We start from the raw sequence: 110,348 nt of genomic DNA, 5'->3' as shown, positions 1-110,348 counted from the left end.
CCACCCAGGCGGCGATCGCGTGCACATGCGCGGCGAAGGTCCAGTCCCACGGCATCCGCGGGACGGCGCTGCTGTCGCCGGCGTGCTTGCCGGAACCGGTCACGCCGGTGCCGAGCACCAGGAGCAGCACCGACACGCCGACGATGGCCCAGGACAGCTTGCGGACCGGCCCGGGGGCGCGCGGCCGCGGCGGGGCGTCGCCCTCGCGGGTGCGCTGCCAGGTGATCACGGCCACGGTGAGCAGCAGGTTCGCGGCCAGGAAGTGGCCGGCCACCGTCCACGGGTTGAGTTCCAGCCGGACGGTGATGCCGCCGAGGACGGCGTTGAGCACCACGACCCAGAACTGGAGCCAGCCGAGGCGGGTCAGGCCGCGCCGCCACGGCTTCGTCGACCGGGCGGCGATGATCGTCCAGCCGACCGCCGCCGACAGCACGTACGTCAGCATCCGGTTGCCGAACTCGATCGCGCCGTGGATGCCCTGCTCGGGCGTGGCGAAGAGGCTGTCGTCCGTGCACTTCGGCCACGTGTCGCAGCCGAGACCGGAACCGGTCAGCCGGACCGTGCCGCCCGTGACGATGATGACGACGCTCATCACGACGACGGAGAGCGCGGCGCGCCGGAGCGTCCGGGGGGACGGGGTCCAGCGCCGGGCGATGGAGGCGAGGGGGTTCTGCACGGGCCCTATCGTAGGGCGGGGCTTGTGCACGCTTTCACGAGGGGGTCGTTACGGGCGAAGTCACCCCGGAACGTCACCTTGTCGCTACTCCCAGCGGAAGAACTTCGCCGCCGCCCCGAGGCCCAGGACGGCCCAGGCCGCGAGGATCCCCGCCGCGCCCCACGGCATCGCGGCACCGCCCTGGAGGACGTCGCGCAGCCCGTCGGAGAGCGCCGAGATCGGCAGCAGCTCCAGGACGGCGCGGGCGGCGGCCGGGAACTTCTCCAGCGGCACGATCACGCCGCCGCCGACCAGCAGGAGCAGGAACACCAGGTTCGCCGCGGCCAGGGTGGCCTCCGCCCGAAGCGTTCCGGCCATCAGCAGCCCGAGGCCGGAGAACGCCGCGGTGCCGAGGACGAGCAGCAGCGCCACGGCTGCCGGGCTGCCCTGCGGCGACCAGCCGAGCGCCAGGGCGATCGCCGTGAGCAGGGCGATCTGCAGCAGCTCCGTGACCAGGACCGAGAGCGTCTTGGCGGTCATCAGCGCCCAGCGGGGCAGCGGCGAGGCCGCGAGCCGCTTGAGGACGCCGTAGCGGCGCTCGAAGCCGGTCGCGATGGCCTGGCCGGTGAAGGCGGTGGACATCACGGCCAGGGCGAGCACGCCGGGCGCCAGGAAGTCCACGGCCTCGCCCGCTCCGCCCGTTGCCGAAACGGGCACAGTGACGATGTCGACGGTGGAGAAGATCACGAGCAGGAGGGAGGGGATGATCACCGTGAGGAGCAGCTGCTCGCCGTTGCGGAGCAGCATCTTCGTCTCGAACGCGGCCTGCGCGGCGATCATGCGCCCGACGGGCGCGGCCCCGGGCTTCGGCGCGTAGGTACCGGCGCCCGCGGTCGTGCTGGCGCTCATCCGCGCAGCTCCCTTCCGGTGACTTCCAGGAAGACGTCTTCGAGGGTGTGGCGTTCGACGGCGATGCCGTCCGGCATCACGCCGTGCTGGGCGCACCAGGTGGTGACGGTGGCCAGCAGCTGGGGGTCGACGGTGCCGGTGATCCGGTACGAGCCGGGCACCGGCTCGGCGGCCTGGGCGCCGTCGGGGAGGGCCTTGAGCAGGGAGCCGAGGTCGAGGCCGGGGCGGCCGGTGAAGCGCAGGGAGTTCTCCGCGCCGCCGCGGCACAGCTCCTCGGGGCTGCCCTGGACGGCGACCCGGCCGGCGTCGATGATCGCGACGTCGTCGGCCAGCTCCTCGGCCTCGTCCATGAAGTGGGTGGTGAGCACGACGGTCACCCCGTCGGCGCGCAGCTCCCGGACCAGGTCCCAGGTGGCGCGGCGGGCCTGCGGGTCGAGGCCGGCGGTGGGCTCGTCCAGGAAGACCAGCTCCGGGCGGCCGACCGCGGCCATCGCCAGGGCCAGCCGCTGCTGCTGGCCGCCGGAGAGCCGGCGGTACGTCGTCCGGCCGCAGGAGCCGAGCCCGAGCCGCTCGATCAGCGCGTCCACGTCGAGCGGATGGGCGTGCAGCCGCGCGGTGTGGCGCAGCATCTCCTCGGCGCGGGCGCCGGAGTACACGCCGCCGGACTGGAGCATCACGCCGATCCGGGGCCTCAGGGCCTCGCCCTGGGCGACCGGGTCGAGGCCGAGGACGCGGACGGTGCCCGCGTCGGGCCTGCGGTAGCCCTCGCAGGTCTCGATCGTGGTGGTCTTGCCGGCGCCGTTCGGGCCGAGGACGGCGGTGACGGTGCCGGCCCGGACGTCGAGGTCGAGGCCGTCGACTGCGGTCTTCGTCCCGTACCGCTTCACCAGGCCCCGGACCTGCACGACGGACTCGTTCTTCATGCCCGGAAGTCTAGAGAGCCGCCGGCCGCGCCCGGCCCCCGGGGAGAACTCCGCTACCAACGGGACGGGAATGACCGGAAGTTGCTGTTGAATTCCTTCACATGCACCTGCCAATTCCTTCACGATCGAACGACGGTGCGCACCGATCCGCGCACCCACCGTGAAGGGAGAGTCCGTGGCGCCACGCCGCAGAGCACTGTCCGGACCGATACGCACCCGATCGCTCGCCGCCCTGACCGCCGCCCTCGTCGCCCTGCCCCTCGCGATGGGCGCCACGCCCGCGCAGGCCCAGGACCCCGAGGCCCGGCAGCCCTCCGCCTACCGGCAGAAGACCGAGGCCGCCCTCCAGGGCGCGCTCACCGGGGGCGAGGAGACGACCTTCTGGGTCACCCTCGCCGAGGAGGCCGACACCGCCGCCGCCCGCCGGGCCGCCGGCAAGGCCGCCAAGGCCCGCGCGCTGCGCGCCGCCAAGACGGCCCACGCCGAGAAGAGCCAGGCCGGCCTGCGGGCCCTGATCAAGAAGGCCGGCGGTTCGTACGAGTCCTTCTGGATCGCCAACACCCTCAAGGTCACCGGCGACGAGACGCTCGCCCGGAAGCTCGCCGCCCGCCCCGAGGTCGCCGCCCTGGAGACCGACGACCCGGTGCGGCTGCCCGACCCGCTGCCCGGCGAGGCGGAGCCGCGCACCGACGCGGTCGAGTGGAACGTCGAGCGGATCGGGGCCCCGCGGGTCTGGTCCGAGCTGGGCGTGCGCGGCGAGGGGATCACCGTCGCGAACATCGACTCCGGCGTCCAGTACGACCACCCGGCCGTGAAGGCCGCCTACCGGGGCCTGAAGGCCGACGGCACGTACGACCACACGTACAACTGGTTCGACCCGGCGAAGGTCTGCGCCGGCGCCGCGCCCTGCGACAACAACGGCCACGGCACGCACACCATGGGCACCATGGTCGGCGACGACGGCGCGGGCAACCGGATCGGCGTCGCGCCCGGCGCCCGCTGGATCGCCGCCAAGGGCTGCGAGACCAGCTCCTGCTCCCGCGACTCCCTGCTGCGCTCCGGCCAGTGGATCGTCGCCCCCACCGACGCGAGCGGCCAGAACCCGCGCCCCGACCTCGCCCCGGACGTGGTGAACAACTCCTGGGGCAGCGGCGTCCTGGACACCTGGTACAAGACCACCGTCCAGGCCTGGCGGGACGCCGGCATCTTCCCGGCCTTCTCGAACGGCAACAGCGGCCCCGGCTGCGCCACCGCCGGCTCCCCGGGCGCGTACGTGAACAGCTACGCCACCGGCGCCTTCGACATCAACAACGCCATCGCCTCCTTCTCCTCGCGCGGAGCGGGCGAGGCCGGCGGGATCAAGCCGAACCTGGCCGCGCCCGGCGTCAACGTCCGCGCGTCCTGGAACAACGGCGGCTACAACGCCATCTCCGGCACCTCCATGGCCTCCCCGCACACCGCCGCCACGGTCGCCCTGATGTGGTCCGCCTCGCCCGCGATCCGCGGCGACGTGACGGAGACCGAGAAGCTCCTCGACTCCACCGCCACCGACGTGGACGCCACCGCCTGCGGCGGCACCCCGGCCGACAACAACGTCTTCGGCGAGGGCCGCCTCGACGCGTACGCGGCCGTCACCGCCGCCCCGCGCGGCCCCCTCGGCGCCGTCAGCGGCAAGGTCACCGCCGCCGGCGCCCCGCTCGCCGAGGCCCTGCTGCGCTTCGACGGCCCGATGAAGGCCACGGTCACCAGCGGCACGGACGGCGGATACGCCCTTCCCCGGCTGATGGTGGGGGAGTACGCCGTCGAGGTCACCAAATTCGGCCACCTCCCCGCCACCGGCACCGTGACCGTCACCGAGAACGGCTCCGCCGTGAAGGACTTCGCCCTCGACGAGGCGCCCTCCGCCGACGTCACCGGCGTGGTCACCGGGGCCGCCGGCCCCGAGGGCGGCGCGGTGCTCACCGCCCAGGGCACGCCCGTGACCGGCAAGGCCGACGCGGACGGCCGCTACACGCTGAGGCTGCCCCACGGCACGTACCAGCTCAACGTCGTCCCGGCGCACCGCTGCGCCTCCGCGACCACCGTCCAGGTCGAGGTCGCCGGGGCCACCACCCGGAACGTGACGCTCCCGGCCCGCACCGACGCCTTCGGCACCGCCTGCTCGGTCTCCACGTCGGCGGAGTTCCCGTCCGGCACGACCAAGCTGGCGTACGCGAGCACCACCTTCGGCACGGCCACGTTCGCGCTGCCGTTCCCCGTGCCGTTCTACGGCAAGACCTACCGGCAGGCGACCGCCTCCGTGGACGGCGTGCTGTCCTTCGGGGCGTCCTCGACGTCGAGCTCCAACACCACCCTGCCGACCGCCTCGGCCCCGAACGGCGCGCTCTACCCGTTCTGGGACAACCTGACGGTCGACGCCGAGGCGGGCGTGTACTGGGGGACCACCGGGACCTTCCCGCACCGGAAGCTCGTCGTCGAATGGCGCAACGCGCTCGTCGCGGGTTCGGCCACCGGTGAGCGGATCTCCTTCGCCGCCGTGCTGAGCGAGGACGGCTCCGCGTCCCTGCACTACAAGGACGTCTCCGGCGCCGGCCTGGAGAACGGCTCCTCCGCGACGATCGGCGCGGAGAGCCACACCGGCACGGACGCGCTGCTCTACTCGTTCAACGAGGGCACGCTCCGCGACGGCACGACGATCTCTCTGCGGCAGACCCTCACCGCCGTCGTCACCGGCAAGGTGACCGACGGCAACGACGGCCTGCCGGTGGCGGGGGCGAGCGTCACCGCCAGCAGCGGCGGCCTCGGCCCGTCCGAGCTCACCGACGCGAACGGCGTGTACCTGCTCCAGATGCCGGCCGAGTGGCGCGACTACGACATCCACGCGAGCGCCCCGTACTACTGGACCGACGAGACCGTCGTCACGGCCCAGAACGGCAAGGTGTACGTCTTCGACGCCGAGCTGGCCACCGGCCGGGTCACCGCCGACGCCGGGTCCCTCACCGTGATCGCCCCGCCGGGCGCCACCCGGACCCGGACGCTGAACCTGACCAACACGGGCAGCCTCGGCACCGACTACACCGTGGCGGAGAAGGACGGCAAGGGCTGGATCACGGCCTCCCCGGCCTCCGGCTCCCTGGAGGGCGCCGGCATGGAGCCGTACGACCGGGCCAAGGCGACGCTCACCTTCGACACCACGGGCGTGCCCGGCGGCACCGTGCTCACGGGCACCCTGCAGGTGAAGTCCCGCAGCGGCCGCGCACCCGTGATCGACATCCCGGTGAAGCTGGTCGTCCCGGCGTACCGGACCGCGATCGACGCGGGGGCCGGCACGGAGTCCGTGGACGCGCTGGGCGACGCCTGGGGTCCCGACCGCAGGCACGCGGCGGGCTCGTACGGCTGGCTCGGCACGACCACCGCGCCGTCCACGACCCGGGAGATCACCGGCACCGCCGACCCGACGCTGTACCGCACGGCCCGCCAGGGCATGTACGAGTACCGCTTCGACGGCCTGCCGGCCGGCACCTACCAGGTGGAGCTGGGCTTCGCCGAGCTCGCCGCCAAGAGCCCCACGGACCGGGTCTTCGACGTGATGGCCGAGGGGACGCAGGTCGTGCCCAATCTGGACCTCGCCCTGGAGGCGGGGGTCCGGGCGGCGCACGACCGGACCTTCACCGTGCGGGTCACGGACGGGCAGCTCAATCTCCGCTTCGTGGCGAACAGCGGGAAGCCGCTGGTGAACGCGATCCGGGTCACCGAGCGGCCCGATCTGACCGGCTGACGCCCTGCTCACGACGCCTGCGGCCGCACCTTCCGGGTGCGGCCGCGGGCCGTTCCGGAGATCGTTTTCGCAGGTCAGGTAAGCCTTACCTGAGTGATGCACGGCACCGTGCGCCCCCCGGGGCGCGGCTTGTCACTGTCCGAAGAATTACGCAACAATGGCGTTGTGAAAAACGTCGGCGAGGCTCCGGAGGAACTCGCGACCGGTGAACGATCGACACGCAACCGGGTCGCGCGGTCCATCCTTGACCACGGCCCCTCCACCGTCGCCGACCTCGCGGAGCGGCTCGGCCTCACCCAGGCCGCCGTCCGCCGCCATCTGGACTCCCTCGTCGCCGACAACGTGGTCGAGGCGCGAGAGAAGCGCGTGTACGGCACGCGCACCCGCGGACGTCCCGCCAAGGTCTTCGCACTGACCGACTGCGGCCGGGACGCCTTCGACCAGTCCTACGACACGCTGGCCGTCGAGGCCCTGCGCTGGATCGAGCGGAACGCCGGCGGGGAGGCCGCCGTCGCGGCCTTCGCCCGGGACCGGATCGAGGCCCAGGCCGAGGCGTACCGGCAGGCCGTCGAGGCCGCGGACCCCGCGGAGCGCACCGAGGCTCTGGCCAAGGCGCTCACCGCGGACGGGTACGCTGCCACTGCGCGGCAGGCGCCCGTCGGTGAGCAGCTCTGCCAGCACCACTGCCCGGTCGCCCACGTCGCCGAGCAGTACCCGCAGCTGTGCGAGGCGGAGACCGAGATCTTCTCCCGCCTCCTGGGAACACATGTCCAGCGTCTGGCCACCATCGCGCATGGTGACGGCGTCTGCACCACGTTCATCCCGCACGGCGCCCCACAGACCACCTCTTCAACAGCATCCGCAAGCACGGCCGGGAGGAACCCCGCATGACCACCGAGATCAGCCACCCCGAGCTCGAGGGCCTGGGTCGGTACGAGTACGGCTGGGCCGACTCGGACGCGGCCGGTGCCGCCGCTCAGCGAGGTCTCTCCGAGGACGTCGTCCGCGACATCTCCGCGAAGAAGAACGAGCCCGAGTGGATGCTGAAGCTCCGCCTCAAGGGCCTGAAGCTCTTCGGCAAGAAGCCCATGCCGACCTGGGGCTCCGACCTGTCGGGCATCGACTTCGACAACATCAAGTACTTCGTGCGGTCCACCGAGAAGCAGGCCGAGTCCTGGGAGGACCTGCCGGAGGACATCAAGAACACGTACGACAAGCTCGGCATCCCGGAGGCGGAGAAGCAGCGCCTGGTCGCCGGTGTCGCCGCCCAGTACGAGTCCGAGGTCGTCTACCACCAGATCCGCGAGGACCTGGAGGAGCAGGGCGTCATCTTCGTCGACACCGACACCGCCCTGAAGGAGCACGAGGAGCTCTTCAAGGAGTACTTCGGCACCGTCATCCCGGTCGGCGACAACAAGTTCGCCTCGCTGAACACGGCCGTGTGGTCCGGCGGATCGTTCATCTACGTGCCGAAGGGCGTGCACGTCGAGATCCCGCTGCAGGCCTACTTCCGTATCAACACGGAGAACATGGGCCAGTTCGAGCGGACGCTGATCATCGTCGACGAGGACGCCTACGTCCACTACGTCGAGGGCTGCACCGCGCCGATCTACTCCTCCGACTCGCTGCACTCCGCGGTCGTGGAGATCATCGTCAAGAAGGGCGGCCGCTGCCGCTACACGACGATCCAGAACTGGTCGAACAACGTCTACAACCTGGTGACCAAGCGCGCCGTCGCCTACGAGGGCGCCACCATGGAGTGGGTCGACGGCAACATCGGCTCCAAGGTCACCATGAAGTACCCGGCCGTCTACCTGATGGGCGAGCACGCCAAGGGCGAGACCCTGTCCATCGCCTTCGCGGGCGAGGGCCAGCACCAGGACGCCGGCGCGAAGATGGTCCACATGGCGCCGAACACCTCGTCGTCCATCGTCTCGAAGTCGGTGGCGCGCGGCGGCGGCCGCACCTCCTACCGCGGCCTGATCGAGATCGGCGAGGGCGCCCCGGGCGCCAAGTCGAACGTGCTCTGCGACGCGCTGCTCGTCGACACGATCTCCCGCTCCGACACGTACCCGTACGTGGACGTCCGCGAGGACGACGTCACGATGGGCCACGAGGCGACCGTCTCCAAGGTCTCCGAGGACCAGCTCTTCTACCTGATGCAGCGCGGCCTGTCCGAGCAGGAGGCCATGGCCATGATCGTGCGCGGCTTCGTCGAGCCGATCGCCAAGGAGCTGCCGATGGAGTACGCGCTGGAGCTGAACCGGCTGATCGAGCTGCAGATGGAAGGCGCGGTCGGCTAAGGCCCGCCCCGTCCCTTCAGCAGCGACCGATTCACAACGCAGGAAGAGAGCACTACGACAGCCATGGCTGACGCTCAGAACATCCCGGCCGGTTCCACGACCGCCGGCTCGATCGCGGTGGCCGCCGAGTCCACCGTCGCCACGCGCATGAGCGCGCCCCCGTCCTTCGACGTCGCGGACTTCCCCGTCCCGCACGGTCGCGAGGAGGAGTGGCGGTTCACCCCGCTGGAGCGCCTGCGCGGGCTGCACGACGGCACCGCCGTCGCCACCGGCGAAGGCGTCCGCGTCGAGGTCGAGGCCCCCGAGGGCGTCACCGTGGAGACCGTCGGCCGCGACGACGCGCGGCTGCGCAAGGCCGGCAAGCCCGTGGACCGGGTCGCCGCCCAGGCGTACTCCGGCTTCGAGAAGGCGTCGGTCGTCACCGTCGCCAAGGAGGCCGTGCTCACCGAGCCGATCCGCATCGCCGTGCACGGCGAGGGCGGCGTCGCCTTCGGCCACCAGGTCATCGAGCTCGGCGCCTTCGCCGAAGCCCTGGTCGTCATCGACCACACCGGCGACGCGGTGCTCGCGGCCAACGTCGACTACGTCCTCGGCGACGGCGCGAAGCTGACCGTCGTCTCCGTCCAGGACTGGGACGAGAAGGCCGTCCACGTCGCCCAGCACAACGCGCTGCTCGGCCGCGACGCCTCCTTCAAGTCCGTCGTCGTCACCTTCGGCGGCGATCTGGTGCGCATCCACCCGCGCGTCGAGTACTCCGCCCCCGGCGGCGAGGCCCAGCTGTTCGGCCTGTACTTCACCGACGCCGGCCAGCACCACGAGCACCGCCTGCTCGTCGACCACAACACCCCGCACTGCACCTCCAACGTCGCCTACAAGGGCGCGCTGCAGGGCCAGGACGCGCACGCGGTGTGGATCGGCGACGTCCTCATCCAGGCCGCGGCCGAGGGCACCGACACGTACGAGCTGAACCGGAACCTCGTCCTCACGGACGGCGCCCGGGTCGACTCCGTGCCGAACCTGGAGATCGAGACCGGCGAGATCGCCGGCGCCGGCCACGCCTCGGCCACCGGCCGCTTCGACGACGAGCAGCTCTTCTACCTGATGGCCCGCGGCATCCCGGAGAAGGAGGCCCGCCGTCTGGTCGTGCGCGGCTTCTTCGCCGAGCTGGTGCAGCAGATCGGCCTGCCGGACGTCGAGGAGCGCCTGATCGCCAAGATCGAGGCCGAGCTGGAGGCGTCCGTCTGATGGCCTTCGTCCGCGTCTGCGCGCTGAGCGAGCTGGAGGCCGACACCCCCAAGAGGGTGGAGGTCGACGGCACGCCGGTGTCCGTCGTCCGGACCGAGGGCGAGGTGTTCGCGATCAACGACATCTGCTCGCACGCGAACGTCTCCCTCTCGGAGGGCGAGGTCGAGGACTGCGCCATCGAGTGCTGGCTGCACGGCTCCAGCTTCGACCTCCGCACCGGCAAGCCGTCCGGCCTTCCCGCGACGCGCCCCGTCCCCGTGTACCCCGTAAAGATCGAAGGGGACGATGTGCTCGTCTCCGTCACCCAGGAGTCCTGAGTCACCCATGGCAACGCTTGAAATCCACGACCTGCACGTCTCCGTCGAGGCCGAGAACGGCCCCCGGGAGATCCTCAAGGGTGTCGACCTGACCATCAAGCAGGGCGAGACCCACGCCGTCATGGGCCCGAACGGCTCCGGCAAGTCGACGCTGGCGTACTCGCTGGCCGGCCACCCGAAGTACACCGTCACCGGCGGCACCGTCACCCTCGACGGCGAGGACGTCCTGGAGATGTCGGTCGACGAGCGCGCCCGCGCCGGTCTCTTCCTCGCCATGCAGTACCCGGTCGAGGTCCCCGGCGTCTCGGTCTCCAACTTCCTGCGCACCTCCGCCACCGCGATCCGCGGCGAGGCCCCGAAGCTGCGCACCTGGGTCAAGGAGGTGAAGGAGGCCATGGAGCAGCTCCAGATGGACCCCTCCTTCGCCGAGCGCAACGTCAACGAGGGCTTCTCCGGCGGTGAGAAGAAGCGCCACGAGATCCTGCAGCTGGAGCTCCTCAAGCCGAAGCTGGCGATCCTCGACGAGACCGACTCCGGCCTCGACGTCGACGCCCTGCGCATCGTCTCCGAGGGCGTCAACCGCGTCCGCGAGACCGGTGAGGTCGGCACCCTGCTGATCACCCACTACACGCGGATCCTCCGCTACATCAAGCCCGACTTCGTGCACGTGTTCGCGAACGGCCGCATCGTCGAGTCCGGCGGCGCCGAGCTCGCGGACCAGCTGGAGAACGAGGGCTACGACAAGTACGTGAAGGGCGGCGCATCCGCGTGACACAGCTGCCGGGCCTCCTCGACACCGAGGCGATCCGCAAGGACTTCCCCCTGCTGGATCGTGTGGTCCACGACGGGAAGAAGATCGTCTACCTCGACTCCGCCGCGACCTCGCAGAAGCCGCGCCAGGTGCTCGACGCGCTGAACGCCTACTACGAGCGGCACAACGCCAACGTGCACCGCGGCGTGTACACGGTCGCCGAGGAGGCCACGGCGCTGTACGAGGGCGCCCGCGACAAGGTCGCCGCCTTCATCAACGCGCCGAGCCGCGACGAGGTGATCTTCACCAAGAACGCCTCCGAGTCGCTCAACCTGGTCGCGAACATGCTGGGCTGGGCCGACGAGCCCTACCGCGTGGACCACGAGACCGAGATCGCCATCACGGAGATGGAGCACCACTCCAACATCGTGCCGTGGCAGCTGCTCTCGCAGCGCACGGGCGCGAAGCTGAAGTGGTTCGGCCTGACCGACGACGGCCGTCTCGATCTCTCGAACATCGACGAGGTCATCACCGAGAAGACCAAGATCGTCTCGTTCACGCTGGTCTCCAACCTGCTGGGCACGGTCAACCCGGTCGAGACGATCATCCGGCGCGCCCAGGAGGTCGGCGCGCTGGTCTGCATCGACGCCTCGCAGGCCGCCCCGCACATGGTGCTCGACGTGCAGGCGCTGCAGGCCGACTTCGTGGCCTTCACCGGCCACAAGATGTGCGGCCCGACCGGCATCGGCGTGCTGTGGGGACGGCAGGAGCTCCTGGAGGACCTGCCGCCCTTCCTCGGCGGCGGCGAGATGATCGAGACCGTCTCGATGCACTCCTCCACGTACGCGCCGGCCCCGCACAAGTTCGAGGCGGGCACGCCCCCGATCGCGCAGGCCGTGGGCCTCGGCGCGGCCGTGGACTACCTGTCGGCGATCGGCATGGAGAACATCGCGCGCCACGAGCACGCGATCACCGAGTACGCCGTGCGCCGTCTCCAGGAGGTCCCCGACCTGCGGATCATCGGCCCCACCACGGCCGAGGACCGCGGCGCCGCGATCTCCTTCGTGCTCGGGGACATCCACCCGCACGACGTGGGGCAGGTGCTGGACGAGCAGGGCATCGCGGTCCGGGTCGGCCACCACTGCGCGCGGCCGGTCTGCCTGCGGTACGGAATTCCTGCGACCACGCGGGCGTCGTTCTATCTGTACTCCACTCCGGCCGAGGTCGACGCCCTGGTCGAGGGGCTGGAGCACGTCCGTAACTTCTTCGGATAGGGCGGCTGACCTGTGAAGCTGGATTCGATGTACCAGGACGTCATCCTGGACCACTACAAGCACCCCCACGGGCGGGGCTTGCGGGACGGCGACGCCGAGGTGCACCACGTCAACCCGACGTGCGGCGACGAGATCACGCTGCGGGTGAAGTACGACGGCGAGCGCATCGAGGACGTCTCGTACGAGGGCCAGGGCTGTTCCATCAGCCAGGCCTCGGCGTCCGTCCTCAACGAGCTGCTCGTCGGCAAGGAGCTGGCCGAGGCGCAGAAGATCCAGGGCACCTTCCTGGAGCTGATGCAGTCCAAGGGCCAGATCGAGCCGGACGACGCGATGGAGGAGATCCTGGAGGACGCGGTCGCGTTCGCCGGAGTCTCCAAGTACCCGGCCCGGGTGAAGTGCGCGCTGCTCAGCTGGATGGCGTGGAAGGACGCGACGGCCCAGGCCCTGGGCGGCGCCGCGGAGAGGAAGTCGGCATGACGGAGAACGCAGAGGCCACCACGGAGAAGGCCGCCGAGGCCGTGGCGATCAAGCCCGCGACCGAAGAGGAGATCCGCGAGGCGCTGTACGACGTCGTCGACCCCGAGCTGGGCATCGACGTGGTCAACCTCGGCCTGATCTACGGCATCCACATCGACGACGCGAACATCGCGACGCTCGACATGACGCTGACGTCGGCGGCCTGCCCGCTGACCGACGTGATCGAGGACCAGGCGAAGGCCGCCACCGACGGCATCGTCAACGAGCTGCGGATCAACTGGGTCTGGATGCCCCCGTGGGGCCCGGACAAGATCACCGACGACGGCCGCGAGCAGCTGCGCGCCCTCGGCTTCAACGTCTGACCGGACGTGCGCAAGGGCCGCACCCCTTCGGGGGGTGCGGCCCTTTCGGCATGTCCAGGACGCATGTCCAGGACGCGGGCGGCCTCAGTACGCGGGCGGCGCCGGCGTCCCCGCGGTCTCGGCGAGGGCCGCGGCCAGGTTCTCCTTGCGGATCCGCTGGTCGACGTAGAGCAGGCCGTTGACCAGGGGCGGGAACGTGGTCTGGATCAGGTAGCCGACCAGCTGGGCCACCAGGACGATCACCAGGTACACCGAGAGCACGGACAGGACGTCGGACAGCTCCGGGTCCGCCCCGAGGTCGGAGGCGGCCGACATCATCGGGATCATGCCGAACATGCCCAGCACCTGCTGGACCACCCCGGCGATCACCCCGGCCATGACCGCGGCCAGCACCGAGATGCCGAACACCGGCCACCAGCGGCCGCGCACCAGCTGCGAGGAGCGGCGCAGGGCCGCGACCGGGCCCTGCTTCTCGAAGACCACCGCGGCCGGCGCCAGGATGAACTTCACGTACAGCCAGACCGCCGGAACGGCCGTGAGCAGCGCGCCCAGCAGGCCGAGGACGAAGACCGCGCCGACGGCGCCGCCGCCCTCGCCGTCCGCCGCCGCCATCGAGGCGCCGGCCAGCGTGACGGTGAAGGCGATCACGGCCAGCACCGTCGGCACCATGGCGATCAGCCCGGTCAGCAGCGTCGTGCCGATCAGCGCCGGCACCCGTGGCAGCGCCTCCCGCCACACCTGGCCGAAGGTCGCCGGACGGCCGAGGACCGCGTTCTGCAGCACCGCCAGCATCGCGGCCTGCACCAGCGAGACCGCGAGCAGGTAGCCGACCGACGCCACGGCCAGGACGCTCACGAAGGCCACGACGAAGGGCTGGAACACCTCCCAGTCCGGCGGCCCCGAGCGGTCCGCGTCGTCGACGGCGTCGACGAACGCCGGAATGGCGTCGCCCAGGCCCGAGACGGCGAGGACCAGGGTCACGCCGAGCACCAGCGAGTACACACCGAAGACGACCAGCGGGATGCCGAAGACCGCTCCCTTGTACCGGCCGATCGCCGCCATCGCCCCGCCGAGCAGATCCCCGACGGTCAGCGGCCGCAGCGGGACCACCCCCGGCTGCGGCGGCGGAGGCGGCGGCGCTCCCCAGCCCCCGCCCGGTGCTCCGTACGGGCCCCACCCCATGTTCTGCGCCATCCCCGCTCCCTGCGTGTCCGTTCCCGTCACCGATGGGTGACCCGGACACGTTAGCCGGAGGGAAGATGCCAGGGACATGACCGTGCTGTGTACGCTCGTACACATGGGATACGGACTGCTCGCCGGAGCCATCGCGGCGGAGATCGTCGCCACGCTCTCCATGAAGTACAGCGACGGCTTCTCCCGGCTCGGGCCCTCCCTCCTGACCTGCGCCGGCTACCTGCTCGCCTTCGGCCTCCTCGCGCAGGCGCTCAAGACCCTCCAGGTCGGCACCGCCTACGCCATCTGGTCCGGGGTCGGCACCGCCGCCGTGGCGGCCATCGGCGCGCTGTTCCTCGGCGAGAGCATGAACCTCGCGAAACTCGCCGGCATCGTGATGATCATCGCCGGGGTCGCCGTGCTGAACCTCGGCGGCGCCCACTGATGGCCCGGCCCCGCCGGTACGACCCCGACCGCCGCCGGCGCATCGTCGACGCGGCGCTGCGGGTCGTCGGCCGGGCCGGTCTCGCCGGGCTCAGCCACCGCACGGTGGCCGCCGAGGCGGACGTGCCGCTGGGCTCGACCACGTACCACTTCGCCTCCCTCGACGACCTCCTCGTCGCCGCCCTGCGCCGGGCCGGCGAGGGCTTCGGCCGCCTCCTGCGCGACGACCCGGCGCTCGCCGACCCCACGGCCGACCTCGCGGCCGCGCTGGCCCGGCTCCTCGGCGTGTGGATCCGCGGCGACCGCACCGGCGTGGAGCTGGAGTACGAGCTCTACCTCGCCGCCCTGCGCCGCCCGGCCCTGCGCCCCGTCGCCGCCGAGTGGACCGCGCAGGTCACCGCCCTGCTGGCCCGCCGCACCGACCCCGCCACCGCCCGCGCCGCGGTCGCCCTGATGGACGGCATCGGCCTCCAGGTCCTGCTGACGGACGGCCTCTACGACGAGGACCACGCGCGCGAGATGCTGGCGCGGGTGCTCCGCCCGCGGGAGCCGTGAACCCGTTCCGGCCCTGCGGGCAACAACGGGCGTGACAGCTATCGACTACGGAACAGGGGTGTCCGTGACGACCGGGCGAGCGGAGCCCGCGGACGCGGCACTCGTCGCCGCGTCGCGCGAACGGCCCGAGGTCTTCGCGGAGTTGTACAGCCGCCATGCGGCCGACATACACCGCTACGCCGCCCGCCGCCTCGGTGGCGAGGCGGCCGACGACATCACGGCCGAGACCTTCCTGACGGCCTTCCGGATCCGGCACCGGTACGACACCGGCCGCGACAGCGCCCGGCCCTGGCTGTACGGCATCGCCGCCAACCTCATCGGCCGGCACCGGCGCACCGAGGTCCGCGCCCTGAAGGCCCTGGCCCGCACCGGCCACGACCCCGTCGCCGAGTCCTGGTCGGACCGCGCCGACGACCGGCTCGCCGCCCAGGCCGTGCACGGCCCGCTCGCCGCCGCGCTGGCCCGGCTGTCGGCCCGGGACCGGCACACGCTGCTCCTGGTCGCCTGGGCCGAACTCAGCTACCAGGAGGTCGCGGAGGCCCTCGGCATCCCGGTCGGGACGGTCAGGTCCCGGCTCAACCGCGCGCGCAGGACCCTGCGCGGCGCGCTCGGCGACGCCGACCCCACCCGCGCACACGACATCGCCCCGGAGGCCGTCGATGGATGAGATGAAGACGCTCCAGGACTTCCGCGCCGGCGCGCCCGCCCCGGACCGCGCCCGCCTCGAACAGGGCCGCCGCCGGCTCCTCGAAGCCGCCGCCCCCCGCGAACCGAGCTGGTCGTCCCGCCTCCGCTGGAAGGTCCTCGCCCCGGCCGCCGCGGCGCTCGTGACGGCCGCCGCGGTGCTGACGACGCAGCTCACCGCGGAGTTCAAGGACCGCTCGCAGGGGCCGATGTCCGTGGGCGTCGCGACGTCGCTGGAGGACCTCGCGGACCGGCTGGAGAAGGGCCTGCCCGAGGACGGGATCCGCTCGGTCGACGACCGGCAGTGGGTGTACCGGGAGGAGGTCTTCGCGGGTACCGGCGTGGACCGCATCGCCCTCAAGCACGTCCTCGCCTCGGACATGTGCGCGTACCCGGAGCACCTCCACGTCCAGCGGATCGAGTTCTGGGATCTCGGCGACTCCACGAAGCGGGCCGTCAGGAGCGAGCGCGCCGGTCAGTGCGGCAAGAAGGACCGGAAGCTGCAGATGATCAACACGCCCGCCTACCGGGAGCCGGAGATGAGGCAGCGCGGGTTCGCCGCGAAGGCACCCACCGATCCCGAGGCGCTGCTGCGGGCGGTGCGCTCCGGGGAACGGCCGCAGGGGACCCGGCAGCAGATCACGGACTTCCGGGCGCTGGTCGGCCTGCTCCGCGGGCCGGTCGGCGTGACGCCCCGCCTGCGCGCGACGGTCCTGCGCGCCCTGGCGGACCTGCCCGGTGCCGTGGTGTCCGACCGGCCCGTCCGGGACGTCCTCAACCGTCCTGTCCTCACCGTCGGCATGGTGGACCCGACCAACCCCAACGGCGCGGCCGTGCGCAACGAGGTGCTGATCGACGCCGCCACGGGCGCCTACAGGGGCATGCAGCAGGTCGCGACGGTCACGACCAAGCTGGACGTGCTGAAGAAGGGCGACCGTCTGGGCCCACAGGTCCGGGCCGGGCAGGTGATCGAGAGCTGGGTGACGGTCCGCACGGCGGTGGTGGACAAGCCGGGGGAGCGCCGGGGCTGACGCTCCGGTCGAACGGACGAAGCCGGGGGCGGTGCGTCGGCGGAACCGCCGATGCGCCGACCGGGAGCTGAGACCGGTTCGCCCGGGGGCGGGCGGGCCGGTTAGGTTTCCCCCATGACCGACAACACCGCTCCTCGCACCACCGGCGCCGTCGCCGCCGGCCTCGCCACCCTCGCCGCCGACGGCACCGTACTCGACACCTGGTTCCCCGCCCCCGAGCTCGCCGAGGCCCCCGGCCCGGCCGGCACCGAGCGGCTGTCCCCCGAGGCCGCCGTGAACGCCCTCGGCGAGGGCGCCGCCAAGGCGCTCGGCGTGGACGCGCGGCGCGGCGTCGAGGTCGTCGCCGTGCGGACGGTCATCTCCTCGCTCGACGACAAGCCGCTCGACGCCCACGACGCGTACCTGCGCCTGCACCTGCTCTCGCACCGCCTGGTCAAGCCGCACGGCCAGAGCCTCGACGGCGTCTTCGGCCTGCTCGCCAACGTCGCCTGGACCTCGCTCGGCCCGGTCGCCGTGGACGACGTCGAGAAGGTGCGCCTCAACGCGCGTGCCGAGGGCCTGCACCTCCAGGTCACCTCGATCGACAAGTTCCCGCGGATGACCGACTACGTCGTCCCCTCCGGCGTCCGCATCGCCGACGCCGATCGCGTCCGCCTCGGCGCGCACCTCGCCGCCGGCACCACGGTCATGCACGAGGGCTTCGTCAACTTCAACGCCGGCACCCTCGGCACCTCCATGGTCGAGGGCCGCATCTCCGCGGGCGTCGTCGTCGGCGACGGCTCCGACATCGGCGGTGGCGCGTCCACCATGGGCACCCTGTCCGGCGGCGGCAACGTGATCATCTCCATCGGCGAGCGCTGCCTGATCGGTGCCGAGGCGGGCGTCGGCATCGCGCTCGGCGACGAGTGCGTCGTCGAGGCCGGCCTGTACGTCACCGCCGGCACGCGCGTCACCATGCCGGACGGGCAGGTCGTCAAGGCCCGCGAGCTGTCCGGGCAGTCGAACATCCTGTTCCGCCGCAACTCGGTCACCGGCACCGTCGAGGCCCGCCCGAACAACGCGGTCTGGGGCGGACTCAACGACATCCTCCACAGCCACAACTGAGCGTGACCGACCGAGGTGACTCCGCGTTAGCGGTGCGACGCATCAGTCACCCGATCGGACAAGGCGAGGAGCCGACATTGAGGACGAGGGACACCATCGTCAGGGCCTGCGTGGTCGCGGCCGCGGTGCTGCTGCCGGCCGGCACCGCCGCGGCCGACGAGACGCACACCGGCTCGCACAACGGCCCCGCCGTCTCGAACGGCCCGAGCCTCGCGCTCCACACGGGGCAGGTCGACGACCCGCTGGAGGACGTCCTCGAACACGCGGCGCTGTTCGGCAGCACCACCTACGTGTACGACTGAACCAGGTCCTCGTACGCGGCGCGCAGCCCGTCGGTCGCCTCGCGGCCGGCGGGCTGCAGCGGTTCGCGGAGCGTCATGCCGAGCAGTGCCTTGACGGTGACCGCGCCGGGCAGGCCGGAGGCCATCATCAGCTCGGCGAGCGGCAGGTTCAGGGCGTTGAGCCGGGCCGCCTCGGCCGTCTCGCCCCGGTCGTAGGCGTCCAGGACCGCCCGCAGGGGGCGCGGCGCCACGTTCGCCACCGTGCTGACGTAGCCGCTGCCGCCCACCGCGTACAGCGGCAGGTTCAGCTCCTCGCAGCCGGAGTAGTACGCGAGCCCGGTGCGGGCCAGCACCTTCGTCGTGCCGAGCAGGTCGTACGCGCAGTCCTTCACCGCCACGATCCGGGGGTGCTCGGCCAGCCGGATCATCGTCTCCGGCTCGATGCGGGTCGCGGTGCGGCCGGGGATGTCGTACAGCATCACCGGCAGGCCCGTCGCGTCCGCCACCCGCAGGAAGTGCGCCTCCACGGCGGCCTGCGGCGGCTTGCTGTAGTAGGGCGGGATCACCAGGACGCCGTCGGCGCCCGCCGCCTCGGCCTGCCGGGCCAGTTCGACCGTGTGCCGGGTGTCGGCGGTGCCGACGCCCGCGACGAGCGCCGGGCCGGGGCCGACCGCCTCCCGAACCGCCCGGATCAGGGCCTCCTTCTCGGCGTCGGAGGTGGTGGGGGACTCGCCCGTGGTGCCGTTGAGGACGAGCCCGTCGCAGCCCTCGGCGACCAGGCCGGCGGCGAGCTTCGCGGCCGCGTCCAGGTCGAGTTCGCCGTCGGGGCCGAAGGGCGTGACCATGGCGCACAGGGCGCGGCCGAAGGGGCGTTCGGTGAGGTGAGTGCTCATCCGAGAAGTCTCCGCAGCCACGACCGTGAAGGTCCACTTAGATCTTCTTGGGAGCAGGGGTCAGGGTTCCTTAACCGTGCGGCGGCGGGTCTGGCACGATCGGGGCGGCACGACAGGGGGACAGGGAGAAGAACAGCATGAGCGCACAGCGCGTCGCACTCGTCACCGGCTCGTCCTCCGGCATCGGGGCCGCCGTCGCCCGCCGGTTCGCCGAGGCCGGCTACCGGACGGTGGTCAACTCGGCGCGGTCCGTCGAGGCCGGAGAGGCCCTCGCCGCCGAACTGCCCGACGCCGTGTACCGGCAGGCGGACGTCTCCGACGAGGCGCAGGCCGCCGGACTGTCCCCCACAGCCTGAACGGCATGGGGGTACCCCCACCGCCGCCGTCGAGGCGTACGGCCGGCTCGACGTCCTGGTTCGACGGGGTCGAGGGCGCCGACGCCGCCAAGGCCCATGTCGCCGGGGCGGTTCCGCTGCGCCGCGTCGGCCGGCCCGAGGACATCGCCGGTGCGGTCCACGACCTGGCGCACGCCTCGTACACCACCGGCGAAGTCCTGCTCGTCGACGGCGGCGGGCGCCTGCTCGGCCGACCGGCAGCGGGCCGGGCCGCCGCGGGACCGGCCCGGCGGCGGCGTTGTCGGTGCCGGGTGCTGCAATGGGGGCATGAGCGATTCCCCGCAGTCCGCCGCCCGTCCGGAGGACCTCGAACTGCTGCGCACCCGCCTGGCCGAGGGGCACGACCGCGCGCCCCTCGGCTGGGACGGCGTGCGCGCCTTCGAGGCGGAGCACGGCATCGTCCTGCCCGAGCCCTACCGCACGTACGTGGCGGAAATAGGCGACGGCTGGGCGGGCGGCGTCGTGCCCCTCGCCGAGCAGCCCGCCGACTTCCCGACCCCGGCCGCGGACCGCGACCTGGCCGCGCCCTTCCCGCTCGCCGAGCGCTGGGCCTGGGAGGACGACGAGGAGCACGACGAGGACGAGTGGGACGCGCTGATCGACCCGGTCTACGACCACGGCTCGATCGTGCTCGCCACGGACGGCTGCGGCCTGTACTGGCACCTCGTCGTCAGCGGCCCGCAGCGCGGCCGGGTGTGGTGCGTCGCCGACGTGGGCGCGGCCCCGTTCGGCCCGGACTTCGGCCACGAGGGCGAGGGAGAGCCCGGCTTCGCGCAGTGGGCGGTGCACTGGATCGGGGAGTGAACGGCCGCCGGAGGAACGGGGGTTGACCTCAAGCTTGCTTGAGGTCGGAGAGTGGAGACCTCGACACGATCAGGAGGTCTCCATGAACGCCGTCATCCACCCCCACGCCCGTCCCGACCTGGGCCGCACCGACCTCGGGCTCGTCATGGCCAGCACCTGGCGGGTCGGCACGCCCGAGCGCCAGCGGGCGGCCGTGGACGCCATCGCCCGAGCCTGGCAGTCGAGGGACTGGCCGGACGTCGGCCTGCTCTCGTACTCGGTCCACATCGGCGACGACGGCGACACCCTGATGCACTACTCGCAGTGGACCGGGGAGCAGGAGTACCAGGACTTCGTGGCCCGGCACCGCGACGACCGGAACGCGGAGATCGACGCGGCCGTGCCCGGGATCGAGCGGGTCGTGCTGCACCGCTACCACCCGCCGTACCGCTCCCTGGAGTCGGGCGACGACCGGATCCCGGGCTGCGTGGTGGCCGTGGAGGTGGAGTTCGACGGGCCCGACGCGGACCGGCAGCGGGACTGGGTCGACACCGTCGTCGAGGCCCTGAAGACCGACCCGGACCTCGCGCCCGGCGGCATCTCCGCGCACTTCCACCTGGGCGTCGCCGGCGACCGCATCCTCAACTACGCGGAGTGGACGAGCCGGCAGGCGCACGTCGACGCGCTCGCCGGGACCGGCGGCGTCGGCTCCGCGACCGAGCAGTGGGCGAAGGTGCGGGACTACCCGGGCGTGACCGGCGGCTCGGTGACGCGCTACGCGCCCGCGCTGAGCCTCAGCGCGGGCGCGTAGCCACCGGTCCCTTCCGTCCTTACGGGCGGAAGCGCAGCACCTGCGGGTCGTGGTCGCTGTTCTGCTCGGCGAACTCGGCGTTGATGTGCACGCTGTCGTACTCGAAGTGGTGCACGCCGGGGCTGGTCAGGATCTGGTCGAGGACCTGGCTGTTGCCCTGGAAGACGTACGAGTAGCGCTCGTCGCGGGGCAGCGACTTCACGGCCGGGTAGAGCGCCCCGCCGTCGGTCAGCGCCTCGGTGGTGGCGGAGAACTCGAAGTCGTTGATGTCGCCCAGGACGATCACGTCGGCCTGCTTCTGGATCGCCAGGACGTCCTTGACGAAGGCGTTCACGGCCTGAGCCTGAAGCAGGCGCTTCGCCTCGGAGGAACGGTTCGGCGGCTGGTGGTGCGAGGTCAGCGACTCGTCACCGCCCTTGGAGCCGAAGTGGTTGGCGACCACGAAGACCGTCCGGCCGCGGAAGACGAACTCGCCGGCCAGCGGCTTGCGGCTGTTCTCCCAGGCGGCGTTCGCCGGGTCGATGCGGCCGGGGGAGTGGGTCAGCTCCGCACGGCCGTACGCGCCCTCCACGACGCCCGTCGCGGTCGTCGCGTCGCCGCCGGCGCGGTCGATGAAGTCGACCCGCTCGGGGTTGAACAGGAAGACCTGGCGGATGTTGCCGCCGGGCTCGCCGCCGTCCTTGTTGTTCTCCGGGTCGATCGAGCGCCACTCGTAGCGCGGGCCGCCGGCGGCGACGATCGCGTCGGTGAACTTCTTCAGGGTCTGCCCGGCGGCGACCGTGCCGTCGTTCTTCGCGCCGTTGTCGTCCTGGATCTCCTCCAGGGCGACGATGTCGGGCGAGGCGAGGTTCTCGACGACGGCCTTCGCCAGCGCGTCGAACTTCTCCTGCGCGTCGGTCGGGTCCAGGTTCTCCACGTTGTACGTGGCCACGGCCAGCTCGTTCTTGTGCTGGCGCTCGGTCACCTCGCGCTCCAGGCCGCGGTCGACGACCGTGCCCAGGGTGCGGGCGGCCAGCGTGTAGCCGCCGTACTGGTTGAAGTCCAGCGGGCCCTCGGTCTCGCCGGACAGCACGTCGCCGACGTTCGCCTTCGGGAACGGCTGCTGGGCGAGCGGGACCAGCGACTGGATCTGCAGCCGACCGGTGTTCTGCGAGGTGTACGAGCCGTAGACGGCGCCGCCGCGCTCGGAGGCGTTCTCCCCGGGCTTCACCGTGACCCACAGCTCGGCGTACGGGTCGGTCGCGCCGACCACCCGCGAGCTGCCGATGCGGACGTTCGTGCCCTCCAGGGACTCGTAGTAGTCCAGGGCGTAGCGCTCGGGGTCCAGCTGCAGCCCGTTGATCGAGCCGCCCGCCGCCGGGTCGCCCTCGGGGGCGTACGCGTCCGGGACGGAGTCGCCGTCGATCGTCACGGCCTGAGGCACCGGGTTGCCCGAGGACAGCACGGTCACCGTGGGCCGGGAGATCTGGGTCATCGACTGGTTGCCGGAGTTCAGGCCGCCCGGGACGTACTCGCCGACCGTGCCGGCCACGCTCACCGCGTCGCCGACGGCGACCTTCGGGACGGAGCTGGTGAAGACGAACAGGCCCTCGCTGGTGGCCGCGTCGTCGTCGCCCTGCGGGTCCTGGATCCAGAAGCCCCGCGAGCCGTAGGTCCGCACACCGGTGACGATGCCGGTGACGCCCGTGACCTGCTGGCCCGCCAGCGGCGAGATCCGGGTGGTCCCCTGGATGTCGTGGATGCGGACGTCGGCGGCGGAGGCGGTGCCGGAAGCGGCGAGCAGGCCCGCGGCCAGGGCGGCGGCGACGACGGACGAGACCGCGGCGGATCTCGGTATGGAGGAAGGCATCAAAGAGCTCCGGTGACGCTTGGAGAATCGGTCGATTGATCTACGCGCGTCAATCTCTTGGCTGTGGCCACCCCTTGTCAAGGGTCCGCGGGTGTACGGGAGCTCACGGAATCGTGAACCGGCGGGCGCGCCCGCAAATGCGTCTACGCTGAAGGCCGCCTGGAACCGCATCCCGAGGAGAACACGCCGATGCCATCGGACCGCCCCACCCTGCCCCCCGTTCGGCTGCGTTCGGACGCGGAGCTGGCGCGGGCCGCGCTCGCCGCGCCGCTGCTCGCCGGGGCCGTGCGGCTGGCCCGCTGGGCCGGGCCCGGGACCCGGGTCGGCGTGGGCGGCGAACTCGTCGACGAGCAACTGCCGGAGGCGGCCGAGGCCCTGGGGCTGGAGCCGGACGAGGAGGGCGCGGCGCAGGCCAGCGAGGCGTGGCGGGTGGCCGTGGACACCGGGCTCGTGTCGGTGCCGGAGCCGGAGGGCGAGGAGGACGAGGCGTCCGGCGTCACGGCCGGCGAGAACCTGGCGCTGCTCACCCAGGGCTCCCCGGCCGATGTCCTCGGGGTCTGGCTCGACGGCTTCGACGCGGTGTTCGCGGACGCCACGGCGCCGGTGTTCGACGACCTCGCCGACCTCATCGGCGAGGACGGCGAGATCGACGTGTCCCGGCTCGACTGGGACCCGGAGGCGGAGACCGCGTTCCTGGAGGGCGTGCTCGGCAACCTGTACCTGCTGACCGTCAGCGAGGGCGGCGCGGGGGAGAACGCGGTGCCGCTGCCGGCGCTCGCCGCGTCGATGATCGTGCCCGACGACATGGGCGAGCCGACGGACGACGTCCTGGAGCAGGTCTCCGAGGCGATGATGCGCCTCGACGACCAGTTCCGGGTCCTGGAGCCGATCGGGCTCGTCGAGTACCAGCCGGTGGACGAGGCGCTGATGGCCGAGGAGGGCGAAGAGCCCGTGCCGTCGGTCGACGACGAGGACGTCTCCCGGTACGGGCTGGTCCGGCTGACGCCGCTCGGCCTGTACGGCATCCGGACGCGGATGCTCGACGCGGGCGTGGACGCGCCGGCCGTCGGCGACCTGACCGGCAAGGGCCCCGAGGCGCTGCTCGACGGCGTCGCGCACTACCCGTCCGAGGCGGCCCGCGCCGAGATCGAGCTGTGGCTCGGCGGGCGCGCACCGGTGGCGGCGGCGCGCGAGCTGCTGGCCGCGGCGCGCGGGACGGACGCCGGCTCGCCGCTGCGGCGGCTGCACTGCCAGCAGGCCCTGTCGCTGGTCGGCGCCGAGGCCGAGCCCGCGGTGCGGGAGGTCCTCGACGACCCGGAGCTGGGCGGGCTGGCCCGGGTGTGGCTGGCGGAGCGGGGCGCGGCGGACGTGCCGGCGCCCCCGGAGTCGATGATCTTCTGGCTGGCCGTGGACACGATCGCCGCGCAGCTGGAGATGGACGGCGACCTGGAGGAACTGCAGGACCTCATCGAGGGCCTGACGGGCCGCCACGAGGGCTTCTTCGACGCGGTGTGGCGCGTCGAGCACCCCGCGACGGCGGACGTCCTGGAGGCGATGGGCCGGCTCCACCGCGACAAGCGCATCGCCAAGGAGGCCCGCAAGGCCGCCTTCAAGGCCCGTTCGCGCACGAGCGGCTGACGGAGCGCGAAGCCGAGGGGCCGGCCGGTGTCACGGCCGGCCCCTCGGCCGCGTCGGGGGCTTCCGGCCGTCTACAGGGCCTGGGCGCCCGGCTTCACCATGCCGCGCACCGTACGGGACTTCACGAAGTCGCCCATCGCCGTCATCTCCCACTCGCCGGAGAACTGGCGGATCAGCTTGCACATCATCACGCCGGTCTGCGGCTCCGCGTTCGTCAGGTCGAAGCGGACCAGCTCCTCGCCCGTCGCCGCGTCGAGCAGCCGGCAGTACGCCTTGGCGACCTCGGTGAACTTCTGCCCGGAGAACGAGTTCACGGTGAAGACCAGGCCCGTCGCCTCCGCGGGCAGCCGGCCCAGGTCGACCGTGATCACCTCGTCGTCGCCCGCGCCCTCGCCGGTCAGGTTGTCGCCGGAGTGCCGGACCGCGCCGCCGAGGATGGTCAGCTTGCCGAAGTAGCAGCTGTCCAGGTGGTTGCGCTGGGGGCCGTAGGCGATCACCGAGGCGTCCAGGTCGATGTCCTTGCCGCGGTACGCCGGCTCCCAGCCGAGGCCCATCTTGACGGCGGAGAGCAGCGGACGGCCGCCCTTGACCAGCGACACCGTCTGGTTCTTCTGAAGGCTGACCCGGCCCTTGTCCAGGTTGATCTTCCCGGTCGGCGCCGGGGCCGCGGCCGGGGGAGCGGCGGGGGCCTGCGGGGCGGCGACCCTCGGGTCCACCGGAGCCGCGGCCGGCGCGGGCGGGGCGGCGGGGGCCTGCGGGGCGGCCGCCGCGGGCTCCTCCTCCACCGAGACGCCGAAGTCCGTCGCGATGCCCGCGAGCCCGTTCGCGTACCCCTGGCCCACCGCGCGGGCCTTCCAGGCCCCGTTGCGCAGGTAGATCTCCATGACCACCAGGGCCGTCTCCGCCCCGAGCCGCGGCGGGGTGAACGTGGCCAGCACGCTGCCGTCGTCCGCGTTGCGAAGGGTGGCGGTCGGCTCGACGCCCTGGAAGGTCTGGCCCGCCGCGTCCGGGCTGGCGGTGACGACGATCTTCTCGATGCCGGCGGGCAGGGCCGTGGTGTCCACCACGATCGCGTCCGGAGCCGCGCCGCCGCCGGAGCGGTACGTCACACCGGGGCCGGAGGGCTGGTTGTAGAAGATGAAGTCGTCGTCCGAGCGGACCTTGCCGTCGGCAGTGAGGAGCAGGCCGGAGACGTCGAGGCGCACCGGGGCGGCGACGTCCACCGCCACGCGCGGGACGGCGAGCGGGATGTTCGAGCCGGGGGTCATTGCGGTCATGCCCGGGGTAACGAGCGACGCCGCTTTGCCGTTCCCTTACCTACGGCCACCCTGGTGACGCGGGTGCGAACGGGCCGCGCGCTCGTTGCCGAACTTGTACGAGCCGGTCCAGCGCGCCATGACGAGCTGCGCGTCCCCGGACCCGACGGCGGCCAGGAACTTCTCGGCGCGGTCGCCGCGCAGCGTGGCGGCGGCGCGCCCGCGGTGGACGATCTCCACGCGGCCGTCGCCGAACCGCTGGTAGGTGAAGCCATCAGGTCGGGGCATGAGCGGCATCCTCCCGCCGCCGGGCCCCTGGCCGCACCCGAATTTCCGGGGGCGCGGAGCGCGCGCCTCACGCCCCCGCCCCGTCCCTGCGCGCCCGGGAGGGCCGCCGCGCCGCCGCGAGCGCCGCCGCGCCCGCCGCACCCGCCACGGCGAGGCCCGGCAGCAGCACCCGTACGTCGACCAGCTCCACCAGCGCCGCGCCCAGCGCCAGCGCCACCGCGTTCGGCACGAACACCAGCGTGTTCGCCGTCGCCGCCGCCCGGCCCACCGCCTCCTTGGGCGCGGTCCGCTGCACCGCCGTCGCCGTCGCGACCAGCACCCACGGCAGCCCCAGGCCGATCCCCGCCGAGGCGGCCAGCGCCACCCCGTCGTACGGCAGCGCCCGCGCGCCCGCCGCCACCGCGAACAGCGCCAGGCCCACCGCCGCGAGCCGCGCCTCGGAGACCCGGCGCAGCAGCGGCCCCGCCGCGAGCCCGGCGGCCACCGAACCCGCGCCCTGCACCGTGTACAGCACGCCCGCGTACGCCGGGTCGTGCCCGAGGCCCCCGTCCACGACCGCGTACACCGCCGCCCCGTTCAGCCCCGCGAGCAGCATCGTGAACGCCGCCGCCGGCACCAGGAGGCGCGGCAGCGGCGCGCCGCGCAGCACCCGCAGCCCCTCCGCCGTCTCCGCCCGCCACCGGCCCGGCACCCGCCCTTGCGGCCGCGGCGGCTCCTCCCGTACCCGCATCAGCGCGAACAGCCCGCCGGCGAGCGCGAACGTCGCCGCGTCCAGGAGCACCACCGGACCCGCGCCCCAGCGGGCGAACAGCCCCGCCGCGGCCATCGGCGCGACCAGCTTCGTCGCCTCGTTCGCCGTCAGCCGCAGCCCGTTGAAGTCCCCGAGCCGGCGTTCATCCAGCGTGCCGGCCGCGAGCGCCGACTCCGCCGCGTCCTGCACCGCGCCCTGCGCCCCGTACACCACGAGCACCGCGAACAGCAGCCACACGCGGTCCGCGGAGTCCACCCACAGCAGCACCGGCAGCAGCGCCGCCATCGCCAGGTTCACGGCCACGATCAGCGGCCGCCGCCGCACCCGGTCCGCGAGCGCCCCGAGCACCGGGCCGCACAGGGCCGGCGCCCACAGCGCGAAGGCGGTCAGCGCCGCCAGACCGTCCGAGCCCGTCAGGGACTTGACCCAGATGCCGGAGACCAGCCACAGCGCCGTGGTCCCGAACCCCGACACCAGGACCCCGGCCAGATACAGGGGAACCGTGCGCCTCATGCTCGTCGTGCCCGTCATGCCCGTCGTGCCCGTCATGGCCGCAGCCTGGCGGCTAAGGACCCGCCGGGGGATCGGGCAGATTCCCAGGCGTGCGAACCCGTCACACGGGCGACACCTGAAACGGCCCGCGGCCGGGCACAATCCCAGCCAGCCAGCCGTCCCTGGAGGAGAGCCCATGAGCAGACCCCTGCCCCGACGCACGGGAATCGACCGGTACTTCGGGATCACCGAGCGCGGGTCGACGTTCGGCCGGGAGATACGCGGCGGCTTCGCCACGTTCTTCACCATGGCCTACATCCTGGTGCTGAACCCGATCATCCTCGGCAGCGCCACGGACAAGTTCGGCGCGCAGCTCAGCACCGCCCAACTCGCCACCGTCACCGCCCTCGTCGCCGCCGTGATGACCCTGATCATGGGCGTGGCCGGCAACCTGCCGCTGGCGCTCGCCGCCGGCCTCGGCCTCAACGCCGTCGTCGCCTTCCAGCTCGCACCCCTCATGAGCTGGGCCGACGCCATGGGCCTGGTGGTGATCGAGGGCCTGCTGATCTGCGTCCTGGTGGTGACCGGGCTGCGCGAGGCGGTCATGCACGCCATCCCGCAGCAGCTCAAGCACGCCATCAGCGTCGGCATCGGCCTGTTCATCGCCTTCATCGGCTTCGTCGACGCCGGGTTCGTCACCCGCATCCCCGGCGACACCGGCACCGTGCCCGTGCAGCTCGGCGCGAACGGCCACCTGTCCGGCTGGCCGGTGTTCGTCTTCTGTCTCGGCGTCCTGCTCACCTTCGCGCTGATGGCCCGCAAGGTGCGGGGCGCGATCCTGCTCTCCATCGTCGCCACGACCGTCGTGGCCGTCGTCGTCGACGCGCTCGCCGACATCGACCCGCGCTCCTGGGGGCTCACGGTGCCGGCCGTCCCCGACCGGCTCGTCGCCGCGCCCGACTTCGGGCTGGTCGGCTCGTTCAGCCTCCTCGGCGCGTTCGAGCAGGTCGGGATCGTCACCCTCGTGCTGCTCGTCTTCACGCTGCTGCTCAGCGACTTCTTCGACACCATGGGCACGGTCGTCGGCGTCTCCGCCGAGGCCGGCCTCCTCGACGAGCGGGGCAAGGTCCCGCACCTCGGCCGGGTGCTGCTCGTCGACGGCGCGGCGGCCGTCGCCGGCGGCGCGGCCTCCGCCTCTTCCAACACCTCGTACATCGAGTCGGCGGCCGGCGTCGGCGAGGGCGCGCGCACCGGCTTCGCCTCCGTGGTGACCGGCGGCCTGTTCGCCCTCGCGCTGTTCCTGACCCCGCTCGCCACCGTCGTGCCGGCGCAGGCCGCCGCGCCCGCGCTGATCGCGGTCGGCTTCCTGCTGATGGCGCAGGTCCGGCACATCGACTGGGAGCGCCTGGAGTACGGCGTCCCGGCCTTCCTCACGGTCGCCGTGATGCCGTTCACGTACTCGATCACCAACGGCATCGGCGCGGGCTTCCTCGCCTACGTCGTCGTCAAGGCGGCCGTGGGCAGGGCGCGCGAGGTGCATCCGCTGATGTGGGGCGCGGCGGCGCTGTTCGCGGTGTACTTCGCCATCGAACCGGTCGAGCGGCTGCTCGGCGCCGGATAGGCGGCCCGCAGGGCGTCAGTACGCGCGCGCCGCGACCTGCTCCGGCACCGGGAACTCCGTCTCGCAGTCGGGGCAGTGCGCGGTCCCGAACAGGAACGTGAGCCCGCGCGCCACCTCCTCCTGCCCGGCCCCGGCGGCCATCCGGTGCAGCCGCGCCGGGAGGGCGGCGAGGGCCCCCGGGTCGGCGGGGTGCAGCGGCGCCCGCTGCCCGCCGGCCTCGGCGTGGCCGTCGCCCTCGCCGAACGAGAGGAGCAGCTCCGACGAGCAGGACGGGCACTCCACCTCGTACTCGTCGTCGAACAGGCCCTCCAGCCGGGCCTGGCTCCACAGCCGCTCGCCCTCGAAGGCCAGCACGGCCTGGAGCAGGTACACGTACGAGACGCGGTCCGTCTCCGCCGCCAGCAGGCGCTCGGCGACCGGCCGCAGCGCGGCGATCTCGTCCGCGTACCGTGCCGTGCGTTCCTCGTCGGCCGCCGACACGATGAGACCGGCCATGGAGACCGCCATGTCCGGGTCGCCCGGCGCGTCGCCCGTCGCGACGGCCGCCAGGAACGGCAGGGCCAGGAAGCTGTCGTCGTAGACGGAGCCCTGATGGCAGAGGTCGTCCCAGAGCTCGGACCAGACCTTGTCCTCGTCGGCCCCGCCCATACGGGCGAAGGCGGCGGCCAGGTCGTCGGAGGGGCGCGGGTGGCTCATGCGACCGCATTCTGCCGGGCGCGGGTCTCCCACCACAGGGCGGCCCCCGTCGCCAGCGCGCCCGCGCCCTCCCACAGGCCGACGCCGAGGAAGCCCTCGGGCGCGCGGCCGGTGACCACCGCCAGCGTGAACACCGTGCAGGTCAGCAGCCGGAACGGGACCGTCCAGCGGAAGAACGCCCGCCAGTCCGCCAGGGCGGCCAGCACGTAGTACACACCCATGTTGAGCGCGGCCATGGAGGAGGCCGTCAGGAAGACCAGGGTGTGGTCCCCGTCCGCGCGTCCCCCCTCGGGCACGGGGTCGAAGCCCATCATCGTGAGCAGGGCGCCGGGGGAGATCAGCCCGACCACCCCCAGCGCGGCGGCGAGCACGCCGAAGACCGCCATGGTCCAGCCGGACGGGGAACGGGGCAGACGACGCACGGCAGTCCTCCGGTTGAGCACTCAACTTGTGTCCCGCCGAGGCTACTTCAGCGCCGCACGCATCATCCGCTCGGCCACCGGGGCCGCGAGCCCGTTGCCGCTGACCTCCGAGCGCGCCGCGCCCGAGTCCTCGATCAGCACCGCCACCGCGACCTGCCGGCCGGTCGCCGGGTCCTCGGCGTACGAGGTGAACCAGGCGTACGGCGTCCTGCTGTTGTTCTCGCCGTGCTGCGCGGTGCCGGTCTTGCCGCCGACCTCCAGGCCGTCGATCGCGGCGTTGGAGCCGGTGCCCTGCTCCACGACGGTCCGCATGGCGCTGCGCAGCTGGGCGGCGGTCCCGGACGACACGATCCGGCGGGTGTCCCCGTCCTCGTACGCCTGCAGGACGTCGCCGTCGGCGTCGACGACCTCGGAGACCATGTGGGGCGACGCCATGAGACCGTCGTTGGCGAGGGCCGCGGAGACCATGGCCATCTGGAGCGGGGTGGCGGTGACGTCGAACTGGCCGATGCCGCTCAGCGCGGTCTGCGCGCGGTCCATGCCGGAGGGGTACACGCTCGCGTGGGCGCGCACCGGCACGTCCCGCTTCTTGTCGTTGAAACCGAACTTCTCCGCCATGGCCCGGACCCTGTCCTGGCCGAGGTCGACGGCGAGCTTGCCGAAGACGTTGTTGCACGAGTACCGGAGCGCGGTGCGCAGGGTGGCGTTCTCGCAGGGCGCGGCGGCGTTCTCGTTCTTCAGCACGGTCCGCGTGCCCGGCAGCGTGTACGGGTCCGGGCTCTTCGTCGGCGTGTCCACGTCCGGGTACAGGCCGGCCTCGAGCGCCGCCGCCGCGACGACCAGCTTGAACGTGGAGCCGGGCGGCAGCGGCTGCCGCAGCGCCCGGTTGACCAGCGGCTTGTCGGGGTCGTCGGACAGCGCACGCCAGGCCGCGCCGTCGGACAGTCCGGCGATCTCCGACGGGTCGTACGAGGGCGTGGAGACCATGCCCAGGATCCGGCCGGTCTTCGGGTCGATCGCGACGGCCGCGCCCTTCGTGTCGCCGAGCGCCTCGAAACCTGCCTTCTGCACGGCCGGGTCGATCGTGGTGAGCACGTCGCCGGGCTCCTGCCCCTTGCCGGTGAGCGCGTCCACCGGGTCCTTCAGACGGGTGTCGGTGCCGTCGAGGACGCCGAAATAGATGCCCTCCAGCTGGGTCGCCCCGTACGCCTGGGAGCTGTAGCCGGTCACCGCCGCGTACAGCTCGCCGTCGGTGTACGACCTCTTGTACGCGAGGTCGCCGCCCTTCGTCGGCTTCGAGCCGGTGACCGGGGCTCCGGCCACGACGATGTTCCCGAGCGGCTGTGCGTACTGCGCGAGGATCTTCCGCCGGTTGTGCTGGTCGTTCGCGAGGGCCCGGCCTTCGTACGCCTGCACCCAGGTGGCCCGCAGCAGCACCGCGAGCACCAGGAGCAGCGCGAAGACCGAGGCGCGCCTGATCGTCCTGTTCATCGCCCGGAACGACGAACCGGTGGGAGCCGGACGTTCCGGATCCGCCGGTTTCTCAGACGATCCTCATGTACGACGGACGGCCCTGTGCACGACGGCCGGCCCTGCGCCCAGGGACGATCACCCCGGCGTGATGAACCCCGACTCGTACGCCACGATCACCGCCTGCGTCCGGTCCCGCGCGCCGGTCTTCGCGAGCACCGCCGCCACGTGCGTCTTCACCGTCGCCGGGCCGACCGCCAGCCGGTCCGCGATCTCCGCGTTGGTCATCCCGGTCGCCATCAGCCGCAGCACCTCCGCCTCCCGGTCGGTCAGCCGCCCCACCCAGGGCGGCGCGGCGCGCGGGGCCCGCCGGGCGTGCTCGGCGGCGAGCCCGCGCACCGCCGCCGGGTACAGCAGCGAATCGCTGCGGGCGACCAGCCGCACCGCGCCCACCAGCTCCTCCGCGGCCGCCCGCTTCAGCAGGAAGCCGGCCGCCCCGACGCGCAGCGCGTCGTACACGTACGCGTCGTTCTCGAAGGTCGTCACGACCACGATCCGCGGGGGTCCGGACATCCCGGCGAGGATCTGCTCGGTGGCCCGGATCCCGTCGATCTCCGGCATCCGCACGTCCATGAGGACCACGTCGGGCCGCAGTTCGCGCACCACGGACACCGCCTCGGCCCCCGTCGCCGCCTCCCCGACCACCTCCAGGTCCGGCTCCGCGTCCAGGATGACCCGCAGCGCCGTGCGCACCATCCGCTCGTCGTCGGCCAGCACGATCCGCGTCGCGGTCACCGTCCGCCCCCCAGCGGCAGCCGGGCGGTCAGCCGCCACACGCCGTCCACGGGGCCCGCCGCGGACGTGCCGCCGAGCAGCCGGGCCCGCTCGGCGACGCCGCGCAGGCCGCGGCCCCCGCCGGGACGGACCGGCGCCGGCCGGCCGGACAGCGGGTTCTCCATGGTGATCTCCAACTCCTCGTCGCCCAGCGCCAGATGCGCCGTCACCGGTGCGCCGCCCGCGTACCGGGCGGCGTTCGTCAGCCCTTCCTGCACGATCCGGTACGCCTCCCGGGAGACCGTCGGCGGCACCCGCTCCAGATCGCCCGTCCACGTCACCGCCGCCGTCGCGCCCGCGCCCCTCGCCAGCGCGTCCAGCGCCTCCAGGCCCGGCCCGGGCAGCTCGCCGGACGGCTCGTCGCCCCGCCGCAACAGGCCCAGCACATGGTCGAGTTCGCCGACGGTGCGCCGGGTGGTCTCCTCGATCGCGGCCAGCGCCTCGCGGACGAACTCCCGGTCGCCTGGGGCGTCGCTGTCCAGCAGCCGGCGGGCCGCGCCCGCCTGCAGCGTCACCGCGCTCAGCGCGTGCCCCACCGAGTCGTGCAGCTCGCGGGCCAGCCGGTTGCGCACCGCCAGCTCCTCGGCCCGCCGCTCCGCCGCCGCGAGCCGGTCCGCCCGGCTCGGCCCGAGCAGCAGGGGCGCCAGCCCGGCGAGCAGGGCGCCCGCCCCGGCCGCGACGGCCGCCAGGGCCGTCAGCATCAGCAGCGCCACGGGGACGCCCAGCCACTGCGCCCACGGCTGGTCCAGGCCGTAGTACGCGGTCAGTTCGGAGCGCTGCAGCCGCTCCGAGAACGGCAGCGCCATGAGCGTCAGCGCGAACGGCGGCAGCGCCAGCGTCGCCCCGCTGAGCAGACCGCCGAGGCCCACGTGCAGGACGAGCCAGCCGGCCGTCCGCGTCCGCGCCTCCCGCCCCCGGGCCGGCCCGTCCGCCAGTTCCCTGCCCCGTACGTCGCACAGCGCCCGCGCCACCGCCACCGACATCGGCCGGGCCAGCGGGAACAGCGCCGTCACCGCCACCAGCGGCAGGGCGAACCCGTACGCGGCGAACTGCATGCCCAGCGAGGCGGCGAACATGCCCTGCCCGTCGAACAGCGGAGCCATCACCACCGTGCCGAGCAGCCAGTACGGCATCAGCAGCGCGCCGCCGAGGATCAGATGCACCCAGCGGAGCACGGCCCGCCGGCCGAACACCGCGGCGGCCGCGCGTCTCATGCGCCGCGCCGGCGCAGCACCACGGCGAGGCAGCCGGCCAGCAGGAACCCTGTGATCATCGCTCCAGCGTAGGAGGTGATCATCCACCCCGTGGCCTCCTGTGCGGGATCCGAGGCCGGCATCAGCGTCGCCAGCAGCATCCACCCGCCCCAGCAGCCCACGGCCCCCGTGCACGTCCAGGCCACCGCCAGCGGCGTGCCCACCCGCCACGAACGGCCGAGCCGGAGGACCAGCACCAGCACCGACGCCACCGCGGCGAGCAGGAAGGCGACGCGCACGCCCTCCAGGACGTAGAAGTCCGAGGTGCGGTCGGCGATCCGGCCGGCCGACAGGCCCCGCTCGGAGCCGGAGGCCCACAGCGCGTGCAGCGCGGCCGGGACGACGGCCACCGCCGAGCCGGCCACGGCGGTCAGCCGTGTCGCCCGCCCGGCCAGGTCCGCCGACAGCCCGCCGATCCGGCCCGCCCACAGGTGCGACCAGCGCTCCCGGGCGTACAGGACGAACAGCGTGCCGAGCGCGAGGGCCTGGACGATGAACCCGCCGTACACCACGGAGAAGACCCACTCCTCCAGGAACGGGCGCCCGCCGGCCGTGTGCGTCTCCGCTCCCGCGACCGCGGCGGTCGCCAGCTGGGCGGGGAAGCCGACCACGATCGGCGCGAGCAGTCCGGTCGCGGCCCAGGCCGGCAGCCCGAGCAGCCACGACTTCACGCGCAGGCCCCAGGGCTGGGTGAGCAGCAGGGCGAGGACGACGACGCCCGCGTCCATGAGGATCGTCACGGCGTTCACGGCGGCCATCAGCCCGGGGTCGTCGAGCAGCACGCTGCCCTCGGGGACGCCGATCCTGCTGCCGGCGATCCAGGCGGCCTTCAGTCCGATGTACGGCAGCGTGGCCAGGACGGCCAGGGCACGGAGAGTCTTCTTCATGCCCGCCAGCCTGCTTGTCGGCGTGCCCACGACACCTCCTGCCCGGAGAGGAACCCCCTCCGCCGCACGGGGGAGACCGAGGGGCCACGAGGAGGAGCACGAGCGGCGGCCCGTCCCGCCGGCGCGCCGTCAGGGCGTCACGACGAGCTTGCCGAAGTGCGCGCCGGCCTCCATCACGCGGTGCGCGTCCACCGTCCGTTCCAGACCGGCGAAGGTCTCGGCCACCACCGGGGCGAGCGACCCGTCGGCCAGGCCGGAGAAGAGGAAGCCGGCCACGCGCCGGCGGCCGTCCTCCGTCCGGACCAGCGCGCCGTTGGCGTAACCGTGGAACGCCAGCGGCCAGTTCCGCGACAGCGTCGGCGGCCGGTGGTCCAGCCACCCGTACAGCCGGCGGTGCCGCCCGGCGCCAGCGCGTCCCCGAGCCGGGCGAAGCCGGGACCGCCGATCGCGTCGAAGACGAGCCGGGCGCCCGCGCCGCCGGTGAACCGGCGCACCTCCTCCACCACGTCCTGGGTGTCCGTCGTGATCACGTGCGCGGCCCCCAGGTCGAGCAGCCGGCGCCGCTTCGCCTCGCCGCGGGTCGTGGCGATCGGCACCGCGCCGACCCGCAGGGCCGTCTGGACCGCGGCCGTCCCGACCCCGCTGGACGCCCCGGTGATCACCACGTGGTCGCCGGGCCGCAGCCCGCCGGTCTCCACCATGCCGCCGTACGCGGTGGAGTACGTCAGCCAGGCCGCCGCCGCGGTCACCGGCGGTCGCCGGGCTGTCGCGGGCCGCGTTCGCCCGCCGGTTCACGTCCCTGGTGGGCCGCTCCCCGCTCGCGTACCTGACGTGGTGGCGGATGACCACGGCGGGTCGGCTGCTGCGCACCGGCGACGCGCCGCTGCGCGCCGTCGCGGAACGGGTGGGCTACACCTCGGAGTTCGCCTTCGCCAAGGCGTTCAAGCGGGAGTACGGCACGGCCCCCGGCCGGTACCGGGCGACGGGGGAGCCGGCACGGGCCTCCTGACCGCGGCCGGCGCCCGCGCCGTGCCGCGGGTCACACGCGCGGCTTCCGGGGAATGGGACGGCCCGTCGTCCGCGTTGGCACCGGGAGTGAGCGGAGGACTGCCCTCCGGGTCGTGCGAGAGGGAGAGAGCCGGACACATGCGCGTCGAGATCTGGAGCGACATCGCCTGCCCCTGGTGCTACATCGGGAAGGCGCGCTTCGAGAAGGGCCTCGCGGCCTTCGCCCACCGGGACGACGTCGAGGTCGTGCACCGCTCCTTCGAACTCGACCCGCACCGTGCCAAGGGCGACACCGGCCCGGTCCTGGAGATGCTGGCGAAGAAGTACGGCCGCACCCTCGACGAGGCCCGCGCCATGGAGGAGCACGTGGCCGCCAACGCGCGCTCCGAGGGCCTGGAGTACCGCACCGACGGCCGCGACCACGGCAACACCTTCGACATCCACCGGCTGCTCCACCTCGCCCGCGAGCGCGGACGGCAGAACGAGCTCCTCGATCTCGCCTACCGGGCGAACTTCGCCGAGGAGCGCTCCGTCTTCGACGACGCGACCCTGCTCGCGCTGGCCGTCGAGGCCGGTCTCGACGAGGCCGAGGCGCGCGCCGTGCTCGCCGACCCGGCCGCGTACGCCGACGCCGTGCGCGCCGACGAGCGGGAGGCCGCCGAGCTGGGCGCGAGCGGGGTGCCGTTCTTCGTGCTCGACCGGCGCTACGGGGTTTCCGGCGGCCAGCCCGCCGAGGTGTTCACGCAGGCGCTGGAGCAGGCGTGGGCGAGCCGGGCGCCGCAGCCGGTGGCGGTCGCCGCCGTGCAGGGCGACGCCGACGCGCCCGCCTGCGACGTGAACGGGAACTGCGAGGTCTGACGGGCCGCGGACGGCGGGCCGGGGGCCCGACCGTCCACGGAACCGCCCATCCATAAGCGTTCCTTAGGAATACCCCTCAAATACTCGCAATTGACTTTGAGTTGAGGGTTGTCCAGGGTGGAAGCATGGATGAGGAGCCCCTCGGCGGCGACCAGTTCGCCCCGACGCAGACGTACCTGAACACCTCCACCTGCGGCCTGCTGCCGCGCCGCACCGTCGACGCCGTCGCGGCGCTGACCGCGGAGCTCGCCGCCGGGCGGCCGGGCGGCTCCGGCGACTCCGGGGCCGTCGAGGCCGCCCGCGAGACCTTCGCCCGGATCGCCGGCGTGCACCCCGACCGGGTCGCCGTCGGCGGTTCGGTCGCCGTGCACGTCGGCCTGATCGCCCAGTCACTGCCCGCCGGGGCCGAAGTGCTGTTCCCCGAGGGGGAGTTCAGCTCGGTCGTCGACCCGTTCCTGGTCCGCGGCGACCTGAAGCTGCGGTACGTGCCCCTGGAGCGCCTCGCCGAGTCCGTCCGGCCCGGCACCGCGCTCGTCGCGTGCTCCTCCGTGCAGTCCTCCGACGGCCGGATCGCCGACCTGGCGGCCGTGCGCGCCGCGGCCGCCGCGCACGGGGCGCGGACCCTGGTCGACGCCACCCAGTCGGCCGGCTGGCTGCCGCTGGACGCGGGCGCCCACGACTTCACGGTCACCGGCGGCTTCAAGTACCTGCTCTGCCCGCGCGGCGCGTCCTTCCTCACCGTCACCGAGGAGGCGCAGGAGACCCTGGTCCCGATCCACGCGGGCATGTCCGCCGGCGCGGACGTCTGGGCCAGCGTGTACGGGCCGCTCGCCGAACTCGCCCGCTCCGCACGCCGGTTCGACGAGCCCCCGGCCTTCCTCGCGTACCATGGCGCCGCCGCGTCGCTCGCGCTCGTCGAGGAGTGCGGCGTCGAGCGCATCGGCGCCCGCGCCGTCGCCCTGGCCGACCGCTTCCGGACCGGCCTGGACCGCGTCGGCCACGCGTACGTGCCCGCCGGGCGGAGCGTGATCGTCGCGATGCCGGGCCTCGGCGACCGCCATCCGGAACTGCTGCGCGCCGGGATCGTCACCTCGGCCCGCGCCGGCAACCTGCGGGTCTCGTTCCACCTGTACAACACGACCGCGGACGTGGACCGCGCGCTGGGCGTGCTCGCGGCCTGAGGCCCGCCGGCCGGCCCGTCACGGCGCGTCCGCCCCGGGCGGGCAGTCGTAGGGCCCCTCCGCCCCGCACAGTCCCGCCTCGACCCGGACGAGCAGCCGCTCCAGCACGGCGGCCTCCTCCGGGTCGAGGTCCTTCAGCGTCAGCCGCTCCAGCGTCGCCCAGGCGCCCGCCACCTGCGCGCGCAGCGCCTCGCTGCGCTCCGTCGCCTCCACGCGCACCGCGCGCCGGTCGTCGGGGTCGGGGGAGCGGCGCACATGCCCGGCCTGCTCCAGGCGCTGGAGCATCTTGGTCATGGTCGACGGGTCGATCCCCATCTCCTTGATCAGCTCCGACTGGCGCGCCGGGCCGCCCTCCCAGAGCCGCATCATCAGGAACTCCTGCCCCGGGTAGAGCCCCAGGTCGCGCAGGAGCCGGGCCGCCGTCATGCGGTGGACCCGGAACGCCCTGGCCAGGGTGCAGCTGACCGGGGCGTGGTCCGTGACCGACGCCTGGTGCGGGGTACAGACGGGATCGCCCTGGCGTGCGGGGCTCTCGGCGGACATCGGGTCTCCTCGGGCAGGCTTTCCCCCAGATTACCTTGGTCGGCCAACGAATGGGCTACAGTGGCTCCCGGGCCGATTCATTGGCCGACCAATTTCCGGCCATATATTTGGCCGACCACATATATCTTCCCTGTCTCCGGGAGGCAGCGATGACCACCGCCTTCGACCCCGTCGACCTCGCCGGCACCCCGCTGGCCAACCGCATCGCCATGGCGCCCATGACCCGCAGCCGCGCCGACGGCGAGCGCCGCACCCCCACCGCGGCCGTCGCCGAGTACTACGCCCAGCGCGCCTCCGCCGGCCTGCTCATCAGCGAAGGCATCCAGCCCTCGCGGGTGGGCCAGGGCTACCCGAACACCCCCGGCCTGCACGACCGCGAGCAGATCGCCGCCTGGCGCGAGGTCACCGACGCCGTGCACGCCAAGGGCGGCCGGATCTTCGCCCAGATCATGCACGCCGGCCGGATCGGGCACCCCGACGTGCTCGGCGACGGGCTGCACACGGTCGGTCCCTCTCCCGTCGCCGCCGCCGGGCAGGTGTACACGCCCGACGGGCCCAAGGACTTCCCCGTCCCCCGCGAGCTGACCGCCGACGAGATCCGCGCCACGATCGCCGACCTCGCCGCCGCCGCGCGCAACGCCGTCGAGGCCGGCTTCGACGGCGTCGAGCTCCACGGCGCCAACGGCTACCTGATCCAGCAGTTCCTGGCCACCGGCAGCAACCGCCGCACCGACGAGTGGGGCGGCTCCGTCGAGAACCGCATCCGCTTCGCGGTGGAGGCGGTCCGCGCCGTCGCCGCCGAGATCGGCCCCGAGCGCACCGCCCTGCGCATCTCCCCGGCCGGCACCTACAACGACATGGCGGAGACGGACACCGACGAGACGTACACCGCCCTCGTCGCCGCCGTCGAACCGCTGGGCCTCGCCTACCTGCACGTCACCGAGACCGTCCCCGGCACCCGCGAGCTCACCCTCGCCCTGCGCAAGCAGTTCTCCGGGGTGTTCGTGCTCAACCCGCACACCGAGGGCCCCACGAGCCGCGCCGAACTGGCCCTGATCGAGGACGGCATCGCCGACATGGTGGCCTTCGGCCGGCTGTTCATCGCCAACCCCGACCTGCCGGCCCGGCTCGCCGCCGACGGCCCGTACAACGAGGGCGACGAGCGGACCTTCTACGCCGGCGACGCCCGCGGCTACACCGACTACCCGGCGCTCACGCCCACCGCGTGACGCCCACGGCGTGACGTCCACCACGTGACGCCCACGGCGAAGGGGCCCGCCGCACACCCGCGGCGGGCCCCTCGTCCGTACCGGAACACGGGGGTCCTACGACCACGCCTCCGTGACCGCCCGGCGCGCGCCCTCCAGGTCCACCGCGCGGCCCGACTCGCCGAGCGCCGCGCCCAGCGCCGCCAGCGAGGACTGCACCACGCCCGGCGTCGCGTCCACGCCGTAGTGGTTCACCCGGATCATCTCCTTCGCCAGCGCGCCGCCGCCCGCCGCCAGCGGCAGCGACGGGTCCGCCGCCAGCGCCCGCGCGACCAGGTCCGAGGCGTCCACCCCGGACGGCGCGCGCAACGTCGTCGCCACCGGCGCCGCGTCCCTCGCCTCGTGCACGTACGGCTCCAGACCGCCGCCGAGCGCCCGCGCGCCCGCCCGCGTCGCCGCGGCCGCCGCCGCGTGCCGGGCCATCAGCGCGTCCAGGCCCTCGGCCTCGATCCGCTCCAGGCAGGCCTCCAGGGCCAGCATCTCCAGCTGCGCCGGCGCGTGCAGCAGCGCCTTGCGGCCGCCGTCGATCCAGCGCTCCTTCCAGTCGAGCAGCGACAGGTACGAGCGGCGCGGGGCCGCCGGGTTGGCGGCGAAGACCTCCCAGGCCCGCTCGCTCACCGACACCGCCGAGACGCCCGCCGGGCCGCCCATCGCCTTCTGCGCGCCGATGATGCACAGGTCCACGCCCCACGCGTCCGGCAGCACCGGCTCCGCGCCGATCGACGCCACCGCGTCCAGGTAGAACAGCGCGCCGTGCGCCCGCACGACCTCGCCGATCTCCGCGACCGGGTTCGTGTTGCCGGTCGCCGCCTCCGCGTGCACCAGGGAGACGAACTCGATCTCCGGGTGCTCCTCGAACGCCCGCGCCACCTGATCCGCCGTCACCGCCGCGTGGAACGGCACCTCCAGGTCGACCACCGTCGCCCCGCAGTCCCGCAGCCAGTTCCCGAACGTCTGCCCGTACGGGCCCGTCACCACGTTCAGCGCCGTCGAACCGGCCCGCGCCCCGCTGCGGATGCAGCCCTCCAGCGGCAGCAGCGCCTCGCCCTGGGTGATCACCACGTCCTGCTCGGTGGACAGCAGGGCGGCGACCCGGCGCTCGATCGACGCGAAGTGCGCGGCGGTCAGCGGAGCCAGGTCCAGGAGCGGATGTGTCACGGTCACGGCGGTGCCTTCTTCGACTCGGTGCGGTGCTGTTCGTACGGGGCGGAACCCCGGCTCAGCCTACCGAGCGGCCCGGGTCCGGCCGGCGCGCCGGACGCCCGCGGGCGGCCCGGGTCCGCGGCCGGCGAGTGACCGATCACGCATCCCGCGCGGGCGCCCGCCCCTCGTACAGTGCAGACATGAGCGATCACGTGGTGCTGCATGTGAAGGGGCGGGTGCTCGTCGGCCCGGAGGACGTCCGGGACGAGCTGTGGGTGGTCGGCGGCCGGATCACGTACGAGCGCCCGGCCGGCGCGGACGACGTCCGCACCGTGCGCGGCTGGGCGCTGCCCGGTCTCGTCGACGCGCACTGCCACGTCGGCCTCGACGCGCACGGCCCGGTCGACGCGGCCACCGCCGAGAAGCAGGCGCTGACCGACCGGGACGCCGGCACGCTGCTGATCCGGGACGCCGGCTCGCCGTCCGACACCCGCTGGATCGACGACCGCGACGACCTGCCGAAGATCATCCGGGCCGGCCGGCACATCGCCCGCACCCGCCGCTACATCCGCAACTACGCCCACGAGATCGAGCCCGACGAGCTGGTCGCGTACGTGGCGCGGGAGGCCCGGCGCGGCGACGGCTGGGTCAAGCTGGTCGGCGACTGGATCGACCGCGGCGTGGGCGACCTCGCCGCCTGCTGGCCGCGCGGCGAGGTGGAGGCCGCGATCGCCGAGGCGCACCGGCTGGGCGCGCGGGTCACCGCGCACTGCTTCGCCGAGGACTCGCTGCGGGACCTGGTGGAGGCGGGCATCGACTGCGTCGAGCACGCCACGGGGCTCACCGAGGACACGATCCCGCTGTTCGCCGAGCGCGGCGTCGCGATCGTGCCCACGCTGGTCAACATCGCGACCTTCCCGAAGCTGGCGGCGGGCGGCGAGGAGAAGTTCCCCCGCTGGTCCGCGCACATGCGCCGGCTGCACGAGCGCCGCTACGACACCGTCCGCTCCGCGTACGACGCGGGCGTCCCGGTCTTCGTCGGCACCGACGCGGGCGGCTCGCTGCCGCACGGCCTGGTCGCGGCGGAGGTCGAGGAGCTGGTGAAGGCCGGCATCCCGCCGCTGCGGGCGCTGTCGGCCACCACGTGGGGCGCCCGCGCCTGGCTGGGCCGGCCGGGCCTCGACGAGGGCGCCCCGGCCGACCTCGTCGTCTACGACGACGACCCCCGCGCGGACGTCCGCGCCCTCGCCGGCCCCCGGCGCGTGGTGGTCGACGGGCGGGTGCTCGCCTGACGTGCGCGGGACCGGCCGCCCGGCCGCGTGTCAGCGCGTGAGGAAGGCCAGGCGGGCCTTCTTCTCCGGCAGGAAGACCTCCGGCAGGTCCACCTCCGGCAGCACGACCTCCGGGCCCAGCGCGAAGCCGGCCCGCGCGAGCCGGGCGATCGCCTTCTCGTTGGCGGCGTCCGGCTCGGCCACCAGCCGCGTGCGGCCGGTCAGCGCGAAGTCGACCAGCGCGGTCAGCACCCCGGCGGTGAACCCCGGCCGCGGCGTGTCGCTCGGGGCGATCAGCAGGTGCACGCCGAGGTCGCCGTCCCGCACCTCGTACACCTCCGAGACCCGGTCCGCCTCCGGCTCGTACGTCTGGAACAGCGCCACGGGCTCGCCGTCCAGCCGCACCAGGAAGCCGTGGTGGGTGTCGAGCGAGTCCAGGTGCGCGTAGATCTCCCGGACCTGCTCGACGGTGGCGTCCTTCATGCCCCAGAAGCGGGCCCGCTCGTCGGCGACCCAGCCGTGGATCAGCGCGGCGTCGCGGTCGGGGTCGACGGGCTCGACGCGTACCGTGCCGAAGCCCTCGACGGTCCGCTCGTACGGGGCGGTGGTGGTCATAGGGTGCTCCGTCTCCTTGCTCAGTCGGTTCCAGTCGGTGACGACGGGCGCGAGCTCGCCCCGCAGCCACAGCGGCAGCTGGTCGCGGTGGTGCGGGTCGCCGGGCACGCCGGACGCGCCGAACGGCACCACCCACAGGCTCCGTTCGCGGTCGGCGAGGTCCCAGACGTACCGGGCCGCCGAGGCCCGCGCCGCACGGTCGGTCCAGCCCGGCACGCTGGACGTCGACAGTACGCAGTCGTGGTCGCCGCCGAGCCCCGGCCACTGCGCGTCGTCCCCGTCGGGCAGCGCCTGCCAGGGCGCGAGCCGGTGCGTCACGCCCCACGCCGGGGGCGCGTCGCCCGCGCCGGCCTCCTCCAGCGCCTCGCGCACGAGCCGCGCCACCTCGCCGGCCGGCACCGGGCCGGCGGTCAGCAGGGTCTCCAGGGCGTACGCGACGCGCGGCCCGAGCGCCAGCCAGGGCGCGAACACCGCGGGGTACGGGGCCGGTTCGCGCAGGGCGCGGAACGCCTCGTGCCCGGCCAGGCCGCGGACGACGGCCCCGCGCACGGCCGCGTACAGCCCGGCGTCGGCGCTGTCGGCCGCCATCCGCCGGTCCCAGGCCAGCAACCGGTCCCGTACGGCCGAGGCGGCCGGGGTGAGCGCGCCCGGATCCGTGGCGCGCACGGCGTCCAGCAGCCGGGCCGCGGCCGGGTTGTCGGTGTCCCGGTGGATCGCGGCCATCGCCCCCGGCGTCCAGTCCGTCCCCGCCGACAGCAGGGCGTCGATCCGCGCGGCTCGGTGCGGCGGGGCGAACTCCACGCCCAGCGGGGCGGCCAGACCGCGGGCGTTGGCCATCACGGCGTGGCCCCCGACGGCGGCGCGCGGCATCGGCGCGGGCTCCGCCGCCCAGGCGTGCCGGGCCTCCCAGGCGGGCACCACCCGCAGCGAGTTGAGCCGGTCGCGCACCGGCACGTAGCCGGCGACCCGGTGCAGCAGCCCGCCCTCGGTGTCGGCGGCCTGCACGACGTTCACGGGCTCCACCCAGCCGTCGAACGCGCGGTCGACGTCCCCGACGGTCCGCGCGGCGAGCAGCTTCGGCAGCGCCGAGAACCCGAGTTCGGCGGTCACCCGGGGCGGGTACCGGAGAGCGAGCCCCTCGGCGAACCCGTCCGCGTCGCCGGACCCCTCGGCGTAGCCGGACCCGTCCGTGTCGCCGGACCCCTCGGCGTAGCCGGACCCGTCCGTGTCGCCGAAGCCGTCCGCGGGGGCGGACCCGTCCGTGCCGGCCGACCCCTCCGCGTCGCCGTCCCCCGGACGGGGTGCGCCGCCCGCGATCAGCGGACCGCGCTCGGTCTCCACCACCTCGACCTCGACCGGCGCGCCGCCCGCGACCTCCACCGTCTCGGTGTGCACGGAGGCCGGGCGCCAGCCGTCCGGGCCGAGGGCCTCCACGCCGCCGTCGGGCGTGCGGCGCAGCCGCTCCCGGTACACGTCCTGGTAGTCGGCCATCGCGTTGGTGATCGCCCAGGCGACCGAGCCGGTGTGCCCGAAGTGCGCGAGGCCCGGCACGCCGGGGACCGCCAGGCCCACCACGTCGTACTCGGGGCAGGCCAGCCGGATCTGCTGGTACACGCCCGGGTCCTCGATGAACCGGTGCGGATCGCCCGCGACCAGCGCCGCGCCGCTCGCGGTGCGCTCCCCGGCGACGACCCAGCCGTTGGAGCCGGCGGTGCCGGGGCCGTCCGTGGCGAACAGCTCCGTCCAGCGCGCGCCGAGCCGGCTCGCGACCTGCTCACGCCACAGCTTCGTCGGGAACCCGGCGAACAGGATGTGCGTCGACAGCCACACGGCCAGCGGCGTCCACGGCTCCCAGCGCCCCGGGACGAGCCCGGTCGCGGCGAACTGCGGGGCCCGCGCGGCCCCTTCGGCGAGGCCCGCGCCGACGCCCTCGGCGTACGCGCGCAGCCAGTCCGCGGTCCCGGGGTCGCGCTCGGCGAGCCGCGCGTAGCAGCGGCGCGCGGTGTCCGCGAGCCGCACGCGGCGGGCGAGGACGTCCCAGTCGACGGCCTCCGGGCCGAGGAACGCGGCCGAGGTCCCCTGCGCCCGGTGCCGCTCGACCTCCAGCTGCCAGGCCCGGTCGTACGCGGTCACCCGCCCCTGCGCGAAGGCGAGTTCGCGCGGGTCGGCGGCCCGCAGATGCGGAATGCCCCGGGCGTCCCGGTAGACCTCGATGCTCACGCTCGCCCCGCTCTCTCTTAGGTTAGGCTGCCCTAAATTAAGCCACCGTCGCCCGGGAAGCAATCCGGGCCCCAGGGGAGGAGACCGAGGTGGGCCAGGGGCACGGCTGGGAGGGCGTCGTCCTCAAACTGTTCCGCGGCAAGGACTTCACGTTCACCGTGACCGGCGCGGAACAGGTCACGGAGCACTACCGCCGGGTGTGCATGACCGACGGCGGGCTGCTCGCCGCGGCCGGCGTCCACCCCACCATGTGGGTCCGCCTCTGGTTCCGCGACGGCGGCCGCCCGCACCAGCGCGGCTACACGCTCGTCGACCCCGACCCGGAGACCGGCACGTTCTCCGTGGAGTTCGCACTGCACGACGGACCGGCCTGCGACTGGGCCCGGAGCTGCGTCCCCGGCGACACCATCGAGGCGACCCTCCAGGGCACCGGCTTCACCGTCCCCGACCCGGCCCCGAGCCGGCTCCTGCTGATCGGCGACCCGGCCTCGCTGCCCGCGATCAACTCCCTGCTCGACGCCCTGCCCGGCATCCCCGCCACCGTGTGGTTCGAGACCACCCACCCCGACCACGACGAACTGCCCGTACGCCTCGACGCGGACCGCCACGAACTGCGCCGGGTGCCGCGGCGCGACCGGGGCGCGGGCCTCGTGGAGCGGGTCCGCGCCGACCTGCCCGCCCTGCTGGCCGCCGAACCGCATCCGTACGTCTGGATCGCCTGCGACACCGCGACCACCCGCACCCTCGCCGCGTACACCCGCAAGGAACTCGGCCTCGCCAAGGACCGCGTGCACGCGCTCGGCTACTGGCGTCCGTAGCGATGAATCGAATATGGGCGCGGAAACCACCCTTTGGGGTGAACTCACCTCAGGTGTCTCCCCGTTCACTCTTCGTACGTAAGGATTCCCCTGTCCCAAGTCGCCGAGGCCGCACCGACCCGCCGTCCCCGCGGTGAGCGGCCGGCGACGCCATGTCTCCTGTGGGGGTTCCACCACCTTGAACAGCAACACCTTCCGCATGCCCGCACGCCGGACCGCCGCCGCGGCGACCGTCGCCGCGCTGGCCGTCGGCCCGGTCGTCCTCGCCGCGCCCACGGCGCACGCCACGGGCGGCGAGGGGCGCGCGAGCGCCGTCGTCCTGCGGACCGGCCTCGACGTCGCCCTGCTCGACAAGACGCTGCAGGTGCCGCTCAAGGCCTCCCTCAACGAGGTCCACGCCCCGGCCAGCGCGAGCAGGACCGCGCTCACCGTCGAACTCGAGGGCGTCGACCGGGGCAAGCCGTTCCACGTGCTGCGCGCCGACGTGGCCACGGCCCGGGCGAGCGCGGACGCCGCGAAGGCGGAGGGGCACGCCGACCTGGCGAAGGCCAGGGTGCACGTCCCCGGACTGCCGCTGCTGTCCCTGATCGAGGTCGAGAAGGTCACGTCCACGGCGGTCTGCGAGACGGGCAAGCGGCCGGTCGCCGAGTCGAACGTCCTCGGTCAGGTCACCGTGCTCGGCCGGAAGACCACGCTCACCAGCGGCGGTACGACGAAGGTCACCGTGCCCGGAGTCGGCGAGGTCACCCTCGACCTCTCCCGGACCGCCACCACGACACGGACCGCCGCCGCGACCGCCCTGCGGCTCAAGGTCGCCGTCAACCCGCTGAAGCTCAACGTCGCCGAGGTGAACGGCGAGATCACCCTCGCCGAGGCGACCTGCGAGACGCCGAAGGCCGCCCCGCAGGAGCCGCAGCCCGGCAAGAAGCCCGAGACGACGACGCACCTCGCCGAGACCGGCGGCAGCTCCGTCACGCCGTACCTCGCCGGCGGCGGCCTCGTCCTGCTCCTCGCGGGCGGCACGGCGGTCGCCATGACCCGGGCCCGGCGGAACGGGACGGGAGCCTGAGCCCGCGGGCCGACTGACGCGCCGGGCACCCAGGCCGGCCGGCTGACGGGCCGGGGCCCCGACCGGGCGCGGCCGCCCGGGCCCCGTACCGCGACCGGCCGGCGGCCGAGGGCTGCGACCGGGCGGCCGCCCTCAGCCTGCTGCCCCCGCCGTCAGCCGGCGGCGGCCGCTCGCCGCCCGCCCTCGGTCGCTCGCGCAGCCCGCCCCCGCCTCAGCCGCTCGCGCAGCCCGCCATGACCAGGGCCTGGTCCAGGGCCTGGAGGAAGCGGTTCGTCGTCACCCGGTCCCGGACGGCGAGCCGCAGCCAGTTCCGGTCCAGGCCCGGGAACGTGTCCCCGCGCCGGGCCGCGAACCCCAGGTCCCGCAGCCGCTGCCGGACCACGTCCGCGCGGTCCACGCGGATCAGCACGAACGGTCCCTCCGCCGCCGCCACCGTCCGCACCTCGTCGAACTCTGCGAGCCCGGCCAGCAGATGGGCCCGCTCCGCCGCCGTCCGGTGCGCCGCGTGCTCCGCCTCCGCCAGCGCCGCCCGCGACATGCACGCCTCCGCCGCCACCAGCGCCGGCGTCGACACCGGCCACAGCGGCTGCGCGCGCTCCAGCGCCGCGACCGTCTCCGGCTCGGCCAGCACGTAGCCGATCCGCAGGCCCGCGAGCCCCCACGTCTTCGTCAGGCTGCGCAGCACCACCAGGCCCGGCACGTCCGTCCGCCCGGCCAGCGACTCGCGCTCGCCCGGCACCGCGTCCATGAACGCCTCGTCGACCACGAGCGTCCGGCCCGGCCGGGCCAGCGCGGCCATCGTCTCCGCCGGATGCAGCACCGACGTCGGGTTCGTCGGATTGCCGATCATCACCAGGTCCGCGTCCTCCGGCACCGCCGCCGGATCCAGCCGGAACCCGTCCGCCTCGCGCAGCAGCACCCGGCCCACGTCGTGCCCGGCGTCCCGCAGCGCCGCCTCCGGCTCGGTGAACTGCGGATGCACCACCACCGGCCGGCGCACCGGCAGCGCCCGCGCCAGCAGCACGAACGCCTCCGCCGCGCCCGCCGTGAGCAGCACCCGCTCGGCCGGCAGATCGTGCCGCTCCGCCACCGCGGCCCGCGCGGCCCGCGCGTCCGGATAGGCGGCCAGCTCCAGCAGGGAGGCCGCGATGCGCTCGCGGAGCCAGTCCGGAGGCGTGTGCGTACGGACGTTGACCGCGAGGTCGATCAGCTTCTCGTCCCGGACCTCGGCGTCACCGTGGTGCCGCAGGTCGTGGACATCGGAGTGCGTGTACATGGCCGCCGTGGGGTGAGTGGGGGGTGGACGGCGGTCCGTGGGTTGCGGACCGCCGGTGGAGCCGTGGGGGACGGATCCCGTAACTCCTCGCCGGATCCGACGACTTCGGCGGACCGCTTCCGGACCCGGGGTGTCCGCCCGCGCACGGAGGCCGCGCCGGGCGCGCCGGATGCGCTCTCACCACCGCTGTACCCGCGTCGCTCCGGCAACAACCGTGCGGCCAGGGCTCCTTCGTTCGGAACCACGGGCACGTACGGCGCATTCGGGGCGCACCGGGCGATCGCGCACGTCGCCCGTGCGGCCCGCGCCCCGTCCGCACGCGCCGTGCGCTTCGGTACGAGCAGCCGCCCGCCCGGCCCCGCGGCCGCCAGCGCCGCCGCCTCGGCCACCGACGGCGTCCCGGCCGCCGCCGCCACGACCGCCGAGGGGGACGGCACCGCGAGCCGCGCCAGCTCCTGCGCCGCGAACACCCGCAGCGGCAGGCCCAGAAGGGCCGCCGCGCCCACCACGCCCGGCTCGTCCGCCTTGCCCGCGACCGTCGCGAGCGCCACCAGCCGGCCCGCCGCCGGCCCCGCCGACCGCAGGCACTCCCTCACCAGCCCGGCCACCTCGTCCACGGACACACCCTGCCGCGCCCCGACCCCGGCGACCAGAGCCGGGACGCCGCCCGGAGCGCTGACGTGCGCCGGACGCCGTCCATCCGATAGCAAGGGCCCATGGCCGTACTCGTCGCGCTCGGCGCGTTCCTGATGACGCTCGTCGGCGGCTGGACCGCGCAGCGCGTCACCGACCGCCGGCACCTCGTGCTCGGCCTCGCCGGCGGACTGATGCTCGGCGTCGTCGGACTCGACCTGCTGCCGGAGGCCCTTGAGGCCGCGGGCCGCGAAGTGTTCGGTGTGCCCGAGGCGCTGCTGCTCTTCGCCGGCGGCTTCCTCTTCGCCCACGGCGTGGAACGCCTCCTCGCCGTCCGCCGGGCGGCGCACGGGCTGGAGGCGGACGAGAGAGTTCCGCAGGTGGGGCTCACGGCGGCCGCGGCCATGGTCGTGCACAGCCTGATGGACGGCATCGCCCTCGGCGCCGCCTTCCAGGTCGGCGGCACCATGGGCCTGGCCGTCGCGCTCGCCGTCATCAGCCACGACTTCGCCGACGGCTTCAACACCTACACGATCACCAGCCTGTACGGGAACGCCCGCCGCCGGGCCGTCGCCATGCTGGTCGCCGACGCGGCCGCACCCGTCGTCGGCGCCGCGTCCACGCTGCTGTTCACCCTTCCGGAGGAACTTCTCGGCGGCTATCTCGGCTTCTTCGGCGGCGCGCTGCTCTACCTCGCCGCCGCCGAGATCCTGCCCGAGGCCCACCACGACCACCCCGCGCTCTCCACCCTGCTGTGCACGGTGGCGGGCGTGGGGTTCATCTGGCTCGTGGTGGGCCTGGCGGGCTGAGGTCATCCGCAGTGCTCCACCAGACGCACCGCGGCGCCCGGCGCGCCCGCCCAGTGCGTGTGCACGTAGCTCGCGTGCACGCCCCCCAGCACGAAACCCTCCACCCGCCGTTCCGGCTGGTGCAGTCCCCATGCCGGCCGCGCGCCCGCGCCCGGCTCGATCACCGTGCGGTGGAACTCGTGCCCCCGCATTCGCGTCCCGGCCGCCGCGAGCACGCTGTCGCCGACGGCGACGGCGTCCCGGTAGCCGAGGGTCAGCCGCTCCGACATCCGCGCGTCCGCGTCCAGGACGCCGCACATGGGGTGCCCGTCCAGGGACCGCGCCAGGTACAGCAGCCCGGCGCACTCCGCCGCGACCGGCGCGCCGGAGGCGGCGAGCTCCGCGACCGCCTTGCGCAGCGGCTCGTTGGCGGAGAGCTCCGCCCCGTACACCTCGGGGAAGCCGCCGCCGATGACGAGGCCGCGCGTCCCCTCGGGGAGGGCCTCGTCGCGCAGCGGGTCGAAGGTCACGACCTCCGCGCCGGCCGCCCTCAGCAATTCCGTGTGCTCGGCGTACGAGAACGTGAACGCCGCCCCGCCGGCGACGGCCACCACGGGCCGCCCCCCGGCGGCGGGCTCCCGCCCGGCGGCGTCGGGCGTCCACGGCTCCGCATGCAGCTCCGGCGCGCTCCGCGCCAGCGCCAGCAGCGCGTCCAGGTCGCACCCGGCCCGCACCTGCTCCGCCTGCGCCGCCACCGCCTCGACCGCTTGGCCCTGCCGCTCCGCCACCGGCACCAGGCCCAGGTGCCGCGAGGGCGTCGCCACCGCCGGCGCACGCCGCAGGACGCCGAGCACCGGCACCCCCGACTCCCCGAGCGCCTCCCGCAGCAGATGCTCGTGCCGGTCCGACGCGACCTTGTTCAGGATCACGCCCCCGATCCGCACCTCCGGGTCCCAGGACGCGAAGCCGTGCACCAGCGCCGCCACCGACCGCGACTGCGAGGAGGCGTCGACGACCAGCACCACCGGCGCCTTCAGCAGCTTCGCCACCTGCGCCGTGGACGCCAGTTCCCCCTGGTCGGCGGCCCCGTCGTACAGGCCCATCACGCCCTCGACGACCGCCAGGTCGCAGCCCCGCGCGCCGTGCGCGAACAGCGGCGCGACCAGGTCCGTCCCGCACATGTACGCGTCGAGGTTGCGGCCCGGCCGGCCCGTGGCCAGCGCGTGGTAGCCCGGGTCGATGTAGTCCGGGCCGACCTTGTGCGGGGACACCGCGAGGCCACGGCCGGCGAACGCGGCCATCAGACCGGTCGCGACCGTGGTCTTGCCCGCGCCGGAGGAGGGCGCGGCGATGACGAGACGTGCTACCACTCGATGCCCCGCTGCCCCTTCTGACCGGCGTCCATCGGGTGCTTGACCTTCGACATGTCGGTCACCAGGTCCGCGAAGTCCATCAGTTCCTGCGGGGCGTTGCGGCCGGTGATGACGACATGCTGCTGACCGGGACGGTTCCTCAGCACCTCGACCACCTCGGCCGTGTCGATCCAGCCCCAGTGCAGCAGGTACGCGAACTCGTCGAGGACGTAGAACTTGTACTTCTCCTCGGCGAGGTCCCGCTTGACCTGCTCCCAGCCCTCGCGGGCCTTGTCCTCGTGCGACTGCTCGCCCTCGGCGACCTCGCGCTGGATCCAGGACCAGCCCTCGCCCATCTTGTTCCAGGTGACCGTGCCGCCCTTGCCGGTCTCGCCGAGGGCCTTCAGCGCGTTCTCCTCGCCGACCTTCCACTTCGCCGACTTGACGAACTGGAACACCCCGATCGGCCAGCCCTGGTTCCAGGCGCGCAGCGCCATCCCGAACGCGGCGGTCGACTTCCCCTTGCCGACGCCGGTGTGCACCATCACCAGCGCGCGGTTGCGGCGCTGGCGGGTGGTGAGACCGTCGTCGGGAACGACGGTCGGCTGTCCCTGCGGCATTAAGCGGCCCTCCTGGCAGAGTGGTTGACTTGCACGTCTCGTACGAGCCCGGCGATCGAGTCGGCGCGCAGCTCGTCCAAGGTGACGGCGGCGCCGCCGAGTTCGCGGGCGAGGTTCCCGGCGAGACCGAGCCGCACCGGCCCCGTCTCGCAGTCCACGACCACCGCCGCCGTGCCCTCGGCGGCGTGCAGCCGGGCGGCGCGGGCGGCGAGCGCCAGCGGGTCCGGACCGCCGCCGGTGGCCCGGCCGTCGGTCACGACGACAAGCAGCGGCCGGCGCGACGGGTCGCGCAGCCGCTCCACGCGCAGCACGTCGTGGGCCTTCAGCAGCCCCGCCGACAGCGGCGTACGGCCCCCGGTCGGCAACTGCTCCAGGCGCGCGGCCGCGGCGTCCACGGACGAGGTCGGCGGCAGCGCCACCTCCGCGCCGCGGCCCCGGAAGATGACCAGGCCGACCTTGTCCCGGCGCTGGTACGCGTCGAGCAGCAGCGACAGCACCGCGCCCTTCACGGCGCTCATCCGCTGCCGGGCGGCCATGGAGCCGGAGGCGTCCACGGCGAACAGGACGAGGTTGCCCTCGCGGCCCTCCCGGACGGCCTGCCGCAGGTCGTCGCGCCGGACCACCAGGCCCGGGCCGGAGCGGCCGCGCGCCTTCTGGTGCGGGGCCGCCGCGGTGACGGTGGCCGTGAGGTGCAGCTTGGCCAGCGCGCCGCGGGGGCGGGTCGCGCCGGTGGTCCGCCCGTGCTCGGTACGGGCCCGGGAGCGCCGCCCGGCGGCGCCGTCGCCGAGACCGGGAACGCTCAGCATCTTCGTACGGAACGGCTCCGCGGCCTTGACGGCGGCCCGCTCCCCGGCGCCGGGGCCGCCGGGCGCGGGCGCCGGGGCTTCGCCGGGCGCGGGGCCGTCCGGCGCGGGCCGCTCCGTGGCGGCGTCGGGCGCGTCGCCCTGCGGCGGAATCCCGCCGCCACCGCCGCCACCGCCGGGCCCGCCGTCGCCCGGACCGTCCGGGGTCGGGTCCGGATCGTCGTCCGGCTCCTCGCCCTTGAACTGCTCCAGGGTCTCGTCGAGCTTGTCCTCGTCCAGGCCCGGCGCGTCGAACGGATTGCGCCGCCGCCGGTGTGGCAGCGCGAGCAGCGCGGCCTGCCGCACGTCCTCCGAGGTCACGTCGGTCCGTCCCGCCCAGGCGGCGAGCGCGGTCGCGGTACGGGCCATCACGATGTCCGCGCGCATGCCGTCGACCTCGAACGCGGCGCAGGTCGCCGCGATCTGGAGCAGCGCGGCGTCGCCGAGGGTCACCTGCGGCAGCAGGGCGCGCGCGGCGGTGATCCGCTCGCGCAGCGCGGCCTCCTCGTCCGCCCAGCGGGCCGCGAAGCCGGCCGGGTCGTCCTCGAAGGCGAGCCTGCGCCGGACGACCTCCACCCGCTGTTCGGGCTCGCGCGAGGCCGCGACCTCGACGGTGAGCCCGAACCGGTCGAGCAGCTGCGGGCGCAGCTCGCCCTCCTCGGGGTTCATCGTCCCCACGAGCAGGAACCGCGCGGCGTGCCGCACGGACACACCCTCCCGCTCGACGTACGAGGAGCCCATGGCAGCGGCGTCGAGCAGCAGGTCGATGAGGTGGTCGTGCAGCAGATTGACCTCGTCGACGTACAGGATCCCGCGGTGCGCGTCGGCGAGCAGGCCCGGCTCGAACGCCTTCACGCCGTCCGCGAGCGCCTTCTCGATGTCCAGCGCACCGACGAGCCGGTCCTCGGACGCGCCCACGGGCAGCTCGACCATCCGCGCGGCGCGCGCGGATCCCGGAGCACCGGCGTGCGGCCCGTCCGGGCAACCGGGGTCGGGCGAGGCCGGATCACAGCTGAACCGGCACCCGGCGACCACGGCCACCGGCGGCAGCAGGTCCGAGAGCGCCCGTACGGCGGTGCTCTTCGCCGTCCCCTTCTCCCCGCGCACGAGGACACCGCCCACCGACGGGCTCACGGCGTTCAGCAGCAGCGCGAGCCGCAGGTCGTCCATCCCGACGACGGCGGTGAACGGATAGCGGGTGCTGCTCACAGGCTGGTCCTTTCCACGAGGTGCCTCGGCTGGGGGTGCGTTCGCCGGGGTGGCGTCGGCAGGGGCGCGGGGCCGTTCACGGCGCACCCGGCGGCACGAACGGCAGGCCCTCCGGCGGGCCCTGCTCGATCAGGCGCAGCAGCGCGTCCGTGTCCGCGTGCTCCTCGATCAGGTCGCCGAGGCGGTCCAGCTGGTCCTCGCGCAGGGCGCCGAAGGACGTGTCGGGCGCGGGGACGAAGCGGCGGCCCGCCGCGCTCGCGACCTCGCGCAGGAACGCCCGCCGGAAGGCGTCGCTCTCCAGGGAGCCGTGCCAGTGCGTGCCCCAGACCGCGCCGACCCGGCAGCCGTCGAGGAACGGCTCGCCGCCGAGCACCTCAGCGACCCCGTGGTGGATCTCGTACCCCTCCACCCGCTCGCCGAGCGCCTCGCCGACCGGCCGCGCCAGGGTCTTCTCCACCGCGAACCGGACCCGTACCGGCAGCAGGCCCAGGCCGGGGACGCTGCCCGCCTTCGACTCGACCTCGTCCTCGATGTGCTCCGACATGGCCTGGAAGCCGCCGCAGATGCCGAGCACCGGCCGGCCCTCGGCCGCGCGCCGCGCGAGCGCGTCCCCGAGGCCCCGCTCGCGCAGCCACGCCAGCGCCTTCACCGTGCCGCGCGTGCCCGGCACGACCACGAGGTCCGCGTCGACCAGCTCCTCCGGGCGGTCCACGAACCGCACCACCACGCCCGGCTCCGCCGCCAGCGCGTCCACATCCGTGAAGTTGGACATCAGCGGGACGGCGCAGACCGCGACCCGCAGCACGTCCTCGCCCACCGGCGGCGCGACGACCGACTCCCGCACGGCGCCGCGCAGCGACACCCGCAGGCCGTCCTCCTCGTCGATGCCGAGCCCGTGCGCGTACGGCAGGACCCCGTACGTGCGCCGCCCGGTCAGGTCCCGCAGCATGTCGAGGCCCGGCTCCAGCAGGGTCACGTCGCCGCGGAACTTGTTCACCAGGTACCCGGCCACCAGCCGCTGGTCCTCCGGCGCGAGCAGCGCCGTCGTCCCGAAGAACTGGGCGAACACCCCGCCCCGGTCGATGTCGCCGACGACCACCACGGGCAGCTCGGCCGCCCTCGCGATGCCCATGTTGACGATGTCCGTGCGCCGCAGGTTGATCTCGGCGGGGCTGCCCGCGCCCTCGCAGATCACCGCGTCGTACGTGCTCCGCAGCTCCTCCAGGCAGGCGAGGACCGGCTCGAACAGCTCCTTCTGCCGGCCCCCGTGGTACCCGCGGGCGCTCAGCTCGCCGACCGGCTTCCCCATCAGCACGACCTGGCTGGACCGGTCGCTGCCGGGCTTCAGCAGCACCGGGTTCATCAGCGCGCTCGGCTCCACCCGGGCCGCCTGGGCCTGCATGGCCTGCGCCCGGCCGATCTCCGCGCCCTCGCGCGTGACGAAGGAGTTGAGGGACATGTTCTGTCCCTTGAACGGCGCCACCTTCAGGCCCTTGCGGACCAGCCAGCGGCAGATCCCGGCCGTGACGACGCTCTTGCCCGCGTCGGACGTGGTCCCGGCGACCAGCAGCCCCCCGCCCCTCATGCACCCCTCCGCTTCAGCGCGTTCACGATCATCCGGCCGCCCACGCAGACCCCCAGCGTCAGCGCCGTCACCCGGCGCGACAGGGCGACGGCGCGTGCGATGTCGGCGACCTCGACGGGCCGCCCCGTTCCGTTCAGCACCGGCCGGTGCTCGACCCGGCCGCCGTACGAGAGCGTGCCCCCGAGCCGTACGCCCAGCGCCCCCGCGAACGCGGCCTCCACCGGGCCCGCGTTGGGGCTCGGATGCTTCGCCGCGTCCGCCCGCCAGGCCCGTACCGCGCCGCGCGGGTCGCCGCCGGCCGCCACCGCCAGCGCCGCGGTCAGCCGGGCGCCGGGCCAGCCGGCCAGGTCGTCGAGCCGGGCCGAGGCCCAGCCGAAGCGGCGGTAGCGCGGCGACCTGTGGCCGACCATCGCGTCCAGGGTGTTCACCGCGCGGAAGCCCAGCAGCCCGGGCACCCCCGCCGCCGCTCCCCAGACCAGCGCGCCCACCACCGCGTCGGAGGTGTTCTCGGCGACCGACTCCACGACCGCGCGGGCCATCGCCGGACCGTCCAGGGACTGCGGGTCGCGTCCGCACAGATGCGGCAGCCGCTCCCGGGCGACCTCCAGGTCGCCGACGGCGAGCGCCCCGCCGATGGCGTTGGCCTCCCGGCCCAGGGTGGTGCCGCCGACGACGGCCCAGACGGACGCGGCGGTCAGGGCGACCCCGGCGGCGTTCCGGCCCCGGACGGCACGGGCCGCCAGCGCGCCCACGGCGGCCGCGCCGCCCGCGCAGACGGCGGTGTGCAGGGCGCCCCAGCCGCGGTGGTCGCGCCACAGCAGCCGTTCGACCGCCCCGGCGGCGCGCCCGAAGGCCGCGACGGGATGGCCCCGGCGGGGATCGCCCAGGGCGAGATCGGCCACCAGACCGGCGGTGGCGCCGTACGCGAAGACAGCGGTGGCTGTACTGCGGCCAGGCATGGCGCAAGGTCCTCACTCAGGGTCCGCGCCCTGGCTCGACGTGACCGGCGGCGAGAGTTCCTGGCTCCCGGGGTTCGCACCCCGGTCACAGTGGCGGGACCGCGCCGGATTCGCACCGGGCTTCCTCTTCGTTGCCGCCGTAATGGCCCCGTGAGTCCACCACGCCCCGCGAACGGCCGTCAACTCACCCTTGACCTGCGACGGGTCACTGTGCGAAGCACCACAAACACGACGGCCGGGCGGGCCGCACCCGAAGGTGCGGCCCGCCCGGCCGGAAGGTTCGGCGCCGCTTAGGCGACGATCAGATAGATGCCGTACGCGACGGCCGCCGCGCACAGCGCGAAGCAGGCGTACGCGCCGGTCCGGGCGAGGACGGCGGAGCCGCCCCGCGCCGCCGCCTGCTCCTGCTTGGAGAGGCCGACGATGCCGAGGGTGAACAGGGCCACGAGGGCGACGGTCGCCACGAGGCTGACTCCGAAGACGGAGCCGAGAGCTGCCCAGTCGATCTTCATGTGGTTCGTTCCTTACAGCGCGGCGGCCGAGGCCGGCGGAGCGGTCGGGTCCGTGGAGGCCGGCGCGGGGATGGTGGTCTTCAGGTCCTCGTCCGCGACGGCGGCGACGGAGCCGGCCGGCGGCGGGGTGACGGCGGCGATGGCCGTGGTGACGACACCCGCGGGCTCGGCGTCGCCGTCGACGTCGTTGACGTTGGTGTGGTCGACGACCTGGCGGCGGGAGATGATCCAGATCGCGAGGCAGGAGGCGATCAGGAAGGCCGTGACGGTGTAGACGCCCCAGTCGCCCTGCCGGGCGACGTACTCGGCGCCGGCGCCGACGAGACCCGCGGCCGGGAGGGTCAGACCCCACGCGACGAACATCCGGGTGGCGGTCGACCAGCGGACGACACCGCCCTTGCGGCCCAGGCCCGCGCCCATGACGGCGCCGGAGCAGGAGTGCGTGGTGGAGAGGGAGAAGCCCAGGTTGGAGGAGGCCAGGATGACCGTGGCCGCGCTGGTCTGGGCGGCGAAGCCCTGCTGCGGCTGGAGGTCGGTCAGGCCCTTGCCCATGGTGCGGATGATGCGCCAGCCGCCGAGGTAGGTGCCGAGCGCGATCGCCAGGCCGGCGGAGACGATGACCCAGACCGGCGGGTTGGAACCGGGGGCGAGGACGCCGCCGGCGACCAGGGCGAGGGTGATGATGCCCATGGTCTTCTGCGCGTCGTTGGTGCCGTGGGCGAGGGAGACGAGACCGGCGGAGGCGATCTGGCCGGCCCGGTAGCCCTTCTCGGTCGTCTTCTTGTCCGCGTTCCGGTCCAGGCGGTACGTCAGGCGGGCGGCGAGCATCGCGGCGATGCCGGCGACCAGCGGGGCCGCGACGGCCGGGATGAGGACCTTCGTGACGACGACGTCGCCGTGGACGCCGCTGAAGCCGATCGAGGCGACGGTGGCGCCGATCAGGCCGCCCATCAGGGCGTGGGACGAGCTGGACGGCAGTCCGACCAGCCAGGTCACCAGGTTCCAGAGGATGGCGCCGACCAGGGCGGCCAGGATGACTTCGGGCTGGATGCCCTCCTCGTTCACGAGCCCCTTGGAGATCGTGTTGGCGACCTCGACGGAGAGGAAGGCGCCGACGAGGTTCAGCACGGCGGACATGGCCACCGCCGTCTTCGGCTTGAGCGCACCGGTCGAGATGGTCGTGGCCATCGCGTTGGCGGTGTCGTGGAAACCGTTCGTGAAATCGAACACCAGGGCTGTCACGACCACAATGGCGAGCAGCAGCGAGATGTGTTCCATTTACCCAGGCAATCGTTTGACGTCAGTGGCTGCTCGAACGTAGGCAACCTGGGTGAACGGAAGATGAACTGGGTCGGGCGGAGGGGTGTCCCCAACCGGGTGGCAGCGGTTCCGCTTCTCGTTCGGGCGTACGTCCCGGTCCCTCGAACGAGGGAGCTGTGACCGCCGGTAATGCCCGCCGTGGCGGGGGAGTGGGCGGCATGTACCGGTTCCGCCGCTCTCGTCCTCCGGTCGCGCAGGGCCCCCGCGGCCCCCGCCCGGTGAGATCCCCGTCACCCGCCGGCCCCGCGTCCGCTGGCAGCCGGAGCCGCCCCTGCCGACACTGGAACGGTGCGCCCGGCTACAGCGACGGCAGCGGCCGTCACCACCCTGATCGGTGTCGGCGCGGCCCTCTACGCGGCCGGCCGGTACGCCAGTGACGCGGCCCTCAACCTGCCGCCCGGCCGGGCCCTGCCCGGCGACCCCAAGCTCACCGTCCACGCCACCGGCCCCGGCCGGATCACCCTCACCCGCAGCCTCGCCGCCCTGCGCCCCGGCACCTACGGCATCGAGGCCCCCGAGATCCACGCCGTCGTCGGCCCCGTCCTCGACCACGTCCCGCACAGCGCCGACACCGTCGTACGCCGGCTCGAACGCGTCGAACTCGGCACCCTGCGGACCGGCGCCCGGGTCCGGCTCACCCCCCAGCTGCACACCGGCACCCCGCTCAGCGCCCTCGGCCTCGACTACGACGACATCGAGATCCCCGGCGAGCTCGGCAGCCTGCCCGCCTGGTACGTGCCCGGCCCCCGCCGCACCTGGGTGATCACCCTGCACGGCCTCGGCACCACCCGGCAGCACCCGCTGAACCTGGTGCCCTTCCTGCACCGCCGCCAGATCCCCGTCCTCCTGCCCGCCTACCGCGGCGACCCCGGCGCCCCGCCCCCGCCCGACGGCCTCGGGCGGCTCGGCGACGCCGAGTGGCGCGACGTCGACGCCGCGATCCGGCACGCCGTCCGGCGCGGCGCCCAGAAGGTCGTCCTGTACGGCTGGTCCACCGGCGCCACCATGGCCCTGCACGCCGCCGTCGGCTCCGGACTGCGCGACCGCATCGCCGGACTCGTCCTCGACTCCCCGGTCCTCGACCAGGACGCCACCCTGCGCGCCCTCGCCTCGGCCCGCGGCACCCCCGCCCCGCTGCTGTCGCTCGCCGTCCGCGCCGCGCGCAGCCGGACCGGGCTGTACGGCGACACCCTCCAGGAGTCCGCCGACCCGCAGGCGCTGCGCGTGCCCACGCTCCTCTTCCACGGCCCCGACGACACCCTCGCCCCCTGGGAGCCGTCCCGCGAGCTCGCCGCCCTGCGCCCCGACCTGGTCACCCTGCGGACCGTCCCGCACGCCCCGCACGCGGCCATGTGGAACGCCGATCCGAACCGGTACGAGGAGTCCCTGCGCCGCTTCCTCGTGCCCCTCCTCTAGGGCCCCCACAGCCGGTCCCGGGCGGCGCGCGGCCGGGCCCGGGGGATTCCGATTGGGCTTTCGGGCCGTCAGCGGGAAGACTGCCCCCGTGACGTCTCGAAAGCCTGATGAGGAATTGGCGCGCAACTCCAGACTCCGACTCGTCCGCCCGCGGGCGCTCGCCACGGCCCGCAGGGCCGTGACGACCCGGCGGACCCGGCCGGCGCCGCGGCCCCCCGAGGGCACGCCGCCCCGCCAGGAACTGGCCCGCCAGGCGCGGGCCGTCCTCGGCGACGCCGTCCGGATCGCCCGCTGGGCCTCCGAGACCCGGGCCCCCGAAGTCCTCCCCGCCCAGGAACGGGCCGCCGCCGCCCTCGACCTGACGCCCGAGCAGATCCGGGCCGGCTGGGACCGCGCCCGGCTCGCCGGACTCGTCGAACTGCACGGCGACACCGCCCGCCCCGGCTGGCGGCTGCGGGCCTGGGACCGCGACGACTCGGCCGTGCTGCGCGGCTGGGTCGCCCTGTTCGACGCCTGGTCGCTGGTCCACCCCGTGCCCGAGGACGTCGCCCCCGGCGATGTCGCCGAGGTCGTCGAGGCCGTGCCGCAGCTGCTCTCCCTGCTGCAGCTGTCCGCCGGCCCCGTGCTCGTCCCCGCCCTGCTCGACCTGCTCCGGCAGCGCGTCGAGGAACTGCGCGAGGAACGCTGCGAGGTCCCGGCCCCCGACGCCGCCGCGGACGCCCCCGCCACGGCCGGCGCCGACGCGGACCCCGCCCCCTCCGGCGCGCCCACCGCCGAGGCGCTCGCCCCGCTGCTCGACTGGGCCCTGGAGGGCCTGGCCGCCGTCGGCGCGCTCACCCTGGGCCCCGGGCAGGCCACGCTCACCCCGCTCGGCAACTGGGCGGTCTGGGTCAAGCTGGAGCAGATCTGCGTCGCCGCGCAGAGCCCGGCGGGCAACATCGAGCAGTCCGCCGAGGCCATGCTGCGCGGCTGCGCCCGGCTCAGCCCCGGACCGGCCCGGGCCGAGTACCGGGCCTGGCTCGCCGCCCGCACCCTCGGCAGCGCCGTCACCGAACTGCTCACCGTCGCCCGCGGCGACGACGCCCTGCTGCGCGGACTGGCCTTCGAGGCGCTCCGCGTCGTCGGAGCGCCCGCCGAGGCGGAGGTCCGCGCCGCCGTCGAGGAGCCCTCGCTCCGCCCGTACGCCCTGCTCTGGCTCGCCGAGTTCGAGGGCGCCGACCCCGACGACGCCCAGGAGGTGCTCACCCGCGAGGAGGCCACCTGGCTCTGGGTGGACACCGCCGCCGCCGTCGCCGACCACGGCGAGAGCGCCCTGTTGGTCCGCCACCTCGACTCCGCCGTCCAGGGCACCGTCCCCGCCCTGCTCGACGAGGTCCGCGCCGTCGGCCATCCGCGCACCGTCCAGGTCCTCGTCGCCCTGGCCGCCGCGCACCCCGACCCGGCCCTGGCCAAGGCGGTCCGCCGCGCCGCCTTCCAGGTGCACACCGGCGGGGCCTGAGCCCCGGCCGGACGAGGGCCTGTCCGAACCGCCGGACAGGCCCTACGCGGCGCCGGGGGAGTACGTCCCGAAGCTCCAGACGTTGCCCTCGGCGTCCCGGGCCATGTAGTCCCGCGAGCCGTACTCCTGGTCGGTCGGCGGCATCACGATCTCCACGCCGTGCGCCACGGCTCTGGCGTGATGGTCGTCGACGTCCGTCACATGGACGTAGACGCCGGCCGGCCCGCCGTTCGCCATCAGCTCGTCGAAGGTGCCGCCGGTACCGGCGCTGCCGAGCATCACCATGCCGTTCCCGTACGTCAGCTCGGCGTGCAGCACCCGCCCGTCCTCGCTCTCGTACACGGCCTGCGCGGTGAAGCCGAACGCCTCCGTCAGCAGGGCGATCGCGGCCTTGGCGTCCTGGTAGCGCAGGGTCGGACAGATGTCGGGGGCTTGGGCCATCCCGATCACTTCCTCTCGATGTGACCTGGATCTCAGTCTGGCAGCCGCCACCGACAACGCGGCGGACACCGGCCCGGCCGGGTGAACCCGGCTCACCGGAAGGTGTCGCACCGCGCCATGTCGCCCGTCCGGTAGCCCGTGGCGAACCACTGCTGCCGCTGCGCCGCCGAGCCGTGCGTCCAGTTCTCCGGCGTCACCCGCCCCTGGAACCGCTCCTGGATCCGGTCGTCGCCCACCGCGGCCGCCGCGTCCAGGCCGTCCCGGATGTCGGCCTCCGTCAGCCGGGTCAGCAGCGGCCGCCCGGTCCGGTCGTCCGGCGTCGACGTCGCGTGCCGCGCCCAGACGCCCGCATAGCAGTCCGCCTGCAGCTCCGTCCGCACGGCGCCGGAATCCGCGCCGGTCCGCCCGTCCTGCGCCCGGGCCAGCGTCCCCATCAGGTTCTGCACGTGGTGCCCGTACTCGTGCGCCACCACGTACGCCTGCGCGAACGGGCCGCCGCTCGAACCGAACTTGGTGCGCAGCTCCTCGAAGAAGCCGAGGTCCAGATAGACCTTCCGGTCGCCGGGGCAGTAGAACGGCCCGACCGCCGAGCTCGCCGCCCCGCAGGCCGTGCCGACCCGCTCCGTGAACACGACCGTGCGCGCGTCCCCGTACCGGCCGCCCCGCCGCGCGTACTCGGCCCGCCAGTAGTCCTGCAGGCTGTTGACCACCGCGACGATCCGGCAGTCCTCCCGGGTGTTCGCGTCCGCGCCGGTCCGGCACTCCTGCGCCAGCTGCGCCGCTGACGACGAGGTCGCCACCGGGTCCTCGCCGTCCGACGACAGGCCCAGCTGCTCCGGGCCGACGCCCAGGAACAGCCCGAGGATCAGCGCGATGATGCCGACGATGCCGCCGCCGACCGTGGCCCGTCCGCCGGGGATGCGGCTGCCCCGGACGTCCTGCACCTCCGAGGTGTCCAGCCTGGCGTCGTCGTCGAACTGCACGGGGCACCACCCTCCGCGTCGCTGCCGCGGCAGGGGGCCGCCGCCCTGCGCCGAGTATCGGTCGGCTCCGCGGGTCCCGCCTCTTTTGCCGACCGCGCGACGGAAAACCGGTTGCATGCGCCCGTTAGACTGGCCGCATGGCCATTCTCCCCGCGCACGATTAGACGGCGTCGAAGCCCGAAGCGCCCGTCCTTCCGCCGTCCATCCCGCCCTGGAGTCTGTCCGTGATCACCGCCACCGGCATCGAGCTGCGCGCCGGCGCCCGCGTCCTCATCGAGTCCGCGTCCTTCCGCATCGCCAAGGGCGACCGCATCGGCCTGGTCGGCCGCAACGGAGCCGGCAAGACCACCCTCACCAAGTGCCTCGCCGGCGAGGGCCAGCCCGCCGGCGGCACCATCACCCGCTCCGGCGAGGTCGGCTATCTGCCGCAGGACCCGCGCACCGGCGACCTCGACGTGCTGGCCCGCGACCGCGTCCTGTCCGCCCGCGGCCTCGACGTGCTGATCCGCAAGATGCGGCAGAACGAGGAGCGCATCGCCAGCGGCTCCGGCGCCACCCGCGAGAAGGCCCTCAAGCAGTACGAGCGCCAGGAGACCGAGTTCCTCACCAAGGGCGGGTACGCCGCCGAGGCCGAGGCCGCCACCATCGCCGCCGCGCTCGGCCTGCCCGACCGGGTCCTCGGCCAGCCGCTGCACACCCTCTCCGGCGGTCAGCGCCGCCGGATCGAGCTGGCCCGGATCCTCTTCTCGGACGCCGACACCCTGCTCCTCGACGAGCCGACCAACCACCTCGACGCGGACTCGATCGTCTGGCTGCGCGACTACCTGAAGACCTACCGCGGCGGCTTCGTGGTCATCTCCCACGACGTCGACCTGGTCGAGACGGTCGTCAACAAGGTCTTCTACCTGGACGCCAACCGCTCCGTCATCGACGTCTACAACATGGGCTGGAAGCTCTACCAGCAGCAGCGCGAGGCCGACGAGAAGCGCCGCAGGCGCGAGCGGCAGAACGCCGAGAAGAAGGCCGCCGCGCTCAACTCGCAGGCCGACAAGATGCGCGCCAAGGCCACCAAGACCGTCGCCGCGCAGAACATGGCCAAGCGCGCCGAGCGCCTGCTGTCCGGCCTGGAGGCGGTCCGCGTCTCCGACAAGGTCGCCAAGCTCCGCTTCCCGGAGCCCGCGCCCTGCGGCAAGACCCCGCTGTCGGCCGAGGGCCTGTCCAAGTCCTACGGCTCCCTCGAGATCTTCACCGATGTGAACCTCGCGATCGACAAGGGCTCGCGCGTGGTGATCCTCGGCCTCAACGGTGCGGGCAAGACCACCCTGCTCCGCCTCCTCGGCGGCGTGGAGCAGCCCGACACGGGCCAGGTCACCCCGGGCCACGGCCTCAAGCTCGGCTACTACGCCCAGGAGCACGAGACCCTGGACCCGGACCGCACGGTCCTGGAGAACATGCGCTCCGCCGCGCCCGACCTGGACCTCGTCGAGGTGCGCAAGGTGCTCGGCTCGTTCCTCTTCTCCGGCGACGACGTCGACAAGCCGGCCGGGGTGCTCTCCGGCGGGGAGAAGACCCGGCTCGCGCTGGCCACCCTGGTCGTGTCCTCGGCGAACGTGCTGCTCCTCGACGAGCCGACGAACAACCTCGACCCCGCCAGCCGCGAGGAGATCCTCGGCGCGCTGCGCACGTACAAGGGCGCGGTCGTGCTCGTCACCCACGACGAGGGCGCGGTCGAGGCGCTGAACCCGGAGCGGATCATCCTGCTCCCGGACGGCGTCGAGGACCTGTGGGGTGCGGACTACGCGGACCTCGTGGCCCTCGCCTGATCATCTCCGTAGGGATCATTCGGCTCATCGGCGCTCCGTCATCTGAGTGAGACGGTCTGGTACCGGTGCGCGCGGGGGAGCGGAATCCCGCCTTTCCGGCTGCCTACCCGTGTCTCCTGGGTCACACGCCCCTGACCTGGCACTTCCCTCCACCGCCCGGCGGGGAGGGGGCGCGGCCACCACCGGAATATGAGGTTCCGGTCGTGACGGCCCCTTCCCTGGACGCGAAGCTCGTGCCACAGACCTCGTCGAATGGGTGGCCAGGACGTCCGGGAGGGGTGATCATGAGAAGTCCAGAGCGCACTTCCCATGAGGAGGCACGGGTGGCCGAGACTCTGAAGAAGGGCAGCCGGGTGACCGGCGCCGCGCGCGACAAGCTCGCGGCAGACCTGAAGAAGAAGTACGACTCCGGTGCGAGCATCCGGGCGCTGGCCGAAGAGACCGGCCGCTCCTACGGATTCGTCCATCGGATGCTCAGTGAGTCCGGAGTGACGCTGCGGGGACGCGGCGGAGCGACACGAGGCAAGAAGGCCGCCTCGGCCTGAGTCCGGGGCGCGGTCCGTCCGGTCCACCGGTTCCGACGGTGGCCGCCCGGTCGGCCGAGGGGTCGACCGGGTGGTTACTGTGCAGTAGCTTAGCTTGGGCTCGTTCCGACGAGCCGTGCTGCACGCGTACTGCACCCGAACCGGAGGCGCCCCATGACTACGTCCGACTCCGTCGACCCCGTGGTCGTCATCGACAAGGACGGCGTACGACTCACCGTCGAGGACGCCGTTGCCACGGTGACCCTGACCAACCCCGCCAAGCGCAACGCCCAGTCTCCCGCTCTGTGGCGGGCGTTGACGGAGGCGGGTCGGTCGCTGCCGGGCAGCGTGCGGGTCGTCGTGCTGCGCGGCGAGGGCAAGTCCTTCTCCGCCGGCCTCGACCGGCAGGCGTTCACGCCCGAGGGCTTCGACGGCGAGCCGTCGTTCCTCGACCTGGCGCGCGGCGGCGACGAGGAGCTGGACGCGGTCATCGCCGAGTACCAGGAGGCGTTCACCTGGTGGCGGCGCAGCGACCTCGTGTCGATCGCGGCCGTCCAGGGCCACGCCATCGGAGCCGGCTTCCAGCTCGCCCTCGCCTGCGACCTCCGGGTCGTCGCCGAGGACGTGCAGTTCGCCATGCGCGAGACCAGCCTGGGCCTGGTGCCGGACCTCACCGGCACGCACCCCCTCGTCTCGCTTGTGGGCTATGCCCGCGCCCTGGAGATCTGCGCGACGGGCCGCTTCGTCCACGCAGACGAGGCCCAGCGCATCGGCCTCGCCAACCTCGCCGTGCCCGCCACCGAACTCGACGGCGCCGTACGGGACCTGACCGCCGCGCTGCTCGCCGCGCCGCGCGACGCGGTGATCGAGACCAAGGCCCTGCTCCAGGGCGTCTCCGGCCGCACGTACGAGGAGCAGCGCGTCGCCGAGCGCGCCGCCCAGGCCCGCCGCCTGCGCGACCTCGCCGGCCTCGGCGACTGACGCAGCGGCCTGCCCCCGCCCGAGCGCACCCCCGACGGCCGCCCGAGCGCACCCCCGCAGCCCAGGAAGGGCGACCCGCACCCCGCGGGTCGCCCTTCCGGCGTATCCGGCCCTGGAAATCCGCAACCCGCCGGGCGCGCCCGTACCTGCCCCGCCGTACCGGCCCCCACCGGGGCCGGGTCCGCCGGCTCCCCGGCGCGCGAGCGGGAAACCGCGCCTAATGTGGGCAAAGAAGCCAATCCTGCCCGGAAGGGACGAACGGTGATGACCGATACCGCGAAGACCGAACAACCGACCGCCGAGGAGCCGAGGGGCATACCCCGCCGGCCGACCGTGACCAAGCGCGGCGGCGGCGAACCGGGGGCCCGCGGCCGGACCACCATCGCCGACGGCGTGGTCGAGAAGATCGCCGGACTCGCCGCCCGGGACGTCGACGGCGTCCACGCCATGGGCAGCGGCCTGTCCCGCACCTTCGGCGCGATGCGCGAACGCGTCCCCGGCGGCGGCAAGACGTCCAGCGTGACGCGGGGCGTGAAGGCCGAGGTCGGCGAGGTGCAGACCGCGCTCGACCTGGAGATCGTCGTCGAGTACGGCGTCTCCATCGCCGATGTCGCCCGCGACGTACGGGAGAACGTGGTCGCCGCCGTCGAGCGGATGACCGGCCTGGAGGTCGTCGAGGTCAACATCGCCGTGAGCGATGTGAAGCTGCCGGAGGACGAGGAAGAGGAGCCGGAGACGCGGCTGCAGTAGCCCCGTGCCCGGCGGAAGGAGCTCAACATGAGCATGGCGGTGGTCGGCCTGGTGGCCGGCATGGCCCTCGGTTTCGCCGGGTACTTCGGCGGCTTCGGGGCCTTCGTGCTGGTCGCGGCACTGGGGGCGGTCGGCTTCGTGGCCGGCCGCTTCCTCGACGGCGACCTCGAACCCGGAGACCTGTTCCGGGGCCGCGAACGCGGCGACCGGCGGCGGTGAGCGCGGGTGGCCAGGGAACCGGTCACCGCCGCCGAACGGGGGGCGACCACCATCGCCGACCGCGTCGTCGCGAAGATCGCCGCGCAGGCCGCCCGCGAGGCGCTGGGCCGGCCGCCCCGCGACGGGCACAAGCCGCACGCCACGGTGGTGGTCCACCGCGACGTCGCGCACGTCTCCGTCACCGTCGAACTCGGCTACCCCTCCGACATCGGCGGCCAGTGCGGCGCCGTGCGCCGCCGCGTCACCGAACGCGTCGCCGGCCTGGCCGGCATGGAGGTCCCCGAGGTCGCCGTCCACGTGGAACGGCTGCGCCCCGGCCACGAGGGCCGCGGGAGCCTGCGATGAGCGCCCCCACCGAGGCCGCGCCCACCCCCGAACCCGGGCCCGGTCCGGGGCCCGACGCCGTGCCCGTGCTCGCGGACACCGCCGGCCGCCCCGCCGGCCGCTTCTGGTCCGTGCGGCGCATCCCGGCCGCGCTCGTCGCCGCCCTCGTGACCGGCGGCGCCGGGCTGCTGCTCTACGACGTGGCCGCGGTCCGCGCCGAGCGGTCCGCCATGCAGTGGCGGCGCACCCTCGCCGAGGAGTTCGCCACCCGGCGCCTGGACGACGTCTGGATGCTCCTCGGCGCGTCCCTCGCCGTCCTCCTCGGCCTGTGGTTGCTGCTCCTCGCCGTCACCCCCGGCCTGCGGGCCGTGCTGCCCATGCGCCGCGAGCACGCCGACGTACGCGCCGGACTCGACCGGGACGCCGCGGCTCTCGCGCTGCGCGACCGGGCCATGGAGGTCTCCGGCGTGCAGTCCGTACGGGTGCGGGTCGGCCGGAGGAAGGTACGGGTGCGCGCCCAATCGCACTTCCGCGAACTCGACGAGGTCCGCACCGATCTGGGCACCGTGCTCGGCACCGGGATCGGCGAGCTCGGCCTCGCGAAACCGCCCACGGTGCGGCTGACGGTCCGCCGGCCGCCGAAGAAGAGGTGAGGGGACGTGAGACTGCGCCGTTTCAACCGGGTGCTGCTCGGGCTCGCCGGACTGGTCCTGCTGGCGGTCGGCGGCGCCGTGCTGGCCGCCGGCTTCGGCCTCGGCGTGCCCTCCTGGTGGCCCTGGTCCGGGCCCGCCGACGTCCTGCTGACCGGCGCGCAGCGGCGGCGGTGGCGCGACGAGGGCTGGTGGTGGCCCGTCGTCATCGCCGTGCTCGGCGTCGTGGTGCTGCTCGCGCTTGCCTGGTTCGTCGCCCAGTTCCGGCGCGGCCGGCTGGCGGAGGTGCTGGTCGACACGGGGGACGGCGAGGCGGCCGTGGTCCGCGGCCCGGCCCTGGAACGCGTCCTGGAGGACGACGCGGCCGCCCAGGACGGCGTGGCCAGGGCGCAGGTCTCGCTGCGCGGCCGGCGCACCGCGCCGACCGCCCGCGTCCGGCTGCTCCTGGAGCCGTACGCCGCGCCCCGCGAGGCCCTGGCGGCCCTCACCGACGAAGCCCTGCACCACGCCCGGACGTCCACGGGCCTCCCGTCCCTGCCGGCCGAGGCCCGGCTGCGCGCCGTCAAGCACCACGCCCGCCGCGTCACCTGACGGGCGCGGCGCCCGGCTCAGAAGCCGTGCCGCAGCCCGCCGTCCACCGGGACCATCACGCCCGTCAGGAACGAGGCCGCCGGCGACAGCAGGAAGGCGGCCGTGCGGCCGAACTCCTCCGGGCGGCCGTAGCGCCGCAGCGGGATCTGCGCCTCGTACGCGGCGCGGGTCGCGTCCCCGTCGCCGGACAGCGCGTCCAGCTCGCGGACCCGGTCGGTGTCGACCCGGCCGGGCAGCAGACCGATCACCCGGATCCCGCTCGGGCCCAGATCGCGGGCGAGCGAGTTCGCGAAGCCCGCCAGGCCCGGGCGGAGCCCGTTCGAGATCGTCAGGCCCTGGATCGGCTCGTACACCGAGCCGGACAGCACGAAGCCGATCACACCGCCCTCGCCCAGCGCGCCGGCCGCCGTCCGCGCCATCCGCACCGCGCCCAGGTACACCGTGTCGAACGCGGCCTGCCACTGCTCGTCGGTGTTGTCCACCCCGAAGCCCGGCGGCGGTCCGCCGACGCTGACCAGGATGCCGTCGAAGCGCCCGAACCGGGCCTTCGCCTCCCCGATCACCCGCTCGGCCGCGGCCGGGTCCGCGTTGTCCGCGGCCACGCCCACCGCGTCCGGGCCGAGCTCCTCGGCCGCCTTCGCGACCGACTCCGCGTTCCGCCCGGTCACCACGACCTTCGCGCCGTCCGCGAGCAGCGCCTCCGCGGTGGCCCGGCCGAGCCCCTTGGTCGCGCCGGTCACCACGTACACACGGTCCTTCAGTCCAAGATCCATGGCCCTATCCTGCCGCCTCCTCGTCCAGGCCCACCACCTCTCCCTCGTACAGCGCCAGCGCCGTGCCCACGAGCCCGATGTGGCTGAACGCCTGCGGGAAATTGCCCAGCTGACGGCCGGACAGCGGCTCGTACTCCTCCGCCAGCAGCCCCACGTCGTTGCGGAGCGCGAGCAGCCGCTCGAAGACCCGCTTCGCCTCGTCCCTCCGGCCGATCAGCAGCAGCGCGTCCGCCAGCCAGAACGTGCAGGCGAGGAACGCCCCCTCCCGCCCCGGCAGCCCGTCGATCTCCCGCGTTGGGGTGTAGCGGCGGACGAAGCCGCCGTGCCCCAGCTCCCGCTGCACCGCCTCCACCGTGCCGATCACCCGCGGGTCGTCCGGCGGCAGGAAGCCGACCCGGGGGATCAGCAGCGTCGCCGCGTCCAGCTCCGCCGAGCCGTACGACTGCGTGAAGGTGTTCCGCGCCGGGTCGTACGCGCGGGCGCAGACCTCCGCGTGCACCTCGTCCCGCATCGCCCGCCACCGCGCCGGATCCCCGACCAGCGAAGGGTGCGCCTCCAGCGTGCGCACCGCCCGGTCGGCCGCGACCCAGGCCATCACCTTCGAGTGGGTGAAGTGCCGGCGCGGGCCGCGCACCTCCCAGAGCCCCTCGTCCGGTTCCCGCCAGGTCGACTCCAGGAAGCCGAGCAGGCTCAGCTGGAGGTTCCAGGCGTGCGGCTCGGCCGGGATGCCGGCCTCCCGGGCCCGGAACAGCGAGTCGATCACCTCCCCGTACACGTCCAGCTGCGTCTGCTCCACGGCCGCGTTGCCGATCCGGACCGGGACGGAGTTCGCGTGGCCGCGCAGCCAGGGCAGGGTGGTCTCCGGCAGCCGCCGCTCGCCGGCCGGGCCGTACATGATCTGCAGGTCGGCCGGGTCGCCGGCCACCGCCCGCAGCAGCCAGTCCCGCCAGGCCGCGGCCTCGTCCACGTAGCCGGCGGACAGCAGCGCGCCGAGGGTGAGCGTGGAGTCGCGCAGCCAGCAGTAGCGGTAGTCCCAGTTCCGTACGCCGCCGATCTCCTCGGGCAGGGAGGTCGTGGGGGCGGCGACGATGCCGCCGGTCGGCCCGTACGTGAGGGCCTTCAGAGTGATCAGGGAGCGCAGCACGGCCTCCCGGTACGGCCCCTTGTAGGTGCATCGGGCCGACCACTCCCGCCAGTCCTCCAGGGAGTGCTCCAGCGACTCGTACGGGTCGACCGGCGCGGGGCGCGACTCGTGCGAGGGGTGCCAGGTGAGCACGAACGCCACCCGCTCGCCCGCGGCGACGGTGAACGAGCAGCGGGTGCTGTACTGCTGGCCCCAGGTCTTCACCTGAGGTTCGCTGCGCAGCCAGACCGAGTCCGGGCCGGCGATGGCCACCCGGTGGCCCTCGGCGCGGCGCATCCACGGCACGATCGAGCCGTAGTCGAAGCGCAGCCGCAGCACCGCGCTCATCTCGACGGTGCCGCTGACGCCCTCGACGATCCGCACGACGTCCGGCGCCCGGTCGCGCTGCGGCATGAAGTCGATGACCTTGACCGCGCCGGTGCGGGTCTCCCAGTACGTCTCCAGGACCAGCGAGTCGCCGAGGTAGCGGCGCCGGGTGCAGGTGGTGGCACCGGCCGGGGCGAGCCGCCAGTGGCCGTTGTCCTCGTCGCCGAGCAGCGCAGCGAAACAGGCCCCCGAGTCGAAGCGCGGCAGGCAGAGCCAGTCGATCGATCCGTCGCGGCCGACGAGGGCCGCGGTCTGCAGGTCCCCGATCAGGGCGTAGTCCTCGATGCGTTGCGTCACGCCATGGCGTGTTCCCGATCGGGCCGACGGCCAATCAGACTGCCGCGGTCGCCGGCTCCGGGGACTCCGGGCCGTCGGCGGCGCGCCGGGCCTCCTCCTGGTCGCGCCGTTCGCGGCGGAGCAGGACCACCCAGCCGACCGGCACGCCGGCCGCGAAGAGCCACCACTGGACGGCGTACGCCATGTGCGCGCCGATCGAGTCGTGGTCGGGCTCCGGGATCTGCTCGGGGGAGTCGGTGACCGGATCGGTCTGCTCGACGTAGCCGCCGAGCACCGTCCTGCCGGTCAGCTCGGCCTGCTGGGCGCTGTTGATCAGCATGACCTGACGTTCCGGCAGTCCGCGCAGGTCCTTGATGCCGCTGGCGCCGGTGGTCTCGTCGGCCTTCAGCCGGCCGGAGACCGTCACCACGCCCTTCGGGGCGGGCGGGACCTCGGGGTACGCCTTCTGGTCGGGGGCGGCGGGCACCCAGCCGCGGTTGACCATCAGGATCCGGCCGTCGGCGAGGACCAGCGGGGTGAGGACGAGCATGCCGACCTTGTCGTCGGCGTTGGTCCGGCGGCGCACCACGACCTCGTGCGCGGTGTCGAAGGTGCCGGTGGCGGTGACCGCCCGCCAGTAGTCGCCGCGCGGGACGGTGTGACCGGGCGAGGTCAGCGTCTCGACGGGGACGGGCTTCGCCTTCAGGTTGTCCGCGATCAGGGCGTTCTGCGCGACCCGGCGCTCGTGCCGGTGGAACTGCCAGAAGCCCAGCTCGACCATCACGGGGATGAGCACGAGGGCGACGAGGGTGAGGATCACCCACTGCCGGGACAACAGGAAGCGGTACACCCCATGACCGTACATCCACGGCATGGGGTGTTCGCAGGGGGGTTCGCCCCGGTGCGGGGCGACCGGGGTCACACCTTGTCGACGATGCCCACCTTTCCCTCCGCGCGGGCGCAGTGGCCGCCGCAGTACCAGTTGCCCTCGACCTCGACGCCCTGGCCGATGATCTGGACCCGGCAGTGCTCGCAGATCGGCGCCATGCGGTGGATGGCGCAGGCGAAGCAGTCGAAGACGTGCACCGCGCCCTGCGCGTGCACCTCGAAGGACATGCCGTAATCGTTTCCGCAGACCTCACAACGTGCCATGCGCCACAGGGTGGGCCGCGGCGCGGCCGTACGGGCGGCGGCACGCCCGGGGCGTCACCCGTCTGCCGGGGCCACGTCCCTCAGCAGGTGCGTGTAGGCGGCCTCGTCGACGATCGGCGTGCCGTACGTCTTCGCCTTGACGGTCTTGGACGTGGCGGAGTCCGGATCGTTGGTGACCAGCAGGCTGGTGAGCCGGGACACACTGCTCGCCACGTGCAGCCCGGCCTCGACCGTACGGTCCTCCAGGAGCTCGCGGTCGATGGAGGTGTCGCCGGAGAACGCCACCCGCATGCCCTGCTTGAGTGGTTTGTCCGCTTCGTAACGCCCGGGGTTGGGGTACGGGCAGGCCGGCCGCTTCTTCGTCGGCCGCCAGCTGTTCCCGTACGAGGACTGCCGCCCGATCCGCGCCGTCCCCGCGCCCGTCGCCGGCGAGGACACCCACTCCGTCAGCGGCCGGCACTCCAGCAGCGGCAGCCGCACGCCCTGCTCCGCCGCCGCGTGCAGGCTCGGCCGGAACGCCTCCGCGAGCACCCGCGCGTCGTCGAGCGCGTTGTGCGCGCGCCGCTGGACGACGCCGAAGTGGGCCGCGAGGGACTCCAGCTTGAGGTTGGGCAGCGGCAGCGCCAGCTCCTTGGCGAGCGCGATGGTGCACAGCCGCTGGCGCACCGGCGCGGTCCGCTCGGCGCGCGCGTACTCGCGGGCGATCATGCCCCAGTCGAAGATCGCGTTGTGCGCGACGAGCACCCGCCCGTCGAGCCGCTCGGACAACTCGGCCGCCACGTCCGGGAAGAGCGGCGCGTCCGCCAGCATGTCGCCGGTCAGCCCGTGGATCCAGACCGGGCCGGGATCGCGCTCCGGGTTGACGAGGGTGTACCAGTGGTCCTCGACGTTCCCCTGGGCGTCCAGCCGGTAGACGGCAGCCGACACTATCCGGTCGTCGCGGGCGAGGCCGGTGGTCTCCACGTCGACGACCGCGTACCCCTCGGGGTACGCGGCCGGCCACGCTGCTGCGGTCGTACGGTCGTCGAGCATGGTCATTGAGAATACGGCCCCGCACGGACAGCCCCGTCCCCGGAGTCCAGCAAACCGGACACCAGTGCCCGGACCGAGCGCACGAACAGCCGGTCCGTGTCGACCGGGCGGGCCAGCGCGCGGGCCAGCGCCGGGTCGCCGTCGGCGCTCTCGGCGGCGGTCCGCGCGGCCCACAGGTCCCGTTCGCCGGGCGACTGGGCGGGCGCGCGCTCGCGATTGCGCTCCACCAGGACGTGCCCGACGACGTGGAACTGCACCGCCCGCACCACCCCCGCCGCCTGTGCGCCGCGCAGCCCCGCCGCGTGCACCTCGCGGACCAGCACCCGCTGCGCGGGCAGGAACATCCGCTCCGTCAGGCCCCGTTCGTGCACCAGCGCCACCAGGTGCGGCCGCGCCCGCAGTTCGCGGCGCAGGGCCTGGGCGACCGAGACGATCCGCTCGGCCGGCGTGGCGCCCCGGGGCCGGATCGCGCCGAGCTCGGCGACCGTGCGCGCGACGAGCGCGTCGAGCAGCGACTCCCGGTTGCCGACGTGCCAGTAGATCGAGGTGACCGCGGTGCCCAGCTCGGCGGCCAGCCCGCGCATCGTCAGCGCGTCCGGTCCGTGCCGGCGCACCAGGGCCGCCGCGGCGTCGAGCACCTGCTCCCGGGTCAGTGCGCTGCGCGTCATCCCGCCCCCCACTCCCGCCCGTGCACGGGCCTTCCCCCTTCATCGCCGCCGGTGTAACAGTGTTACAGAGCTGACCCCCCGACGAAGAACCGAAGGGCGGTACGTCATGGCACGTGTCCGGTACGGCGCACGCACCGAGGCGGAACTCGCGGCGGCGCGCGCCGCGAACGCCGCGCTCCCCGACATCTGGTCCACCGGAGTGGTCGCCCTCTGGGAGACCGACCCGGACGTCGTCGCGGCCGTGCTGCCGCCCCCGCTCAAACCCTCCGGCCGGCCCCTGGTCCGCGTGAACATCAGCAGGGTCGACCTGCCCGGATACCCCCTGGGCGCCGGCTCGGTCGCCGTCGCCGCCGCCCACGGCGACGTGGAGGGCTGGTACCCGCTGGTCATGCCGATGACCCACGAGCGGGCCCTGACCGGCGGCCGCGAGGTCTTCGGCGAGCCGAAGAAACTCGGCGAGGTCACCGTCGAACGCGACGGGCTCGTGGTCCGCGCCGCGCTCGCCCGGCACGGCATCGCCTTCGTCGAGGTGCGCGGCGCGGTCTCCGGCCCGCTGCCGCTGCCGGAGCCCGCCGACAAGACCGACTTCTACTTCAAGTTCCTTCCCGCCGTGGACGGTTCGGGCCTCGACGGGGACCCCGTCCTCGTCCACTGCGTCCGCCACGAGAAGGTGCGCAGGCTGGAGGCGGTCACCGGCGACGTGGTGCTGCGCGAGTCCATGTACGACCCGGTCGCCGACCTGCCCGTGCGCCGGCTCGTGGAGATCACGATCGGCGAGAAGACCACCGACCAGAAGGGCCGGGTCGTCGAGCGGGTCGCCGCCGAGGCGCTGCTGCCGTACGCCCACCAGCGCTACGACGACCCGCGCCAGGTCCTCGACGGACCGCCCGAGGGGAGCGTCTGATGCGGCTGGAACCCGGCCAGGTCGCCGTCGTCACCGGCGCCGCGAGCGGCATCGGCCTCGCCATGGCGCGCCGGTTCGCCGCGGAGGGGCTCTCCGTCGTGCTGGCCGACGTCGAGGAACCGGCGCTGGCGAAGGCGGCCGACGCGCTGATGGAGAGCGGCGCGCACGTCCTCGCCCGGACGGCCGACGTCAGCGACCCCGACTCCGTACGGTCGCTGGCGGACGCCGCGTACGACACCTTCGGCGCAGTCCACGTGCTCTGCAACAACGCCGGCGTCGGCTCCGGCGCCGAGGGCCGCATGTGGGAGCACGAGCCGAACGACTGGAAATGGGCCTTCGCGGTCAACGTCTGGGGCGTCTTCCACGGGATCCAGGCGTTCGTGCCCCGGATGCTCGACGCCGGCGGCCCCGGGCACGTCGTCAACACCTCCTCCGGCGACGGCGGCATCGCCCCGCTGCCCACCGCCTCCGTCTACGCCGTCACCAAGGCGGCCGTGGTCACGATGACCGAGTCCCTGTACGCACACCTCAGGGCCGAGGGCGCACCGGTCGGCGCGTCCGTCCTCTTCCCCGGCCCGCACATGCTGCGCACCGGCCTGTGGGAGTCGCACCGCAACCGGCCCGAGCGGTACGCCAAGCAGCGCCCGCGTCGGACCCCGTACCGCACCCTCGACCAGTACGAGGCCGCGATGCGGCAGGCGGGGCAGGAGGTGCGGTTCACCCCCGTCGAGGAGGTCGCCGGGCACGTCGTCGACGGCATCCGCGCCGACCGGTTCTGGATCCTGCCCGCGAGCGAGCACAGCGACCGGCAGATCCGCGCCCGCGCGCAGTCGATGCTCGACCGCGCCGACCCGTCCTACCTGGAGAGCTTCATCCTCGACCGATAGTGGGGGGACCGCCGTGGCCCACGACGACCCGTACCTGATCATCTCTTCCGACTGCCATGCCGGGCTGCCCACCGAGCAGTACCGGCCCTATCTGGACCGCCGCTTCCACCGCGCCTTCGACGAGTTCCTGGCCGGCCGGGACGCCCGCCGCGAGGCGATGACCCGCCTCGGGGTGCGCAACGAGGCGTTCGCCGAGAAGTGGTTCAGCGACCACGAGGAAGGGCTGCGCGGCGGCTGGGACTCCGCGCAGCGGCTCAAGGAACTCGACGGCGACGGGGTGGCCGGCGAGGTCGTCTTCCCCGACGCGGACGCCGTCGACAGCCGGACCGCCGCGCCCTTCGGCGTCGGCCTCGGGCTCTCCGGCGACCAGGACCCCGAGCTCGGCATGGCGGGCGCCCAGGCGCACAACCGCTGGCTCGCGGAGTTCGTGGGGCGGAACCCCGAACGGCACTGCGGCGTCGCCCTGCTGCCGGTCACCGCCGACCCGGACAAGGTCGTCGCCGAGATCCACCGGGCCAGGGAGTCCGGGCTCGGCGCGCTGATGATCCCGTCCATGTGGGTCGACAAGGAGCCGTACCACGACCGCCGTTACGACCCCGTGTGGGCGGCCGCCGCCGAGACCGGGATGCCGCTGGTCACCCACTCCGGCGCCGCGCCGCGCGAGGAGTACGGCGACCACCTCGGCATCTACGTCTCCGAGGTCACCTGGTGGCCGGCCCGGCCGCTGTGGTTCCTGCTGTGGTCCGGTGTCTTCGAGCGCCACCCGGGGCTGCGGTTCGGCGTCGCCGAGTCCGGCTGCTGGTGGCTGCCGAACCTGCTGTGGTTCATGGACCGGCTCTACCTCGGCGCGCACGGCGGCAAGAAGCTCTCCCCGTTCAGCGAGCTGAAGCGGCCCCCGAGCGAGTACCTCGACCGCCAGGTCTTCGTCTGCGCGACGAACACCAAGCGGCGCGAACTGGCCCAGCGCTACGAGATCGGCGTCGACAACATCCTGTGGGGCAGCGACTTCCCGCACCCCGAGGGCACCTGGCCGCGCACCCGGGGCTGGCTGCGCGACACCTTCCACGACATCCCCGTCGAGGAGAGCCGCCGGATGCTGGGCCTGGCCGCGGCGGAGGTCTTCGGCTTCGACACGGCGAAGCTGGAGCCGGTCGCCCGCCGCATCGGCCCCACGCCCGCGGAGCTCGGACAGCCGGAGGACCAGGCGGCGGTGGAGGCGTCCTGGGCGCGTTCGCGGGAGACGGGGCGGCACTGGCTGACGGGGAACGACTTCCCGTCGATCGGGGTGACGCCGTGACGGACCGCTACACGGTGATCTCGGCGGACTGCCACGCCGGCGCCGACCTCCTCGACTACAGGCCGTACCTGGAGAAGCGCCACCACGACGACTTCGACGCCTGGGCCGCCACGTACGTCAACCCGTACGAGGACCTGCTCGCCGACACCGCCGACCGCAACTGGAACTCGGGGCGCCGGCTGCAGGAGCTGGAGGCGGACGGCATCGTCGCCGAGGTCGTCTTCCCCAACACCATCCCGCCGTTCTTCCCCTCCGCCTCGCTGATGGCGCCCGCGCCGAGCCGGGCGGAGTACGAGCTGCGCTGGGCCGGGCTGCGGGCGCACAACCGCTGGCTGGCCGACTTCTGCGCGGACGCGCCGGGCCGGCGGGCGGGCGTCGCGCAGATCCTGCTGAACGACGTCGACGAGGCGGTGCGGGAGGTCCGCCGGACGAAGGAGGCGGGCCTGACCGGCGGCGTCCTGCTGCCCGGGGCGCCGCCGGGCAGCGGGATCCCGGAGCTGTACTCGGCCGGGTACGACCCGCTGTGGGCGGTCTGCGCGGAGCTGGACGTGCCGGTCAACCACCACGGCGGCTCGGCGTCGCCGCCGCTCGGCGACGAACCGGCCGCGCGGGCCGTGTTCATGGTGGAGACCACCTGGTTCTCGCACCGGGCGCTGTGGCACCTGATCTTCGGCGGGGCGTTCCGCCGGCACCCGGGGCTGAAGCTGGTGCTGACAGAGCAGGGTTCGGGCTGGATCCCCGGGGTCCTGGAGATGCTGGACTACTACCACGACCGCCTGGTGGCCGCGTCCACGAAGGCCGCGACGGCGGAGTCCAAGTTCGGCGCGGGCCTCGCGGAGTCGATGGGCCGGGGACCGAGCGAGGTGTGGCGGGACAACTGCTACGTCGGCGCCAGCTTCATGCGCCCGCACGAGGTGCCGCTGCGCGAGCGGATCGGCCTCGACAAGATCATGTGGGGCAGCGACTACCCGCACGACGAGGGCACCGCCCCGTACTCCCGCGAGGGCCTGCGCATCGCCTACGCCGGCCTGCCGAAGGAGGAGGTGGCGGCCATGACCGGCGGCAACGCGGCGCGGGTCTACGGATTCGACCTGGCGTACCTCGACACCCTCGCGGCCGTGCACGGCCCGACGGTGGCGGAGATCGCCGAACCGCTGAAGGAGGTCCCGGAGGGGGCGACCAGCCCGGCGTTCGCCCCGGGCGGGTCGGTCCGTGTCTGGTGACCGGACGGGTGAGACGCTCGCGGGGTGACTGAAGCGCACGACGAGGCCCACGGCGGCGGGCTCGGCACCCGGCTCAACTGGCTCCGGGCGGCCGTCCTCGGCGCGAACGACGGAATCGTCTCCACCGCCGGCCTCGTCGTGGGCGTCGCCGGCGCGACGAGCGAGCGCTCCACGCTGCTGACGGCGGGTCTGGCGGGGCTGCTGGCCGGCTCGATGTCGATGGCGGCGGGGGAGTACGTCTCCGTCTCCACCCAGCGCGACTCCGAACGGGCCGCGCTCGCGCAGGAACGCCGCGAGCTGCGCGAACAGCCCGAGGCCGAACTCGCCGAACTCACCGAGCTCCTCGCCCGCCGCGGCCTGAGCCCGGACGTGGCCGCCGAGGCCGCCGTCCAGCTCACCGAACGCGATGCCCTGCGCGCCCACGCCCGCGTGGAGCTGGGCATCAACCCCGACGAGCTGACCAACCCCTGGCACGCGGCCGCCGCCAGCTTCCTCGCCTTCACGGCCGGCGCGCTGCTCCCGCTGCTCGCGATCGTCCTGCCCCCGGCGGGCGCCCGCCTCTGGATCACCGTCGTCTCGGTCCTCGCCGCCCTCGCCCTCACCGGCTGGTCCAGCGCCCGCCTCGGCGCCGCCCCACCGGCCCGAGCCGTCCTCCGCAACGTCGCCGGCGGCGCGCTGGCGATGGCGGTCACCCACGCGGCGGGGTCGCTGCTGGGGGCGGCGGGGGTCTAGGGACCCCTGCGGGCGATGTACGGTGAATGTCGTACAACCGTCTGCACACGAGGAACGTCCGCCATGCGCGCCACCACCATTCACGCCCCGTTCGACATGCGCGTGGAGGACGTGCCCGATCCGGTGATCCAGGAGTCCACGGACGTCGTCGTGCGCGTGCTGCGGGCCTGTATCTGCGGGAGTGACCTGTGGGCGTACCGGGGGGAGGCCGAGCGGCAGCCGGGGCAGCGGATCGGGCACGAGTTCCTCGGGATCGTCGAGGAGGCCGGGGCCGCGGTGACCGGGTTCGCGGCCGGTGACCTCGTCGTCGCGCCGTTCGTCTGGTCGGACGGGACCTGCGAGTACTGTCACGAGGGCCTGCAGACCTCCTGCCCCAGCGGCGGCTTCTGGGGCTCGGTCGGGTCCGACGGCGGCCAGGGCGAGGCCGTGCGCGTGCCCTTCGCCGACGGCACCCTCGTCAAGCTGCCCGCCGACGCCGCCTCCGACGACCGGCTGCTCACCGCCCTGCTCGCCCTCTCCGACGTGCTCGGCACCGGCCACCACGCCGCCCTCGGCGCCGGCGTGCGGCCAGGCGCCACCGTGGCCGTCGTCGGCGACGGCGCGGTCGGCCTGTGCGGGGTGCTCGCCGCCCGGCGGCTCGGCGCCGAGCGGATCGTCGCGCTCGGCCGGCACACCGCCCGTACCGACATCGCCCGCGCCTTCGGCGCCACCGACGTCGTCGCCGAGCGCGGCGAGGCCGCCGAGGCCGCGGTCCGCGAACTCACCGGCGGGCAGGGCGCGCACGCCGTCATCGAGGCCGTCGGCACCGAGCAGTCCATGCGCACCGCCGTGAACATCACCCGCGACGGCGGCGCGATCGGCTACGTCGGCGTCCCGCACGGCAGCGGCACGGGCCTGGACCTGTCCGTCATGTTCGACCGCAACATCGCCCTGCGCGGCGGCGTGGCGCCCGTCCGCGCGTACATTCCCGAGCTGCTGCCCGACGTCCTCAGCGGCGCCGTCGACCCCTCGCCGGTGTTCGACCTGACCGTCGGCCTCGAAGGCGTCCCGGACGGCTACCGGGCCATGGACGAGCGCACCGCCCTGAAGGTCCTCGTCAAGCCGTGAGCCACGCGGGCGCGTCGGCCCCCGGCAGGCCCGGCGGGCGCGACCAGCCCGCCGGGCCGCCCTCGTACGCGACAGGGGACAGGGCGTGCCGCAGCCGGCCCAGCGGCCCGTCCGTCTCCGTGAGGTGGCCGGCCGGGTCGTAGCGGGGGAGGGTGTGGGTGAGCCAGTGGCCCGTCTGCGCGAGGGCCAGGCGCACCAGCCGGGTGCCGCCGTCGCGGTCCTGTTCCGTCAGCGAGCGCAGCACGGCCGCCGCCAGCAGATAGCCGCTGCCGTGGTCCAGCGCCTGCGCCGGCAGCGCCCCCGGCTCCCGCTCCGAGCCCTCGGTCACCGCGATCCCGGTCGCCGCCTGCACCAGGCTGTCGAAGCCCCGCCGCTCGCGCCACGGCCCGTACTCGCCCCAGGCGGACAGCCGGGCGACGACCAGGCCGGGGCGGTGCGGGTCGAAGCGGTCCAGGGCCCCGGGCCGGTAGCCGGTGACCAGGACGTCGGCCGCGTCCAGGAGCTCGTCGAAGGTACGGCGGTCCGAGGGGCGGTCCAGGTCCAGGGCGGCGGTCCGCTTGCCCACGTTCCCGTCGGCGTGCTGGTCCGGCAGCTCCGGCCGCGCCGGCGGGTCGATCCGCAGCACGTCCGCGCCCAGCAGCGCCAGCGTCCGCGTGGCGACCGGCCCGGCGATCACCCGGGTCAGGTCCAGCACCCGCAGCGGCCCCGAGCGCCGCCGCGGCGGCGCGTCGTCCAGCCGCTCCCGGGTCAGCAGCGGGCGCGCCGACACCTCCCGGCCCTGCTCGTGCGCCGCCCACGCCTGCGGGGTGCGCACCGCGACGGCCAGGCCCCCGGCCGCGTACACCGCCGACTCGACCTCCGCCGCCGTCCGCTCCGCGATCGCCGCGCCCACCGCGCCCACGGCGCCCTGCGGATCCAGCAACGTGTCAGCCGCGCCGAGCGCGTCGAGCAGCGCCCGCCGGTGGTGCGGGTAGTTCGCGTGCGTCCGGACCCAGCCGTCCGCCGCCGGCCAGAACCGGGACAGCGGCGCGAACGTCAGCGGCTCCCGCCCGCCGACCCGCAGATGGCGCTCGCTCACGAACGCCGTCGCCACCGCCCCGTCGTCCACCCGCACCGGCCCCGGCAGCCCCGCCCGCTCCACCGCCGCGAGCCCCGCCACGGCGACGGTCGCCCGCGCCAGGTCCATCACCGGAAGCCGCGCGGCCAGCAGCCCCGACGGCCCCCGGTACTCCACCCGCCGCAACAGCCCCGGATCCCCGCCGAGTTCCGCCCACAACCGCTCGGTACCGCTCGCCACCGTCTGATCCATGACCGCATCATGGCACCGGCTGCCGCGACGAAGGGGCCCCGGTGCGGCACGCCGCACCAGGGCCCCTCGCGTCCGTCAGGACGGTTCACTTCCGCACGGCGGGTTACTTCCGCACGGCGTCAAGGGCGTCGACGACGCCCTCGCCGTAGAAGCCGTTCTTGCCGACGCCGCCCTCGCAGACCGCGTCCACGGTGCCGTCACCGTTGATGTCGTACGGGTTCGTGCAGGCGTGGTTGTCGGCCTGGCCGTACAGACGCTCCTTCAGCTCCGCCGGAGTCGCGTCGGGGTGGCGCGACTTGATCAGCGCGAGCACGCCGGAGACGTGCGGGGAGGCCATCGACGTGCCGGCCTTGTAGTTGAAGCCGCCGTTGACCGTGGTCGACAGGATGCGCCCGTTGACCGCCGGGGCGTCCGGGGTCTGGTACTCGGTGCGGTCGCCGCCGGGGGCCGCGATGTCGACGACGCCGTCGCCGTAGTTCGAGTACGAGGCCTTCAGGCCCTTGGCGCCGGTCGCGGAGACCGTGACGACGCCGGGGAGCATGGCCGGGTAGTCGAAGCACTCGCGCGGGTTGATCACACGGGTGACCGGCGTGGTGTCGTTCGGGCTGGTGACGTCGGTGATCTCGTCCGCCGCCAGGTCCATCTTGGAGTTGCCGGCCGAGGCCACGTTGACCGCGCCCTTGCGCTCCGCGTAGCGGGTCGCGCGGGTGACGGCCTCCAGAAGGGCCTTCTGGTCGTCGTCGTTCTTGCAGGCGAACAGCCACGGGTCGGTGTAGTAGCTGTTGTTGGTGACGTCGACGCCGTGCTCGGCCGCCCACACGAAGCCGCAGACCACGGCCTCGGTGTAGAAGAAGCCGTCCGGGTTGGACACCTTGATGCCGGAGACCTTCACGCCCGGCGCGACACCGGTGATGCCGAAGCCGTTCTTGGCGGCGGCGATCGTGCCGGCCACGTGGGTGCCGTGGTCGCTCTCGCCGGGCTGCGGACGCCACGAGCCCGGCGTGGTGTCCGGCTTGCCGGTCACGCAGTTCGCCGAGGCGGCGACGTCGAAGTTCGGCGCCAGGTCCGGGTGCGTGTCGTCGACGCCGGTGTCGATGACGCCGACGGTGACCTTGCTGCTGCCCAGCGTCCGCGCGTGCGCCTGGTCCGCCTTGATGGCGGGCAGGTCCCACTGCAGCGGCTCGAGCGGGTCCTGGCCCTCGCCGGCCTCGGCGGCCGCGGCCAGCGCCTCGGCGGCCGTCAGCGCCTGGCCGCCGGTCTCGACCGAGGTGTCGCCCTGGACGGACAGCGGCGCGGTGCGCGTCGCGCCGGCGGAGACCACCCCGCGGACCGTGCGGATCGTCTTCGCGAACTCGGGGTTCTGCGAGTGGACGACGATCACGCCGATCTGGTCGTACGCGATGACGACGGTGCCGCCGGCCGCGGCGATCGCCTTCTTGACCGAGGCGGCGGTGTCGGGGCCGCTGCCTATGTTCACCACGTACGAGAGCTTGGGGCCGTCGTACGAGGCGACGGCCGCCGGGGCTTCGTTCAGCGGCGCGGCGTTCGCGCCGGTGGGCAGGAAGCCCAGCGAGGCCGTGAGCGCCAGACCGGCGGGCAGGGCGAGTACGCGCCCGCGTCTGGTTCCCAGATGAGCCATGGGTTCTCCACATCATCCGTATGTACTGTCCGGCACCCGTTGCGCCTGGACAGGTGCATGACGAGTGAAGCTATCGCTGATCTTCCCGGGACATCAATGCGTCGAGTCGCCCGGATGAAGAAAAAAATCCGGTGAACCGCTTCGCCGCGCGCTCCGTGCCGTTGTGCAGGGGAGGAGCTTCTGTCGAGGACTTTCGTCCCCCACACCCCCCGTGAGGTCCCTTTGTCCATGCCCACCGCAGCGTCGCGAGGAGATTCCGTGGCTACCGATGCACCGCCGCCGCCCCCCGGCGGCACGGACACGACACCCGTCCAGCCCACGACGGAGCGCTTCGTCGAGGTCCAGCGCAGCGCGGAGTTCGGTGAGCTGCGCCGCGCGCACCGCTCGTTCGCCTTCCCCCTGACGATCGGCTTCATCGCCTGGTACCTGCTCTACGTGCTGCTCTCCAACTACGCGGGCGGCTTCATGGGCACCAAGGTCTTCGGCAACATCAACGTGGCCCTCGTCCTCGGCCTCGGCCAGTTCCTGACCACCTTCCTCATCGCCTGGTTCTACTCACGGCACGCGGCCGAGAAGCTCGACCCCAAGGCGGAGGCCATCAAGTCCCGTATGGAGGGCGACGCATGAGCAGCACCATCGAGGCCGGACCGGCCCTCGTCCTCGCCGCCGGCAGCGGCGCCTCCGAGCACCGGCCGCTGATCATCACCCTCTTCGCGGCCTTCGTCGTCGCCACCCTGTTCATCACCGTCTGGGCCGGCCGGCAGACCCGCAGCGCCGCCGACTTCTACGCCGGCGGCCGCCAGTTCACCGGCTTCCAGAACGGCCTGGCCATCTCCGGCGACTACATGTCCGCCGCCTCGTTCCTCGGCATCGCCGGCGCCATCGCCCTCTTCGGCTACGACGGCTTCCTGTACTCCATCGGCTTCCTCGTCGCCTGGCTCGTCGCCCTGCTCCTGGTCGCCGAACCGCTGCGCAACTCCGGCCGCTTCACCATGGGCGACGTGCTCGCCTACCGGATGCGCCAGCGCCCCGTCCGCACCGCCGCCGGCACCTCCACCATCGTCGTCTCGATCTTCTACCTGCTCGCCCAGATGGCCGGCGCCGGCGTCCTCGTCTCGCTGCTGCTCGGCATCACCAGCGACGGCGGCAAGATCGCCATCGTCGCCCTGGTCGGCGTGCTGATGATCGTGTACGTGACCATCGGCGGCATGAAGGGCACCACCTGGGTGCAGATGGTCAAGGCCGTGCTCCTCATCGCCGGCACGCTCCTGATCACCTTCCTGATCCTGCTGAAGTTCGACTTCAACCTCTCCCAGCTGCTCGGCGCCGCCGCCGAGAACAGCGGCAAGGGCGCCGCCTTCCTGGAGCCCGGCCTGAAGTACGGCGCCACCGGCACCTCCAAGCTGGACTTCCTGTCGCTGGGCATCGCCCTGGTCCTCGGCACCGCGGGCCTGCCGCACATCCTCATCCGCTTCTACACCGTGCCCACCGCCAAGGCGGCCCGGAAGTCCGTCAACTGGGCCATCGGCATCATCGGCGCCTTCTACCTGATGACGATCGTCCTCGGTTTCGGCGCGGCGGCGCTGTTGAAGAACAGCGACATCATCGCCTCCAACAAGGCCGGCAACACCGCCGCCCCGCTCGCCGCCCTCGAGATCGGCGGCGGCGCGAACTCCACCGGCGGGGCGATCCTGCTCGCCGTCATCTCGGCCGTCGCCTTCGCGACGATCCTCGCCGTGGTCGCCGGACTGACCCTCGCCTCGTCCTCGTCCTTCGCCCACGACATCTACGCCAACGTGATCAAGCGCGGCAAGGCCACCGAGCAGCAGGAGGTCCGGGCGGCCCGCTGGGCCACCGTCCTCATCGGCGTCGTCTCCATCGCCCTCGGCGCCCTCGCCCGCGACCTCAACGTCGCCGGCCTGGTCGCCCTCGCCTTCGCCGTCGCCGCCTCGGCGAACCTGCCGACGATCCTCTACAGCCTGTTCTGGAAGCGGTTCACCACCACCGGCGCCCTCTGGTCCATCTACGGCGGTCTGATCTCCGCGGTCGTCCTGGTGCTGTTCTCCCCGGTCGTCTCCGGCAAGCCGACCTCCATGTTCAAGGACGCCGACTTCTACTGGTTCCCGCTGGAGAACCCCGGCATCGTCTCCATCCCGCTGGGCTTCCTGCTCGGCTGGCTCGGCTCCCTGCTGTCGAAGGAGAAGCCGGACGAGGGCAAGTACGCCGAGCTGGAGGTGAAGTCCCTGACCGGCGTCGGAGCCCACTGACCGCAGCCGCCCGCACACCCGGAGGCACGCCGCCTCCGCACACCTGAGGCACCCTTCCCGGGCACACCGGGGAACCCGTCGCCCGGCCGCGTCGTAGAGTCCTACGACGCGGCCGCGCCGTACCTCGTTCCAACCGGCCCTGCTCACCGCCGCCGCCGTCGCGTACCCTCGGGCTGTAGAGATCGCCGAACCCCAGGGAGGGAGCGCGCAGTGCTCATCGACACCTACGGCCGCGTCGCCACCGACCTGCGCGTCTCGCTCACCGACCGGTGCAACCTGCGCTGCACGTACTGCATGCCCGAAGAGGGCCTGCAGTGGCTGGCCAAGCCCGACCTGCTCACCGACGACGAGATCGTCCGGCTGATCCGCATCGCGGTCACCGACCTCGGCGTCACCGAGGTCCGCTTCACCGGCGGCGAACCGCTGCTCCGCCCCGGCCTCGTCGGCATCGTCGAGCGCTGCGCCGCCCTGGAACCGCGCCCCCGGATGTCCCTCACCACCAACGGCATCGGCCTCAAGCGCACCGCCGCCGCCCTCAAGGCGGCCGGCCTCGACCGGGTCAACGTCTCCCTCGACACCCTGCGGCCCGAGGTCTTCAAGACCCTCACCCGCCGCGACCGCCACCACGACGTCCTCGACGGCATGGCCGCCGCCCGCGACGCCGGACTGACCCCGGTCAAGGTCAACGCCGTCCTCATGCCCGGCCTCAACGACGACGAGGCCCCCGACCTGCTGGCCTGGGCCATCGAGCACGCGTACGAGCTCCGCTTCATCGAGCAGATGCCGCTCGACGCCCAGCACGGCTGGAAGCGCGAGGGCATGATCACCGCCGGGGACATCCTGGAGTCGCTGCGCACCCGCTTCACCCTCACCCCCGAGGGCGCCGAGGAGCGCGGCTCCGCGCCCGCCGAGCGCTGGGTGGTGGACGGCGGACCGCACACCGTCGGCGTGATCGCCTCGGTCACCCGCCCGTTCTGCCGGGCCTGCGACCGCACCCGCCTCACCGCCGACGGACAGGTGCGGACCTGCCTGTTCGCCACCGAGGAGACCGACCTGCGGGCCGCGCTGCGCTCCGGCGTCCCGGACGAGGAGCTGGCGGCGATCTGGAAGCGCGCGATGTGGGGCAAGAAGGCCGGTTCCGGCCTGGACGACCCGAGCTTCCTGCAGCCCGACCGCCCGATGTCGGCGATCGGCGGCTGAGCAGTACGGCGGTACGGCGGCGGATCCTGCGGCTCGGGAGTCCGGCGGGGCCTACCGCCCCTCGGCCCCTTCCGGCCGGGCCTCCCACTCGGACAGCGTCACCACGTCCTTGAGGAAACCGCGCACCCCCAGGAACTGCGACAGGTGCTCGCGGTGCTCCTCGCAGGCGAGCCAGGTCTTGCGCCGCTCGGGCGTGTGCAGCTTCGGGTTGTTCCAGGCCAGCACCCAGACCGCCGCGGCACGGCAGCCCTTCGCGGAACAGATCGGGGACGTCGGCGTCGGGGAGCTCTCCGGATTGATCACCGGAACATTCTCCACACACAAACGACGCCGAGCAGCCACGGGGGGAGCTGCCCGGCGTCGGTCCGTCGCTCCGACGGGGGATGCGGAGCGCACAGGCAGTATGTCACGCGGACCCCATCGCGGTGCAGCGGAACGTCATGATTGATCTGAGCTTTTCTTGAGCTTCTCGTCGGCCTCCGGCGCGGGCCCCGACGCGGCGCCCGGAGCGGACCCCGGCCCGGGCCCCGGCTCGATCATCGGCCGGCTCGGCGGCAGCGTGAACGTCGACGGCAGGGACGGCGCCCGTTCCCGGCCCGCGTTGGCGATCACCACCGCCACGTACGGCAGCAGCATGCCCAACGCCAGGGCCACCACGGCCACATGCCGCTCCACGTTCCACAGCACCGCCGCCATGATGACGGCCAGCGTGCGCACGGTCATCGAGATCACGTAGCGGCGCTGCCGGCCCCGTACGTCGTCGGCAAGCCCCTGGCGCGCCCCGGTGATCCGGAAGACCTCGTTGCTGCCATGCGTCCGCATCGCGTTCCACCGCCCGGTTCCGTGCCGGACTCTCCCCGGTCCGGGTCTCACTCCACGGTACGCCTGCCCGCCGCCGCCGGCGGGAGGGGGGCACGCATGCCGTCCACGTATGGCGCTGCCCGACATGCGCCGCATGACCGGGAGGCCGAGACTGGGCCCACATGCGCAGATCGCGCCGCCGCATGAGGAGGCGACCCTATGGGTTGGTTGTGGGCAATCATCGTGGGCTTCGTGCTCGGCCTGATCGCGAAGGCGATCCTGCCGGGGAAGCAGCAGATCCCGCTCTGGCTGACGACCGTGTTCGGCATTCTCGGCAGCCTCCTCGGCAACGCCGTCGCCGGATGGATCGGCGTCGAGGACACCAAGGGCATCGACTGGACGCGCCACCTGCTCCAGCTGCTCGGCGCGATCGCCATCGTCGGGCTGGGCGACATGCTCTGGGTCCAGCTCAGGGGCGAGAGACGCCGCGCCTGAACACGCCGACGGCGGCCCGGGTACGCGCGAAGCGCACCCGGGCCGCCGTCGTGTGCGCGGCCCGCGGGCCGTACGTCGGCCGGCGGCCGTACGGCTCAGGCCCCGGCGTACTCGATCGCCGCCAGGTTCTTCTTGCCGCGGCGCAGCACCAGCCAGCGGCCGTGCAGCAGCTCGTCCGCCGCGACCTCGGCGTCCTCGGCCGTGACCTTCACGTTGTTCACGTAGGCCCCGCCCTCCTTCACCGTGCGCCGCGCCGCGGACTTGCTCGCCGCCAGACCCACCTCGGTGAACAGGTCCACGACCTGGCCCAGCTCGGTGACCTTCGCGTGCGGCAGCTCCGAGAGCGCCGCCGCCAGCGTGGCCTCGTCGAGCTCCGCCAGCTCGCCCTGACCGAACAGCGCCTTCGACGCCCCGATCACGGCCGCGCACTGGTCGGCGCCGTGCACCAGCGTGGTCAGCTCCTCGGCCAGCGCCCGCTGCGCGGTGCGCGCCTGCGGCCGCTCCTCGGTGAGCCGCTCCAGCTCCTCCAGCTCCTCGCGGGACTTGAAGGAGAGGATCCGCATGTACCGGGAGATGTCACGGTCGTCGACGTTCAGCCAGAACTGGTAGAACGCGTACGGCGTGGTCATCTCCGGGTCCAGCCAGACGGCGCCGCTCTCGGTCTTGCCGAACTTGGTGCCGTCCGCCTTCGTCATCAGCGGCGTCGCCAGCGCGTGCACCACCGCGTCCGGCTCCAGGCGGTGGATCAGGTCGAGCCCGGCCACCAGGTTGCCCCACTGGTCCGAGCCGCCCTGCTGCAGCGTGCAGCCGTAGCGCCGGTACAGCTCCAGGAAGTCCATGCCCTGCAGCAGCTGGTAGCTGAACTCGGTGTAGCTGATGCCCTGCTCGGACTCGAGGCGGCGGGCCACCGAGTCCTTGGTCAGCATCTTGTTGACCCGGAAGTGCTTGCCGATGTCCCGCAGGAACTCGATCGCGGACATCCCGGCGGTCCAGTCCAGGTTGTTCACCATGACCGCCGCGTTCTCGCCCTCGAAGGAGAGGTACGGCTCGATCTGCGCGCGCAGCCGGTTCACCCAGTTCGCGACCGTCTCCGGGTCGTTCAGGGTGCGCTCGGCGGTGGGACGCGGGTCGCCGATCTGGCCCGTCGCCCCGCCGACCAGCGCCAGCGGCCGGTGCCCGGCCTGCTGGAGCCGGCGGACGGTGAGCACCTGGACCAGGTGGCCGACGTGGAGACTGGCCGCGGTCGGGTCGAAACCGCAATAGAACGTGACGGGACCGTCCGCGAGAGCCTTGCGCAAAGCGTCCTCGTCGGTGGACTGGGCGAAGAGCCCGCGCCACTTCAGCTCGTCGACGATGTCGGTCACGTCGTCCGTCTCCTCATAGTCAAGGGCAATTGCAGCAGTCAGTCTAGGCGGGTCAGACCCCCTTGCTGACCGAGCTCATGTTGAAGTCCGGCACCCGCAGCGCGGGCATCGCGGCCCGGGTGAACCAGTCGCCCCACTCGCGGGGCAGGGTCTTCTCGGTCCGGCCCGCCTCCGAGGCACGCGACAGCAGGTCCACCGGGGACTCGTTGAAGCGGAAGTTGTTCACCTCGCCGACGACCTCGCCGTTCTCCACCAGGTAGACGCCGTCCCGGGTGAGCCCGGTGAGCAGCAGCGTCGCCGGGTCGACCTCGCGGATGTACCACAGGCAGGTCAGCAGCAGTCCGCGCTCGGTCGCGGCGACCATCTCGTCCAGCGACCGCTCGCCGCCGCCGTCCAGGACCAGGTTCCCGATCGCCGGGGTCACCGGCAGGCCGGTGAGGCCCGCGCTGTGCCGGGTGGTGGTGAGGTGCTCCAGCCGGCCCTTGCGCATCCAGTCGGTCGGCGCGAGCGGCAGGCCGTTGTCGAAGACCGAGGAGTCGTCGCCGGAGGAGTGCGCGATCACGAAGGGGGCGCACTCCAGGCCCGGCTCGTTCGGGTCCGAGCGCAGGGTCAGCGGGAGCGGGGCGAGCGTCTCGCCGATCCGGGTGCCGCCGCCGGGGCGGGAGAAGACCGTACGGCCCTCCGCCGCGTCCCGGGCGCTCGACGACCACAGCTGGTAGATCAGCAGGTCGGCGACGGCCGTCGGCGGCAGCAGCGTCTCGTACCGGCCGGCGGGCAGCTCGATCCGGCGCTCCGCCCAGCCGAGCCGGGTCGCCAGCTCGGCGTCGAGGGCGGCCGGGTCGACGTCCTTGAAGTCGCGGGTGGAGCGGCCGGCCCACGCCGAGCGGGACCGGTCCGGCGACTTGGCGTTGAGCTCCAGGGTGCCGTTCGGCTGGTCGTGCCGGAGCCGCAGCCCGGTCGAGGTGCCGACGTACGTGGAGGTCAGCTCGTGGTTGGCGAAGCCGTACAGCTCGCGGCCGCCGGCCCGGGCGCGGGCGAACGCCTCGCCGAGCGCCGGCGCGAAGTCGGCGAACACGGCGGAGGAGGTCTCGGCCGGCGCGTCCCGGAAGTCGGGCGACGCGGGCACGTCCGCGACCAGCGGCTGGGCGTCCTCGGCGGGCCCCGCGGCCCGCGCGGCCTGCTCCGCGGCCCGCACCAGCGGCTCCAGGTCGTCCACGGTGACCGCGGACCGGGACACCACGCCGGAGGCGGTGCCCTGCGCGCCGTCGACGGTGGCGACCACGGTGAGCGTGCGGCCGCGGGTGACGCCGTTGGTGGTGAGCGCGTTCCCGGCCCAGCGCAGGTTGGCGCTGGACTCCTCGTCCGCGACGACGACACAGCCGTCGGCGCGGGACAGCTCCAGGGCGCGCTCGACGATCTCGTACGGCTTGGTGATCCGAGAGCTCATCGCCCGGCCTCCTGCGTGGTGTTGAGAATGTTCACGCCCCGGAAGAGGGCGGACGGGCAGCCGTGGGAGACCGCGGCGACCTGGCCAGGCTGGGCCTTGCCGCAGTTGAAGGCGCCGCCGAGGACGTACGTCTGCGGGCCGCCGACCTTCTCCATCGAGCCCCAGAACTCCGTCGTCGTCGCCTGGTACGCGACGTCCCGCAGCTGGCCGGCGAGCCGGCCGTTCTCGATGCGGAAGAATCGCTGGCCTGTGAACTGGAAGTTGTACCGCTGCATGTCGATCGACCACGAGCGGTCGCCGACCACGTAGATGCCCCGCTCGACCCCGCCGATCAGGTCCTCGGTCGACAGCCCGCCCGGGTCCGGCTGCAGCGAGACGTTCGCCATCCGCTGCACCGGCACGTGCGCGGGGGAGTCCGCGTAGGCGCAGCCGTTGGAGCGGCCGAGGCCGGTCAGCCGCGCGATCCGCCGGTCCAGCTGGTAGCCGACCAGCGTGCCGTCCTTCACCAGGTCCCAGCTCTGCGCCTCGACGCCCTCGTCGTCGTAGCCGACCGTCGCGAGGCCGTGCTCCGCGGTCCGGTCGCCGGTCACGTTCATGATCGGGGAGCCGTAGCGCAGCTTGCCCAGCTGATCGAAGGTGGCGAACGAGGTCCCCGCGTACGCCGCCTCGTAGCCGAGCGCCCGGTCCAGCTCGGTGGCGTGGCCGATGGACTCGTGGATCGTCAGCCACAGGTTCGACGGGTCCACGACCAGGTCGTACCGGCCCGCCTCGACGCTCGGCGCGCGCATCTTCTCCGCCAGCAGCGCCGGGATCTCCTCCAGCTCCGCGTCCCAGTCCCAGCCGGTGCCGGTCAGGTACTCCCAGCCCCGGCCCACCGGCGGCGCGATCGTCCGCATCGAGTCGAACTCGCCGGTCGTCCCGTCCACCGCGACCGCGGTCAGCTGCGGATGCAGCCGGACCCGCTGCTGCGTGGTGACCGTGCCCGCCGTGTCCGCGTAGAACTTGTTCTCCTGGACCGTCATCAGCGAGGCGTCCACGTGGGCCACGCCCTCCGCCCCCAGCAGCCGCGCGCTCCAGTCGGCGAGCAGCGCGGTCTTGTCCTGGCCGGGGATGTCGAAGGGGTTGATCTCGTACGAGGAGATCCACGTCCGGTCCGTGTGCACCGGCTCGTCCGCCAGCTCCACCCGCTCGTCCGACCCGGCCGCCGCGATGATCTTCGCCGACAGCTGCGCCATCGCCACCGCCTGCGAGGCGACCCGCGCCGCCGCGTCCATGGTCAGGTCGACCCCCGAGGCGAACCCCCACGCGCCCCCGTGCACCACCCGCACCGCGAAACCGAGGTCCGTCGTGTCCGAGGACCCCGCGGGCTTGGCGTCCCGCAGCCGCCAGGTGGCGCTGCGCACCCGCTCCAGTCGGAAGTCGGCATGGCTCGCCCCGAGCGCGCGCGCCCGCGCGAGCGCCGCATCGGCGAGCGCCCGCAGCGGCAGCGCCGTGAAGGCTTCGTCGAGGGAATGGGTCCCAGTTGGCACAGCTGTCTCCTGTCGTTGAGACCGGTCGTCCCCGATCATGTCGCGCTTCGGGCCGCGATGCCACGAGCTTTCCGCGGGGCTTTCTGTAGGGACCCGACAGTGGCATGCGCAAGCCACTGTCAGGGGTCGATTCCCGGGAAGAGGGACCGGACCGATAGGTTTTCGACGTACCAGACCGCTGATCGAAAGGGTGATCCGTTGAGCCGCTCGGTTCTCGTCACCGGAGGAAACCGGGGCATCGGCCTCGCCATCGCCCGCGCTTTCGCCGAGGCCGGAGACAAGGTCGCCATCACGTACCGGTCCGGGGAACCGCCGGCCGCCCTGACGGAGCTCGGCGTGCTCCCGGTCAAGTGCGACATCACCGACGCCGAACAGGTGGAGCAGGCCTACAAGGAGGTCGAGGAGAAGCACGGTCCGGTGGAGGTGCTGGTGGCCAACGCCGGCGTCACCAAGGACCAGTTGCTCATGCGGATGTCCGAGGAGGACTTCACCTCCGTCCTCGACACCAACCTCACCGGCACCTTCCGTGTGGTGAAGCGCGCCAACCGCGGCATGCTGCGCGCCAAGAAGGGCCGCGTCGTCCTGATCTCCTCCGTCGTCGGACTGCTCGGCTCCGCCGGGCAGGCGAACTACGCCGCCTCGAAGGCCGGACTGGTCGGCTTCGCCCGCTCCCTCGCCCGTGAGCTCGGTTCGCGCAACATCACCTTCAACGTCGTCGCGCCGGGTTTCGTCGACACCGACATGACCAAGGTGCTCACCGAGGAGCAGCGCGCGGGCATCGTGGGCCAGGTTCCGCTGGGCCGCTACGCGCAGCCGGAGGAGATCGCCGCCGCGGTGAAGTTCCTCGCCTCCGACGACGCCTCGTACATCACTGGAGCCGTCATCCCGGTTGACGGCGGATTGGGCATGGGTCACTGATCACCATGAGCGGAATTCTCGAAGGCAAGCGCATCCTGATCACCGGCGTGCTGATGGAGTCCTCCATCGCGTTCCACGCCGCGAAGCTGGCCCAGGAGCAGGGCGCGGAGATCATCCTCACCGCCTGGCCCCGGCCGACGCTGACCGAGCGCATCGCCAAGAAGCTCCCCAAGCCCGAGAACGTGAAGGTCCTGGAGCTCGACGTCTCCAACGACGAGCACCTCGCGCGCCTGGAGGGCCAGGTCCGCGAGCACCTGGGCGACCGCCTCGACGGCATCGTCCACTCCATCGGCTTCGCGCCGCAGGACGCGCTCGGCGGCAACTTCCTCAACACGCCGTTCGAGTCCGTCGCCACGGCGATGCACGTCTCGGCCTTCTCGCTGAAGTCCCTGACGATGGCGCTGCTGCCGCTGATGAGCGAGGGCGGCTCCGTCGTCGGCCTCACCTTCGACGCGAAGTTCGCCTGGCCGCAGTACGACTGGATGGGCCCGGCCAAGGCGGCCCTGGAGGCCACCAGCCGCTACATGGCGCGCGACCTCGGAAAGCAGAACATCCGCTGCAACCTGGTCTCCGCCGGCCCGCTCGGCTCCATGGCCGCGAAGTCCATCCCCGGCTTCGACGGCCTGGCCAGCGTCTGGGACTCCCGCTCGCCGCTGGAGTGGAAGCTGGACGACCCGGAGCCGGCCGGCCGCGCCATCGTCGCCCTGCTGAGCGACTGGTTCCCGATGACTACCGGCGAGATCGTCCACGTCGACGGCGGCCTGCACGCCATCGGCGCGTAAGCGGCTTGTGAGGGCCGGTGGCCGCCCCTTCGGGGGCGGTCGCCGGCCCTTCGGCATTCCGGGACGGTCTCGACTCGAAAAGTCCGGCCGGGCACCTCAGACTGGTCGGAGCGTGACGTTTCTGTCTGCCGACGGGGAGGAGGTACGGCCGTGCGTACGAGGCACCGCAGAGCGGTCGGGATCGCCTCGGCCGCCGTACTCCTCGCCGGGACCGCCGCCGTCCTCGCCGAGGTGCGCGCCGCCCCCGCGCCCGCCCCCGCGGCGGAGCGGCCGCCCGCGTACGAGGCGTCCTGCCGCACCGTCGTCGACGGCTCCCGCGTGACCGCGTACTGCCACAACCCGTACCCGGGCGCCGACCGGGTCCGGCTGCACGTCGAGTGCGACGCCTGGTGGGACGTCGACAGCGACAGCGCCCCCGTCGACGTCGGCCCGACCGCCTACGCCGAGCTGAGCGGCCGCTGCTGGAAGGACGTACGGGACGCCTGGATCAGCCACGAGCCCGTCACGGACTCCGCCGGCACATGAACGGATAGCTCGCCGCCTCCGCCGCCGCGGCGTCCCCGTCGCCGGCCCGGATCGCGGCCACGAGCCGCCCGTGGTCCATGTGGTTCTCCGGCCGCAGGTCGCCGCCCACGTCCTCGCGCAGCCAGTCCCGCAGGACGTCCCCGAGGTCCGCGTACAGCGCGGTCAGCACCTCGTTGTGGGAGGCGGCCACCACGGCCTGGTGGAAGGCCACGTCCAGGGTCACGAAGTGCTCCGCGTCGCCCGCCGCCCACGCCTCCTCGCGCCGCGCGAGCAGCGCCTCCAGCTGCCGTACGTCCCGGTCGGTGCGCCGCTCCGCGGCCAGCCGCGCCGCCGAGGACTCCAGGGTGGAGCGGACCTCGGCCACGTGCCGCGGGTCGGAGCCGGCGAAGCGGCGGTGCATCACCCCGGCGAGCTCGCTGGTGGCGATCACGTACGTGCCCGAGCCCTGCCGGATGTCGAGCAGCCCGTTGTGCGCGAGCGCCCGCACCGCCTCGCGGACGGTGTTCCGGGCCACGCCCAGCTGCTCGACCAGCTCCGGTTCCGTGGGGATGCGCGAGCCCACCGGCCACTCGCCGGAGGTGATCTGCTGCCGCAGCTGCGCGATCACCTGGTCCGAGAGCGCGGAGCGCCGGGGGGAGCTGAGCGCCATCACACGCCTCCGCAACGGTGCACGTCGTTCGGGACGTTCGGGATTGAACCGTTCGAGATTGGACAATGAATCATCCCATGATTCTATGATGGCTCCATGTCCGACGAGCCGCAGACCCTCGAACCCGCCCGCACCGCCCCACCCGCCCAGGCCGCCCGCGTCGCCGCCGAAGGCGGCAGAGGCACCGGTCCCGCCCCCTGGGTCGCCCGTCTCGTCGTCGTCGGACTCGTGCTCGCCGCGCTCAACCTGCGCCCCGCCATCACCAGCCTCGGCGCCCTCCTCGAAGAGGTCCGCGCCGACCTGCACATGAGCGGCAGCGTCGCCGGCGTGCTCACCTCCGTGCCGCCGCTCTGCTTCGCCGTCTTCGGCATCACCGCACCCCGCCTCGCCCGCCGCTTCGGCCCCGCCGCCGTCGTCGGCGCGGGCATGGCCGCGATCTTCGCCGGGCTCGCGGTACGGCCCTTCGCCACCGGCACCGCCGGCTTCCTCGCCGCCAGCGCCCTCGCCCTCATGGGCATCGCCGTCAGCAACGTCCTCATGCCCGTCATCGTCAAGCGGTACTTCCCCGGCCGCATCGGCACCATGACCGGCCTGTACTCCATGAGCCTCGCGCTCGGCACCTCCCTCGCCGCCGCCGCGACCGTGCCCATGACCGAGGCGCTGGGCGGCAGTTGGCGCCTGGGGCTCGGCGTCTGGGCCGTGCTCGCCGTCCTCGCCGTGATCCCCTGGATCCCCCTGGTGCGGGACCGCGACCGCGCGCGGCGCGAACGGAGCGAGGGCGCCCACGACGCCGCACCGGCATCCGGTACGGCACCCGCATCCGGTACGGCACCCGCATCCGGTACGGCGCCCGCCGCCGCACCCGGCCGGATCACCCGCAGCCGCACCGCCTGGGCGCTCGCCTGCTTCTTCGGCCTCCAGGCCACCGGCGCGTACATCACCATGGGCTGGATGCCGCAGATCTTCCGCGACTCCGGCGTCCCCGCCACCACCGCCGGCCTGCTGCTCGCCGTCACCATGGTCATGGGCGTCCCGCTCGCCTTCGTCATCCCCCGCCTCGCCACCCGGCTGCGCACCCAGGGCCCGATCGTCGTCGCCCTCGGCCTGTGCGGCGTCACCGGCTACCTCGGGCTCTTCCTCGCCCCCGCCTCCGGCGCCTGGGTCTGGGCCGTGCTCCTCGGCGTCTCCAACTGCTCCTTCCCGCTCGCCCTCACCATGATCGGCATGCGCTCGCGCACCGGCACCGGCGTCGTCCGGCTCTCCGCCTTCGCCCAGAGCGTCGGCTACCTGATCTCCATCCCCGGACCGCTGCTCGTCGGCGTCCTCTACCAGCACAGCGGCGGCTGGGACCTGCCGCTCGCGCTGATGGCGGGCCTGCTGATCCCGCAGATGCTCATGGGCGTGCTCGCCGGACGGGACCGGAACGTCGAGGACGAGATCTGAGATGCGAGACTGAAGCCATGCCCTACCTCGACCCGAACCCCCAGAACGGCCAGAAGAAGCTGCTGCTCGTGCTGTGCGCGATGCTCGGCATCGGCGCCGTGATCGCCGTCGTCGCCACGATCGTCTCGCCCTCCTGACCTTCGCGCGCCCCAGGGCGCGGGTTCTCCCCCGCGACCCCTAGGGGGCGCGCCTCAGGGTGAAGTGGGTGGATCACCGGATGGGCCCGGCCGCGCCCGCTCCGTACGGTGAGGACCGTCGCAGCAAGGCGCAGGTCCCGACCCCACGGAGGCGGCCATGACGGCCCGTACCCCCATCCGCTCCCGGACCCCGGCGACCGGGGTCGACACCCGGCTGCCGTGGTGGGCGCTCGCCCTGCCCGTCGCCGCCTTCGTCGCGCTCCTGCTGCTGATCACCGACCCCGGTCAGGCGCACGCCGCGGCCGGCGCCGGCGACCCCTCCGTGGGCCGGTTCCTCCAGGCCCTGCAGCAGACCCTCGGCCGCTGACCCCGTGCGGGTGGAGTCGCCCCAACCCCCTGCGCCGGAAGGCCCGTTTCGTGCGAAGCTGGGGTGCATGAGCGTCGAGACACCCCGCATGATCGTGTTGCTCCGCCATTCCAAGGCCGACTGGGGTCAGGAGGCCGACCACGAGCGGCCGCTGGCCGACCGCGGCCGCCAGGAGGCCCCCCTCGCCGGCCGCCGGCTCGCCGCCTCCGGGATCTCCTTCGACCTGGCTCTCTGCTCGACCGCAGTCCGCACCCGCGAGACCTGGAAGCTGGCGGTCCCCGAGCTGCCGCAGCGGCCGAAGACCGTCTACGAGGAGCGGATGTACGAGGCCTCCCTCGGCGAGTTGATCGCCCTGGTCAACGAGGTCTCCGACGAAGTGCGGAACCTGGTGCTGATCGGCCACAACCCCGGCATGCACGGCCTCGCGGACGCGCTCGCCGGCGAGGCCGAGGGCGACACCCTGGCCCGGATGAGCCGCAGCGGCTTCCCCACCTCGGCCTTCGCCGTCCTCCGGTTCACCGGCTCCTGGAAGTCCGTGGAGCACGGCGTCGGCACCCTGGTCGACTTCTGGACCCCGCACTCCTGACCCGCCCGCACTCCCGACCCGCCCACGCGACTGATCCGTCCACGCGAAGGGGCCCGGCCGTCCTCACGACGACCGGGCCCCTCACGCGCAGCGGGACGTCCCGCGGCTCAGTGCGGCAGCTCGTCCTCGCCGAGGTCCGCCGCCTCGACCTCCTCGCGGGTGACCCCGAGCAGGTACAGCACGGTGTCCAGGAACGGCACGTTCACCGCCGTGTCCGCCGCCTTGCGCACCACCGGCTTGGCGTTGAACGCCACGCCGAGCCCGGCCGCGTTCAGCATGTCCAGGTCGTTCGCGCCGTCGCCGATCGCCACCGTCTGCGCCAGCGGCACGCCCGCCTCGTGCGCGAAGCGGCGCAGCAGCCGCGCCTTCCCGGCCCGGTCCACGATCTCCCCGGTGACCCGGCCCGTGAGCCGTCCGTCGACGATCTCCAGCGTGTTCGCCTGGGCGAAGTCCAGCCCGAGCCGCTCCTTCAGGTCGTCGGTGACCTGCGTGAACCCGCCGGACACCACACCCACCTGGAAGCCGAGCCGCTTGAGCGTACGGATCAGGGTCCGGGCGCCCGGGGTGAGCCGCACCTCCGCGCGGACCTTGTCCACCACCGACGCGTCCAGGCCCTCCAGGAGCGCCACCCGGGCGTGCAGCGACTGCTCGAAGTCCAGCTCGCCGCGCATCGCGGCCGCGGTCACCTCGGCGACCTTGTCCTCGCAGCCGGCATGGGCCGCGAACAGCTCGATGACCTCGTCCTGGATCAGCGTCGAGTCCACGTCCATGACCACCAGCCGCTGCGCGCGGCGGTGCAGACCCGCGGCGACGACGGCCACGTCCACGCCGATCTCGTGCGCCTCGGTGGCCAGCGCGGTCCGCAGCGGCTCCGTCTCGCAGCCGGAGACCGCGAACTCCACCGCCGTCACCGGGTACTTCGCCAGCCGGAAGATACGGTCGATGTTGCCGCCGGTGCCGGTGATCCGCGCCGCTATGGCGGCGGTCTGCTCCGAGGTGAGCGGGTGACCGAGCACGGTCACATGGGAGCGGCCGAGGCCCCGGGGCCGGTTGTCGCCCGTACCGGAGATGATCTCGGCCTGCAGCTTCTGCGACTCCGCCCAGCTGTGCACCGTCGCCCGCAGCTCGCCCTCGGAGGCCGCGGCCGGCTCCGTGACGAGCGCGCACAGGACGATGCGGCCCCGGGTGACGACCTGCTCGATGTCGACCACGTCGACGGAGAAGGCGGCCAGCGTGTCGAAGAGCCCGGCGGTGATCCCGGGACGGTCCTTCCCGAAGATCTTGACGAGAAGGGTGGGAACGTCTGAGGTCTGCGTTGCGCTCATGGTGTTACCACCGTATCGGGCACCCGGTGCCACCGTGCTCCCCGTCCCGACTGCCGGACAGACCTGTGACGGCCCGGCCGCCCCCGGTTCGCCCCCGTGACGCCCGCCCGTCACGCGCGTGGGGGCGCGAGCGGCGGCCGCGCCGGACGCCGGGTCCGGCTTGCCCCCGGTCGCCCGTACTTTCATGATCCGTACGCAGTCGCGGCGTTTCGCCGCCCCCGGTGCAGCCTCTGCCGTGTCTTCACACGGCCCGACTTTCGGTTCCGGGGCCGGGCCTGAAATAGTTCCCCCCGGTTGTTCGCCATCCCTAGACTCCCGCGACGGGGGTACATCGGGGGACAAGTAGTGGGGCATGGAGTGCCAGAACTCGTACTGGAATTGAACGGAAGGACCTGGACTCTCGATCCGTCCAGGTCGTACACCCTCGGGCGCGATCCGCAGGGCGACCTGGTGATCGACGACGCCAGGGTCTCGTGGCGACACGCCACCATCAGCTGGGGCGGCCGGAGTTGGGTCATCGAGGACCACGGCTCGACCAACGGCACGTTCGTACAGGGCCAGCGGATCCACCAGATGGAGATCGGCCCCGGCTCCGCGGTCAACCTCGGCAACGCGACCGACGGCCCGCGGCTGAACCTCGCCGGCGCCGCCCAGGCCGCCCCGGCGCAGCAGCCGCCGGCGCAGCACCAGCACCAGGCCCCGGCCCACCAGGCCGCCGGCTGGGCCGGGCACCAGGCCGCGCCGCAGGCCCAGCCGCAGCAGGGCTGGCAGCAGCCGGCCCAGCAGCCGATGCAGCCGCAGGTGCCGCACCAGCAGGTGCCCCGCCAGGCCCAGGGACCCGGAGCCGGCGGAGCCGCGGGGGCCTCGCCCGTCTACGGCGACCGCAGCCCGACCACGTTCCACCAGCTGGCGCTCGGTCACGTCATGCGCATCGGCCGTGCCCTGGAGAACGAGCTCGTCGTCTCCGACCTCCAGGTCTCCCGCCACCACGCGGAGTTCCACGCCACGCCCGACGGGCGCATGGAGATCCGCGACCTCGGCTCGCACAACGGCACGTACGTCAACGGTCAGCCGATCCCCAAGGGCGGCAGCGCCCTCCTCGGCCCCCAGGACATCGTCGGCGTCGGCCACTCCACCTTCCGGATCGTCGGCGGCCAGCTCGAGGAGTTCGTCGACACCGGCGAGGTCTCCTTCTCGGCCCGCCACCTCACGGTGACCGTCGACGGCGGCAAGCAGATCCTCAAGGACGTCTCCTTCGGCGTCCCCGAGAAGTCGCTCATCGGCGTCATCGGCCCCTCCGGCTCCGGCAAGTCCACCCTGCTCAAGGCGCTCACCGGCTACCGGCCCGCCGACCAGGGCGACGTCCTGTACGACAACCGCAGCCTCTACAAGCAGTTCGCCGAGCTGCGCCAGCGCATCGGTCTGGTCCCGCAGGACGACATCCTGCACAAGGAGCTGACCGTCCAGAAGGCGCTCAAGTACGCGGCCAAGCTCCGCTTCCCCGCGGACACCAGCGACCAGGAGCGCAACCAGCGCATCGACGAGGTGCTGCGCGAGCTCAAGCTGGACATCCACAAGGAGAAGAAGGTCACCTCCCTCTCCGGTGGCCAGCGCAAGCGCGTCTCCGTCGCCCTGGAGCTCCTCACCAAGCCGTCGCTGATCTTCCTGGACGAGCCGACCTCCGGCCTCGACCCGGGCATGGACCGCGACGTCATGCAGCTGCTGCGCGGCCTCGCCGACGACGGGCGCACCGTCCTCGTCGTCACCCACTCCGTGGCCGAGCTCGCGCTGTGCGACAAGCTCCTGGTGATGGCGCCCGGCGGCTCCGTGGCCTACTTCGGCCCGCCGGACGAGGCGCTGAACTTCTTCGGCTACAGCACCTGGGCCGACGTCTTCTCCGCCTTCGAGAACTACCGCGACTACGACTGGGCGGGCCGCTGGAAGGGCTCGCAGCACTACCAGATGTACGCCGCGGACCTCGACGCCGTCGCCGCGCAGCCGGTCCACATGCCGGGCCCGGCCCAGCAGGCGCTGGCCCGCCCGCCCAAGCCGCAGGGCTGGGGCTCGCAGCTGTGGACCCTGATCCGCCGCTACGTCTCGGTGATCGCCTCCGACAAGGGCTTCATGGCCCTGATGGTGATCCTGCCCGCCGTCCTCGGCGCGGTGTCGGTGGTCATCCCCGCCGACTTCGGCCTCGGCAAGCCCACGCCGCCGTCCCGCTTCAACGGCGACGCCGGCACGATCATGCTGATCCTCGCGGTCGGCATGTGCTTCTCGGGCGCGGCCAACTCCGTACGAGAACTGATCAAGGAACGGGTCATCTACGAGCGGGAGCGCGCCGTCGGCCTGTCCCGCTCCGCGTACCTGATGTCCAAGGTCATCGTGCTCGGCATGATCACCGCCTTCCAGGGCGTGATCATCTGCGGCATCGGCTTCTCCACCCGTGAGCTGCCGACGGAGGGCCTGCTCATGCCGCCGGCCGTCGAGCTGTGCATCCAGGTCATCGCGCTCGGCCTGACCTCGATGATGGTCGGCCTGGTCATCTCCGCCCTGGTGAAGACCGCCGAGAAGACCATGCCGCTGCTGGTCATGTTCGCGATCGTCCAGGTCGTCTTCACCGGCATCCTCTTCCAGGTGTACGGCTCGCCCGGCCTGGAGCAGTTCGCCTGGCTGATGCCGTCCCGCTGGGGCATCGCCGGCGCCGGCACCACGCTCGACCTGGCGCACCTCATGCCGCCGTGGGACCACAAGAACCCCACGGACACCGACCCGCTGTGGGAGCACACGGTCGGCCAGTGGAGCCTCGACCTCGGCATCCAGCTGCTCATGGCGGCCGTCTGCTGCGTCCTCGTGGCGCGGCTGCTGCGCCGCCACGAGCCGGAGGTCATGCGCAAGTAGTCACCGGCGCGCACGCCCGAAGGGCGGCACCCCGCACGGGGTGCCGCCCTTCGGCATGTCTGTGGCGACTCGGTACGCGCTGCTCGGCTCAGTACGCGCTGTTGACGTTGTCGATCGTGCCGTAGCGGTCGGCCGCGTAGTTGCAGGCGGCGACGATGTTGGCGACCGGGTCGTACTGGTCGAACTTGGTGCCCGGGACGTGGTAGGCCTTGAAGGTCGGGTAGATGACCTGCAGCAGGCCCTTCGACGGGACGCCGTTGATGGCGTTGATGTCCCAGTTGTTGATGGCGCGGGGGTTGCCGCTGGACTCGCGCATCACGTTCTTGTAGATGCCGTTGTACGTGCCCGGGATGTCGTGCTTGTCCATGATGAACAGCGCCTCGCGGATCCAGCCGTCGAGGTTGTTCGCGAAGACGGGGGTACGGGCGGCGGCGCGGCTGGCGGCGGCCTTCTCGGCGGCACGCTTCTTCGCGGCGGCCTTGGCGGCGGCCTTCGCCTTGGCCTTCGCCTCGGCCTTGGCCTTCGCCTTCGCGGCGGCGACGCGCTTGGCCTTGGCCTTGGCGCTCGCCTCGGCGGCGGCCTTCTCGGCCTGGAGGCCGATGGCGTTCGTCTGCTCGGTCAGGCTGGTGTGCAGCGCCTTGGCCTGCGGGCTGTTGGCGTCGTACGCCCAGGCGACCGGCTTGGCGTGGGACAGGGCCTGGGGCTCGGTCTCGGCGGAGGCGTCACCGCCGGAGGCCAGGGAGAACGTGAGGGCGGCGGCGCTCAGGGCGGCCACGCCGGCGATCGAGATCTTGTGCTTCTTGTTGAGTCGATAGTGGCCAGGGGTGTTCGCGGACATACAGGAGTACCTCTTCGAATAGCGCGGGGGTCGCTCATGCCGGGGCGGCTGCGCCTCTTCGGCGGCGACGGACGCAATTCTTAGCGGCCGCAAAATCCTGTGGCAAAGGTGTGACGTACGATCCCCGGTAGTGGATCAGGGGGCCCACGCGCCCCTCCCGATGGCACCCGGGAACCGGACCTATCAGCATTCATCCGGTCCTTATGCGACCACTAGCGCGGTTCGTAAGTGACCTGGGTCCTATGCCCGGGCTCACACCGCGGGCCACTCCCTCTCACCCACAGTTGCGCCCGCAATGCGCACCGTGAGCCCCCTCGTCCGGGCGGAGGAAGCAGGCGCCCGAGGCCTAGGTCCCGGGGCCCAGGCCGTCGTGGTCTCCGGTCGGATACGGACCGTCACACCCCGCCGGTACGGTGACCGCATGAGCCACCGACCGAGCTCCGGCCTCGCAGCCGTGAGCACCGCGCTCCTGGCGATGAGCCGCCAGATGGAGGTCCGCGACGTCCTCAAGACGATCGTGGCCTCCGCGCGCGAACTGCTCGACGCCGAGTACGCGGCCCTGGGCGTGCCCGACGACCACGGCGGCTTCGCCCAGTTCGTCGTCGACGGCGTCACCGACGAGCAGTGGAAGGCCATCGGCCCGCTGCCCCGCCAGCACGGCATCCTCGCCGCCATGCTCCACAAGGCCGAGCCCGAGCGGCTCGCCGACGTCCGCAAGGACCCCCGCTTCGAGGGCTGGCCCGCCGCCCACCCCGAGATGTCCGACTTCCTCGGCCTGCCCGTCCGCGACGGTGACGAGACCCTCGGCGCGCTGTTCCTCGCCAACAAGCGCTGCGCCAAACCGGCCGGCGGCTGCGGCTTCACCGCCGAGGACGAGGAACTCCTCGGGATCCTCGCCCAGCACGCCGCCATCGCCCTGACCAACGCCCGCCTCTACGAGCGCAGCCGCGAGCTCACCATCGCCGAGGAGCGCTCCCGGCTCGCCCACGAGCTGCACGACGCGGTCAGCCAGAAACTCTTCTCGCTCCGCCTCACCGCCCAGGCAGCCGCCGCGCTCGTCGACCGCGACCCCGCCCGCGCCAAGGGCGAGCTCCAGCAGGTCGCCGCGCTCGCCGCCGAGGCCGCGGACGAGCTGCGGGCCGCCGTCGTCGAGCTGCGGCCCGCCGCGCTGGACGAGGACGGCCTCGTGCACACCCTGCGCACCCAGATCCAGGTCCTGGACCGCGCCCACGACGCGCGGGTCACCTTCGACAGCTGCGGCGTACGCGCCCTCCCCGCCGCCCAGGAGGAGGCGCTGCTCCGCGTCGCCCAGGAGGCGCTGCACAACGCGCTGCGGCACTCCGGCGCGGCCCGCGTCGAGGTCGCCCTCGTACGGCGCGGCCAGGGCGCGCTGCTCACCGTCACCGACGACGGGCGCGGCTTCGAGCCGGGCGCCGTCCGCAAGGCGGGCCGGCACCTCGGCCTGGTCTCCATGCGGGACCGGGCCGGCGGGGTCGGCGGCAGGCTCACCGTGACCTCGGCGCCGGGCCGCGGCACCACGATCGAGATGGAGGTCCCCGGTGGCTGACAGAACTATCCGGGTGCTGCTGGTCGACGACCACCAGGTCGTCCGGCGGGGCCTGCGCACCTTCCTGGAGGTGCAGGACGACATAGAGGTGGTGGGGGAGGCCGCCGACGGCGCGGAGGGCGTGGCCCGCGCGGAGGAGCTGAGGCCCGACGTCGTCCTCATGGACGTCAAGATGCCGGGCATGGACGGCATCGAGGCCCTGCGGAAGCTGCGCGAGCTGGCGAACCCGGCCAAGGTCCTGGTCGTCACCAGCTTCACCGAGCAGCGCACGGTCGTCCCGGCCCTGCGCGCGGGCGCCTCCGGCTACGTCTACAAGGACGTCGACCCGGACGCCCTTGCCGGCGCGATCCGCTCGGTCCACGCCGGCCACGTCCTCCTCCAGCCCGAGGTCGCCGACGCGCTCCTCTCCCAGGAGGAGGGCCAGAGCGGCACGGGCCGCGGCTCGACCCTGACAGAACGGGAACGCGAGGTCCTGGGCCTGATCGCCGACGGCCGCTCGAACCGGGAGATCGCGCGGGCCCTCGTCCTCTCGGAGAAGACGGTGAAGACCCACGTCTCCAACATCCTCATGAAACTCGACCTGGCAGACCGCACCCAGGCAGCCCTCTGGGCAGTCCGCCACGGCTTGACGCAGTAGCGGGCTCGACAGACGAGCCGCGCTCGCGGCACGAGCTGGCCCGCGAGTGCGGCGCGGCATGAGCCCGGCCGCGAGCGTGGCACTGCCAGGCGCAGGGGCCCGGCCGAGACCGCGCTCCGCGCGCGGCCCCCGGCAAGCCGCACCTGCCCGGCGTACGGCTCAGCCTCCGCGGCGCTCCGCGGGCGCGGACCAGCTCTCGCCGGGCCGGGGGCCAGGGGGCGTCAGCCCCCCGGTACCCCACTCACCCCGGGGTCCGGGGCGGAGCCCCGGTTTCGGGAAGGGGCGGGGTGGGGGAGAGCCCGCCGCAGGCGCCCCCACGCACCCGCACCGCCCCCCAGCACAAGCCCCACCCCGCCCCTCAAGGCGCAGGACACCGCGCCGCCCCCAGCGCAAGCCCATCGCCCGCGCCCAGCGCAACCCCCGCCCCCAAGCCGCAGCCCCACCGAGCCGCCCCGCGCAGGAGCCCCTACCGTCCCCGCTCCCGCTCCTCCACGTACGCGTTGTACGCCGCGACCTGCGCCCGCCGGGCCACCCGCTCCACCGGCCGCAGCGCGGCCCCCCGCGCCGCCATCTCCGCCGCGCTCACCGCGCCGCCGTGACCGTTCTCGTACGCGAGCGACACCATCAGCGCCACCCGCTGCGCCAGCTCGAGCACCCGCGCCGCCCGCGGCGGGTACCCCGGCGCCAGTACGTCCCGCGCCGCCGACGCCTCCGCCCGCGCCCGGTACGCGTCCCGCGCCGCGTCGGCCGCCGGGCCGGAGCCCGCCACGTCCAGCCGCGTGAGCACCACCGTCGCCTCCCGCAGCGCGTCGGCGAGCTCCCGCTCCGCCTCCCCGAGCGACGGCACGTCCGCAGGCGGCGCCTCGCGCACCGCGAGGCACCGCCAGACGACCTCCACGTGGAGATCCCCCTCCGGCCCCGCCTCCGTCACCTCCGGCACCAGCCCGTACGGCGCGCCGAAGCCGACCACCGCCTCCTCCGCCTCCAGCGCCCGCGCGTTGAAGTCCGGCGGCCCGCTGAGCCCCAGCGGGTGCCCCGGCGCGGGCAGCGCCACCCGCCACCCGGTCACCCCCAGCCGCCGCAGCCGCCCGAGGGCCAGCGTCAGTCCGACCGGACCCGCCTCACCCGGCAGCCCCTCCACCCGATGCACCGTGTCGTCCCCGACGATCGCCTCGACCGCGTCGTCCGGCGACGCCGCTCCGGCCAGGAGGGCGTTGCCCCAAGCGGCCAGGCGTCCTGAGCGTGGTTCCCAAAGCATGGCCCCCAGCCTAGGCATTCGCCCCGCCCCCGATGCCCGCCCCCGTGCCCGCCGCCCACGCCGCACCCCGACGCCCCGCACCGCTCCGCCGGTGGCGTAGGTTTTCCCTGGACGCCCGCCCACCGACGCAGGCGACGACACGACTCGACCGACCGCAAGGGGAGACGACACGACCATGAGCGATGTACTGGAGCTGGTGGACGTATCCGTGGTCCGCGACGGACGCGCTCTGGTGGACGAGGTCTCATGGTCGGTCAAGGAGGGCGAGCGCTGGGTCATCCTCGGCCCCAACGGCGCCGGCAAGACCACCCTCCTCAACCTCGCCTCCAGCTACCTCTTCCCCACCACCGGCAGCGCCCGCATCCTCGGCGAGCAGCTCGGCGGCGTCGGCACGGACGTCTTCGAGCTCCGTCCCCGCATCGGCATGGCCGGCATCGCCATGGCGGAGAAGCTCCCGAAGCGCCAGACCGTCCTGCAGACCGTCCTCACCGCCGCGTACGGCATGACCGCCACCTGGCACGAGGACTACGACGCCGTCGACGAGCAGCGCGCCAAGGCCTTCCTCGACCGCCTCGGCATGTCCGACTACCTGGACCGCAAGTTCGGCACCCTCTCCGAGGGCGAGCGCAAGCGCACCCTGATCGCCCGCGCCATGATGACCGACCCCGAGCTGCTCCTCCTCGACGAGCCCGCCGCCGGCCTCGACCTCGGCGGCCGCGAGGACCTGGTCCGCCGCCTCGGCCGGCTCGCCCGCGACCCGATCGCCCCCTCCATGGTGATGGTCACCCACCACGTCGAGGAGATCGCCCCGGGCTTCACCCATGTGCTGATGATCCGTCAGGGCAAGGTGCTGGCCGCCGGCCCGATGGAGACCGAGCTGACCTCCCGCAACCTGTCCCGCTGCTTCGGCCTGCCGCTGGTCGTCGAGCGCAACGGCGACCGCTGGACCGCCCAGGGCCTCCCGCTCAAGTAGCCCGCACGCACAGGGCGTCGTGACTCCGCACAGCACCGCGCCCTGTCCCCGGCACCCCTCGCCGCCCTACCATGACCACGTGGACATCGACGCATGGGTCTGGTGGCTGATCGGAGCGGTGGGTCTCGGCATCCCGCTGGTACTGACCACGATGCCCGAGTTCGGCATGTTCGCCGCCGGCGCGGTCGCCGGCGCGATCACCGCCGCACTCGGCTTCGGAGTGGTCGCTCAAGTGCTCGTCTTCGTCGTGGTGTCCGTCGCGCTGCTCGCGGTGGTCCGCCCGATCGCGGCCCGGCACCGCGACGGCCGACCCCAACTCGCCACGGGCGTCGACGCGCTGAAGGGCCGTCAGGCCGTCGTCCTGGAACGGGTGGACGGCAACGGCGGCCGCATCAAGCTCGCCGGCGAGATCTGGTCCGCCCGCGCCCTCGACGGCGGGCAGAGCTTCGAACCGGGCCAGCAGGTCGACGTCGTCGAGATCGACGGGGCGACCGCCGTGGTCATGTGACGGAGTGACAGAACCCCTCACACGACGACCCGCCGTCTGGGAAACTCGATCATCGAAACCAACCCGGCAGTCAACCGGCAGCGAAGGGCACGGGGAGCACGATGCCATCCGTCATCATCGTCCTGATCATCCTGGTGGTGCTTGTCTTCATCGCACTGATCAAGACGATCCAGGTCATCCCGCAGGCCAGCGCCGCGATCGTGGAGCGCTTCGGACGCTACACCCGCACGCTCAACGCGGGCCTGAACATCGTCGTCCCGTTCATCGACTCGATCCGCAACCGGATCGACCTCCGTGAGCAGGTCGTCCCGTTCCCGCCCCAGCCGGTGATCACCCAGGACAACCTGGTCGTCAACATCGACACCGTCATCTACTACCAGGTGACCGACGCCCGGGCCGCGACCTACGAGGTCGCCAGCTACATCCAGGCCATCGAGCAGCTCACTGTCACCACGCTGCGCAACATCATCGGCGGCATGGACCTCGAACGCACCCTCACCTCCCGCGAGGAGATCAACGCGGCGCTCCGCGGCGTCCTCGACGAGGCCACCGGCAAGTGGGGCATCCGCGTCAACCGCGTCGAGCTCAAGGCCATCGAGCCGCCGACCTCCATCCAGGACTCGATGGAGAAGCAGATGCGCGCCGACCGCGACAAGCGCGCCGCCATCCTCACCGCCGAGGGCACGCGCCAGGCCGCCATCCTCACGGCCGAGGGCGAGAAGCAGTCCCAGATCCTGCGCGCCGAGGGTGAGGCCAAGGCCGCCGCCCTGCGCGCCGAGGGCGAGGCCCAGGCCGTCCGTACGGTCTTCGAGGCGATCCACGCCGGCGACCCGGACCAGAAGCTGCTCTCGTACCAGTACCTCCAGATGCTCCCGAAGATCGCCGAGGGCGACGCCAACAAGCTCTGGATCGTGCCCAGCGAGATCGGCGACGCCCTCAAGGGCCTCTCCGGCGCCTTCGGCAACATCGGAGGGGGAGTCCCCGGCTTCAACACCGGCGGCTCCTCCCAGGGCAACGGCAACGGCAGCGGGAACGGCGCCGGCGCCGCCGTCGTCGAACAGCGCCGCGAGGAACCCCCACTTGACTGACACGTACACGTAATCGTGCATGATCGGTGAGAGCCCCTCGACCCCGACGCCCGTCCGGGCGGGGAGGCGACTCACTGACCATGTAAGGAGATGGCGTTGTCCATCTGGGAAGTACTGGCAGTCTTCGTCGCCGGCGTCGGAGCCGGCACCATCAACACCATCGTCGGCTCCGGAACGCTGATCACGTTCCCGGTCCTCCTCCTCACCGGCCTGCCGCCGGTGACCGCGACCGTCTCCAACGCCCTCGGCCTCATCCCCGGCTCCATCAGCGGCGCCATCGGCTACCGCGAGGAACTCAAGGGCCAGCGCCGGCGCGTCCTGCGCCTGAGCGCCATCGCCGCCGCCGGCGGCCTCTGCGGCGCGATGCTCCTCCTGCTGCTCCCGCCCAGGGCCTTCGAGACCATCGTCCCCGTCCTCGTCGCCCTGGCCCTGGTCCTCGTCGTCCTGCAGCCCACCATCTCCAAGAAGGTCCAGGCCCGGCGCGAACGCAACGGCGACCACGGCGACCCCGACGGCGGCCCGCTCCTGCTCACCGGCCTCTTCCTCGCCAGCGTCTACGGCGGCTACTTCACCGCCGCCCAGGGGATCATCTACCTCTCCCTCATGGGCACGCTCCTCGCGGACACCCTGCAGCGCCTCAACGCCGTCAAGAACGTCCTCGCGGCGGTCGTGAACACCATCGCCGCGCTCTTCTTCCTGTTCGTCGCCGACTTCGACTGGACCGCCGTCCTGCTCATCGCCGTCGGCTCCGCCATCGGCGGCCAGATCGGCGCCACCGTCGGCCGCCGCCTCTCGCCGAAGGTCCTGCGCGCCGTCATCGTCGCCGTCGGCCTCACCGCCATCGTCCAGCTCCTGCTCCGCTGACACGACCGCGGGCCCGCCCCCGGGAAGGGGACGGGCCCGCACGGATGTACGCGAGCGGTGGCTAGGCCGCCGAATCGGCCAGCCAGTCCGGCAGTTCGGCCCGCTCGCCCGCCCGCATCGCCAGCAGCATCGCGTCCGCAGGAGTCGGCACGAACGGCTGGTGCAGTAGCGGCATCCCGGCCTGCTCCGGAGTCCGGTCCGCCTTGCGGTGATTGTCCTCCGCGCACGAGGCGACCGTGTTCATCCACTCGTCCCGCCCGCCCTGCGCCCGCGGCACCACATGGTCCACGGTCGTCGCGCGCCTCCCGCAGTACGCGCACCGGTGCTGGTCCCGCACCAGCACCCCCCTCCTCGACCACGGAGCCTGTCTTCGGAACGGCACCCGTACGTACCGGCAGAGCCTGATCACCCGGGGAACCGGAAGCTCGACGGCGGCGGCACGCATACGGAGCTCGGGGTGAGCCTGTTCCACGACGGCCTTGTCCTGCAGGACAAGCACCACCGCACGGTTGAGTGTGACCGTCGAAAGCGGCTCGAAGCTCGCGTTCAGTACCAGCGTGTCCCGCATCATGCCCACCTCCCGTGTGCCGGCCCACCCCCCTGGCGGGCTTGGATCAACTCTGGCCGGGCGCGCCGGGTAGGACAACGCAATATCTGCGCAACGAAAGATGCCCGCTTCTGATCTCTCCAAGACCAGAAGCGGGCAAACAACAGACGAACGCTGAGTCGCCTGTGCGGGGTTCTCGCTACGCGGGGTTCTCGTACTCCGCGATCAGCTGCGTGCGCCCCAGGGTGTGGAAGCGCAGATTGAAGCCGACCGCGGCCGGAGAGGTGTCGGCGTCCGGACCGAGCTTCTCCTGATCGACCGCGTACACCGTGAACACGTAACGGTGCGGACCGTCGCCCTTCGGCGGCGCGGCCCCGCCGAAGTCCTTCGACCCGTAGTCGTTGCGCGCGTGCACCGCGCCCGCCGGCAGACCCTCGAACGAGCCGGACCCGGCGCCCGCCGGCAGCTCCGTCACCGACGCCGGGATGTCGAACAGGACCCAGTGCCAGAACCCGCTGCCCGTCGGCGCGTCCGGATCGAAGCAGGTGACGGCGAAGCTCTTCGTCTCCGCCGGGAAACCCTCCCAGCGCAGCTGCGGAGAGGTGTTCCCCGCCGCGTACACCTGCGCCTCCTTCAGCACCCCGCCCGGCGCCACGTCGTCGCTCACCACCGTGAACTCCGGCACCGGCGGATGGAAGTCGTGAGGGAGCGGCGCCCTCTTGCCCTCGGCCACGTCTGAACCTCCGTATCGCCCGATCTGACTGACGGCTGTCTGACTGACGGCTGTCGCGCCCGAGCCTAGAACCAGTTCCGCCGGCCACCGACCTCGGCGAGCCACTGGTTCAGGTACGCCGCCCAGTCGGTCGTGTGGAAGTCGTGCAGACCGACCGTGAACGAACGGAACGAGTCGCTGCCCTCGCTGAACAGACCC

Annotated in this window: 111 protein-coding genes, 3 pseudogenes and 1 riboswitch (2 of these 115 cut by a window edge); of the genes and pseudogenes, 63 read left to right on the top strand and 51 right to left on the bottom strand. The window is 73.4% G+C overall.

Going from position 1 to position 110,348, the window contains the following annotated elements; genetic code table 11:
* The 3 genes from ACNJ93_RS06560 to ACNJ93_RS06550 form a co-directional block, all read right to left on the bottom strand.
* A protein-coding gene (locus ACNJ93_RS06560) for a COX15/CtaA family protein (RefSeq protein WP_418956379.1) crosses the window boundary here: on the bottom strand, positions 1-676 show its 5' portion. 284 nt of this gene lie to the left of the window's left edge; 676 of the gene's 960 nt are visible here — the first part of the coding sequence; its start codon is at positions 674-676; its stop codon lies beyond the left edge, outside the window.
* 84 nt (positions 677-760) lie between these two features.
* Positions 761-1,564 carry an ABC transporter permease gene (locus ACNJ93_RS06555; protein WP_418956378.1) on the bottom strand — a complete coding sequence of 268 codons (804 nt, stop codon included), beginning with the start codon at positions 1,562-1,564 and terminating at the stop codon, positions 761-763.
* Positions 1,561-2,487, bottom strand: a complete 927-nt coding sequence (locus ACNJ93_RS06550; RefSeq protein WP_418956377.1) for an ABC transporter ATP-binding protein — start codon at positions 2,485-2,487, stop codon at positions 1,561-1,563. The genes ACNJ93_RS06555 and ACNJ93_RS06550 overlap by 4 nt, the downstream gene beginning before the upstream one ends.
* Before the next feature lie 175 nt (positions 2,488-2,662).
* Here ACNJ93_RS06550 and ACNJ93_RS06545 point away from each other — a divergent pair, with 175 nt between their 5' ends.
* The 9 genes from ACNJ93_RS06545 (at position 2,663) to ACNJ93_RS06505 (ending at position 12,994) form a co-directional block, all read left to right on the top strand.
* Entirely contained in the window at positions 2,663-6,265 is a 3,603-nt protein-coding gene (locus tag ACNJ93_RS06545; protein WP_418956376.1) for a S8 family serine peptidase, read from the top strand.
* Positions 6,266-6,430: 165 nt separating this feature from the next.
* Positions 6,431-7,156 (top strand): helix-turn-helix transcriptional regulator, encoded by a 726-nt coding sequence (locus tag ACNJ93_RS06540; RefSeq protein ID WP_418956375.1) that lies wholly within the window; start codon positions 6,431-6,433, stop codon positions 7,154-7,156.
* The gene (sufB, locus tag ACNJ93_RS06535; protein ID WP_418956374.1) at positions 7,153-8,568 is read left to right on the top strand and encodes a Fe-S cluster assembly protein SufB; all 1,416 of its coding nucleotides are present in this window, start codon (positions 7,153-7,155) and stop codon (positions 8,566-8,568) included. Before ACNJ93_RS06540 ends, sufB begins: the two co-directional genes overlap by 4 nt.
* 63 nt (positions 8,569-8,631) lie before the next feature.
* Positions 8,632-9,813: a Fe-S cluster assembly protein SufD gene (gene sufD, locus ACNJ93_RS06530; RefSeq protein ID WP_418956373.1), complete on the top strand. Its 1,182-nt coding sequence runs from the start codon at positions 8,632-8,634 to the stop codon at positions 9,811-9,813.
* Entirely contained in the window at positions 9,813-10,130 is a 318-nt protein-coding gene (locus tag ACNJ93_RS06525) for a bifunctional 3-phenylpropionate/cinnamic acid dioxygenase ferredoxin subunit (RefSeq protein WP_030492833.1), read from the top strand. Before sufD ends, ACNJ93_RS06525 begins: the two co-directional genes overlap by 1 nt.
* Positions 10,131-10,137: 7 nt before the next feature.
* Complete coding sequence (sufC, locus tag ACNJ93_RS06520; RefSeq protein ID WP_418956372.1) at positions 10,138-10,902, top strand: Fe-S cluster assembly ATPase SufC; 765 nt, start codon at positions 10,138-10,140, stop codon at positions 10,900-10,902.
* Complete coding sequence (locus ACNJ93_RS06515; protein WP_418956371.1) at positions 10,899-12,155, top strand: cysteine desulfurase; 1,257 nt, start codon at positions 10,899-10,901, stop codon at positions 12,153-12,155. The genes sufC and ACNJ93_RS06515 overlap by 4 nt, the downstream gene beginning before the upstream one ends.
* 12 nt (positions 12,156-12,167) lie before the next feature.
* The gene (gene sufU / locus ACNJ93_RS06510) at positions 12,168-12,632 is read left to right on the top strand and encodes a Fe-S cluster assembly sulfur transfer protein SufU (protein WP_418956370.1); all 465 of its coding nucleotides are present in this window, start codon (positions 12,168-12,170) and stop codon (positions 12,630-12,632) included.
* Positions 12,629-12,994, top strand: a complete 366-nt coding sequence (locus ACNJ93_RS06505; protein WP_418956369.1) for a metal-sulfur cluster assembly factor — start codon at positions 12,629-12,631, stop codon at positions 12,992-12,994. The genes sufU and ACNJ93_RS06505 overlap by 4 nt, the downstream gene beginning before the upstream one ends.
* An 84-nt stretch (positions 12,995-13,078) precedes the next feature.
* Here ACNJ93_RS06505 and ACNJ93_RS06500 read toward each other — a convergent pair whose 3' ends face one another.
* Positions 13,079-14,188, bottom strand: a complete 1,110-nt coding sequence (locus tag ACNJ93_RS06500; protein ID WP_418956368.1) for a hypothetical protein — start codon at positions 14,186-14,188, stop codon at positions 13,079-13,081.
* Between the two features lie 103 nt (positions 14,189-14,291).
* Here ACNJ93_RS06500 and ACNJ93_RS06495 point away from each other — a divergent pair, with 103 nt between their 5' ends.
* The 6 genes from ACNJ93_RS06495 (at position 14,292) to ACNJ93_RS06470 (ending at position 18,287) form a co-directional block, all read left to right on the top strand.
* Positions 14,292-14,612 (top strand): DMT family transporter, encoded by a 321-nt coding sequence (locus tag ACNJ93_RS06495; protein WP_418956367.1) that lies wholly within the window; start codon positions 14,292-14,294, stop codon positions 14,610-14,612.
* Positions 14,612-15,166, top strand: coding sequence for a TetR/AcrR family transcriptional regulator (locus ACNJ93_RS06490; protein WP_418956366.1), 555 nt, complete (start codon positions 14,612-14,614; stop codon positions 15,164-15,166). Before ACNJ93_RS06495 ends, ACNJ93_RS06490 begins: the two co-directional genes overlap by 1 nt.
* Before the next feature lie 64 nt (positions 15,167-15,230).
* The gene (locus tag ACNJ93_RS06485; RefSeq protein ID WP_418956365.1) at positions 15,231-15,833 is read left to right on the top strand and encodes an RNA polymerase sigma factor; all 603 of its coding nucleotides are present in this window, start codon (positions 15,231-15,233) and stop codon (positions 15,831-15,833) included.
* On the top strand, positions 15,826-16,881 hold the full coding sequence (locus ACNJ93_RS06480) for a hypothetical protein (protein WP_418956364.1): 1,056 nt from the start codon (positions 15,826-15,828) through the stop codon (positions 16,879-16,881). Before ACNJ93_RS06485 ends, ACNJ93_RS06480 begins: the two co-directional genes overlap by 8 nt.
* A 114-nt stretch (positions 16,882-16,995) precedes the next feature.
* Positions 16,996-17,985, top strand: a complete 990-nt coding sequence (dapD, locus tag ACNJ93_RS06475; RefSeq protein WP_418956363.1) for a 2,3,4,5-tetrahydropyridine-2,6-dicarboxylate N-succinyltransferase — start codon at positions 16,996-16,998, stop codon at positions 17,983-17,985.
* Positions 17,986-18,062: 77 nt separating this feature from the next.
* A complete protein-coding gene (locus tag ACNJ93_RS06470; protein WP_418956362.1) occupies positions 18,063-18,287 on the top strand; it encodes a hypothetical protein in 225 nt (74 codons plus the stop codon).
* On the opposite strand, the gene dapA is transcribed toward ACNJ93_RS06470, so the two are convergent.
* Positions 18,272-19,159, bottom strand: a complete 888-nt coding sequence (gene dapA / locus ACNJ93_RS06465; RefSeq protein ID WP_418956361.1) for a 4-hydroxy-tetrahydrodipicolinate synthase — start codon at positions 19,157-19,159, stop codon at positions 18,272-18,274. The two genes, ACNJ93_RS06470 and dapA, sit on opposite strands and share 16 nt — an antisense overlap.
* 137 nt (positions 19,160-19,296) lie before the next feature.
* Here dapA and ACNJ93_RS06460 point away from each other — a divergent pair, with 137 nt between their 5' ends.
* From ACNJ93_RS06460 to ACNJ93_RS06445, 4 genes and pseudogenes are all read left to right on the top strand, one after another.
* Complete coding sequence (locus ACNJ93_RS06460; protein ID WP_418956360.1) at positions 19,297-19,515, top strand: SDR family NAD(P)-dependent oxidoreductase; 219 nt, start codon at positions 19,297-19,299, stop codon at positions 19,513-19,515.
* Between the two features lie 5 nt (positions 19,516-19,520).
* Positions 19,521-19,670, top strand: a pseudogene (locus ACNJ93_RS06455) (hypothetical protein); the annotation flags it as partial.
* A gap of 151 nt (positions 19,671-19,821) precedes the next feature.
* Positions 19,822-20,358: an SMI1/KNR4 family protein gene (locus ACNJ93_RS06450; protein WP_418956359.1), complete on the top strand. Its 537-nt coding sequence runs from the start codon at positions 19,822-19,824 to the stop codon at positions 20,356-20,358.
* A gap of 82 nt (positions 20,359-20,440) precedes the next feature.
* Complete coding sequence (locus tag ACNJ93_RS06445; RefSeq protein WP_418956358.1) at positions 20,441-21,148, top strand: antibiotic biosynthesis monooxygenase; 708 nt, start codon at positions 20,441-20,443, stop codon at positions 21,146-21,148.
* Between the two features lie 19 nt (positions 21,149-21,167).
* Here ACNJ93_RS06445 and ACNJ93_RS06440 read toward each other — a convergent pair whose 3' ends face one another.
* On the bottom strand, positions 21,168-22,997 hold the full coding sequence (locus tag ACNJ93_RS06440; protein ID WP_418956357.1) for an endonuclease/exonuclease/phosphatase family protein: 1,830 nt from the start codon (positions 22,995-22,997) through the stop codon (positions 21,168-21,170).
* A gap of 189 nt (positions 22,998-23,186) precedes the next feature.
* Between ACNJ93_RS06440 and ACNJ93_RS06435 the strand changes: the two genes are divergently transcribed.
* Positions 23,187-24,635, top strand: a complete 1,449-nt coding sequence (locus tag ACNJ93_RS06435) for a hypothetical protein (protein ID WP_418956356.1) — start codon at positions 23,187-23,189, stop codon at positions 24,633-24,635.
* Positions 24,636-24,706: 71 nt separating this feature from the next.
* On the opposite strand, the gene ACNJ93_RS06430 is transcribed toward ACNJ93_RS06435, so the two are convergent.
* From ACNJ93_RS06430 to ACNJ93_RS06420, 3 genes are all read right to left on the bottom strand, one after another.
* On the bottom strand, positions 24,707-25,912 hold the full coding sequence (locus ACNJ93_RS06430; RefSeq protein ID WP_418956355.1) for a TerD family protein: 1,206 nt from the start codon (positions 25,910-25,912) through the stop codon (positions 24,707-24,709).
* 36 nt (positions 25,913-25,948) lie between these two features.
* On the bottom strand, positions 25,949-26,179 hold the full coding sequence (locus tag ACNJ93_RS06425) for a hypothetical protein (RefSeq protein ID WP_418956354.1): 231 nt from the start codon (positions 26,177-26,179) through the stop codon (positions 25,949-25,951).
* A 67-nt stretch (positions 26,180-26,246) separates the two neighbouring features.
* The gene (locus ACNJ93_RS06420) at positions 26,247-27,479 is read right to left on the bottom strand and encodes an MFS transporter (protein WP_418956353.1); all 1,233 of its coding nucleotides are present in this window, start codon (positions 27,477-27,479) and stop codon (positions 26,247-26,249) included.
* Between the two features lie 139 nt (positions 27,480-27,618).
* On the opposite strand from ACNJ93_RS06420, the gene ACNJ93_RS06415 reads away from it, so the two are divergent.
* On the top strand, positions 27,619-29,043 hold the full coding sequence (locus ACNJ93_RS06415; protein ID WP_418956352.1) for an NCS2 family permease: 1,425 nt from the start codon (positions 27,619-27,621) through the stop codon (positions 29,041-29,043).
* A gap of 15 nt (positions 29,044-29,058) precedes the next feature.
* Here the strand turns inward: ACNJ93_RS06415 and ACNJ93_RS06410 are convergent, their stop codons facing one another.
* From ACNJ93_RS06410 to ACNJ93_RS06375, 8 genes and pseudogenes are all read right to left on the bottom strand, one after another.
* Positions 29,059-29,739 carry a hypothetical protein gene (locus tag ACNJ93_RS06410; RefSeq protein ID WP_418956351.1) on the bottom strand — a complete coding sequence of 227 codons (681 nt, stop codon included), beginning with the start codon at positions 29,737-29,739 and terminating at the stop codon, positions 29,059-29,061.
* Positions 29,736-30,125, bottom strand: a complete 390-nt coding sequence (locus ACNJ93_RS06405) for a hypothetical protein (protein WP_418961332.1) — start codon at positions 30,123-30,125, stop codon at positions 29,736-29,738. The genes ACNJ93_RS06410 and ACNJ93_RS06405 overlap by 4 nt, the downstream gene beginning before the upstream one ends.
* Positions 30,126-30,203: 78 nt before the next feature.
* A complete protein-coding gene (locus ACNJ93_RS06400; protein WP_418956350.1) occupies positions 30,204-31,652 on the bottom strand; it encodes a penicillin-binding transpeptidase domain-containing protein in 1,449 nt (482 codons plus the stop codon).
* A 117-nt stretch (positions 31,653-31,769) separates the two neighbouring features.
* The gene (locus ACNJ93_RS06395; protein WP_418961331.1) at positions 31,770-32,387 is read right to left on the bottom strand and encodes a response regulator; all 618 of its coding nucleotides are present in this window, start codon (positions 32,385-32,387) and stop codon (positions 31,770-31,772) included.
* Between the two features lie 35 nt (positions 32,388-32,422).
* Positions 32,423-33,679 carry a sensor histidine kinase gene (locus ACNJ93_RS06390; RefSeq protein ID WP_418956349.1) on the bottom strand — a complete coding sequence of 419 codons (1,257 nt, stop codon included), beginning with the start codon at positions 33,677-33,679 and terminating at the stop codon, positions 32,423-32,425.
* The gene (locus ACNJ93_RS06385; protein WP_418956348.1) at positions 33,676-34,605 is read right to left on the bottom strand and encodes a hypothetical protein; all 930 of its coding nucleotides are present in this window, start codon (positions 34,603-34,605) and stop codon (positions 33,676-33,678) included. The genes ACNJ93_RS06390 and ACNJ93_RS06385 overlap by 4 nt, the downstream gene beginning before the upstream one ends.
* A 129-nt stretch (positions 34,606-34,734) precedes the next feature.
* Positions 34,735-34,830 (bottom strand): hypothetical protein, encoded by a 96-nt coding sequence (locus tag ACNJ93_RS06380; protein WP_418961330.1) that lies wholly within the window; start codon positions 34,828-34,830, stop codon positions 34,735-34,737.
* 206 nt (positions 34,831-35,036) lie between these two features.
* Positions 35,037-35,306: pseudogene (locus ACNJ93_RS06375) on the bottom strand (zinc-binding dehydrogenase); the annotation flags it as partial.
* Between the two features lie 50 nt (positions 35,307-35,356).
* Between ACNJ93_RS06375 and ACNJ93_RS06370 the strand changes: the two are divergent.
* From ACNJ93_RS06370 to ACNJ93_RS06360, 3 genes and pseudogenes are all read left to right on the top strand, one after another.
* Positions 35,357-35,614, top strand: a pseudogene (locus tag ACNJ93_RS06370) (helix-turn-helix transcriptional regulator); the annotation flags it as partial.
* Between the two features lie 137 nt (positions 35,615-35,751).
* Positions 35,752-36,471 carry a DsbA family oxidoreductase gene (locus tag ACNJ93_RS06365; protein WP_418956347.1) on the top strand — a complete coding sequence of 240 codons (720 nt, stop codon included), beginning with the start codon at positions 35,752-35,754 and terminating at the stop codon, positions 36,469-36,471.
* 125 nt (positions 36,472-36,596) lie between these two features.
* Positions 36,597-37,652 (top strand): aminotransferase class V-fold PLP-dependent enzyme, encoded by a 1,056-nt coding sequence (locus tag ACNJ93_RS06360; protein WP_418956346.1) that lies wholly within the window; start codon positions 36,597-36,599, stop codon positions 37,650-37,652.
* 18 nt (positions 37,653-37,670) lie between these two features.
* On the opposite strand, the gene ACNJ93_RS06355 is transcribed toward ACNJ93_RS06360, so the two are convergent.
* A complete protein-coding gene (locus ACNJ93_RS06355; RefSeq protein WP_418956345.1) occupies positions 37,671-38,195 on the bottom strand; it encodes a MarR family winged helix-turn-helix transcriptional regulator in 525 nt (174 codons plus the stop codon).
* A gap of 149 nt (positions 38,196-38,344) precedes the next feature.
* Here ACNJ93_RS06355 and ACNJ93_RS06350 point away from each other — a divergent pair, with 149 nt between their 5' ends.
* Positions 38,345-39,424: an alkene reductase gene (locus tag ACNJ93_RS06350; protein ID WP_418956344.1), complete on the top strand. Its 1,080-nt coding sequence runs from the start codon at positions 38,345-38,347 to the stop codon at positions 39,422-39,424.
* A 96-nt stretch (positions 39,425-39,520) separates the two neighbouring features.
* Here ACNJ93_RS06350 and ACNJ93_RS06345 read toward each other — a convergent pair whose 3' ends face one another.
* Positions 39,521-40,621: a pyridoxal-phosphate-dependent aminotransferase family protein gene (locus ACNJ93_RS06345; RefSeq protein ID WP_418961329.1), complete on the bottom strand. Its 1,101-nt coding sequence runs from the start codon at positions 40,619-40,621 to the stop codon at positions 39,521-39,523.
* Positions 40,622-40,806: 185 nt separating this feature from the next.
* Between ACNJ93_RS06345 and ACNJ93_RS06340 the strand changes: the two genes are divergently transcribed.
* On the top strand, positions 40,807-41,898 hold the full coding sequence (locus ACNJ93_RS06340; protein ID WP_418956343.1) for an amidohydrolase family protein: 1,092 nt from the start codon (positions 40,807-40,809) through the stop codon (positions 41,896-41,898).
* 30 nt (positions 41,899-41,928) lie between these two features.
* On the opposite strand, the gene ACNJ93_RS06335 is transcribed toward ACNJ93_RS06340, so the two are convergent.
* On the bottom strand, positions 41,929-44,712 hold the full coding sequence (locus ACNJ93_RS06335) for a GNAT family N-acetyltransferase (RefSeq protein ID WP_418956342.1): 2,784 nt from the start codon (positions 44,710-44,712) through the stop codon (positions 41,929-41,931).
* A gap of 89 nt (positions 44,713-44,801) precedes the next feature.
* On the opposite strand from ACNJ93_RS06335, the gene ACNJ93_RS06330 reads away from it, so the two are divergent.
* The gene (locus ACNJ93_RS06330; RefSeq protein WP_418956341.1) at positions 44,802-45,530 is read left to right on the top strand and encodes a siderophore-interacting protein; all 729 of its coding nucleotides are present in this window, start codon (positions 44,802-44,804) and stop codon (positions 45,528-45,530) included.
* Positions 45,531-45,708: 178 nt separating this feature from the next.
* A complete protein-coding gene (locus ACNJ93_RS06325; protein ID WP_418956340.1) occupies positions 45,709-46,599 on the top strand; it encodes an SCO1860 family LAETG-anchored protein in 891 nt (296 codons plus the stop codon).
* A 211-nt stretch (positions 46,600-46,810) separates the two neighbouring features.
* On the opposite strand, the gene cobC is transcribed toward ACNJ93_RS06325, so the two are convergent.
* Positions 46,811-47,875 carry an Rv2231c family pyridoxal phosphate-dependent protein CobC gene (gene cobC / locus ACNJ93_RS06320; protein ID WP_418956339.1) on the bottom strand — a complete coding sequence of 355 codons (1,065 nt, stop codon included), beginning with the start codon at positions 47,873-47,875 and terminating at the stop codon, positions 46,811-46,813.
* Positions 47,806-48,492 carry a cobalamin biosynthesis protein gene (locus ACNJ93_RS06315; protein ID WP_418956338.1) on the bottom strand — a complete coding sequence of 229 codons (687 nt, stop codon included), beginning with the start codon at positions 48,490-48,492 and terminating at the stop codon, positions 47,806-47,808. The genes cobC and ACNJ93_RS06315 overlap by 70 nt, the downstream gene beginning before the upstream one ends.
* Positions 48,493-48,591: 99 nt before the next feature.
* Here ACNJ93_RS06315 and ACNJ93_RS06310 point away from each other — a divergent pair, with 99 nt between their 5' ends.
* Positions 48,592-49,317 carry a ZIP family metal transporter gene (locus ACNJ93_RS06310; RefSeq protein WP_418956337.1) on the top strand — a complete coding sequence of 242 codons (726 nt, stop codon included), beginning with the start codon at positions 48,592-48,594 and terminating at the stop codon, positions 49,315-49,317.
* 2 nt (positions 49,318-49,319) lie between these two features.
* On the opposite strand, the gene ACNJ93_RS06305 is transcribed toward ACNJ93_RS06310, so the two are convergent.
* The 7 genes from ACNJ93_RS06305 to ACNJ93_RS06275 all read right to left on the bottom strand — a co-directional run bounded on the left by ACNJ93_RS06305 (position 49,320) and on the right by ACNJ93_RS06275 (position 57,653).
* A complete protein-coding gene (locus ACNJ93_RS06305; protein ID WP_418956336.1) occupies positions 49,320-50,666 on the bottom strand; it encodes a cobyrinate a,c-diamide synthase in 1,347 nt (448 codons plus the stop codon).
* Positions 50,660-51,268, bottom strand: coding sequence for a cob(I)yrinic acid a,c-diamide adenosyltransferase (gene cobO / locus ACNJ93_RS06300; RefSeq protein WP_418956335.1), 609 nt, complete (start codon positions 51,266-51,268; stop codon positions 50,660-50,662). Before cobO ends, ACNJ93_RS06305 begins: the two co-directional genes overlap by 7 nt.
* Positions 51,268-53,280, bottom strand: a complete 2,013-nt coding sequence (locus ACNJ93_RS06295; RefSeq protein WP_418961328.1) for a putative cobaltochelatase — start codon at positions 53,278-53,280, stop codon at positions 51,268-51,270. The genes cobO and ACNJ93_RS06295 overlap by 1 nt, the downstream gene beginning before the upstream one ends.
* A gap of 115 nt (positions 53,281-53,395) precedes the next feature.
* Positions 53,396-54,904, bottom strand: a complete 1,509-nt coding sequence (locus tag ACNJ93_RS06290; RefSeq protein WP_418956334.1) for a cobyric acid synthase — start codon at positions 54,902-54,904, stop codon at positions 53,396-53,398.
* The gene (locus ACNJ93_RS06285; RefSeq protein WP_418956333.1) at positions 54,901-55,863 is read right to left on the bottom strand and encodes a cobalamin biosynthesis protein; all 963 of its coding nucleotides are present in this window, start codon (positions 55,861-55,863) and stop codon (positions 54,901-54,903) included. The genes ACNJ93_RS06290 and ACNJ93_RS06285 overlap by 4 nt, the downstream gene beginning before the upstream one ends.
* A 31-nt stretch (positions 55,864-55,894) precedes the next feature.
* Positions 55,895-56,017, bottom strand: a riboswitch (cobalamin riboswitch).
* A 136-nt stretch (positions 56,018-56,153) separates the two neighbouring features.
* Positions 56,154-56,375 carry a hypothetical protein gene (locus ACNJ93_RS06280; protein ID WP_418956332.1) on the bottom strand — a complete coding sequence of 74 codons (222 nt, stop codon included), beginning with the start codon at positions 56,373-56,375 and terminating at the stop codon, positions 56,154-56,156.
* Positions 56,376-56,387: 12 nt separating this feature from the next.
* Complete coding sequence (locus ACNJ93_RS06275; RefSeq protein ID WP_418956331.1) at positions 56,388-57,653, bottom strand: inorganic phosphate transporter; 1,266 nt, start codon at positions 57,651-57,653, stop codon at positions 56,388-56,390.
* Positions 57,654-57,983: 330 nt separating this feature from the next.
* On the opposite strand from ACNJ93_RS06275, the gene ACNJ93_RS06270 reads away from it, so the two are divergent.
* Entirely contained in the window at positions 57,984-59,111 is a 1,128-nt protein-coding gene (locus ACNJ93_RS06270; protein ID WP_418956330.1) for an alpha/beta hydrolase, read from the top strand.
* Positions 59,112-59,289: 178 nt separating this feature from the next.
* A complete protein-coding gene (locus ACNJ93_RS06265) occupies positions 59,290-60,609 on the top strand; it encodes a hypothetical protein (RefSeq protein WP_418961327.1) in 1,320 nt (439 codons plus the stop codon).
* A 42-nt stretch (positions 60,610-60,651) separates the two neighbouring features.
* On the opposite strand, the gene ACNJ93_RS06260 is transcribed toward ACNJ93_RS06265, so the two are convergent.
* Both ACNJ93_RS06260 and ACNJ93_RS06255 read right to left on the bottom strand, forming a co-directional pair.
* Positions 60,652-61,050 (bottom strand): VOC family protein, encoded by a 399-nt coding sequence (locus ACNJ93_RS06260; protein WP_418956329.1) that lies wholly within the window; start codon positions 61,048-61,050, stop codon positions 60,652-60,654.
* A gap of 92 nt (positions 61,051-61,142) precedes the next feature.
* Positions 61,143-62,033, bottom strand: coding sequence for a neutral zinc metallopeptidase (locus ACNJ93_RS06255; protein WP_418956328.1), 891 nt, complete (start codon positions 62,031-62,033; stop codon positions 61,143-61,145).
* 224 nt (positions 62,034-62,257) lie between these two features.
* Between ACNJ93_RS06255 and ACNJ93_RS06250 the strand changes: the two genes are divergently transcribed.
* The 8 genes from ACNJ93_RS06250 to amaP all read left to right on the top strand — a co-directional run bounded on the left by ACNJ93_RS06250 (position 62,258) and on the right by amaP (position 67,895).
* On the top strand, positions 62,258-63,856 hold the full coding sequence (locus ACNJ93_RS06250) for an ABC-F family ATP-binding cassette domain-containing protein (protein ID WP_418956327.1): 1,599 nt from the start codon (positions 62,258-62,260) through the stop codon (positions 63,854-63,856).
* Between the two features lie 323 nt (positions 63,857-64,179).
* A complete protein-coding gene (locus ACNJ93_RS06245; RefSeq protein ID WP_006123601.1) occupies positions 64,180-64,401 on the top strand; it encodes a helix-turn-helix domain-containing protein in 222 nt (73 codons plus the stop codon).
* A gap of 153 nt (positions 64,402-64,554) precedes the next feature.
* Positions 64,555-65,361 carry an enoyl-CoA hydratase/isomerase family protein gene (locus ACNJ93_RS06240; protein WP_418956326.1) on the top strand — a complete coding sequence of 269 codons (807 nt, stop codon included), beginning with the start codon at positions 64,555-64,557 and terminating at the stop codon, positions 65,359-65,361.
* Positions 65,362-65,625: 264 nt separating this feature from the next.
* Positions 65,626-66,111, top strand: a complete 486-nt coding sequence (locus ACNJ93_RS06235) for an Asp23/Gls24 family envelope stress response protein (protein ID WP_418956325.1) — start codon at positions 65,626-65,628, stop codon at positions 66,109-66,111.
* Between the two features lie 27 nt (positions 66,112-66,138).
* Positions 66,139-66,330, top strand: coding sequence for a hypothetical protein (locus ACNJ93_RS06230; protein WP_418956324.1), 192 nt, complete (start codon positions 66,139-66,141; stop codon positions 66,328-66,330).
* Between the two features lie 6 nt (positions 66,331-66,336).
* Positions 66,337-66,675, top strand: coding sequence for an Asp23/Gls24 family envelope stress response protein (locus ACNJ93_RS06225; protein WP_418956323.1), 339 nt, complete (start codon positions 66,337-66,339; stop codon positions 66,673-66,675).
* Entirely contained in the window at positions 66,672-67,307 is a 636-nt protein-coding gene (locus ACNJ93_RS06220; protein WP_418956322.1) for a DUF6286 domain-containing protein, read from the top strand. The genes ACNJ93_RS06225 and ACNJ93_RS06220 overlap by 4 nt, the downstream gene beginning before the upstream one ends.
* Positions 67,308-67,313: 6 nt before the next feature.
* Positions 67,314-67,895, top strand: a complete 582-nt coding sequence (gene amaP / locus ACNJ93_RS06215) for an alkaline shock response membrane anchor protein AmaP (protein ID WP_418956321.1) — start codon at positions 67,314-67,316, stop codon at positions 67,893-67,895.
* A 17-nt stretch (positions 67,896-67,912) separates the two neighbouring features.
* Here the strand turns inward: amaP and ACNJ93_RS06210 are convergent, their stop codons facing one another.
* The 6 genes from ACNJ93_RS06210 to ACNJ93_RS06185 form a co-directional block, all read right to left on the bottom strand.
* Positions 67,913-68,668 (bottom strand): SDR family oxidoreductase, encoded by a 756-nt coding sequence (locus tag ACNJ93_RS06210; RefSeq protein ID WP_418956320.1) that lies wholly within the window; start codon positions 68,666-68,668, stop codon positions 67,913-67,915.
* 4 nt (positions 68,669-68,672) lie between these two features.
* Positions 68,673-70,475, bottom strand: a complete 1,803-nt coding sequence (locus ACNJ93_RS06205) for a glycoside hydrolase family 15 protein (RefSeq protein WP_418956319.1) — start codon at positions 70,473-70,475, stop codon at positions 68,673-68,675.
* Between the two features lie 34 nt (positions 70,476-70,509).
* Positions 70,510-71,304, bottom strand: coding sequence for an SURF1 family protein (locus tag ACNJ93_RS06200; RefSeq protein WP_418956318.1), 795 nt, complete (start codon positions 71,302-71,304; stop codon positions 70,510-70,512).
* A 68-nt stretch (positions 71,305-71,372) separates the two neighbouring features.
* Positions 71,373-71,606: a hypothetical protein gene (locus ACNJ93_RS06195; protein WP_393647220.1), complete on the bottom strand. Its 234-nt coding sequence runs from the start codon at positions 71,604-71,606 to the stop codon at positions 71,373-71,375.
* 54 nt (positions 71,607-71,660) lie between these two features.
* Positions 71,661-72,644 carry a DEDDh family exonuclease gene (locus ACNJ93_RS06190; RefSeq protein ID WP_418956317.1) on the bottom strand — a complete coding sequence of 328 codons (984 nt, stop codon included), beginning with the start codon at positions 72,642-72,644 and terminating at the stop codon, positions 71,661-71,663.
* Positions 72,641-73,306 carry a TetR/AcrR family transcriptional regulator gene (locus tag ACNJ93_RS06185; RefSeq protein ID WP_418956316.1) on the bottom strand — a complete coding sequence of 222 codons (666 nt, stop codon included), beginning with the start codon at positions 73,304-73,306 and terminating at the stop codon, positions 72,641-72,643. The genes ACNJ93_RS06190 and ACNJ93_RS06185 overlap by 4 nt, the downstream gene beginning before the upstream one ends.
* Positions 73,307-73,412: 106 nt before the next feature.
* On the opposite strand from ACNJ93_RS06185, the gene ACNJ93_RS06180 reads away from it, so the two are divergent.
* The 6 genes from ACNJ93_RS06180 to ACNJ93_RS06155 all read left to right on the top strand — a co-directional run bounded on the left by ACNJ93_RS06180 (position 73,413) and on the right by ACNJ93_RS06155 (position 79,456).
* Positions 73,413-74,210: an acetoacetate decarboxylase family protein gene (locus ACNJ93_RS06180; RefSeq protein ID WP_418956315.1), complete on the top strand. Its 798-nt coding sequence runs from the start codon at positions 73,413-73,415 to the stop codon at positions 74,208-74,210.
* Complete coding sequence (locus tag ACNJ93_RS06175) at positions 74,210-75,097, top strand: SDR family NAD(P)-dependent oxidoreductase (protein ID WP_418956314.1); 888 nt, start codon at positions 74,210-74,212, stop codon at positions 75,095-75,097. Before ACNJ93_RS06180 ends, ACNJ93_RS06175 begins: the two co-directional genes overlap by 1 nt.
* 13 nt (positions 75,098-75,110) lie before the next feature.
* Positions 75,111-76,394, top strand: a complete 1,284-nt coding sequence (locus ACNJ93_RS06170; RefSeq protein ID WP_418956313.1) for an amidohydrolase family protein — start codon at positions 75,111-75,113, stop codon at positions 76,392-76,394.
* The gene (locus tag ACNJ93_RS06165; protein ID WP_418956312.1) at positions 76,391-77,617 is read left to right on the top strand and encodes an amidohydrolase family protein; all 1,227 of its coding nucleotides are present in this window, start codon (positions 76,391-76,393) and stop codon (positions 77,615-77,617) included. Before ACNJ93_RS06170 ends, ACNJ93_RS06165 begins: the two co-directional genes overlap by 4 nt.
* 24 nt (positions 77,618-77,641) lie before the next feature.
* Entirely contained in the window at positions 77,642-78,349 is a 708-nt protein-coding gene (locus tag ACNJ93_RS06160; RefSeq protein WP_418956311.1) for a VIT1/CCC1 transporter family protein, read from the top strand.
* A gap of 63 nt (positions 78,350-78,412) precedes the next feature.
* Positions 78,413-79,456, top strand: coding sequence for a zinc-dependent alcohol dehydrogenase family protein (locus ACNJ93_RS06155; protein ID WP_418956310.1), 1,044 nt, complete (start codon positions 78,413-78,415; stop codon positions 79,454-79,456).
* On the opposite strand, the gene ACNJ93_RS06150 is transcribed toward ACNJ93_RS06155, so the two are convergent.
* Together ACNJ93_RS06150 and ACNJ93_RS06145 are read right to left on the bottom strand one after the other, a co-directional pair.
* On the bottom strand, positions 79,446-80,765 hold the full coding sequence (locus ACNJ93_RS06150) for a CoA transferase (RefSeq protein WP_418956309.1): 1,320 nt from the start codon (positions 80,763-80,765) through the stop codon (positions 79,446-79,448). The two genes, ACNJ93_RS06155 and ACNJ93_RS06150, sit on opposite strands and share 11 nt — an antisense overlap.
* Positions 80,766-80,868: 103 nt before the next feature.
* Positions 80,869-82,404, bottom strand: a complete 1,536-nt coding sequence (locus ACNJ93_RS06145) for a S8 family peptidase (protein WP_418956308.1) — start codon at positions 82,402-82,404, stop codon at positions 80,869-80,871.
* A 258-nt stretch (positions 82,405-82,662) separates the two neighbouring features.
* Between ACNJ93_RS06145 and ACNJ93_RS06140 the strand changes: the two genes are divergently transcribed.
* The 3 genes from ACNJ93_RS06140 to moaA all read left to right on the top strand — a co-directional run bounded on the left by ACNJ93_RS06140 (position 82,663) and on the right by moaA (position 85,871).
* Positions 82,663-83,031, top strand: coding sequence for a DUF485 domain-containing protein (locus ACNJ93_RS06140; protein WP_418956307.1), 369 nt, complete (start codon positions 82,663-82,665; stop codon positions 83,029-83,031).
* Entirely contained in the window at positions 83,028-84,671 is a 1,644-nt protein-coding gene (locus ACNJ93_RS06135) for a cation acetate symporter (RefSeq protein WP_418956306.1), read from the top strand. The genes ACNJ93_RS06140 and ACNJ93_RS06135 overlap by 4 nt, the downstream gene beginning before the upstream one ends.
* Before the next feature lie 210 nt (positions 84,672-84,881).
* Positions 84,882-85,871, top strand: a complete 990-nt coding sequence (moaA, locus tag ACNJ93_RS06130) for a GTP 3',8-cyclase MoaA (protein ID WP_418956305.1) — start codon at positions 84,882-84,884, stop codon at positions 85,869-85,871.
* A gap of 51 nt (positions 85,872-85,922) precedes the next feature.
* Here the strand turns inward: moaA and ACNJ93_RS06125 are convergent, their stop codons facing one another.
* Together ACNJ93_RS06125 and ACNJ93_RS06120 are read right to left on the bottom strand one after the other, a co-directional pair.
* Positions 85,923-86,174, bottom strand: a complete 252-nt coding sequence (locus ACNJ93_RS06125) for a hypothetical protein (protein ID WP_418956304.1) — start codon at positions 86,172-86,174, stop codon at positions 85,923-85,925.
* A gap of 135 nt (positions 86,175-86,309) precedes the next feature.
* Positions 86,310-86,693, bottom strand: coding sequence for a DUF3099 domain-containing protein (locus tag ACNJ93_RS06120; RefSeq protein WP_418956303.1), 384 nt, complete (start codon positions 86,691-86,693; stop codon positions 86,310-86,312).
* A 198-nt stretch (positions 86,694-86,891) separates the two neighbouring features.
* Here ACNJ93_RS06120 and ACNJ93_RS06115 point away from each other — a divergent pair, with 198 nt between their 5' ends.
* A complete protein-coding gene (locus tag ACNJ93_RS06115; protein ID WP_418956302.1) occupies positions 86,892-87,167 on the top strand; it encodes a GlsB/YeaQ/YmgE family stress response membrane protein in 276 nt (91 codons plus the stop codon).
* Between the two features lie 95 nt (positions 87,168-87,262).
* Here the strand turns inward: ACNJ93_RS06115 and tyrS are convergent, their stop codons facing one another.
* Genes tyrS through ACNJ93_RS06100 form a run of 3 tightly spaced genes read right to left on the bottom strand, consistent with a single transcriptional unit; the run spans position 87,263 to position 91,507 of the window.
* A complete protein-coding gene (gene tyrS, locus ACNJ93_RS06110; RefSeq protein ID WP_418956301.1) occupies positions 87,263-88,531 on the bottom strand; it encodes a tyrosine--tRNA ligase in 1,269 nt (422 codons plus the stop codon).
* 52 nt (positions 88,532-88,583) lie between these two features.
* Entirely contained in the window at positions 88,584-89,978 is a 1,395-nt protein-coding gene (locus tag ACNJ93_RS06105) for a metallopeptidase TldD-related protein (protein WP_418956300.1), read from the bottom strand.
* Positions 89,975-91,507, bottom strand: coding sequence for a TldD/PmbA family protein (locus ACNJ93_RS06100; RefSeq protein ID WP_418956299.1), 1,533 nt, complete (start codon positions 91,505-91,507; stop codon positions 89,975-89,977). Before ACNJ93_RS06100 ends, ACNJ93_RS06105 begins: the two co-directional genes overlap by 4 nt.
* A 198-nt stretch (positions 91,508-91,705) precedes the next feature.
* Here ACNJ93_RS06100 and fabG point away from each other — a divergent pair, with 198 nt between their 5' ends.
* The 3 genes from fabG (at position 91,706) to ACNJ93_RS06085 (ending at position 93,732) form a co-directional block, all read left to right on the top strand.
* Positions 91,706-92,425, top strand: a complete 720-nt coding sequence (fabG, locus tag ACNJ93_RS06095) for a 3-oxoacyl-[acyl-carrier-protein] reductase (protein WP_418956298.1) — start codon at positions 91,706-91,708, stop codon at positions 92,423-92,425.
* 5 nt (positions 92,426-92,430) lie between these two features.
* A complete protein-coding gene (gene fabI, locus ACNJ93_RS06090; protein WP_418956297.1) occupies positions 92,431-93,207 on the top strand; it encodes an enoyl-ACP reductase FabI in 777 nt (258 codons plus the stop codon).
* A gap of 150 nt (positions 93,208-93,357) precedes the next feature.
* A complete protein-coding gene (locus tag ACNJ93_RS06085) occupies positions 93,358-93,732 on the top strand; it encodes a hypothetical protein (protein ID WP_418956296.1) in 375 nt (124 codons plus the stop codon).
* Here the strand turns inward: ACNJ93_RS06085 and ACNJ93_RS06080 are convergent.
* Positions 93,710-94,381, bottom strand: a complete 672-nt coding sequence (locus ACNJ93_RS06080) for a FadR/GntR family transcriptional regulator (RefSeq protein ID WP_418956295.1) — start codon at positions 94,379-94,381, stop codon at positions 93,710-93,712. The genes ACNJ93_RS06085 and ACNJ93_RS06080 overlap by 23 nt on opposite strands.
* A gap of 96 nt (positions 94,382-94,477) precedes the next feature.
* Here ACNJ93_RS06080 and ACNJ93_RS06075 point away from each other — a divergent pair, with 96 nt between their 5' ends.
* From ACNJ93_RS06075 to ACNJ93_RS06060, 4 genes are all read left to right on the top strand, one after another.
* Positions 94,478-95,824, top strand: a complete 1,347-nt coding sequence (locus tag ACNJ93_RS06075) for a CynX/NimT family MFS transporter (RefSeq protein WP_418956294.1) — start codon at positions 94,478-94,480, stop codon at positions 95,822-95,824.
* Between the two features lie 17 nt (positions 95,825-95,841).
* Positions 95,842-95,961 carry an SGM_5486 family transporter-associated protein gene (locus tag ACNJ93_RS06070; protein WP_418956293.1) on the top strand — a complete coding sequence of 40 codons (120 nt, stop codon included), beginning with the start codon at positions 95,842-95,844 and terminating at the stop codon, positions 95,959-95,961.
* A 157-nt stretch (positions 95,962-96,118) separates the two neighbouring features.
* Positions 96,119-96,328, top strand: a complete 210-nt coding sequence (locus ACNJ93_RS06065) for a hypothetical protein (RefSeq protein WP_418956292.1) — start codon at positions 96,119-96,121, stop codon at positions 96,326-96,328.
* A gap of 67 nt (positions 96,329-96,395) precedes the next feature.
* The gene (locus ACNJ93_RS06060) at positions 96,396-96,914 is read left to right on the top strand and encodes a SixA phosphatase family protein (protein WP_418956291.1); all 519 of its coding nucleotides are present in this window, start codon (positions 96,396-96,398) and stop codon (positions 96,912-96,914) included.
* A gap of 107 nt (positions 96,915-97,021) precedes the next feature.
* Here the strand turns inward: ACNJ93_RS06060 and serB are convergent, their stop codons facing one another.
* Entirely contained in the window at positions 97,022-98,239 is a 1,218-nt protein-coding gene (gene serB / locus ACNJ93_RS06055; protein WP_418956290.1) for a phosphoserine phosphatase SerB, read from the bottom strand.
* A 345-nt stretch (positions 98,240-98,584) separates the two neighbouring features.
* Between serB and ACNJ93_RS06050 the strand changes: the two genes are divergently transcribed.
* Entirely contained in the window at positions 98,585-101,137 is a 2,553-nt protein-coding gene (locus tag ACNJ93_RS06050; protein WP_418956289.1) for an FHA domain-containing protein, read from the top strand.
* A gap of 88 nt (positions 101,138-101,225) precedes the next feature.
* Here ACNJ93_RS06050 and ACNJ93_RS06045 read toward each other — a convergent pair whose 3' ends face one another.
* Entirely contained in the window at positions 101,226-101,975 is a 750-nt protein-coding gene (locus ACNJ93_RS06045) for a transglycosylase SLT domain-containing protein (RefSeq protein WP_418956288.1), read from the bottom strand.
* A gap of 421 nt (positions 101,976-102,396) precedes the next feature.
* On the opposite strand from ACNJ93_RS06045, the gene ACNJ93_RS06040 reads away from it, so the two are divergent.
* Together ACNJ93_RS06040 and ACNJ93_RS06035 are read left to right on the top strand one after the other, a co-directional pair.
* Positions 102,397-103,542: a GAF domain-containing sensor histidine kinase gene (locus ACNJ93_RS06040; protein WP_418956287.1), complete on the top strand. Its 1,146-nt coding sequence runs from the start codon at positions 102,397-102,399 to the stop codon at positions 103,540-103,542.
* Positions 103,535-104,179 carry a response regulator gene (locus tag ACNJ93_RS06035; protein WP_418956286.1) on the top strand — a complete coding sequence of 215 codons (645 nt, stop codon included), beginning with the start codon at positions 103,535-103,537 and terminating at the stop codon, positions 104,177-104,179. Before ACNJ93_RS06040 ends, ACNJ93_RS06035 begins: the two co-directional genes overlap by 8 nt.
* 466 nt (positions 104,180-104,645) lie before the next feature.
* On the opposite strand, the gene ACNJ93_RS06030 is transcribed toward ACNJ93_RS06035, so the two are convergent.
* Positions 104,646-105,437: a hypothetical protein gene (locus ACNJ93_RS06030; RefSeq protein ID WP_418956285.1), complete on the bottom strand. Its 792-nt coding sequence runs from the start codon at positions 105,435-105,437 to the stop codon at positions 104,646-104,648.
* A gap of 175 nt (positions 105,438-105,612) precedes the next feature.
* Between ACNJ93_RS06030 and ACNJ93_RS06025 the strand changes: the two genes are divergently transcribed.
* The 4 genes from ACNJ93_RS06025 to ACNJ93_RS06010 all read left to right on the top strand — a co-directional run bounded on the left by ACNJ93_RS06025 (position 105,613) and on the right by ACNJ93_RS06010 (position 108,870).
* Positions 105,613-106,410, top strand: a complete 798-nt coding sequence (locus tag ACNJ93_RS06025; RefSeq protein ID WP_418956284.1) for an ABC transporter ATP-binding protein — start codon at positions 105,613-105,615, stop codon at positions 106,408-106,410.
* Positions 106,411-106,489: 79 nt separating this feature from the next.
* Positions 106,490-106,918 (top strand): NfeD family protein, encoded by a 429-nt coding sequence (locus ACNJ93_RS06020; RefSeq protein ID WP_418956283.1) that lies wholly within the window; start codon positions 106,490-106,492, stop codon positions 106,916-106,918.
* A 101-nt stretch (positions 106,919-107,019) separates the two neighbouring features.
* Positions 107,020-108,006: an SPFH domain-containing protein gene (locus ACNJ93_RS06015; protein WP_418956282.1), complete on the top strand. Its 987-nt coding sequence runs from the start codon at positions 107,020-107,022 to the stop codon at positions 108,004-108,006.
* Positions 108,007-108,096: 90 nt separating this feature from the next.
* The gene (locus ACNJ93_RS06010) at positions 108,097-108,870 is read left to right on the top strand and encodes a sulfite exporter TauE/SafE family protein (RefSeq protein ID WP_418956281.1); all 774 of its coding nucleotides are present in this window, start codon (positions 108,097-108,099) and stop codon (positions 108,868-108,870) included.
* Positions 108,871-108,931: 61 nt separating this feature from the next.
* Here the strand turns inward: ACNJ93_RS06010 and ACNJ93_RS06005 are convergent, their stop codons facing one another.
* The 3 genes from ACNJ93_RS06005 to ACNJ93_RS05995 all read right to left on the bottom strand — a co-directional run.
* A complete protein-coding gene (locus tag ACNJ93_RS06005; protein WP_418961326.1) occupies positions 108,932-109,438 on the bottom strand; it encodes an HNH endonuclease in 507 nt (168 codons plus the stop codon).
* A gap of 178 nt (positions 109,439-109,616) precedes the next feature.
* The gene (locus ACNJ93_RS06000) at positions 109,617-110,150 is read right to left on the bottom strand and encodes a YbhB/YbcL family Raf kinase inhibitor-like protein (protein ID WP_418956280.1); all 534 of its coding nucleotides are present in this window, start codon (positions 110,148-110,150) and stop codon (positions 109,617-109,619) included.
* 65 nt (positions 110,151-110,215) lie between these two features.
* Positions 110,216-110,348, bottom strand: the final stretch of a protein-coding gene (locus tag ACNJ93_RS05995) for a sporulation protein (RefSeq protein ID WP_418956279.1). The gene runs 650 nt beyond the window's last position; 133 of the gene's 783 nt are visible here — the last part of the coding sequence; the start codon falls outside the window, past its right edge; it ends in the stop codon at positions 110,216-110,218.

This window comes from Streptomyces tritici, from assembly GCF_048500665.1.
In the GTDB taxonomy this organism is placed as follows: Bacteria; Actinomycetota; Actinomycetes; order Streptomycetales; family Streptomycetaceae; genus Streptomyces; species Streptomyces tritici.
Note: the sequence above shows the minus strand (reverse complement) of the source record. Positions and strands in the feature narration are given on the sequence as shown.

Bases quoted from the DNA above. Each gene is read 5' to 3' on its own strand.
- ACNJ93_RS06280 (WP_418956332.1), bottom strand. From the start codon at position 56,375: ATGAAGATCGACTGGGCAGCTCTCGGCTCCGTCTTCGGAGTCAGCCTC.
- ACNJ93_RS06185 (WP_418956316.1), bottom strand. From the start codon at position 73,306: ATGACGCGCAGCGCACTGACCCGGGAGCAGGTGCTCGACGCCGCGGCG.
- ACNJ93_RS06395 (WP_418961331.1), bottom strand. From the start codon at position 32,387: ATGGTGCGCACGGCGCTGCGGGTCATCCTGGACGCGGAGCCGGACCTG.
- sufC (WP_418956372.1), top strand. From the start codon at position 10,138: ATGGCAACGCTTGAAATCCACGACCTGCACGTCTCCGTCGAGGCCGAG.
- ACNJ93_RS06450 (WP_418956359.1), top strand. From the start codon at position 19,822: ATGAGCGATTCCCCGCAGTCCGCCGCCCGTCCGGAGGACCTCGAACTG.
- ACNJ93_RS06105 (WP_418956300.1), bottom strand. From the start codon at position 89,978: ATGAGCTCTCGGATCACCAAGCCGTACGAGATCGTCGAGCGCGCCCTG.
- ACNJ93_RS06440 (WP_418956357.1), bottom strand. From the start codon at position 22,997: ATGCCTTCCTCCATACCGAGATCCGCCGCGGTCTCGTCCGTCGTCGCC.
- cobC (WP_418956339.1), bottom strand. From the start codon at position 47,875: ATGTACACGCACTCCGATGTCCACGACCTGCGGCACCACGGTGACGCC.
- ACNJ93_RS06220 (WP_418956322.1), top strand. From the start codon at position 66,672: ATGAGCGCCCCCACCGAGGCCGCGCCCACCCCCGAACCCGGGCCCGGT.
- ACNJ93_RS06290 (WP_418956334.1), bottom strand. From the start codon at position 54,904: ATGAGGGGCGGGGGGCTGCTGGTCGCCGGGACCACGTCCGACGCGGGC.
- ACNJ93_RS06490 (WP_418956366.1), top strand. From the start codon at position 14,612: ATGGCCCGGCCCCGCCGGTACGACCCCGACCGCCGCCGGCGCATCGTC.
- dapA (WP_418956361.1), bottom strand. From the start codon at position 19,159: ATGAGCACTCACCTCACCGAACGCCCCTTCGGCCGCGCCCTGTGCGCC.
- ACNJ93_RS06410 (WP_418956351.1), bottom strand. From the start codon at position 29,739: ATGAGCCACCCGCGCCCCTCCGACGACCTGGCCGCCGCCTTCGCCCGT.
- ACNJ93_RS06015 (WP_418956282.1), top strand. From the start codon at position 107,020: ATGCCATCCGTCATCATCGTCCTGATCATCCTGGTGGTGCTTGTCTTC.
- ACNJ93_RS06310 (WP_418956337.1), top strand. From the start codon at position 48,592: ATGGCCGTACTCGTCGCGCTCGGCGCGTTCCTGATGACGCTCGTCGGC.
- sufD (WP_418956373.1), top strand. From the start codon at position 8,632: ATGGCTGACGCTCAGAACATCCCGGCCGGTTCCACGACCGCCGGCTCG.
- ACNJ93_RS06360 (WP_418956346.1), top strand. From the start codon at position 36,597: ATGGATGAGGAGCCCCTCGGCGGCGACCAGTTCGCCCCGACGCAGACG.
- ACNJ93_RS06275 (WP_418956331.1), bottom strand. From the start codon at position 57,653: ATGGAACACATCTCGCTGCTGCTCGCCATTGTGGTCGTGACAGCCCTG.
- sufB (WP_418956374.1), top strand. From the start codon at position 7,153: ATGACCACCGAGATCAGCCACCCCGAGCTCGAGGGCCTGGGTCGGTAC.
- ACNJ93_RS06365 (WP_418956347.1), top strand. From the start codon at position 35,752: ATGCGCGTCGAGATCTGGAGCGACATCGCCTGCCCCTGGTGCTACATC.
- ACNJ93_RS06080 (WP_418956295.1), bottom strand. From the start codon at position 94,381: ATGGCGCTCAGCTCCCCCCGGCGCTCCGCGCTCTCGGACCAGGTGATC.
- ACNJ93_RS06070 (WP_418956293.1), top strand. From the start codon at position 95,842: ATGCCCTACCTCGACCCGAACCCCCAGAACGGCCAGAAGAAGCTGCTG.
- ACNJ93_RS06120 (WP_418956303.1), bottom strand. From the start codon at position 86,693: ATGCGGACGCATGGCAGCAACGAGGTCTTCCGGATCACCGGGGCGCGC.
- cobO (WP_418956335.1), bottom strand. From the start codon at position 51,268: ATGCCGCAGGGACAGCCGACCGTCGTTCCCGACGACGGTCTCACCACC.
- ACNJ93_RS06295 (WP_418961328.1), bottom strand. From the start codon at position 53,280: ATGGACGACCTGCGGCTCGCGCTGCTGCTGAACGCCGTGAGCCCGTCG.
- ACNJ93_RS06025 (WP_418956284.1), top strand. From the start codon at position 105,613: ATGAGCGATGTACTGGAGCTGGTGGACGTATCCGTGGTCCGCGACGGA.
- ACNJ93_RS06425 (WP_418956354.1), bottom strand. From the start codon at position 26,179: ATGCCCCGACCTGATGGCTTCACCTACCAGCGGTTCGGCGACGGCCGC.
- ACNJ93_RS06065 (WP_418956292.1), top strand. From the start codon at position 96,119: ATGACGGCCCGTACCCCCATCCGCTCCCGGACCCCGGCGACCGGGGTC.
- ACNJ93_RS06390 (WP_418956349.1), bottom strand. From the start codon at position 33,679: ATGAGACGCGCGGCCGCCGCGGTGTTCGGCCGGCGGGCCGTGCTCCGC.
- ACNJ93_RS06285 (WP_418956333.1), bottom strand. From the start codon at position 55,863: ATGCCTGGCCGCAGTACAGCCACCGCTGTCTTCGCGTACGGCGCCACC.
- ACNJ93_RS06355 (WP_418956345.1), bottom strand. From the start codon at position 38,195: ATGTCCGCCGAGAGCCCCGCACGCCAGGGCGATCCCGTCTGTACCCCG.
- dapD (WP_418956363.1), top strand. From the start codon at position 16,996: ATGACCGACAACACCGCTCCTCGCACCACCGGCGCCGTCGCCGCCGGC.
- ACNJ93_RS06230 (WP_418956324.1), top strand. From the start codon at position 66,139: ATGAGCATGGCGGTGGTCGGCCTGGTGGCCGGCATGGCCCTCGGTTTC.
- ACNJ93_RS06445 (WP_418956358.1), top strand. From the start codon at position 20,441: ATGAACGCCGTCATCCACCCCCACGCCCGTCCCGACCTGGGCCGCACC.
- ACNJ93_RS06340 (WP_418956343.1), top strand. From the start codon at position 40,807: ATGAGCGATCACGTGGTGCTGCATGTGAAGGGGCGGGTGCTCGTCGGC.
- ACNJ93_RS06430 (WP_418956355.1), bottom strand. From the start codon at position 25,912: ATGACCGCAATGACCCCCGGCTCGAACATCCCGCTCGCCGTCCCGCGC.
- fabI (WP_418956297.1), top strand. From the start codon at position 92,431: ATGAGCGGAATTCTCGAAGGCAAGCGCATCCTGATCACCGGCGTGCTG.
- ACNJ93_RS06505 (WP_418956369.1), top strand. From the start codon at position 12,629: ATGACGGAGAACGCAGAGGCCACCACGGAGAAGGCCGCCGAGGCCGTG.
- ACNJ93_RS06495 (WP_418956367.1), top strand. From the start codon at position 14,292: ATGGGATACGGACTGCTCGCCGGAGCCATCGCGGCGGAGATCGTCGCC.
- serB (WP_418956290.1), bottom strand. From the start codon at position 98,239: ATGAGCGCAACGCAGACCTCAGACGTTCCCACCCTTCTCGTCAAGATC.
- ACNJ93_RS06385 (WP_418956348.1), bottom strand. From the start codon at position 34,605: ATGAAGAAGACTCTCCGTGCCCTGGCCGTCCTGGCCACGCTGCCGTAC.
- ACNJ93_RS06075 (WP_418956294.1), top strand. From the start codon at position 94,478: ATGTCCGACGAGCCGCAGACCCTCGAACCCGCCCGCACCGCCCCACCC.
- ACNJ93_RS06435 (WP_418956356.1), top strand. From the start codon at position 23,187: ATGCCATCGGACCGCCCCACCCTGCCCCCCGTTCGGCTGCGTTCGGAC.
- ACNJ93_RS06235 (WP_418956325.1), top strand. From the start codon at position 65,626: ATGACCGATACCGCGAAGACCGAACAACCGACCGCCGAGGAGCCGAGG.
- ACNJ93_RS06115 (WP_418956302.1), top strand. From the start codon at position 86,892: ATGGGTTGGTTGTGGGCAATCATCGTGGGCTTCGTGCTCGGCCTGATC.
- ACNJ93_RS06060 (WP_418956291.1), top strand. From the start codon at position 96,396: ATGAGCGTCGAGACACCCCGCATGATCGTGTTGCTCCGCCATTCCAAG.
- ACNJ93_RS06190 (WP_418956317.1), bottom strand. From the start codon at position 72,644: ATGACCATGCTCGACGACCGTACGACCGCAGCAGCGTGGCCGGCCGCG.
- ACNJ93_RS06150 (WP_418956309.1), bottom strand. From the start codon at position 80,765: ATGGATCAGACGGTGGCGAGCGGTACCGAGCGGTTGTGGGCGGAACTC.
- ACNJ93_RS06005 (WP_418961326.1), bottom strand. From the start codon at position 109,438: ATGCGGGACACGCTGGTACTGAACGCGAGCTTCGAGCCGCTTTCGACG.
- ACNJ93_RS06175 (WP_418956314.1), top strand. From the start codon at position 74,210: ATGCGGCTGGAACCCGGCCAGGTCGCCGTCGTCACCGGCGCCGCGAGC.
- ACNJ93_RS06155 (WP_418956310.1), top strand. From the start codon at position 78,413: ATGCGCGCCACCACCATTCACGCCCCGTTCGACATGCGCGTGGAGGAC.
- ACNJ93_RS06460 (WP_418956360.1), top strand. From the start codon at position 19,297: ATGAGCGCACAGCGCGTCGCACTCGTCACCGGCTCGTCCTCCGGCATC.
- ACNJ93_RS06030 (WP_418956285.1), bottom strand. From the start codon at position 105,437: ATGCTTTGGGAACCACGCTCAGGACGCCTGGCCGCTTGGGGCAACGCC.
- ACNJ93_RS06010 (WP_418956281.1), top strand. From the start codon at position 108,097: ATGGCGTTGTCCATCTGGGAAGTACTGGCAGTCTTCGTCGCCGGCGTC.
- ACNJ93_RS06180 (WP_418956315.1), top strand. From the start codon at position 73,413: ATGGCACGTGTCCGGTACGGCGCACGCACCGAGGCGGAACTCGCGGCG.
- ACNJ93_RS06555 (WP_418956378.1), bottom strand. From the start codon at position 1,564: ATGAGCGCCAGCACGACCGCGGGCGCCGGTACCTACGCGCCGAAGCCC.
- ACNJ93_RS06350 (WP_418956344.1), top strand. From the start codon at position 38,345: ATGACCACCGCCTTCGACCCCGTCGACCTCGCCGGCACCCCGCTGGCC.
- ACNJ93_RS06415 (WP_418956352.1), top strand. From the start codon at position 27,619: ATGAGCAGACCCCTGCCCCGACGCACGGGAATCGACCGGTACTTCGGG.
- ACNJ93_RS06550 (WP_418956377.1), bottom strand. From the start codon at position 2,487: ATGAAGAACGAGTCCGTCGTGCAGGTCCGGGGCCTGGTGAAGCGGTAC.
- ACNJ93_RS06135 (WP_418956306.1), top strand. From the start codon at position 83,028: ATGAGCAGCACCATCGAGGCCGGACCGGCCCTCGTCCTCGCCGCCGGC.
- ACNJ93_RS06525 (WP_030492833.1), top strand. From the start codon at position 9,813: ATGGCCTTCGTCCGCGTCTGCGCGCTGAGCGAGCTGGAGGCCGACACC.
- ACNJ93_RS06040 (WP_418956287.1), top strand. From the start codon at position 102,397: ATGAGCCACCGACCGAGCTCCGGCCTCGCAGCCGTGAGCACCGCGCTC.
- ACNJ93_RS06480 (WP_418956364.1), top strand. From the start codon at position 15,826: ATGGATGAGATGAAGACGCTCCAGGACTTCCGCGCCGGCGCGCCCGCC.
- ACNJ93_RS06405 (WP_418961332.1), bottom strand. From the start codon at position 30,125: ATGGCGGTCTTCGGCGTGCTCGCCGCCGCGCTGGGGGTGGTCGGGCTG.
- ACNJ93_RS06210 (WP_418956320.1), bottom strand. From the start codon at position 68,668: ATGGATCTTGGACTGAAGGACCGTGTGTACGTGGTGACCGGCGCGACC.
- ACNJ93_RS06045 (WP_418956288.1), bottom strand. From the start codon at position 101,975: ATGTCCGCGAACACCCCTGGCCACTATCGACTCAACAAGAAGCACAAG.
- ACNJ93_RS06145 (WP_418956308.1), bottom strand. From the start codon at position 82,404: ATGGCTCATCTGGGAACCAGACGCGGGCGCGTACTCGCCCTGCCCGCC.
- ACNJ93_RS06195 (WP_393647220.1), bottom strand. From the start codon at position 71,606: ATGGCACGTTGTGAGGTCTGCGGAAACGATTACGGCATGTCCTTCGAG.
- ACNJ93_RS06400 (WP_418956350.1), bottom strand. From the start codon at position 31,652: ATGAACAGGACGATCAGGCGCGCCTCGGTCTTCGCGCTGCTCCTGGTG.
- ACNJ93_RS06500 (WP_418956368.1), bottom strand. From the start codon at position 14,188: ATGGCGCAGAACATGGGGTGGGGCCCGTACGGAGCACCGGGCGGGGGC.
- ACNJ93_RS06260 (WP_418956329.1), bottom strand. From the start codon at position 61,050: ATGGCCCAAGCCCCCGACATCTGTCCGACCCTGCGCTACCAGGACGCC.
- ACNJ93_RS06240 (WP_418956326.1), top strand. From the start codon at position 64,555: ATGACTACGTCCGACTCCGTCGACCCCGTGGTCGTCATCGACAAGGAC.
- ACNJ93_RS06420 (WP_418956353.1), bottom strand. From the start codon at position 27,479: ATGACGGGCACGACGGGCATGACGGGCACGACGAGCATGAGGCGCACG.